The 115,343-nt window shown below is 50.4% G+C and carries 98 protein-coding genes and 1 tRNA gene (2 of these 99 only partly in view); 68 read left to right on the forward strand and 31 right to left on the reverse strand.

The features are described 5' to 3' along the window. The 5 genes from tkt to CWI69_RS11070 all read left to right on the forward strand — a co-directional run. Positions 1-1,065 carry the 3' portion of a transketolase gene (gene tkt, locus CWI69_RS11050; RefSeq protein ID WP_126764340.1) on the forward strand. It extends 948 nt beyond the left edge of the window, so only the last 1,065 of its 2,013 coding nucleotides appear in the window; its start codon lies beyond the left edge, outside the window; it ends in the stop codon at positions 1,063-1,065. Beyond that, positions 1,062-2,099: an erythrose-4-phosphate dehydrogenase gene (epd, locus tag CWI69_RS11055; protein WP_126764342.1), complete on the forward strand. Its 1,038-nt coding sequence runs from the start codon at positions 1,062-1,064 to the stop codon at positions 2,097-2,099. Before tkt ends, epd begins: the two co-directional genes overlap by 4 nt. Before the next feature lie 24 nt (positions 2,100-2,123). Beyond that, the gene (locus CWI69_RS11060) at positions 2,124-3,308 is read left to right on the forward strand and encodes a phosphoglycerate kinase (RefSeq protein ID WP_126764344.1); all 1,185 of its coding nucleotides are present in this window, start codon (positions 2,124-2,126) and stop codon (positions 3,306-3,308) included. A gap of 37 nt (positions 3,309-3,345) precedes the next feature. Further along, positions 3,346-4,410 carry a class II fructose-bisphosphate aldolase gene (fba, locus tag CWI69_RS11065; protein ID WP_126764346.1) on the forward strand — a complete coding sequence of 355 codons (1,065 nt, stop codon included), beginning with the start codon at positions 3,346-3,348 and terminating at the stop codon, positions 4,408-4,410. 75 nt (positions 4,411-4,485) lie between these two features. Next, the gene (locus CWI69_RS11070; RefSeq protein ID WP_241971104.1) at positions 4,486-5,289 is read left to right on the forward strand and encodes a DUF481 domain-containing protein; all 804 of its coding nucleotides are present in this window, start codon (positions 4,486-4,488) and stop codon (positions 5,287-5,289) included. Positions 5,290-5,346: 57 nt separating this feature from the next. Here the strand turns inward: CWI69_RS11070 and CWI69_RS11075 are convergent, their stop codons facing one another. Then, positions 5,347-6,090, reverse strand: coding sequence for a TerC family protein (locus tag CWI69_RS11075; protein ID WP_126764347.1), 744 nt, complete (start codon positions 6,088-6,090; stop codon positions 5,347-5,349). A gap of 165 nt (positions 6,091-6,255) precedes the next feature. Between CWI69_RS11075 and CWI69_RS11080 the strand changes: the two genes are divergently transcribed. The 7 genes from CWI69_RS11080 (at position 6,256) to tgt (ending at position 12,744) form a co-directional block, all read left to right on the forward strand. Beyond that, a complete protein-coding gene (locus CWI69_RS11080) occupies positions 6,256-6,936 on the forward strand; it encodes a TIGR00153 family protein (protein WP_126764349.1) in 681 nt (226 codons plus the stop codon). A 14-nt stretch (positions 6,937-6,950) separates the two neighbouring features. Continuing rightward, positions 6,951-8,219: an inorganic phosphate transporter gene (locus tag CWI69_RS11085; protein WP_126764351.1), complete on the forward strand. Its 1,269-nt coding sequence runs from the start codon at positions 6,951-6,953 to the stop codon at positions 8,217-8,219. Positions 8,220-8,353: 134 nt separating this feature from the next. Continuing rightward, positions 8,354-8,896 carry an RNA polymerase sigma factor gene (locus CWI69_RS11090; protein WP_198678946.1) on the forward strand — a complete coding sequence of 181 codons (543 nt, stop codon included), beginning with the start codon at positions 8,354-8,356 and terminating at the stop codon, positions 8,894-8,896. Beyond that, entirely contained in the window at positions 8,893-9,441 is a 549-nt protein-coding gene (locus CWI69_RS11095; protein ID WP_126764352.1) for a hypothetical protein, read from the forward strand. The genes CWI69_RS11090 and CWI69_RS11095 overlap by 4 nt, the downstream gene beginning before the upstream one ends. 33 nt (positions 9,442-9,474) lie before the next feature. Continuing rightward, on the forward strand, positions 9,475-10,419 hold the full coding sequence (locus CWI69_RS11100; RefSeq protein ID WP_126764354.1) for a hypothetical protein: 945 nt from the start codon (positions 9,475-9,477) through the stop codon (positions 10,417-10,419). A gap of 108 nt (positions 10,420-10,527) precedes the next feature. After that, positions 10,528-11,574, forward strand: a complete 1,047-nt coding sequence (gene queA / locus CWI69_RS11105) for a tRNA preQ1(34) S-adenosylmethionine ribosyltransferase-isomerase QueA (protein ID WP_126764356.1) — start codon at positions 10,528-10,530, stop codon at positions 11,572-11,574. Positions 11,575-11,628: 54 nt separating this feature from the next. Next, the gene (gene tgt / locus CWI69_RS11110; RefSeq protein WP_126764358.1) at positions 11,629-12,744 is read left to right on the forward strand and encodes a tRNA guanosine(34) transglycosylase Tgt; all 1,116 of its coding nucleotides are present in this window, start codon (positions 11,629-11,631) and stop codon (positions 12,742-12,744) included. A 25-nt stretch (positions 12,745-12,769) separates the two neighbouring features. Here the strand turns inward: tgt and CWI69_RS11115 are convergent, their stop codons facing one another. Continuing rightward, a complete protein-coding gene (locus tag CWI69_RS11115; RefSeq protein WP_126764359.1) occupies positions 12,770-13,417 on the reverse strand; it encodes a MarC family protein in 648 nt (215 codons plus the stop codon). 427 nt (positions 13,418-13,844) lie between these two features. On the opposite strand from CWI69_RS11115, the gene rpsU reads away from it, so the two are divergent. The 10 genes from rpsU to CWI69_RS11165 all read left to right on the forward strand — a co-directional run bounded on the left by rpsU (position 13,845) and on the right by CWI69_RS11165 (position 24,015). Further along, positions 13,845-14,060 carry a 30S ribosomal protein S21 gene (gene rpsU, locus CWI69_RS11120; RefSeq protein ID WP_034733010.1) on the forward strand — a complete coding sequence of 72 codons (216 nt, stop codon included), beginning with the start codon at positions 13,845-13,847 and terminating at the stop codon, positions 14,058-14,060. A 188-nt stretch (positions 14,061-14,248) separates the two neighbouring features. Then, positions 14,249-16,033 (forward strand): DNA primase, encoded by a 1,785-nt coding sequence (dnaG, locus tag CWI69_RS11125; protein ID WP_126764361.1) that lies wholly within the window; start codon positions 14,249-14,251, stop codon positions 16,031-16,033. Between the two features lie 191 nt (positions 16,034-16,224). Then, a complete protein-coding gene (locus CWI69_RS11130) occupies positions 16,225-16,614 on the forward strand; it encodes a DUF3192 domain-containing protein (RefSeq protein ID WP_126764362.1) in 390 nt (129 codons plus the stop codon). Positions 16,615-16,727: 113 nt separating this feature from the next. After that, positions 16,728-18,566, forward strand: coding sequence for an RNA polymerase sigma factor RpoD (rpoD, locus tag CWI69_RS11135; protein WP_126764364.1), 1,839 nt, complete (start codon positions 16,728-16,730; stop codon positions 18,564-18,566). Positions 18,567-18,714: 148 nt separating this feature from the next. Continuing rightward, entirely contained in the window at positions 18,715-19,509 is a 795-nt protein-coding gene (locus CWI69_RS11140; RefSeq protein WP_241971105.1) for an amidohydrolase family protein, read from the forward strand. A gap of 78 nt (positions 19,510-19,587) precedes the next feature. Next, positions 19,588-19,663 (forward strand) — tRNA-Ile (locus tag CWI69_RS11145). 175 nt (positions 19,664-19,838) lie between these two features. Further along, positions 19,839-20,312: a cytochrome c gene (locus tag CWI69_RS11150; RefSeq protein ID WP_126764365.1), complete on the forward strand. Its 474-nt coding sequence runs from the start codon at positions 19,839-19,841 to the stop codon at positions 20,310-20,312. A gap of 102 nt (positions 20,313-20,414) precedes the next feature. After that, positions 20,415-21,947 (forward strand): S10 family peptidase, encoded by a 1,533-nt coding sequence (locus CWI69_RS11155; RefSeq protein ID WP_241971106.1) that lies wholly within the window; start codon positions 20,415-20,417, stop codon positions 21,945-21,947. A gap of 17 nt (positions 21,948-21,964) precedes the next feature. Further along, the gene (locus tag CWI69_RS11160) at positions 21,965-22,747 is read left to right on the forward strand and encodes a PhzF family phenazine biosynthesis protein (protein WP_126764367.1); all 783 of its coding nucleotides are present in this window, start codon (positions 21,965-21,967) and stop codon (positions 22,745-22,747) included. A gap of 68 nt (positions 22,748-22,815) precedes the next feature. Beyond that, on the forward strand, positions 22,816-24,015 hold the full coding sequence (locus CWI69_RS11165) for a GGDEF domain-containing protein (RefSeq protein WP_126764369.1): 1,200 nt from the start codon (positions 22,816-22,818) through the stop codon (positions 24,013-24,015). A 42-nt stretch (positions 24,016-24,057) separates the two neighbouring features. Here the strand turns inward: CWI69_RS11165 and CWI69_RS11170 are convergent, their stop codons facing one another. After that, positions 24,058-24,978: an alpha-E domain-containing protein gene (locus CWI69_RS11170; protein WP_126764370.1), complete on the reverse strand. Its 921-nt coding sequence runs from the start codon at positions 24,976-24,978 to the stop codon at positions 24,058-24,060. A gap of 2 nt (positions 24,979-24,980) precedes the next feature. Then, entirely contained in the window at positions 24,981-26,432 is a 1,452-nt protein-coding gene (locus tag CWI69_RS11175) for a circularly permuted type 2 ATP-grasp protein (protein ID WP_126764372.1), read from the reverse strand. Between the two features lie 149 nt (positions 26,433-26,581). On the opposite strand from CWI69_RS11175, the gene CWI69_RS11180 reads away from it, so the two are divergent. Further along, positions 26,582-27,322, forward strand: coding sequence for a proteasome-type protease (locus tag CWI69_RS11180; RefSeq protein WP_126764374.1), 741 nt, complete (start codon positions 26,582-26,584; stop codon positions 27,320-27,322). A gap of 2 nt (positions 27,323-27,324) precedes the next feature. On the opposite strand, the gene CWI69_RS11185 is transcribed toward CWI69_RS11180, so the two are convergent. Further along, positions 27,325-28,410, reverse strand: coding sequence for a zinc-binding metallopeptidase family protein (locus CWI69_RS11185; RefSeq protein ID WP_126764375.1), 1,086 nt, complete (start codon positions 28,408-28,410; stop codon positions 27,325-27,327). Between the two features lie 182 nt (positions 28,411-28,592). Here CWI69_RS11185 and CWI69_RS11190 point away from each other — a divergent pair, with 182 nt between their 5' ends. The 4 genes from CWI69_RS11190 (at position 28,593) to CWI69_RS11205 (ending at position 32,383) form a co-directional block, all read left to right on the forward strand. Continuing rightward, positions 28,593-29,591 (forward strand): hypothetical protein, encoded by a 999-nt coding sequence (locus tag CWI69_RS11190; RefSeq protein ID WP_126764377.1) that lies wholly within the window; start codon positions 28,593-28,595, stop codon positions 29,589-29,591. Positions 29,592-29,681: 90 nt separating this feature from the next. Beyond that, entirely contained in the window at positions 29,682-30,590 is a 909-nt protein-coding gene (gene arcC, locus CWI69_RS11195; protein ID WP_126764378.1) for a carbamate kinase, read from the forward strand. 56 nt (positions 30,591-30,646) lie between these two features. After that, positions 30,647-31,528 carry a DMT family transporter gene (locus CWI69_RS11200; protein ID WP_241971107.1) on the forward strand — a complete coding sequence of 294 codons (882 nt, stop codon included), beginning with the start codon at positions 30,647-30,649 and terminating at the stop codon, positions 31,526-31,528. Between the two features lie 15 nt (positions 31,529-31,543). Beyond that, entirely contained in the window at positions 31,544-32,383 is an 840-nt protein-coding gene (locus CWI69_RS11205; protein WP_126764381.1) for a patatin-like phospholipase family protein, read from the forward strand. 8 nt (positions 32,384-32,391) lie between these two features. Here the strand turns inward: CWI69_RS11205 and CWI69_RS11210 are convergent, their stop codons facing one another. The 4 genes from CWI69_RS11210 to CWI69_RS11225 all read right to left on the reverse strand — a co-directional run bounded on the left by CWI69_RS11210 (position 32,392) and on the right by CWI69_RS11225 (position 36,350). Next, entirely contained in the window at positions 32,392-32,691 is a 300-nt protein-coding gene (locus CWI69_RS11210; protein ID WP_126764383.1) for a hypothetical protein, read from the reverse strand. A 62-nt stretch (positions 32,692-32,753) separates the two neighbouring features. After that, on the reverse strand, positions 32,754-34,934 hold the full coding sequence (locus CWI69_RS11215) for an OsmC domain/YcaO domain-containing protein (RefSeq protein WP_126764384.1): 2,181 nt from the start codon (positions 34,932-34,934) through the stop codon (positions 32,754-32,756). 55 nt (positions 34,935-34,989) lie between these two features. Beyond that, entirely contained in the window at positions 34,990-35,643 is a 654-nt protein-coding gene (locus CWI69_RS11220) for a LiaF domain-containing protein (protein ID WP_126764386.1), read from the reverse strand. Positions 35,644-35,813: 170 nt separating this feature from the next. Then, entirely contained in the window at positions 35,814-36,350 is a 537-nt protein-coding gene (locus CWI69_RS11225) for a DUF3750 domain-containing protein (protein WP_126764387.1), read from the reverse strand. A 114-nt stretch (positions 36,351-36,464) separates the two neighbouring features. Between CWI69_RS11225 and CWI69_RS11230 the strand changes: the two genes are divergently transcribed. The 4 genes from CWI69_RS11230 (at position 36,465) to CWI69_RS11245 (ending at position 41,557) form a co-directional block, all read left to right on the forward strand. Continuing rightward, positions 36,465-37,904 carry a YdgA family protein gene (locus tag CWI69_RS11230; protein ID WP_126764389.1) on the forward strand — a complete coding sequence of 480 codons (1,440 nt, stop codon included), beginning with the start codon at positions 36,465-36,467 and terminating at the stop codon, positions 37,902-37,904. Between the two features lie 131 nt (positions 37,905-38,035). Next, positions 38,036-38,968, forward strand: a complete 933-nt coding sequence (locus CWI69_RS11235; protein WP_126764390.1) for a tetratricopeptide repeat protein — start codon at positions 38,036-38,038, stop codon at positions 38,966-38,968. Between the two features lie 230 nt (positions 38,969-39,198). Next, positions 39,199-40,689, forward strand: a complete 1,491-nt coding sequence (locus CWI69_RS11240) for a SulP family inorganic anion transporter (protein ID WP_126764392.1) — start codon at positions 39,199-39,201, stop codon at positions 40,687-40,689. A 16-nt stretch (positions 40,690-40,705) separates the two neighbouring features. Continuing rightward, a complete protein-coding gene (locus tag CWI69_RS11245; protein ID WP_126764393.1) occupies positions 40,706-41,557 on the forward strand; it encodes a universal stress protein in 852 nt (283 codons plus the stop codon). A 22-nt stretch (positions 41,558-41,579) separates the two neighbouring features. On the opposite strand, the gene kynU is transcribed toward CWI69_RS11245, so the two are convergent. Genes kynU through CWI69_RS11260 form a run of 3 tightly spaced genes read right to left on the reverse strand, consistent with a single transcriptional unit; the run spans position 41,580 to position 44,209 of the window. Further along, positions 41,580-42,848, reverse strand: a complete 1,269-nt coding sequence (gene kynU, locus CWI69_RS11250; RefSeq protein ID WP_126764508.1) for a kynureninase — start codon at positions 42,846-42,848, stop codon at positions 41,580-41,582. 1 nt (position 42,849) lies between these two features. Beyond that, positions 42,850-43,692, reverse strand: a complete 843-nt coding sequence (locus CWI69_RS11255) for an alpha/beta hydrolase family protein (protein WP_126764395.1) — start codon at positions 43,690-43,692, stop codon at positions 42,850-42,852. Between the two features lie 25 nt (positions 43,693-43,717). Next, positions 43,718-44,209 (reverse strand): Mpo1 family 2-hydroxy fatty acid dioxygenase, encoded by a 492-nt coding sequence (locus tag CWI69_RS11260; RefSeq protein ID WP_126764396.1) that lies wholly within the window; start codon positions 44,207-44,209, stop codon positions 43,718-43,720. An 82-nt stretch (positions 44,210-44,291) separates the two neighbouring features. Here CWI69_RS11260 and CWI69_RS11265 point away from each other — a divergent pair, with 82 nt between their 5' ends. Further along, positions 44,292-45,338 (forward strand): AI-2E family transporter, encoded by a 1,047-nt coding sequence (locus CWI69_RS11265; protein ID WP_126764397.1) that lies wholly within the window; start codon positions 44,292-44,294, stop codon positions 45,336-45,338. 8 nt (positions 45,339-45,346) lie between these two features. On the opposite strand, the gene cfa is transcribed toward CWI69_RS11265, so the two are convergent. After that, positions 45,347-46,462, reverse strand: coding sequence for a cyclopropane fatty acyl phospholipid synthase (gene cfa / locus CWI69_RS11270; RefSeq protein WP_126764399.1), 1,116 nt, complete (start codon positions 46,460-46,462; stop codon positions 45,347-45,349). 149 nt (positions 46,463-46,611) lie between these two features. Here cfa and rcsF point away from each other — a divergent pair, with 149 nt between their 5' ends. Together rcsF and CWI69_RS11280 are read left to right on the forward strand one after the other, a co-directional pair. Continuing rightward, positions 46,612-46,992: an Rcs stress response system protein RcsF gene (rcsF, locus tag CWI69_RS11275; RefSeq protein ID WP_157984270.1), complete on the forward strand. Its 381-nt coding sequence runs from the start codon at positions 46,612-46,614 to the stop codon at positions 46,990-46,992. A gap of 19 nt (positions 46,993-47,011) precedes the next feature. Further along, positions 47,012-48,055, forward strand: a complete 1,044-nt coding sequence (locus CWI69_RS11280; RefSeq protein WP_126764402.1) for a cysteine synthase A — start codon at positions 47,012-47,014, stop codon at positions 48,053-48,055. On the opposite strand, the gene CWI69_RS11285 is transcribed toward CWI69_RS11280, so the two are convergent. Together CWI69_RS11285 and CWI69_RS11290 are read right to left on the reverse strand one after the other, a co-directional pair. Continuing rightward, on the reverse strand, positions 48,048-48,506 hold the full coding sequence (locus tag CWI69_RS11285) for a GNAT family N-acetyltransferase (protein WP_126764403.1): 459 nt from the start codon (positions 48,504-48,506) through the stop codon (positions 48,048-48,050). The genes CWI69_RS11280 and CWI69_RS11285 overlap by 8 nt on opposite strands. Next, positions 48,506-49,972 carry a RimK family protein gene (locus tag CWI69_RS11290; RefSeq protein ID WP_126764405.1) on the reverse strand — a complete coding sequence of 489 codons (1,467 nt, stop codon included), beginning with the start codon at positions 49,970-49,972 and terminating at the stop codon, positions 48,506-48,508. The genes CWI69_RS11285 and CWI69_RS11290 overlap by 1 nt, the downstream gene beginning before the upstream one ends. A gap of 158 nt (positions 49,973-50,130) precedes the next feature. Between CWI69_RS11290 and CWI69_RS11295 the strand changes: the two genes are divergently transcribed. Both CWI69_RS11295 and CWI69_RS11300 read left to right on the forward strand, forming a co-directional pair. Continuing rightward, positions 50,131-50,637 carry a TIGR03546 family protein gene (locus CWI69_RS11295; protein WP_126764406.1) on the forward strand — a complete coding sequence of 169 codons (507 nt, stop codon included), beginning with the start codon at positions 50,131-50,133 and terminating at the stop codon, positions 50,635-50,637. 4 nt (positions 50,638-50,641) lie between these two features. Beyond that, on the forward strand, positions 50,642-52,417 hold the full coding sequence (locus tag CWI69_RS11300; protein WP_126764408.1) for a TIGR03545 family protein: 1,776 nt from the start codon (positions 50,642-50,644) through the stop codon (positions 52,415-52,417). A gap of 20 nt (positions 52,418-52,437) precedes the next feature. On the opposite strand, the gene CWI69_RS11305 is transcribed toward CWI69_RS11300, so the two are convergent. Genes CWI69_RS11305 through CWI69_RS11315 form a run of 3 tightly spaced genes read right to left on the reverse strand, consistent with a single transcriptional unit; the run spans position 52,438 to position 56,626 of the window. Then, on the reverse strand, positions 52,438-53,628 hold the full coding sequence (locus CWI69_RS11305) for an E22 family MetX-like putative esterase (protein WP_126764409.1): 1,191 nt from the start codon (positions 53,626-53,628) through the stop codon (positions 52,438-52,440). A 12-nt stretch (positions 53,629-53,640) separates the two neighbouring features. After that, entirely contained in the window at positions 53,641-55,314 is a 1,674-nt protein-coding gene (locus tag CWI69_RS11310; RefSeq protein WP_241971108.1) for a long-chain fatty acid--CoA ligase, read from the reverse strand. Between the two features lie 16 nt (positions 55,315-55,330). Next, positions 55,331-56,626: a GntP family permease gene (locus tag CWI69_RS11315; protein ID WP_126764410.1), complete on the reverse strand. Its 1,296-nt coding sequence runs from the start codon at positions 56,624-56,626 to the stop codon at positions 55,331-55,333. Between the two features lie 215 nt (positions 56,627-56,841). Here CWI69_RS11315 and CWI69_RS11320 point away from each other — a divergent pair, with 215 nt between their 5' ends. Next, positions 56,842-59,109 carry a TonB-dependent receptor gene (locus CWI69_RS11320; protein WP_126764412.1) on the forward strand — a complete coding sequence of 756 codons (2,268 nt, stop codon included), beginning with the start codon at positions 56,842-56,844 and terminating at the stop codon, positions 59,107-59,109. A gap of 105 nt (positions 59,110-59,214) precedes the next feature. After that, the gene (locus CWI69_RS11325; RefSeq protein WP_126764413.1) at positions 59,215-59,877 is read left to right on the forward strand and encodes a response regulator; all 663 of its coding nucleotides are present in this window, start codon (positions 59,215-59,217) and stop codon (positions 59,875-59,877) included. On the opposite strand, the gene CWI69_RS11330 is transcribed toward CWI69_RS11325, so the two are convergent. Both CWI69_RS11330 and CWI69_RS11335 read right to left on the reverse strand, forming a co-directional pair. Continuing rightward, the gene (locus CWI69_RS11330) at positions 59,855-63,232 is read right to left on the reverse strand and encodes a hybrid sensor histidine kinase/response regulator (protein ID WP_126764415.1); all 3,378 of its coding nucleotides are present in this window, start codon (positions 63,230-63,232) and stop codon (positions 59,855-59,857) included. The genes CWI69_RS11325 and CWI69_RS11330 overlap by 23 nt on opposite strands. Positions 63,233-63,234: 2 nt before the next feature. Further along, the gene (locus CWI69_RS11335; protein WP_126764510.1) at positions 63,235-63,855 is read right to left on the reverse strand and encodes a trimeric intracellular cation channel family protein; all 621 of its coding nucleotides are present in this window, start codon (positions 63,853-63,855) and stop codon (positions 63,235-63,237) included. Between the two features lie 219 nt (positions 63,856-64,074). Here CWI69_RS11335 and yajC point away from each other — a divergent pair, with 219 nt between their 5' ends. Genes yajC through CWI69_RS11385 form a run of 10 tightly spaced genes read left to right on the forward strand, consistent with a single transcriptional unit; the run spans position 64,075 to position 71,967 of the window. Then, positions 64,075-64,410, forward strand: a complete 336-nt coding sequence (gene yajC / locus CWI69_RS11340) for a preprotein translocase subunit YajC (RefSeq protein ID WP_126764416.1) — start codon at positions 64,075-64,077, stop codon at positions 64,408-64,410. 18 nt (positions 64,411-64,428) lie between these two features. Then, positions 64,429-66,276, forward strand: a complete 1,848-nt coding sequence (gene secD, locus CWI69_RS11345) for a protein translocase subunit SecD (protein WP_126764418.1) — start codon at positions 64,429-64,431, stop codon at positions 66,274-66,276. 8 nt (positions 66,277-66,284) lie between these two features. Next, positions 66,285-67,232 (forward strand): protein translocase subunit SecF, encoded by a 948-nt coding sequence (secF, locus tag CWI69_RS11350; protein ID WP_126764420.1) that lies wholly within the window; start codon positions 66,285-66,287, stop codon positions 67,230-67,232. A gap of 35 nt (positions 67,233-67,267) precedes the next feature. Next, positions 67,268-68,050: a peroxide stress protein YaaA gene (gene yaaA / locus CWI69_RS11355; protein ID WP_377094979.1), complete on the forward strand. Its 783-nt coding sequence runs from the start codon at positions 67,268-67,270 to the stop codon at positions 68,048-68,050. An 18-nt stretch (positions 68,051-68,068) separates the two neighbouring features. After that, complete coding sequence (locus tag CWI69_RS11360) at positions 68,069-68,938, forward strand: DUF3014 domain-containing protein (protein ID WP_126764421.1); 870 nt, start codon at positions 68,069-68,071, stop codon at positions 68,936-68,938. Further along, positions 68,931-69,536 carry a lysophospholipid acyltransferase family protein gene (locus CWI69_RS11365; protein ID WP_241971109.1) on the forward strand — a complete coding sequence of 202 codons (606 nt, stop codon included), beginning with the start codon at positions 68,931-68,933 and terminating at the stop codon, positions 69,534-69,536. Before CWI69_RS11360 ends, CWI69_RS11365 begins: the two co-directional genes overlap by 8 nt. A gap of 50 nt (positions 69,537-69,586) precedes the next feature. Further along, positions 69,587-70,051, forward strand: a complete 465-nt coding sequence (gene ribH / locus CWI69_RS11370; RefSeq protein WP_126764423.1) for a 6,7-dimethyl-8-ribityllumazine synthase — start codon at positions 69,587-69,589, stop codon at positions 70,049-70,051. 11 nt (positions 70,052-70,062) lie between these two features. Further along, complete coding sequence (gene nusB, locus CWI69_RS11375) at positions 70,063-70,482, forward strand: transcription antitermination factor NusB (RefSeq protein WP_126764424.1); 420 nt, start codon at positions 70,063-70,065, stop codon at positions 70,480-70,482. Between the two features lie 11 nt (positions 70,483-70,493). Continuing rightward, a complete protein-coding gene (thiL, locus tag CWI69_RS11380) occupies positions 70,494-71,468 on the forward strand; it encodes a thiamine-phosphate kinase (RefSeq protein ID WP_126764426.1) in 975 nt (324 codons plus the stop codon). Further along, on the forward strand, positions 71,452-71,967 hold the full coding sequence (locus CWI69_RS11385) for a phosphatidylglycerophosphatase A family protein (protein WP_126764427.1): 516 nt from the start codon (positions 71,452-71,454) through the stop codon (positions 71,965-71,967). Before thiL ends, CWI69_RS11385 begins: the two co-directional genes overlap by 17 nt. On the opposite strand, the gene dxs is transcribed toward CWI69_RS11385, so the two are convergent. The 3 genes from dxs to xseB are packed head-to-tail and all read right to left on the reverse strand — an operon-like array spanning position 71,929 to position 74,946. Then, a complete protein-coding gene (dxs, locus tag CWI69_RS11390; protein WP_126764429.1) occupies positions 71,929-73,815 on the reverse strand; it encodes a 1-deoxy-D-xylulose-5-phosphate synthase in 1,887 nt (628 codons plus the stop codon). The two genes, CWI69_RS11385 and dxs, sit on opposite strands and share 39 nt — an antisense overlap. A 4-nt stretch (positions 73,816-73,819) precedes the next feature. Continuing rightward, entirely contained in the window at positions 73,820-74,707 is an 888-nt protein-coding gene (ispA, locus tag CWI69_RS11395) for a (2E,6E)-farnesyl diphosphate synthase (RefSeq protein ID WP_126764431.1), read from the reverse strand. Continuing rightward, positions 74,704-74,946 carry an exodeoxyribonuclease VII small subunit gene (xseB, locus tag CWI69_RS11400; protein ID WP_126764433.1) on the reverse strand — a complete coding sequence of 81 codons (243 nt, stop codon included), beginning with the start codon at positions 74,944-74,946 and terminating at the stop codon, positions 74,704-74,706. The genes ispA and xseB overlap by 4 nt, the downstream gene beginning before the upstream one ends. Positions 74,947-75,050: 104 nt before the next feature. Here xseB and thiI point away from each other — a divergent pair, with 104 nt between their 5' ends. Together thiI and CWI69_RS11410 are read left to right on the forward strand one after the other, a co-directional pair. Next, positions 75,051-76,553, forward strand: coding sequence for a tRNA uracil 4-sulfurtransferase ThiI (gene thiI, locus CWI69_RS11405; protein ID WP_126764434.1), 1,503 nt, complete (start codon positions 75,051-75,053; stop codon positions 76,551-76,553). 24 nt (positions 76,554-76,577) lie between these two features. Beyond that, positions 76,578-76,961 (forward strand): VanZ family protein, encoded by a 384-nt coding sequence (locus CWI69_RS11410; RefSeq protein WP_126764436.1) that lies wholly within the window; start codon positions 76,578-76,580, stop codon positions 76,959-76,961. Here the strand turns inward: CWI69_RS11410 and srmB are convergent. After that, entirely contained in the window at positions 76,930-78,159 is a 1,230-nt protein-coding gene (gene srmB / locus CWI69_RS11415) for an ATP-dependent RNA helicase SrmB (RefSeq protein ID WP_126764438.1), read from the reverse strand. The two genes, CWI69_RS11410 and srmB, sit on opposite strands and share 32 nt — an antisense overlap. A gap of 92 nt (positions 78,160-78,251) precedes the next feature. On the opposite strand from srmB, the gene CWI69_RS11420 reads away from it, so the two are divergent. Beyond that, a complete protein-coding gene (locus CWI69_RS11420; RefSeq protein ID WP_157984271.1) occupies positions 78,252-78,920 on the forward strand; it encodes a tRNA1(Val) (adenine(37)-N6)-methyltransferase in 669 nt (222 codons plus the stop codon). Here CWI69_RS11420 and CWI69_RS11425 read toward each other — a convergent pair. The 3 genes from CWI69_RS11425 to CWI69_RS11435 are packed head-to-tail and all read right to left on the reverse strand — an operon-like array spanning position 78,917 to position 83,402. Then, the gene (locus CWI69_RS11425) at positions 78,917-80,593 is read right to left on the reverse strand and encodes a dipeptidyl-peptidase 3 family protein (RefSeq protein WP_126764441.1); all 1,677 of its coding nucleotides are present in this window, start codon (positions 80,591-80,593) and stop codon (positions 78,917-78,919) included. The two genes, CWI69_RS11420 and CWI69_RS11425, sit on opposite strands and share 4 nt — an antisense overlap. Positions 80,594-80,632: 39 nt before the next feature. Then, on the reverse strand, positions 80,633-81,541 hold the full coding sequence (gene rdgC / locus CWI69_RS11430; protein ID WP_126764443.1) for a recombination-associated protein RdgC: 909 nt from the start codon (positions 81,539-81,541) through the stop codon (positions 80,633-80,635). 34 nt (positions 81,542-81,575) lie between these two features. Continuing rightward, positions 81,576-83,402 carry a sensor histidine kinase gene (locus CWI69_RS11435; RefSeq protein WP_241971110.1) on the reverse strand — a complete coding sequence of 609 codons (1,827 nt, stop codon included), beginning with the start codon at positions 83,400-83,402 and terminating at the stop codon, positions 81,576-81,578. A gap of 94 nt (positions 83,403-83,496) precedes the next feature. Here CWI69_RS11435 and CWI69_RS11440 point away from each other — a divergent pair, with 94 nt between their 5' ends. The 11 genes from CWI69_RS11440 to CWI69_RS11490 all read left to right on the forward strand — a co-directional run bounded on the left by CWI69_RS11440 (position 83,497) and on the right by CWI69_RS11490 (position 96,301). After that, entirely contained in the window at positions 83,497-84,969 is a 1,473-nt protein-coding gene (locus CWI69_RS11440) for a hypothetical protein (RefSeq protein WP_126764444.1), read from the forward strand. A gap of 70 nt (positions 84,970-85,039) precedes the next feature. Beyond that, on the forward strand, positions 85,040-87,676 hold the full coding sequence (locus CWI69_RS11445; RefSeq protein ID WP_126764446.1) for a TonB-dependent receptor domain-containing protein: 2,637 nt from the start codon (positions 85,040-85,042) through the stop codon (positions 87,674-87,676). 165 nt (positions 87,677-87,841) lie between these two features. Next, positions 87,842-89,116 carry a mechanosensitive ion channel family protein gene (locus tag CWI69_RS11450; protein WP_126764447.1) on the forward strand — a complete coding sequence of 425 codons (1,275 nt, stop codon included), beginning with the start codon at positions 87,842-87,844 and terminating at the stop codon, positions 89,114-89,116. A gap of 88 nt (positions 89,117-89,204) precedes the next feature. Continuing rightward, entirely contained in the window at positions 89,205-89,981 is a 777-nt protein-coding gene (locus CWI69_RS11455) for a DUF3450 domain-containing protein (RefSeq protein WP_126764449.1), read from the forward strand. Between the two features lie 3 nt (positions 89,982-89,984). After that, complete coding sequence (locus CWI69_RS11460; RefSeq protein ID WP_126764451.1) at positions 89,985-91,340, forward strand: MotA/TolQ/ExbB proton channel family protein; 1,356 nt, start codon at positions 89,985-89,987, stop codon at positions 91,338-91,340. A 2-nt stretch (positions 91,341-91,342) separates the two neighbouring features. Beyond that, the gene (locus CWI69_RS11465; protein WP_126764452.1) at positions 91,343-91,873 is read left to right on the forward strand and encodes a MotA/TolQ/ExbB proton channel family protein; all 531 of its coding nucleotides are present in this window, start codon (positions 91,343-91,345) and stop codon (positions 91,871-91,873) included. Between the two features lie 11 nt (positions 91,874-91,884). Further along, a complete protein-coding gene (locus CWI69_RS11470; RefSeq protein ID WP_126764454.1) occupies positions 91,885-92,292 on the forward strand; it encodes an ExbD/TolR family protein in 408 nt (135 codons plus the stop codon). 5 nt (positions 92,293-92,297) lie between these two features. Next, positions 92,298-92,903, forward strand: a complete 606-nt coding sequence (locus tag CWI69_RS11475) for an energy transducer TonB (RefSeq protein ID WP_126764455.1) — start codon at positions 92,298-92,300, stop codon at positions 92,901-92,903. A gap of 10 nt (positions 92,904-92,913) precedes the next feature. Further along, positions 92,914-94,176 carry a tetratricopeptide repeat protein gene (locus CWI69_RS11480; protein WP_126764456.1) on the forward strand — a complete coding sequence of 421 codons (1,263 nt, stop codon included), beginning with the start codon at positions 92,914-92,916 and terminating at the stop codon, positions 94,174-94,176. A 160-nt stretch (positions 94,177-94,336) separates the two neighbouring features. Further along, a complete protein-coding gene (locus tag CWI69_RS11485; RefSeq protein ID WP_126764457.1) occupies positions 94,337-95,284 on the forward strand; it encodes a porin in 948 nt (315 codons plus the stop codon). 84 nt (positions 95,285-95,368) lie between these two features. Beyond that, positions 95,369-96,301, forward strand: coding sequence for an AEC family transporter (locus CWI69_RS11490; protein WP_126764458.1), 933 nt, complete (start codon positions 95,369-95,371; stop codon positions 96,299-96,301). Here CWI69_RS11490 and xseA read toward each other — a convergent pair. Next, on the reverse strand, positions 96,270-97,610 hold the full coding sequence (gene xseA, locus CWI69_RS11495; protein ID WP_126764459.1) for an exodeoxyribonuclease VII large subunit: 1,341 nt from the start codon (positions 97,608-97,610) through the stop codon (positions 96,270-96,272). The genes CWI69_RS11490 and xseA overlap by 32 nt on opposite strands. Positions 97,611-97,707: 97 nt before the next feature. Here xseA and guaB point away from each other — a divergent pair, with 97 nt between their 5' ends. The 5 genes from guaB (at position 97,708) to purL (ending at position 107,796) form a co-directional block, all read left to right on the forward strand. Continuing rightward, a complete protein-coding gene (gene guaB, locus CWI69_RS11500) occupies positions 97,708-99,177 on the forward strand; it encodes an IMP dehydrogenase (protein ID WP_126764461.1) in 1,470 nt (489 codons plus the stop codon). Positions 99,178-99,183: 6 nt separating this feature from the next. Then, positions 99,184-100,758, forward strand: a complete 1,575-nt coding sequence (gene guaA, locus CWI69_RS11505) for a glutamine-hydrolyzing GMP synthase (RefSeq protein WP_126764462.1) — start codon at positions 99,184-99,186, stop codon at positions 100,756-100,758. A gap of 97 nt (positions 100,759-100,855) precedes the next feature. Beyond that, the gene (locus CWI69_RS11510; protein WP_126764464.1) at positions 100,856-102,151 is read left to right on the forward strand and encodes an NAD(P)/FAD-dependent oxidoreductase; all 1,296 of its coding nucleotides are present in this window, start codon (positions 100,856-100,858) and stop codon (positions 102,149-102,151) included. A gap of 118 nt (positions 102,152-102,269) precedes the next feature. Next, positions 102,270-103,679 (forward strand): membrane-bound lytic murein transglycosylase MltF, encoded by a 1,410-nt coding sequence (gene mltF, locus CWI69_RS11515; protein ID WP_126764465.1) that lies wholly within the window; start codon positions 102,270-102,272, stop codon positions 103,677-103,679. 220 nt (positions 103,680-103,899) lie between these two features. After that, positions 103,900-107,796, forward strand: a complete 3,897-nt coding sequence (gene purL, locus CWI69_RS11520) for a phosphoribosylformylglycinamidine synthase (RefSeq protein WP_126764467.1) — start codon at positions 103,900-103,902, stop codon at positions 107,794-107,796. A 96-nt stretch (positions 107,797-107,892) separates the two neighbouring features. Here the strand turns inward: purL and CWI69_RS11525 are convergent, their stop codons facing one another. From CWI69_RS11525 to CWI69_RS11535, 3 genes are all read right to left on the reverse strand, one after another. Beyond that, positions 107,893-111,075, reverse strand: a complete 3,183-nt coding sequence (locus tag CWI69_RS11525; RefSeq protein WP_126764468.1) for a TonB-dependent receptor — start codon at positions 111,073-111,075, stop codon at positions 107,893-107,895. 131 nt (positions 111,076-111,206) lie between these two features. Further along, positions 111,207-111,668 carry a tRNA adenosine(34) deaminase TadA gene (gene tadA / locus CWI69_RS11530; RefSeq protein ID WP_126764470.1) on the reverse strand — a complete coding sequence of 154 codons (462 nt, stop codon included), beginning with the start codon at positions 111,666-111,668 and terminating at the stop codon, positions 111,207-111,209. A 108-nt stretch (positions 111,669-111,776) separates the two neighbouring features. Continuing rightward, on the reverse strand, positions 111,777-115,028 hold the full coding sequence (locus tag CWI69_RS11535) for a TonB-dependent receptor (protein WP_157984272.1): 3,252 nt from the start codon (positions 115,026-115,028) through the stop codon (positions 111,777-111,779). A gap of 277 nt (positions 115,029-115,305) precedes the next feature. Between CWI69_RS11535 and CWI69_RS11540 the strand changes: the two genes are divergently transcribed. Then, on the forward strand, positions 115,306-115,343 hold the start of the coding sequence (locus CWI69_RS11540) for an endonuclease/exonuclease/phosphatase family protein (RefSeq protein WP_241971111.1). It continues 1,099 nt past the right edge of the window; 38 of the gene's 1,137 nt are visible here — the first part of the coding sequence; its start codon is at positions 115,306-115,308; its stop codon lies off the right edge, out of view.

Raw genomic sequence — 115,343 nt, forward strand, 5'->3', positions numbered from 1 at the left:
GCCTATGCCGCAGCGCACCCGGAGTTGGCGGCTGAATTAAAGCGTCGCCTGGCAGGTGATTTGCCAGATGACTTCGCTGCACACGCCCAGGCGTATATTGAAAAGTTACAAGCTGAGCCGGCGGATATCGCCAGTCGCAAAGCTTCACAAAATGCATTAAATGCCTTTGGTCCAAAACTTCCGGAATTGCTGGGTGGCTCAGCTGACCTTGCCGGTTCGAACCTGACTCTGTGGGATGACGCGAAAGGCGTGAGCGCAGATGATGCCAGCGGCAACTACGTCTACTACGGCGTACGTGAGTTTGGCATGTCAGCTATCATGAATGGCATCGCGTTACATGGCGGCTTGATTCCTTACGGTGCAACCTTCCTGATGTTCATGGAGTATGCCCGCAATGCGGTACGGATGTCGGCACTGATGAAACAGCGCAGTATTTTCGTCTATACCCATGATTCCATTGGTCTCGGCGAAGATGGCCCGACCCACCAGCCGGTGGAGCAACTGGCAAGTTTACGCACGACGCCAAATATGAGCACCTGGCGGCCTTGTGACCAGGTGGAATCTGCGGTGGCGTGGAAAGCGGCGCTGGAACGTAAAGACGGTCCCACATCACTCATTTTCAGTCGGCAGGGATTGGCGCAACAGCAACGTACGCCAGAGCAGCTGGAAAATATTGCCCGGGGTGCTTACACGCTGCTGGACTGTCAGGGCAAACCTGAACTGATCTTGATCGCGACAGGCTCGGAAGTGGCGCTGAGCGTTGCTGCAGCGAAAACCTTGCAAGCGAAAGGGCACGAGGTGCGTGTGGTATCCATGCCGGCGACAGATGTATTCGACGCCCAGCCAGCTGAGTACCGTGAGCAAGTGCTGCCCCGCGCAGTGACAAAACGCATTGCCGTAGAGGCAAGCATTGCCGACTATTGGTACAAATATGTCGGCTTGGAAGGTCGTATTGTTGCCATGACAACATTCGGCGAGTCGGCACCTGCGTCTGACTTGTTCAAACACTTTGGTTTCACGCCTGAGCATGTAGTTGCTACAGCAGAGGAGCTATTAGCGGAATGACGCAACCACGGGCTCGTGTTGGCTTAAATGGCTTCGGCCGAATTGGACGCAGTGTGCTGCGTGCGTTGTATGAGCTTGGGTATCGCGAACGCGTCGAAATCGTCGCGATTAACGAACTTGCACCAGTTAGCGCTATGGCACACTTGCTGAAATATGACACCACCCATGGCCGTTTCGCCCATCCGGTAACAACGCCTGATGAGCATCAACTGCGCGTTGGAGACGATAGTATTCGGGTCTCGTCTGAGTCAGAGATCAGCAATCTGGCCTGGCAGGATCTTGATGTTGATCTGGTCCTCGACTGCACCGGGGTGCATGGCACCCGCGAAGACGGTGCTCATTATCATGACGCCGGTATCCCGCGTGTATTATTCTCGCATCCCGGCGATCCCGATGTCGATTTTACCGCGATCTTTGGGGTGAACAGCGATCAGTTAACAGCTGAGCATCGCATCGTTTCGAACGGCTCCTGTACCACCAATTGCTGTGTTCCGGTGTTGCGGGTACTTGATGAGGCTTTTGGTATCAAAAGCGGCGCGATCACCACCATTCATGCGGCTATGCATGACCAGCAGGTGATTGATGCCTATCATCAGGATCCCCGCTTAGCACGTGCCGCCGGTCGTTCAATTATTCCGGTGGATACCCGCCTGGCGCGCGGTATAGAGCGTATCATGCCGCATTTTGCCGGAAAGTTTGAAGCGATTCAGGTGCGGGTTCCGACCACAAATGTAACGGCCATGGATTTGAGTGTCACGGTTCGTGACGAGGTCTCGATTGAGAAGGTCAATCAAGTGCTGGCACAAGCCGCCCGGGGCGAAATGGCCGCTATTTTAGGCTTTACCGATGAGCCGCTGGTGTCGATTGATTTTAATCACGATCCGCGCTCAAGCATTGTCGATGGCACCCAGACACGGGTGGCCAATAAGCATTTAATTAAAGTTTTGTGCTGGTGTGACAACGAGTGGGGCTTTGCGAATCGCATGCTTGATACCGCTCAGGTTATGTTACAGCAGCGGCAAAATGCGCGCTAAAAATTAACCAGAGAGGAAACAACGATGTCCGCTGTTATCACCATGGATGACCTCGATTTAGAAGGACTGCGTGTCTTGATCCGTGAGGATCTGAATGTTCCCGTGCAAGCCGGCAAAGTCAGCTCAGACGCCCGCTTGAAGGCAGCATTACCAACCCTGAAACAAGCCTTGCAGGCTGGCGCTAAAGTGATGGTCATGTCCCATCTCGGGCGTCCCACTGAAGGCGAATACGATCCAGAGTTCTCACTACAGCCAGTGGTGGATTATCTGAATGAAGCGCTGGATGTGCCGGTACGTCTGGCCAAAGACTATCTCGACGGTGTTGATGTTGCCGTCGGTGAGGTCGTGGTGTTCGAGAACGTCCGTTTTAATCCGGGTGAAAAGAAAAATGATGACGCGCTGGCGCAGAAACTGGCGGCATTATGCGATGTTTTTGTGATGGATGCCTTTGGCACCGCCCATCGTGCTCAGGCATCGACCCATGGCGTCGCCAAGTATGCCGACGTTGCCTGCGCCGGACCTTTGTTGGCAGCAGAACTGGACGCTTTGGGTAAAGCATTGGCTAACCCGAAACGACCACTGGTGGCTATCGTTGGCGGCTCTAAGGTTTCGACCAAATTGACCGTGTTAGAATCATTGTCGGGCGTGGTGGATCAGCTGATTGTTGGTGGTGGCATAGCCAACACCTTTATCGCTGCCGCAGGTCATCCGGTAGGTAAGTCGCTGCATGAAGCGGACCTGGTGCAAGACGCAAAACGGCTGGTGGCGGCTGCCCAGGCTAAAGGCGGTGACATCCCCATACCATCCGATGTCGTAACAAGTAAAACCTTTAGTGCCGACGCCGAAGCTGAAATCAAAGCAGTAAATTCCATTCTTGCCGACGATATGGTGCTGGATATTGGCCCTGAAACGGCAGCTGCGTTCGCAAAACTATTGCAAAATGCAGGCACCATCGTATGGAATGGACCTGTAGGTGTGTTTGAATTTGATCAATTTGGTGCCGGTACCAAAATCTTAGCTGAAGCGATCGCTGCAAGCTCAGCATTTTCGATTGCCGGTGGTGGTGACACCCTTGCCGCGATTGATAAGTATGGGATCGCTGATAAAATTAGCTATATCTCAACCGGCGGCGGTGCCTTCCTGGAATTTTTGGAAGGCAAAAAGCTTCCCGCAGTAGCGATTCTGGAAGAACGCGCAGAACATGGCTAAGCCTAGCCACTCAGAACAGGAAATCAGGAGATAGAAAATGGCTTTAATTTCATTACGCCAATTGCTCGACCACGCCGCGGAAAACGGTTATGGCGTGCCAGCATTTAACGTTAATAACCTCGAGCAAATGCGCGCCATCATGGAAGCAGCCGATGCGGTTGATAGTCCAGTTATTGTGCAAGCTTCTGCAGGTGCACGCAGCTACGCAGGTGCGCCGTTCTTACGTCACCTTATTCTCGCTGCAATCGAAGAATGGCCACATATTCCTGTGGTGATGCATCAGGATCACGGTACCTCGCCGGCAGTTTGCCAGCGCTCAATTCAACTGGGTTTCAGTTCAGTCATGATGGACGGCTCGTTGAAAGAAGATGGTAAAACTCCGGCCGATTACGATTACAACGTGCAGGTAACGCAAACCGCTGTCGCTATGGCACATGCCTGTGGCGTGTCAGTGGAAGGTGAGCTGGGCGTACTGGGCTCATTGGAAACCGGCGAAGCAGGCGAAGAAGACGGCGTGGGTGCGGAAGGCAAGTTAACCCATGACCAGCTGTTAACGGATCCGGAAGAAGCGGCGCAGTTTGTTAAAGCTACCAATGTTGATGCCCTGGCAATTGCCTGCGGTACTTCGCATGGTGCTTACAAATTCAGCCGTCCGCCGACTGGCGATATTCTGGCTATTGATCGAATCAAAGAGATCCACAAGCGCATTCCAACCACACACCTGGTGATGCACGGTTCTTCATCAGTGCCACAAGAGTGGTTGAAAGTTATTAACGAATTCGGTGGCGAAATTCCGGAAACCTATGGCGTACCAGTTGAGCAAATCGCTGAAGGCATTAAGCACGGTGTCCGCAAAGTGAACATCGATACCGATTTACGTCTGGCTTCAACAGGTGCGGTGCGCCGTCATTTAGCACAAAACCCTGCTAATTTTGATCCACGTAAGTTCCTGAAAGCTTCAACAGATGCGATGTACGATATCTGTAAAGCGCGATTTGAAGTTTTTGGCTCTGCCGGTCAGGCGCATAAAATTAAGGCGCTTTCGCTCGAAGAGATGTTCAAACGCTACGAAGCGGGAAATTTAGACGCTAAAGTGAATTAAGCGGGGTTCATTTTCGCCGCAATCCCACGTTATACTAATGTAAACGTGGATTGCGGAAGAATGAATGAGGTGTATGTGGCATATCAAAAAACTTTAACGGCATTAGCAATTCTTGCTTGTGTTGCGAGTGTTCCGGTGGCTCAGGCACAAGCGTCAATTTTTATGTATGACGATGCCAGTGACCTGGATACAGAAGAGAAAAAGGACTGGGATGCGTCAGCTGAGCTGGGCCTGCTCTTCACTTCAGGTAACACTAAGACGGAAACGTTTAAGACTAAACTAAGTGCTGCGCGTGATTATCAGAATTGGCGCCATAAAGGTATTATCGACTATTATCGCTCGAAACAGGAAGATCAAAGCACCGGCGAGACTTACGTGACCGGTGATAAGCTTTTTGTGTCCGGCCAGTCAAACTATAAGTTCAGCCCTGAAAGTCGCTCGTCCGTATTTATCTTCGGCTCGTACGAAGAAGATAAGTTCAGTGGTTACGAGTATCAGGGTACTGTTGCTGTAGGTTATGGTGCCCGCTATCGTTATAGCGAAGCGTTGTACGCAGACTATGAGGTTGGTCCGGGTTACTCTGTCAATAAACCTATTGTTGATGGCGTCGTGCAGGAGCAGGAAAGCAGCGCAATTTTGCGTCTTGCCGGTAATTTGGTATGGGATATTACCAAAACATCGAAATTCAATGCTCTGGCCTCAACGGAAATTGGTGAAGAAAATACCAAGTCGCGTGCCGAAGTGTCTGTTTCTGCAAACGTGAACAGCTCCCTGGCATTGAAGTTTTCCGTTGCTGCAAACCACAACTCGTATTTAGAAGATCCGAGTAAAGAAAATCTCGACACTGAAACTGCAGTAACTCTGGTTTACAGTTTCTAGCGTCGAGTTAATAAACTACCTTAGACCTTCCGTTTATTAAGTGAAGCGGGTTGCCGATTAGTCTTCGGCAATCCGCTTTTTCAAATGTACCGGCTTGTTACGTTTGCGCACTTTAATGTTGAGCAATTCGACAATCAGCGAGAAGGCCATCGCAAAATAGACGTAGCCCTTCGGCACGTGGAAGCCGAGCCCTTCGCCCATGAGGGTAAAGCCGATAAGAATAAGAAAGCTCAGGGCGAGCATCTTAATCGTCGGATGGTTATCGACAAAATCGCCTATGGCTTTTGCCGCCAGCATCATCACCAGTACGGCCACGACCACCGCGATAATCATCACCGCAACATAGTCCACTAAACCGACAGCGGTAATCACAGAGTCCAGTGAGAAGACGATATCAATGATCGCAATCTGGGTAATGATGGCGCCAAAGGTTGCCACTTTGCCGCTGGTTTTCTGTTCTTCAACTCCCTCCAGGCTGTGGTGAATTTCTAACGTACTCTTAGCGAGCAAAAACAAGCCACCAAAAAACAAAATCAGGTCACGTCCCGAAAAGGCGAAATCAAATACTGAAAATAACGGCGCTGTAAGCCCCATCACCCAAACGATACCTAACAGCAGTAGAATGCGCATGCCCATTGCCAGCAACAAACCGATCTGTCGTGCTTTTTGTCGTTGTGCTTCCGGCAAGCGTCCCACGAGGATTGAAATAAAGATAATGTTATCAATACCTAATACAACTTCTAAGGCGGTCAGTGTGGCCAGAGCAATCCATGCTTCGGGCAAAAAGATCCATTCAAACATGTGGCTTTTCCTTACAAAATGTGACGATTGAATTACAATTAGCAGACCGTTGTGAAAAACAACGATGAATAAGCTTTGCGTGTGCTTAGCGATTTAGCTAGTATGCGCGCACCCCTATGAAAGGGGAATACTTGATTTCAACAGCAGCAACAAAGGCGAACTTTTATGTCTGCAAATTCGTTTCTTGGCGTTTTCGCAAAGTCTCCGATCAAGCCTATGATCGAGCACATCTCTCAAGTGCATGACTGCGCAATGACCTTAAAACCTTTTTTCCAAGCTGTGTATGCAAACAACTGGGATGATGCGGAAGACCATCGCAAGGCCATCGTTAAAAAAGAAAAGGCCGCAGATGATCTAAAGCGCGATATCCGTCTTAATCTGCCCGGCGGATTGTTCATGCCCGTTGAGCGTACCGACCTTCTTGAACTCGTATCTCAGCAAGACCGCATTGCCAATAAAGCCAAAGACATTTCTGGCTTGATTACCGGTCGCCAGCTGCAAATTCCTAAAGACATGATTGAAGGCTTTGATGCCTATTTGCAGCGCTGTCTTGATGCTACGGATAAAGCCAAAGAAACTATCGGCGAATTCGACGATCTGCTGGAAGTTGGCTTCAAGGGGCGCGAACGCCGTATTGTTGACAGCTTGATTTCAGAGTTAGACAGTATCGAGCAGGATACCGACGCATTGCAAGTCAAGTTGCGCCGGCAATTGCGTGCCCTGGAGCAGGATATGAATCCTCTGGATGCGATGTTCCTCTACAAAATTCTTGATTGGGTCGGTGATCTCGCGGACCTGGCCGAGCGCGTGGGTGCACGTTTCGAACTCATGCTTGCACGGGTCTAAGTCGGAGACTAACAATGGATATTATTTCTACTTACAACCTCACGCTGATCCTACTGGCAGCAGCGTTTGCCTTTTTCATGGCATGGGGTATCGGTGCAAATGACGTCGCCAATGCTATGGGAACCTCTGTTGGTTCAAAAGCATTAACCATCAAGCAAGCTATCATCGTCGCAATGATTTTCGAGTTCGCCGGGGCCTATCTCGCCGGCGGCGAAGTCACCTCGACAATTCGTAAAGGTATTATCGATTCTGCCTACTTTGTCGACGCGCCTGAGCTGCTGGTCTTCGGTATGATTGGCTCGCTGTTGGCAGCCGGTGTTTGGTTGTTGATTGCATCCTACCTTGGCTGGCCGGTATCAACCACACACTCGATTATTGGTGCTATCGTCGGTTTTGCTGCCGTTGGGGTGAGTCCTGACTCGGTTGAATGGATGAAAGTACTTGGTATCGTCGGGAGTTGGGTAGTGACGCCGATGATTGCCGGCTTACTGGCGTACTTTATTTTTATCAGTGCCCAGAAGCTTATTTTTGATCAGGAAAATCCGCTTGATATGGCGAAACGTTATGTGCCTTTTTATATGGCATTGACCGGCTTCGTTATTGCCTTGGTAACTATTACCAAAGGCCTCAAGCACGTTGGTCTGAATTTTTCGACTTCTGAAGGCATCTTGCTGGCGGTAGGTGTTGCTATCGTTGTGTTTTTTCTTGGCAAGATCATGATCGGACGCTTGAAGTTCGACCCTTCCGCTGACAGAAACATGCATTACACCAACGTCGAAAAGGTTTTCGCAGTGTTGATGGTGGTTACCGCCTGCGCCATGGCATTTGCGCATGGTTCGAACGACGTAGCCAACGCTATTGGTCCGCTCGCAGCCGTGGTCAGCATCGTACAAAGTGGTGGTGAAATTTCCAGCAAAGCCGAACTGGCCTGGTGGGTATTGCCAGTAGGTGCGGTCGGTATTGTACTGGGTCTGGCTATGCTAGGTAAGCGGGTTATTGCGACTATTGGTAACGGTATTACCCACTTAACCCCAAGCCGCGGCTTTGCTGCTGAACTTGCTGCGGCTTCGACCGTGGTCATCGCGTCTGGTACAGGTTTACCGATTTCCACCACCCAAACCCTGGTGGGTGCGGTGTTGGGGGTAGGCATGGCACGTGGTATCGCTGCACTGAATCTGGGTGTGGTGCGCAACATTGTGGTGTCATGGGTAGTAACCTTGCCCGCCGGTGCCATCATGTCGATCATTTTCTTCTATATTATAAAGGCGTCATTTGGCGTATAGCCGTCCTTGATACCCAGTTTAAAAGGCGACTTCGGTCGCCTTTTTTGTGTCTGGAGAAACTATTTTCATATCTCCGACAACTTTTTATCAGAACTGAACGACTTTATTGGCAAAGAGAAAAAGGAACGTACATTGTGTTTGCACCATCAGATGAGCGGCTGGTAAAACGAGCTCTGGAAAATAACAAACAAGCGTGGTTGCAGCTGGTAAAACGCTACGAAGGATTAGTTTTCAACTATGCCTTGCGTATGAGTGGCAGCCGAGACGATGCGCTGGACCTGATGCAGGATGTCTTCATGTCGTTGTTCCGTAATCTTGCCGGGTGGCGCGGTGAAAGCTCATTTAAGAATTGGCTTATGACCATCGCTCATTATCGTTGTATCGAGCATTTCCGCAGGCGCAAAGACTATGCTGAAGATTATGATTTCGAGCAACAAACGAGTGACTCGGACTGGCATGATCCAGAAGCTGTATATGAGGGACAGCAGCAAACCCAGCGATTGGTGGCTGCTATGCAAAAGCTGCCGTTAGAACAACGGCTGGTAGTTGAGTTAAAGTTTTTTCAGCACCTGAAACTGCAGGATATCAGTGAACAGCTTGAGGTGCCTTTGAATACCGTGAAGTCCCGTTTATACAAAGCGGTCGAGAGTTTGCAGCAGTTGGTGGAGGACTTATGAGTAAACGACAAGATTTTCAGTCTTGGATTGAGACAACCGCCGCAGCGACGCAACCTGAGCCGGTCCCCGAATGGCCGCGGGAAACTACTTTTCGCCAGCGGACTGCAGTAACAGCAACTAGCTGGTGGCAACGACCCTTCGTGCCGATGGCATCACTCGCTTGCTCAGCTTTAGCAGTGCTTGCGGTAGTGACGCAACTACAGGTGGAAGTGACCGGACAGGGCTTTAACGTGCATTTTGGTGGCGGCCTGAGTGAGCAGCAGTTACAGGCTGCGGTGGACGAGAAAATGGCGGCTCTCGCCGCTGAGCAACAGTTACAGCTCGCCAACTATGCCGCTAACTTGCGTCAGGACTTTAGCGATGATGTTGCTGCTGCGAATCAGCAATTGGTGAATTACGTGTTAACTACGAATCGCAACGAGCGGCAGGAAGATATGGAAGATCTGATTCGTTACGTTAATGCTCAGCGCGAAGACGACCAGGTGTATCTAGCACATCAGCTTTCTCAGGTTACCGGGCAATTATTAGAGCAAGATGGCCTGTGAAGTTATTAACATACGGACATTAGGAGCAATACCATGGGTAAATTATTAATAGTTTCAGCCGTAGCTGCGGCTTTGATTGGCAGTGCCACAGCACATGCTGACCAACAGCAGCGCGATGAACTAAAAAAACAATTAGAAATTATGAACAGTATTTTCACTACGGCGATGGAACAAAAGCGTGACGAAGGAACTGAACGAGCACTGCTCAGCAATCGCCTTACCTATAACTATTTAGCCGGTCAGGGTGTCGTCTATCGCACCCAGATTGGTGGTGGCCGGATGGTATTTTTCAATGGCGGCGTACCTATGCCTCCTATGCCGCCAATGCCAGAGCTTAATGACATTGAAAGCATTGAAATCGAAGCTGCGATGGCTGAAGGTCTGGCCAAAGCGGGGGAGGTGATTCGTGAACTTGAAATTGTCACTGATGAAGTGGTCGTAAGCGACGGCCAAGTGTTCTTCAGCTCAGATGACGGCGAGGGCAATGTCGAGATAGTACGTCACGTTTCCCGACAGATGCGTGATCATGCCCGTGAAGTCCGTGAACTGCGCCGTCGGGTACGTGACCTGGAATTGGCCAAAAATACTGCAGACGGTGACACCCAAGCGATAGAGCAAGAGCTAGCTGCCGCACAGGCAGAATTGCGTGAACGCGAAGCAGCAGTGGCAGTAGCGCGCACTGAACTGGCGGAGGCGCGCGAAGAGTTGCAAGCAAAGGCAGCGGAACACCGGGCGAAGCGAGCCGAGCGGAAAGCCAGCCAACTGGCTAAATTTGAACAAACCATGGCAAGTACTCTGTGTGATTACGGCCGCACATTAAGCGCGCTACCGGCGCAGGAAAATGTGAGCTTCATTGTGGAAAATGGCGGTGATGACGAGAGTGGAGAAGATAAGATCTTCATTTTTAATAAACAACAACTCGACAATTGTTCATCAACAAGTGATCTTTTGGCAAAGGCAACGACGTATAGCTTTTAACTGATCGCAAGATCGGTTGTCATCTCTGTTTAGCACGCCTTCGGGCGTGCTTTTTTTTGTCGTGTAAAACAGGTAAAGTACGCGCTCAAAACAGCAGCAGTAAACCTTATGGACGTAAAAGACTTTAGTTTCGACTTACCCGATGAACTGATCGCACGTTACCCACAGCCTGAACGCAGTGCTAGTCGTCTGTTGGTGCTTGATGGCGCGACCGGTAGCGTAAACCATGACCAATTCAAAGCCATTGTAGATCACCTGCAAGCGGGCGACTTGTTGGTATTTAATGATACTCGCGTGATACCCGCCCGCATGTTGGGTGAAAAGCTCTCCGGTGGCAAAGTTGAGATCCTGGTCGAGCGTATGCTCGATGACCACCGGGTGCTGGCGCATGTGCGGAGTAATCGCGCACCCAAGCCGGGACAGCGCATGCGTATGGAAGATGCGGTAGAAGTCGAGATGCTTGGCCGTGAAGGCGCCTTATTTGAACTGAAGTTTATTACCGAAGACAAGGTACTCGATGTGCTGGAGCAGCATGGCCACATGCCGTTACCGCCGTATATTGACCGTCCTGATGAAGCCAGTGACCGGGAGCGTTACCAGACGGTGTACAACAAAAAACCCGGGGCAGTTGCGGCACCAACAGCAGGTCTGCATTTTGACGACGCGATTCTTGCGGCGCTTCAGGAAAAAGGTGTCAATTTTGCCTACGTAACCTTGCATGTAGGTGCGGGCACCTTTCAGCCGGTACGGGTCGACAAAATTGAAGAGCATCACATGCATAGCGAGTATGCCGAAGTGCCGGCGGAAACCGTTGCTGCTATCAAGCAAACCCAGGCTAACGGTGGTAGGGTTGTTGCTGTCGGGACAACCTCGGTGCGCTCGCTTGAGTCCGCTGCGCAGGCGGCAGTCAAGGAACAACGGGAACTGGTGCCGTTTTTTGCTGACACCGATATCTTTATTTATCCAGGTTACAAATTCCAGCTCATCGATGCCATGATCACCAACTTTCATTTGCCGGAGTCGACGTTAATCATGCTGATTTCCGCTTTTGCTGGTCGTGACAATGTACTTGGGGCGTATCAGCAAGCCATAGACAACCGCTATCGGTTCTTCAGTTATGGCGATGCGATGTTTGTGACCCGCCAGCCGAGCTAAGATATACTGTTGCTCTCGGACTGTTTTTCCGTGATTTAACCGAACGGTGATGAAATGAAGTTTGAATTACTTTCTACCTGCGGCAAAGCCCGCCGCGGGCGTATGACTTTTGACCGCGGCGTGGTCGAAACACCAGCTTTTATGCCAGTAGGAACTGCGGGCACCGTAAAGGGCATGACCCCAGAAGAGGTGAAGGCAACGGGTGCGCACATCTGTCTGGGCAATACCTTTCATTTAATGCTGCGTCCCGGCACGCAAATCATCAAGCAACATGGCGATTTGCACGATTTCATGAATTGGGACAAACCGATTCTCACGGATTCCGGCGGTTTCCAGGTGTTTAGCCTTGGTGAGTTACGCAAGATTACCGAAGAGGGCGCGACCTTTCGTTCGCCCATCAACGGCGAGAAGATTTTGCTGACCCCGGAAAAATCGATGGAGGTGCAACGCGATCTGGGGTCCGATATCGTGATGATTTTTGACGAGTGTACGCCTTACCCGGCGACGCAGGCCGAAGCACGCAGCTCCATGGAGCTTTCGTTGCGCTGGGCTGAACGCTCGAAGACAGCTCATGGCGACAACCCGGCGGCATTGTTTGGTATTATCCAGGGCGGCATGTACGAAGAGCTGCGCACCATTTCTCTCGAAGGGTTGACGGATATCGGCTTTGACGGTTATGCCATTGGTGGACTTTCCGTTGGCGAACCGAAAGAGGACATGATGCGTGTGCTTGATCATATTGCGCCGCAAATGCCAATCGATAAACCCCGCTATTTGATGGGGGTGGGTAAGCCAGAAGATTTAGTCGAAGCAGTGCGGCGCGGTGTCGATATGTTCGATTGTGTGATGCCGACCCGTAATGCGCGCAATGGCCATTTGTTTGTCAGTAGCGGCGTTGTGAAAATTCGTAACGCAGTACATCGCACCGACACCGGACCATTAGATCCTGAGTGTGATTGCTACACGTGCCAGAATTATTCACGAGCGTACCTGCACCACCTTGATCGCTCCAACGAAATGCTCGGGGGACGATTAAATACCATCCACAATTTGCATTTCTATCAGAAGGTTATGCAGGATCTGCGGGATGCGATAGAAGCGGATCGACTTGATGAGCATGTCGCAGAGTTTTATGCCAAACGTGGTTTAGATGTGCCAGCTTTGGATTAATCTTATCAAGCCCCGGTCCCTGCGCTTAGGCAGGGATCGAGGTGGCGATATCGATAATGTAAGGTTTGATTCCAGCGAAGAAGAACTCCACAGCAATCAGCATGACAATTAAGCCCATCAGGCGCATAAGAATTTTACTTCCGCTACGGCCAAGCTTGGCTAACATCTGCCGGCCACTGGCGAGCACTACAGCAGTCAGTAAGCAGACCACGAAAATCGCGACGAACAGACTGATGGTTGCCATGGTCGGCGTAGCTGTCGCTTTGCCTTCCTGAATCATCAGGATCACCATGGTGATGGCACCGGGTCCGGCAATCATCGGAATCCCAATGGGGGTCACCGCGACATCCGAGCCAAAGTCACCATCGGTTTCGCCGTCAACCCGTTTCGGGACTGTGCGTCCGCGCAGCATTTCAAAACCCATCACGAAGAACAGGATACCGCCGGCGACCCGCAGACCATTCACGGAAATGTTAAAGAAGCTGAAGATAACCTCACCCAATAGGGCGAAAACCGCCAAAGCAATAAAAGCCGTTACGGCTGCGCGCATTGCCACCCAGCGCGCGGCTTTTGGCGTCATTGCCTCGGTCAGCGCGATATAAATAGGGATAGCTGCGATCGGGTTTATCATGGTGAACAGCGAAGTAAACTGGAATAAAAAGGTATCAAGCATAGTAGGAATCCCTGCGCATAAGTTGGCGTATTGTATCAACTTTTAAAAATCGTAGCGGAAAAAGTCAAATAAATGCACAAAAATAGTTGATGCGACACAGGTTGGCGCAATACTATGTCATAATATTCCTTACAAAAATAAAACAAAGGATGGCGCTATTTTTGTACGAATAATCTTCCCCTGACTGTTCTCTGAATAGGAAGCGGTGGTTCAAACGCATGGAACTCTCGTTGACCAGCCTGATACCATGCGTCACCGCTTCCACCTAAGCTAACTTCGGCATTATTTCCCTATCAATTAAATTGATCGCAGGCTTTACATCAGGATCTGAACTCGCTACAATTCAGCACCATTTTTATTCGTCATGGTCAATAAATGACCAATGTTGATAACCCAACAACAGAATTTTCATTGAGGTGAGATTTTAATGCCAGTTGTTAAAGTAAAAGAAAACGAACCGTTTGACGTTGCATTACGCCGTTTCAAGCGTTCTTGCGAAAAAGCCGGTGTACTTTCAGAAGTGCGTCGTCGTGAATTCTACGAAAAGCCAACTTCAGAGCGTAAGCGCAAGAAAGCTGCAGCCGTAAAACGTCACGCGAAGAAATTATCGCGCGAAAACGCGCGTCGCACTCGTCTGTACTAAGCCAGCGCTTAGCACAGAGGGTCGCTAGCTTTTACGTCGCGACTGGTTGCTGGAGTGTTCAGTAACTATTCGAAGGCCGGAGCACGGAAACGTGGTCCGGCTTTTTCATTTGGGCTTTTGCAAGTTCGACTTAAGCAAGTACAATCCATTTACTTTATCGGCGTCTCGACGAACGGAACACAAAATCCATGGCAGGCTTAATACCTAAAAGTTTTATTCACGATCTCCTTGACCGCGCAGACGTGGTTGAAGTTGTGGATAGCCGTGTACCGTTAAAAAAAGCAGGCCGTAATTATCAAGCCTGCTGTCCCTTTCATAACGAGAAGTCGCCGAGTTTTACCGTTGCGCCGGATAAACAGTTTTTTCATTGTTTCGGCTGCGGTGAGCACGGTAATGCCATTGATTTTCTGATGCGTTATGACGGTCTGGAATTTCCCGACGCAGTGGAAGAATTAGCTGCTTTGTTGGGGATGGAAGTACCGCGGGAAACCTCCGTTAACCCGCAGGCTGAGGCGCGCAAACGGCAACAGGCCGCCGATGACTACCAACAGATGGAACACGCAGCTAAGTTCTTTGCTCACCAACTGCGTCGCCATCCCAACGCACCTAAGGTGATTGAATACCTGAAGGGGCGTGGTTTAAGTGGCGAAATCGTCAAAGCATTTCAAATTGGTTATGCTCCGGACGGCTGGGATGAATTGCTTAAGGCCTTAAGCAAGGATCAGCGATCAAAGGATCAGCTTGTCGATCTGAAGTTAGTCAATCGCAACGATAATGGTCGTTATTACGACTTTTTCCGCGACCGCATCATGTTTCCGATCCGTGATCGTCGTGGCCGGGTGGTTGGTTTTGGCGGACGTATTCTCGAGGGTGACGGGCCCAAGTATCTTAACTCGCCGGAAACCCGGGTCTTTCATAAGGGCCGCGAGCTTTATGGTTTTTATGAGGTAAAACAAGCCCACCGCCAGATCGAACAGGTCGTCATTGTTGAAGGCTACATGGACGTGGTGGCGTTGGCGCAGGCCGGCATCGATTTTGCCGTGGCCTCGTTAGGTACCGCGACCACTACGGATCAATTGCAGATGTTGTTTCGGGCGACGCGCAAAGTGGTGTGTTGCTACGATGGTGACCGCGCCGGCCGCGATGCCGCCTGGCGTGCTTTGGAAAACGCCTTGCCCTTACTGACTGACGGCCTGGAACTAAGCTTTCTGTTCTTACCGGATGGGGAAGACCCCGACACGCTCGTACGTAAAGAGGGCGCTGATGCTTTTACCGCCCGGCTTGGACAAGCGCAGAGTTTCACCAGCTATTTTTTCAGCCACTTGTCAGAGCAGCTTGATCTCGCATCTGACAGCGGTCGGGCGGCACTATTGAGCCAGGCGAAACCACTTATTGAGCGCATCGCCAGTGACTATTACCGCGAAGCCTTACTGGCAGAGTTGGCCCGCCTGCTAAGGCGCGAAGTTTCTCAGGTTGCGGCGCAGGTCAAACAAGCTCCAGCGACGGGCGTTAAACGTGAAGAGCTGAAAATCACCCCAATGCGCCGCGCTATAGCTTTACTGCTGCAATACCCGCAACTGGCTCAGGAAGTGCCTGTGCATGACGCGCTTGGACAACTTAAAGTGCCCGGTATTCAGGTGTTTATGCAGCTGCATAAACAAGCACGGGAACAGAATCTTACCTCGGCTCAGTTACTCGAACTTTGGCGAGGCACCCGGGAAGAAAAGCTGTTACGCCAGCTCGTCACCTGGGAACACCATCTCGACCAGGATAAAATCAGTCAGGAGTTCTTCGACACCTTCTTGTATTTTATTGATTTGTTTGTCGAGCAGCGCGCCAATGAATTACTTGCTAAAGAACGTGTAGCACCGCTAACCCATGCCGAAAAGAAAGAGTATATGGCGCTGATGCAGCACCGGGCGCAAAAGAACACGGGTGGCGATGACAGTGGGCAAGGTAAGCAAAGAAGTTAGTGGAATCGGCGAAAGCTTTGTCGTTTTCGCTAATCCGGCCGTTGCGAGCGCACTAACCGGTCTTAACTCGCATCGTAAGTCATTGAAAAGTATCAACTATAAAAATCCGCCCAAGTTGGCACTATCCTTGCAATAATCTCACCGCTTAGCCATTTAAATAGAACATATAACGTATTGTTAGGGAGAAAATAATGAACAGAGTTAAAGGTGCAGCGGCCGCTGCCTGGATTGTCCTTGTTAGCACCGGCTTGCAGGGCTGTATCATAGTTGCCGACGGTGAGCATGGCGATGGTTACTCAAGCAGCGACTTCCGCAAGCAGGAGGCAGAAAACCGTCGTATGATTTCCGCTCTAAGTGATAGTGCCACCGTGACCTATGTGCGCGAAACCATGGGCACGCCAGAGTTTGCCAATCGTACCACCGTGGATGGCGTGCGTTACGATGTTCTCTACTATCGCACCCACCGTGTTGAAGCCGACGGTAATACCACCAAAGACGAGTGCACACCGCTGGTTTTTAAAGACGGTGTGTTGGTCGGTACAGGCGAGCTGGCTATGAGCCGGATCCCACAAAGCTACTGATTAATTTCTGGCTCAAAACTGCATAATCTGCTACAATTTCCGGTCTTGAATTTGATTTTCCGTTTAAGACCGGTTTTTATTTATCCATTTGAAATCACAGGTGGTAGATCTGTATGCAGCAGAGTCGTCAATCGCAACTCAGAATTCTTATTGCCAAAGGAAAAGAACAGGGTTACCTGACTTTTGCTGAGGTCAACGATCATTTACCTTCTGAGATTGTAGATTCCGATCAAATCGAAGATATTATTGCCATGATCAATGACATGGGTATCAAGGTGTTTGAAAACGCACCGGATGCCGATGACTTGATGATGAGCGAAGACACCGCCGATGAAGATGCCGCGGAAGCAGCAGCTCAAGCGCTTGCCAGCGTTGATGGTGAACTTGGCCGTACCACCGACCCGGTGCGCATGTACATGCGCGAAATGGGCACAGTGGAGTTGCTGACTCGTGAAGGCGAAATCGATATCGCCAAACGCATCGAGGAAGGCATCAACCAGGTCCAGTGCTCAGTTGCTGAATATCCCGAAGCGATTAACTTTTTACTTGATCAATGGGATCAATGTGAAGCTGAAGAGATGCGCTTAACCGACATCATTTCAGGCTTTATCGATCCTAATGAAGTGGATGAAGCCCCTGTCGCCGCAACTCACATCGGTTCTGAGCTCTCAAAAGAAGAGCTGGAAGACGAAGACGATGATGACGACGACGATGACGACGATGATGATGCCAACGAAGGCGGTATTGATCCGGAGTTTGCCCGCCAGAAATTTGGCGAGTTGCGTGCGCAGTACGAAAAGACCCGTAAAGCCATCAGCAAGCACGGTCGTGACGACAGCAAAGCTCGTAAAGAAATCGATGCCTTAAGCGATTTGTTTAAACAGTTCCGGCTGGTGCCAAAGCAATTTGACCGCTTGGTTAAAGACATGCGTGACATGATGCATCGGGTGCGTGTGCAAGAGCGCTTGATCATGAAGATGAGTGTCGAACAGGCACAAATGCCAAAACGCGCATTCATGAAAGCTTTTGCCGGTAACGAAAACAGCGTGGCGTGGCTCGACGCAGCGATTGAAAATGGTGCAGGCTACTCTGATGCGCTGGAAAGCATGCGTCCTGAACTTGAGCGTTGCATTGCTAAACTGTCAGAAGTTGAAGTCGAAACCGGATTGACCATCGCGAAAGTGAAGGACATCAACCGTCGCATGTCGATTGGTGAAGCCAAAGCACGTCGCGCGAAAAAAGAAATGGTCGAAGCGAACTTACGTCTGGTTATTTCCATCGCGAAAAAATACACCAACCGTGGTCTGCAGTTCCTGGACTTGATTCAGGAAGGTAACATCGGCTTGATGAAAGCTGTCGACAAATTTGAATACCGTCGCGGCTATAAATTTTCGACCTATGCAACCTGGTGGATTCGCCAGGCGATCACCCGCTCGATTGCTGACCAGGCGCGGACCATCCGTATTCCTGTGCACATGATCGAGACGATCAACAAACTCAACCGCATTTCGCGGCAGATGCTGCAAGAAATGGGACGGGAACCGTCGCCGGAAGAGTTGGCTGAGCGTATGGTAATGCCTGAGGACAAAATCCGTAAGGTACTGAAGATTGCCAAAGAGCCAATCTCCATGGAAACACCTATTGGTGATGATGAAGATTCGCATCTTGGTGATTTCATCGAGGATACTACCCTCGATTTACCGGTGGATTCTGCTACTTCGGAAAGTTTACGTAACTCGGTTCGTGAAGTGCTTGGTGGTTTGACTCAGCGTGAAGCGAAAGTGTTGCGCATGCGTTTTGGTATTGATATGAATACCGACCATACCTTGGAAGAGGTGGGCAAGCAGTTCGATGTAACCCGTGAACGAATTCGTCAGATCGAAGCTAAGGCACTACGCAAGTTGCGTCACCCTAGCCGTTCTGAGCAACTGAAGTCGTTTCTTGACGAGTAAGCGAGCCGAAAGGTGAGTGCTTACTCCTTCGAAAGCCCTTGAAGCCTCGCGCTCAGGGGCTTTTTTGTAGCGAGTATAAACGCGGCTTATGTGAAATTTGCCACTAAATTTGTTAAGGTGAGGCTAACTTCGCTGAAAAGGATACCTTATGACAGCAATGGATCAGAAAGTCACTGATACCCCACAACCGGGTCGAATTATCGATGCGCATTTGCATATTTACAATGATGCCTACCCGTTGATTGAGAATCAGGGATTTTTGCCTCCACCGTTTTCGGTGGAAGATTACAAACACCGCACACGCGACTTGCCTATCGTGGGTGGCGTCGTGGTGTCAGGCTCGTCGCAGGGCTTTGATCAAAAATACCTTAAGCCTGCGCTGGAGAAGCTAGGCGAACAGTTCGTTGGTATCACCAACTTACCTAGTACCGTCTCTGACGAAAAAATTCTGTCGTTACGTGACAGCGGTGTGCGCGGTGTACGCGTAAACCTGAAGCGTGGCGTGGTCAGTGGCCTGGATAACTTAGTCGATTTCGGTATGCGCATATGGGATCTTGCCGGCTGGCATCTCGAAATGTACGTCGACAGCCGTGAGCTTGATGAAATCATCCCCAAGTTAATCAAGCTGCCAAAAGCATCGGTCGACCATTTGGGTATGGCACGTTCAGGCTTGTCGCAAGTGCGTAAACTTGCAGACGCTGGCGTACACATTAAAGCCAGCGGTTTTGGTCGCACCGAAGTGGATGTTAGCGAAGCCGTGAAGAAGCTCTATGAGACCAACCCAGATTGTCTGATGTTCGGTACCGACTTGCCGTCAAACCGCGCAGAACGTCCGTTTAACAAAACCGACATATCCATTGTTGCTGGCGCACTCGACAGTGAAGACGCCATCGACAAAGTGTTCGCGCGCAACGCTGCCGAATTCTACAATATTAAACTGTAAAAACAGCCCTTCGGGGTCATGACAAGCGGGCCGAAATTGCATATACTTGCGCCCGCTTTTTCAATTCCTATCTGTAATGGCCCCTTAGCTCAGTGGTTAGAGCAGCCGACTCATAATCGGTTGGTCCCCAGTTCAAATCTGGGAGGGGCCACCATCTAAGACTAATCCTTCGAAAAAGGTTATTGCGTTTCCCTTGTGAAACTGTCAAAACTGTAGCTGTGTTTAAACGGTAATATAGTGACCTGATGCCGCCGGAAACCAGACCTCCGGCCGTTTATTTTCGTGGTAGTTAATTGAACTGACACAGCGACAAAAATAAAGGATCTATTATGAAACTAAGTGAAAAGGCAACGTTACTCGCGCTGACTCTTGCAGTAGTGGCATTTTCTCTAAGTACACTGGCGGCCGAGCCAGTTACGCCGAAGCTAACCGATAAGTTAAGCCGGGTCTTGCAACAAGAGATGCGCGCGATTCAATCGGCGATGGCAGCGATTCATGTGGCAATGGTAACCGGGCAACATGATGAGGTAGCCAGCCAGGCTCAGCAAATACATGACAGTTTTATTCTGAAGCAATCGCTTACGGAACAAGATAAAAAAGATTTGATGTCAGCTGTTCCGGAGGGATTTGTGAAACTGGATAAAGAATTTCACCAGTTGGCAGCGTCACTTGCTGATGCGGCTGAGCAAAAACATACGCAAAAACAATACGAACTTTATAACGAGATGACAGATAGTTGCATTGCCTGCCATAGCCGCTACGTATCTGATCGTTTTAGTGGCTTAGCAGACCAGGAAAAATAGTCTTGGTACAGTTTTGAATCGCTAAGACATGCATCGCTTTGCTTTTCCTATTTGTGGTAATCTGCGTAAATCACCCTGATAGGAAGAAAGACCGTGAAATCAATGAGCAACTACTTAGCGTTTTTATCTCTTTTAATGTTGGTGGCGTTGCCAGCCAGCGTTTCAGCACAACCGGCCGAGCCCAGCACAACAGCAGAGCAAGCCGAGCAGCCAGTGCCGGCGCCGACGCGCTTTCGCTCGGAGCACAAAGGTACCTTTAATGGCGAGCGCCTGAGCTATAGGGTCGACGCCGGTGAAACTTATATCCGCAATGGCGAAGGCGAGCCAACGGCGGCGATTTTCTCGTTCGATTATGTGGTGGACAGCGATAAAAATCGCCCGGTCGCCTTTATCTGGAACGGTGGACCAGGCTCATCGTCGACCTGGTTACACATGGGAGGCTATGGCCCCAAGCGTATCGTGGTACCCAGCGATGCAGAGCATCCGGGCGTTGCGCCCTATACGCTTAAAGATGCACCCGAAACCATTCTTGATGTCACCGACATGGTGTTTATCGACCCTGTAGGCACAGGCTTTTCCCGCGCTATCGGTAAAGGTAAAAAGGAAGATTTTTGGGGTCTGACTGAAGATGCCGATTCAATGGCAGCTTTCATTGCCGAGTGGCTGACCGCTAATAAGCGTTGGAACTCGCCGGTTATCCTGATGGGCGAAAGCTTTGGCACTACGCGTGCTGCGGCCGTGGCTAAGGTGTTGCTCGATGACTACGTGATCAACGTCAACGGCATCGTGTTTGTCTCGCAAGCACTGGATTATCAGGGCTCTACACCTTACGTTGATGACAATATCATTTCTTACATTACTTATGTGCCAACCATGGCGGCGACCGCTTGGTATCACGGCAAAGTGGATAACTCGGGCGATTTCGAAGCCTTCATTCAGGACAGCCGGGAATTCGCGACACAGGAACTGTTGCCGGCCTTGTTCCAGGGCAACCTGCTGAGCGACGATAAGCGCGCGGAATTAGTGAGTGAACTGCAACGCTTTACCGGCTTGAGCAAAGAATACATTGAGCGCGTCGATTTGCGCATTAATGCCTTTCGTTTTGCCAAAGAACTGCGCCGCGATGACGGTATCGCAGTTGGCCTGCTCGACAGCCGTTATACCCTGGACGAACGCGATGATGTGGCAGCACGACCTGAAGGCGACGCGGCGCGTGTAATTTCACCTGCTTACAAAGCGGCGCTGATGCATTACATGGCGAATGACTTAGGTATTGACTGGAACCGTAAGTATCTCAATCCATCGGATCCTGAGCTGTCAGGTAAGTGGCGCTGGAGCCCAATGCCGGAAGGCCGTTCGTGGGAGCCGCACTACGTAAATACTGCGCCTGATTTGGCTGCTGTGCTGCGCAGCAATCCAATGTTGAAAGTAATGGTGGGTTCAGGCTATTACGATCTGGTTACACCGTTTTTCGATGCTGAGTACACCCTGAATCGCCACGGCATTGCCCGCGAAGATATTATTTATCACTACTATCACGGCGGTCACATGATGTATGTGCATGAGCCTGCGCGCAAAGCATTGCTGCAAGACACGCGCGCGTTTATCGAGGCGCAAACGGCTACATCTGATTAAGTACGTGAGGTAGTTAAATGAAGTTAAAGATGTTTCAGGTGGATGCTTTCAGTGAGCATGTTTTTGGGGGGAATCCGGCTGCGGTTTGTCCCCTGGACGCCTGGCTTGATGACGCTATGTTGCAAGCAATTGCTGAGGAAAATAACCTTTCCGAGACGGCATTTTTTGTCGCCACAGGTGATGTGTTTGAGCTGCGCTGGTTTACTCCGGTAGAAGAAGTGGCCTTGTGTGGTCACGCAACCCTGGCGACCGCTCATGTCATCTTTACTCACCTTTCCTATAGCAAACCCGAAATCACCTTCCAGACACGAAGTGGAGAGCTGCGGGTGAGTCGCAGCGGGGAGGGGTATGCGATGGATTTTCCGGCGACCCTGCCAGGCGCAACAGACGCCCCCCAACAGCTTATTGACGGACTGGGCAAGCAACCGCAGCAGATACTTGCCGCGTTTGATTACGTCGCCGTTTACGCTTCAGAAGACGAGATTCAATCGTTATCCCCTGACTTTGCAAAACTGAAGGAGTTAGGGTTACGGGGGGTTGTCGCCACCGCACCCGGAAAGCAAGTGGATTTCGTCAGCCGGTGCTTTTTCCCTAAACTGCGGGTCGATGAAGATCCCGTTACCGGGTCGGCCCATTGTGAGCTCGCGCCGTACTGGGCAAAGCAACTTGGACAAAACCAGTTGGTCGCCGATCAGCTGTCCCGGCGGGGCGGCAGGATCGAGTGTGAGATCAAAGGCGATCGCGTCGTTCTGATAGGTCGTTGTGCAGATTTCATGACCGCTGAGATTCAGGTAGCATAAAGCCTGCAACAAATAGCCAAGCATTGCGCAAACGGCACGATTAGCGTTTTATAAAGGAAACTGGGACTTTGTCACCACAAGAAAAACAATATGACGTTCACTCGTTGACCGGTCAGTTTTGCGATGCTGGAAAAGAACTGCGGTATCGCAGTTCAATTCAGAAAAGGGTAAGGTTTGAATCCCGCCTTGCCCTGGTACTGGTGGCACTTGTCTTCGCCATGTTCACCATCACCGATTACAGCCTACTCGGGTTAAGCCGCGAATACTTTCTGTTACTGACCATGCGTATTTCGGTGATCAGCCTTTGCCTGCTGCTGGCCTTCACTCTCGGGCGCTGGGGAGGTTACTCGCGTAACCTCTGGTTGCATGGTTTGCCGCTATGGATCGTTGCGACGGGAATTATTTTAATTGTGCCATTACGTCCGGATAGTCTGTCCACCCAGATCACTGCGGTGGTGGTCGCAATCATGGCGTTTTATATCCTGATCCCCAATCTGCTTACGGTCGCGGCGGTGGCGTGTATTTATTTGAGTGTTGGCTTTTTGACGGCTGCGATGGCTTTTACCGGAATTTCGCCAGCGGATTTGCTGCGGATCGCACTGCTGTTAATTATGGCGAATATCGTAGGCTACTGTGCTTTATTACGGATTGAGTTTCTGCAGCGTAAGCAATTTGCGCTACTTCACGAAGAACGGGATCAGAATAATCAACTGCACAAGGAAATAGCACATCGAAAATCACTCGAAGCACAATTACGCATAGTTGCTGAACGGGATGCTTTGACAGGGTTAGATAGTCGAAGCCACTTCATGAAACGGGCAGAAGTCTTGCTCAAACGTTCGCGGTTGGAAAACGCGCCGTTCTGTCTGTTCATGATCGATGTGGATCATTTTAAGAGCATTAATGATACCTGGGGTCATACTCGCGGTGATTGGATCTTGACTAAGATCGCCGAGGCGTGTGTACAATCTTTGCGTCCCACAGACGTGATAGGGCGTTTTGGTGGTGAAGAATTTATGGTGGCGCTGCCCCACACCAGTCCCACGGACGCCCAAATTGTGGCAGAACGTTTGAAAAAGAATGTTGCTACTCTGCCGTTAACTGAGGAAATGGGTGAGCTTGTTATGAGTGTCACCATCGGTATTGCTGTAGCGCAGGCCGAAGATGTTGATCTCGACGCACTTATCACCCGCGCCGATAAAATGCTGTACGCCGGAAAGCACGAGGGCAGAAACCGGGTGATGATGAGTCAGGAGGGAATCGCATGAGGCGAGCTCATGCGATTATTCTGACATCATTTGTAGCAAAGGTTAGAAATAAGTCTCGCTGATCTCCTCTGCGATCTTGATCAAGCCCAGCTGCATTTCATCGATGAACTCGTGCAGACTCTCCTGTTTTAAGGACTGCGGTTTTGCTTTCAGCAGCTTCTTTTGCAGCTTATCAATGGGTACTATCGCACTTTCATGATGCGGTAGCTCCTGCAGCAGCGTCTTCACCTGATTCAGCGTATGCATCAGTGAACGCGGAAAACGAGATTGCTGTAGCAGGAATTTCAGCACGTCCGCGCGGGTGATACGCAGGCGCATTTCACGCCGGTACATTTGATACCCCGACATGGACTTAAGCACGCCCATCCATTGGATGTTTTCAAACGCCGGCTGCTCATAATCAAGTTCAGGTAATAACGTCGCCGAGCGCACATCGATGATACGGGTGGTCATATCCCCGCGCTCAAGATTGCGACCGATGCGCAAAAAGGCGTAGCCTTCATCGTGTGTCATGGTGCCGGATAACATACCAGTAATGGTTTGATTCGAGCGAATGACATCGCTGAGAGCTTCGTAACGGTGGCGTCTGCCAAGCATCGACTGACGGTTTTTCATTGCCGATAAATATAAATAATTAATCTGTTCCCAGGTTTCTGTAGGAATGATTTCCCGGATGGTACGGGCATTTTCCCGGGCCATGGTAAGCGAGCTGATGATCGAGCTGGGGTTGTTTTTATCTGTGACCATATATTTGACCACACTGTGTTCATCAGCTTCCTCATAGTTATTATAGAAATCCTCTCTGACCGAGAGGATATCTATAATCGGCTCCCAGCCAAGCTTTACGGTACGAGGTAAGTCCATTAACAAATGCGAGTTAACGTTAATCACCCTTGCAGTATTTTCAGCGCGCTCGAGGTACCTGGCCATCCAGAAGATATTACTTGCTACTCGTGACAACATGATTAAGCCTCCATATCCACTATCCAGGTATCCTTACTGCCGCCACCCTGAGACGAGTTGACTACAATAGAGCCCTTGCGCAACGCCACCCGCGTTAAGCCGCCTGTGGTGACTTGGATATCTTTACCGCTTAAAACAAAAGGGCGTAAATCTAAATGTCTGGGTTCTGCTTTATTTTCAATTAAGGTCGGCGCCGTTGAAAGCATCAGCATTGGCTGGGCGACATAATTACGCGGGTCACGGCGAATCAGTCGTTTAAATTTCTCGCATTCTGCTTTACTGGCATGGGGGCCGATAAGCATGCCGGCACCGCCGGATTCATTGGCTGGTTTGACCACCATGTCCTGTATATTTTCAATGACATACTCGCGTTCTTCCTTGTTAATACACTTATAGGTAGGAACGTTAGGCAGGGTGGGCTCTTCATTCAGATAATATTTAATGATTTCAGGGACAAAGGCGTACACCACTTTGTCATCGGCTACCCCTGACCCAGGCGCATTGGCAAGCGCAACATTACCTGCTTTCCAGGCTCGCATCAGACCGGGAACACCGAGTAACGAATCCGGGTTAAATGCTTCCGGATCGATAAAGTGGTCATCCACCCGCCGATAAATCACATCTACCCGCGCCGGCCCCTCAATAGTGCGCATGTAGACAATATCGTCGTCATCGACAAACATATCGCGCCCCTCGACTACCTCTGCGCCCATCTGCTGGGCGAGGTAAGCGTGTTCAAAATAGGCGGAATTGTAAATGCCGGGGGTCAGTAAGACGATTTCTGGCTGCTCAATGTCGCGGGGCGACAGCTCACATAACATGTCATAGAGCTGGGAAGGGTAATCGTCCACGGGGAGAATACTGTATTGTTCAAACATCTCGGGGAATACACGCTTCATTACCTTGCGGTTTTCCAGCATGTACGACACCCCTGAAGGAACCCGCAAGTTATCCTCAAGTACGTAAACTGTGCCGTCGTTATCTCTCACCAAATCCGAGCCGCAAATATGTGCCCATATTCCGAGTGGTGGATGAACGCCTTTGCATTGAGGTAAAAAGTTCTTCGATTTTTTTAGCAGGTCGGCAGGAAATACTCCATCTTTGACAATGTTTTGATCGTTGTAGAGATCATCGATGAACATATTCAGGGCTTTGACACGTTGCTTCAGCCCTGACTCGATTTTTTGCCATTCCTCCTTGTCGATAATTCTGGGGATGATGTCAAAGGGCCAGGCTCTGTCGATAGACCCTTCGTCCTCGTGATAAACACGAAAACTGATGCCCATAACATGGATGGCCGACTCTGCGGCGACCTTAAATTCTTCAAGATCATCATCTGTGAGGCTGCGCAAATAACCGCATATTATTTCCGCCGCAGCCCTTGGCTTGCCGGAGGCTCGTAATAGTTCATCGTACAAATTAGTGACTTTATAGCTACCCCAACGGATGGTCATGCACAGTCCTCTTTTTTGTTTGATTGCCTCCTATAAAGATAGTGGTAGTTTCAGTAAAAATGCAAAACTGTTTGTTTTTCACGCGACTTACATAGAGAATATGCGGAGTTTAAGCTGAGTCTCAGCTGGTTTTTCTTTGGAGTTTTGTTGTGACCTATTGTTTGGCAATCCGTGTTAATAAAGGCTTGGTGTTTGCGTCTGATTCGCGCACCAATGCAGGAGTAGACTATGTGGCAACCTACAGCAAGATGCACCGGTTTACATGGCCGGGTGAACGCACTGTAGTACTGCTTTCGGCAGGGAGTCTGGCCACCTCACAATCGGTTCTCAACGCCATAAATTCAGATCTGGAAGATCCCGAAGCGCCATTTAACCTGCGCAAGGGTAAACATTTGTATGATGTTGCCAGCTATATCGGCAACCTGAGTCAAAAAGAGCAGCAGCAACATGCGCCAGCTTTGGAGAAAAGTAATGCCAGCGCCGAGGCCAGTTTTATCCTCGGTGGCCAGATTGCCGGAAAAACCTGCGAAATCTATATGATTTATCCACAGGGCAATTATATCAGCGCGTCTGACGACACACCGTATTTACAGATCGGCGAAAATAAATACGGCAAACCTATCCTGGATCGTATTATTACACCTAATACGTCACTGGAAGACGCGGCTCGCTGTGCCATGGTATCCCTTGACTCTACCGTGCGCAGTAATATCAGTGTGGGCTTACCTATTGAGCTGGCAATTTACACGGGTGATAGTATTGACGAGCCTTGGCACAATAAATACCGCGCCTTCAGCCCCATGTACAAATCCATGCAGAAACAGTGGAACGAAGGGCTGCGGCAGGCCTTTTCCGGCCTGCCAAGATTCGATTGGGAAAAAGAAGAGTAAATTTAATTACTCTGCGCTGCGCTGATGACGTTATGCACAAAGCGCAGCTTATCGATGGCCATGTTCGAGAGCACGAACGGATAAGCATCATCCAGCCCCATGCTCCGGTTGAGTGCATTTAATACTGCGGTGAGGCGACACCAGTCGTTATATAGCTGATTAAAATGTGCTTCGCTTATGGCCTCATCACTCTGCGGTAACTGCTGTAGAGGGTTGATGACCTGATGTGACTTTACGCTGAAGTCAAAATCACTGGCGGTTTCCAGGGTATCGACCATGTGCAGATAGTGGGCCCAGGTTTCTGCCCAATCTTCCCAGGGGTGCATACTGGCATACGCGCTAACCCATACTTTGTGCCAGTCGGGTGCCGGGCCCTGCTCATAGTAATGTTGCAGAGCATAGGTGTAATCCAGCCGCTCATCACCAAAGAGTTCACGGAAATCATTCAGCCAACCGCTATTGCGTACCAGTCGGTCCCAAAAGTAATGACCGGATTCGTGCCGGAAGTGCCCAACAAGGGTACGGTATTGCTCGTTCAGTTCTTCACGCATTTTTACCCGTGAACTCGGCTCAGCTTCCTTTAAGTCAAGCGTAATGATGCCGGCATTGTGACCGGTGGTAACGAAATTTTTAACGGTCAGTTCGTTGCCGTATTCGTCTTCCGTTTGATCTTCAAGAAATTCAAAACCCAGACCCTGTTGCGGATCCTGCTGCCGCGAGATTACAGGTAGCTCAAGCTTATAAAGGGTATAGAGTAAACGCCGCTTAGCCTGTTCCATCCTCGCCCATAGTCGCCTGTTATCAGGTTGATCAAGGTTAGGAATGGTTCGGGTCAACTCGCAGGAGGCACATAATTCACCTGGTTCGGCGACGGGAATCATCCAGTTGCATACGTCCTGGACAGAGTAGTTCTTGCACTGACGGTAGAGTCTGCCATTCGCCGCAGAACGCCAAACACCTTTGTCGTGGTGGGTAAAAGCGCTTACCTTTTTCTCATCCGGCATGAAACCCAGCATCAGTCCACAACTGACACAACGGGTGTTAGCAAAATGCAGAGTATTACCACACTGACAGGAAAACGTTTGCATAATTAGTTATCCAGGCTCCGATGCTCGCTTGTATTGAGCGTTCATTTTATGCACTATTTTAACACGTTAGGAAAAAAGCGTTCAGGATAATGGTAAAAATACCGCAAGCCGGTATTTAGAGAACCACGTCCAGCGCTTATGTTCATCATAGCAAAACTACTATCGCAGCTTGAGGGAATAGTATGCAATCCAACGTGAAGCACCAGTCTCAGACAGAACCCAAATTTGCTGTTGTGGTGGTGGGCGTTGGTCAGGTGGGCAGCTGCTGGCTGGAGAAATTTGGCCCTACGCTGCCACCGTCAGCGATGGTGCATAGCAGGCACAACTCGCGAAATCCGTTGACGGTAACGGCTATCGAGAAGTTGCAAAGTGAAGGTCTGATACCACTGGTCTTAGACCTAACCGCTTCGGAGACTGTTAGTCGCTGTTATCCTGAATGGATTGCTGCCGGCGCCGATATTATTAGTGCAAATAAATACGCTGGCGCTGCGGATTCTGCGTTTTACCAGCAGGTAAAAACAGCATTGAAAAAGCACCGGCGACAGTGGCTGTACGCCGCCACCGTTGGCGCCGGGGTGCCAGTGCCGCAGACGGTGCGCGAGTGCTATGAAGCGGGTGATTCGGTGTTAAAGGTGGAGGGCAATTTCTCAGGCTCGCTGACCTGGATTTTTCAGCAATACCGGCCGGGAGACAAGCTCTCAGAGTTACTGCGTAAAGCCCGTGAGGCGGGAATTACTGAGCCGGATCCACGCACTGACCTCGGTGGCATGGACGTCGCCAAGAAACTGCTTATTGTCGCACGTGAGGCGGGCTGGGACTTTGAGCTGGCGGATGCCGACATTCAAGACCTGGTGCTGACGTCGTCGTTAGATGAAGAGTTGGACGCCGCGTTCGATCAGTGGCGGTTAGCGAACTATCCGGATGCCACGCAGTTTTGTTATGTGGGCCGATTAGAGACAGACGGTCATCAGCGCGTGAAAGCCAGTGCCGCCCTGGAACCCGTTACCGGTGAATCACCCTACGCCGAGTTAGCGCCGGAACGTGCTTACTTCCGGGTCTGGACGGCAAAGGATCCGGTAAAAGCTATTCCTGTTGAAGGAGTAGGCGCCGGGTTAGAGGCCACCGCTGCCGCTGTACACAAAGATGTGCTGGCAGCCATCAAACATTACGACAATCACTAATTCAGCGCGGCAGGGGCATTTAGTGGACGTATCCCGCCGCTATCAACTAGGGTTTAGCTAGTTAAGGCAAAGTCCGCGCAAGGAGGTTTAATGCTGGTAGTCGCCGCTTTAGGAGGCAATGCGCTGTTGCGCCGTGGTGAGGATGTCACTGCAGAAAATCAGCGGGATAATGTGAAGCAGGCTGTGCGGGTACTGGCGGATATTGTAAAGGCCGGGCATCGGCTGGTCATTACCCATGGTAACGGTCCGCAGATAGGTTTGCTGGCGCTACAAAACCAAGCCTATGATGCAGATAAAGCCTTTCCGTTGGATATTCTCGGTGCCGAATCCGAGGGCATGATTGGTTACCTAATTGAACAAGAACTCGAAAACCAACTGGGTGAGGGCTATGCGGTTGCGACTCTGATCACTCAGATCGCGGTGGACGCTGATGATCCTCACTTCGACGACCCCAGCAAGTTTATCGGACCGGTTTATGATAAAGAGCAGGCAGAAGAATTAAAAGAAAGGCATGGCTGGACGATCGCCAAAGATGGTGACAACTGGCGTAGGGTAGTGCCTTCACCTGAACCGAAGAAAATACAGGATCTGAAGATTCTCAGGATTTTGCTTGAACAACAGGTGATCACAATTTGCATCGGTGGCGGGGGGATTCCGATCGTGCGTCAGCCGGACGGCAGCTACACCGGAGTAGAAGCGGTCATCGATAAAGATGCGGCCAGCGCTTTACTGGCTGAGCAAGTTAACGCAGATGCCTTGTTATTGCTGACAGATGTTGACGCGGTCTACCATGACTTTGGCGGCTCAAACGAACGCCCGATCAGGCAAATGACCCCCAGCGAAGCCGAAGACTTTGATGCACCGGAGGGCTCGATGGGGCCGAAATTAATAGCTGCAGCACGGTTTGCCCGAAAGGGGAGTTTTAGTGGGATAGGCGCAATGGAAGACGCGTTGGATCTGTTGCAGGGTAACGCTGGCACACGTATCTCCTCAGGGTAACGCTCATGGCCTTCGGTTTACATGCTCCTTTAAGATTAGCGTCACCCGGAAAGTGGGTGCGCCGAAGTACGCTGCTGGTGACCCTGGCGGCGTTTTGCTGGGGTCTGTCAGGCGGCATAGGCGCCGTGCTGCTGGAGCGCGGCTGGGATGCATTTACCGTGTCATTTTACCGGGGGGCGGTTGGCTTTCTGTTCGTTTTTATTTGGCTGCTGCTTCGTCCCCAACGCAGTGGGTTAGCGAATCGCAAACTGTGGTTCTGGTCCGCAATTGCCGGCGCAGGTGTTGCCGGTAACTTCGCTTTTTATTTCTTAAGCATTGGCGAAGGCAGTGTTGCTGTTGCCGCAACCCTGATGTACTGCGCACCGGTTTTTGTTTATTTGGTGTCCTTTACACTCGGTCTTGAGTCGCCCTCATTGCAAAAGTGGCTGGCGATTCTTCTGGTGCTATTGGGGATCGTACTGTTAACGCAGATCTACACACTCGGCGCGGGCGCAGTCTCGGTATTCGCGGTAACCACTGGTCTACTCTCAGGCATGTCCTATGCGTTGTTTATCTTCGGTTTTAAGTACGCTGCCCCGCATGGTAGTCCACAGGCTATTCTTGTGATAGCTTTTGCGGTACTCGCGATTATTTTGATTGCGCTCGGTGAGGTGAGCGAAGTTGTTGCAGCATTTTCCACACCGAGTTTGCCGTTGCTCGTGTTGCTGGGAGTGCTTGGCGCAGGTTTATCCTTTATTTTTTATATCTTCGGGCTCAATTACACGGCGCCTGCTGTAGCCTCAATAGTGGCAATGGTAGAACCCGTTACGGCTTCGTTATTTGGTGTCGTGGTTTTAGATGAAAAACTCAACCTGATACAACTAACGGGCATGGCACTGATTTTGATTACCGTCACTATGCTAAGTGTTCACTCAAGCCGTCGTAAAGCTTCCATTTAGGTGGTTATTAGAAACATGAAAAAAAATCAATCGCGAGCGATAGTTGTTGAGGGCGGCGCCATGCGTGGTATTTTCGCTGCCGGCGTGCTGGATGGCTTTATGCGTGAGAACTTTAAACCTTATGACTTTGCGATTGGTGTTTCCGCCGGGTCGACCAACCTGATTGGTTATCTGACAGACGACTATCAACGTAGTTACCGGATCCTCACAGAACTTGCGCAGTCGAAAGATTTTATCGACCCCGTGCGTGGACTGCTGGGCGGGCACTTTTGTGACGTTGAGTGGCTCTGGCGCACTTCCTACAACGAAATTGAATTGCATTTCGCGCGCTACCTCTCGGCTAATGTGCCTTTGTACGTGGTCACCACCCGGGTTGATGACGGGTCGCCATGCTATATCGAAGTCACCGAGGACAATATGCATCAACTTTTCCCTGCCTCCTGCGCGATTCCGTTAGCTTTTCGGGACTTCCCTGAAGTTGCGGGTGTGGCAATGACCGATGGTGGCGTGGCGGATTCTATTCCGGTGCTTAAAGCCTATGAAATGGGGGCGCGGGAAATTACCGTGATACTGTCGCGGGCAAAGGGTTATCGCAAGAAGAATGGCCACACCTTAGCGATCACCCGAAGTCTCCTGAGTCAGTATCCGAAATTATGTGACGCCATCGAAGATCGTGCTGAACGTTACAATGCAACTGTGGATTTCATCGAAAACCCGCCCGACGATTGTGTGATACACATTATTGCCCCGCCAGAAGATATGCCGGTAGGACGTTTCACCCGGCAGCGCGAGCGCTTAGATATAGGATATAACGCCGGCCTGCGTGCGGCATTCGAGCATATTGATCATCTTTGAATTAGGTTTCAAGGCGATGTTTTAGTTGTTGAAGCTCGGAATTTGTCATCGTCACTCGTTTCCTCATAACGGGCTGATACGCTTTGCCCCTTAGCGTTGATGCCATTTATCGACCAGACACCGGTAATAGGATGCTGGGTGACCCGCCCGCTGAGTTTGACGACTTCACCATTATCGAAGGTGACTTCAACGGTACAAAAATGATTCACCTCTTTTTTGAAATCCGGCACTGAGATACTTACAGGTTGTGGCTCAACTGTTGCTTTGCGGCGCTTGTGCCAGCTAAGTTGCTGTATTATGAAGCTCACTAAACGTCTCCTTGTCAGATCTAAATCTGAGTGTACAAACTATCAGATCTGTTTTGTAGGATTCATTGAGTGCGAGCGCGCGCCGCATGCAATTTTTTGTAACTATCCAGTAAGCGTTGGTGCTTATCCAGACCTTCCAGCTGCATGTTGGTTGGTGTCAGCCCGGCAAACGTGACGGAACCCTCAACCGAACCGACTACCGCACGCATGGTTTCCTTGCCGTACATACGTTGCAGGTTATGCAGAAAGTCTGCCATTTCCAGTTCTTCATCAAGTTCAATCTCGAGCGCCGCCTGCATTGCGCGGTAGAACAGCACGCGTTCGACGGTGTTATCGTTGTACTGTAAGAAAGCCTCGACCAGCTCCAGTGCTTCTTCATGGCGTTGCAATGCCAGATAAATCAACAGTTTAAGCTCAAGAATGGTGAGTTGGCCCCATACGGTATTTTCATCGAACTCAACACCAATCAAGGTGATGATATCGGTGTAGTTATCGAGCTGGCTTTCTTCGAGTCGCTCGACTAAATCCTCAAGCTCATTGGTGCTGAGCTGATGCAGATTCAGAATATCCTTACGGAAACTCAGTGCCTGATTGGTGTTATCCCAAACTAAATCTTCAACCGGATAAACTTCTGAATAGTCCGGTACTAAAATCCGGCACACCGGAGCGCCAAGGTCATTGTGTTGAGCGACGTAAACTTCTTTGCCCATCTCAGCAAAAATCCCGAACAGGGTATCGGCTTCCTGTTGATTGGAGCCGGAGAAATCCCACTCGCAAAACTCGTAATCACTGCGCGCACTAAAGAAACGCCAGGAAATAACGCCAGAAGAATCGATGAAGTGCTCGACAAAGTTATTCGGCTCGGTAACTTCCATGCTGTTAAAGGTCGGTGGCGGCAGGTCGTTGAGACCTTCAAAGCTGCGGCCCTGTAATAGTTCTGTGAGGCTGCGTTCAATCGCTACCGCCATACTCGGGTGGGCGCCAAATGAGGCAAACACACCACCGGTGCGAGGATTCATCAAAGTCACACAGGCGACCGGGAACTGCCCGCCGAGGGAGGCATCTTTGACCAGCACCGGGTAACCCTGGGCTTCCAGCGCTTGCACACCCTCTACCAGGTGCGGATACCTGGCCAGTACGGTTTCCGGTACATCGGGCAGGGCAATTTCCTGTTCAATGATTTGCTTTTTCACTGCCCGTTCAAAAATCTCCGACAAACATTGGACTTGGGCTTCCGGTAAAGTGTTACCGGCGCTCATACCGTTACTTAAGTACAAGTTTTCGATCAAATTCGAAGGAAAGTACACCGTCTCGCCATCGGAGTGCCGGACAAAAGGTAAGGCACAGATACCGCGCTCAGTATTACCAGAATTGGTATCAACCAAATGGGACGCGCGTAGCTCGCCATCAGGATCATAAACTTCGCGGCAATAGGCATCGAGAATAGCGTCTGGCAGGCTGTCATCGGCCTCCGGTTTAAACCATTTCTCATTTGGGTAGTGAATAAACTCAGCGTTGGCGAGTTCTTCACCAAAATACTGGTCGTTGTAAAAAAAGTTGCAGCTCAGGCGTTCAATGAACTCGCCAAGTGCTGACGCCAGTGCGGCTTCCTTGGTGGCACCCTTGCCGTTGGTAAAGCACATGGGCGAGGCCGCATCGCGGATATGCAATGACCATACATGCGGCACAATGTTGCGCCATGATGCGATTTCAATTTTCATGCCCAAATCGGCAAGGATCTGCGTCATGTTGGCAATGGTTTGTTCCAGCGGCAGGTCTTTCCCTTCAATGTAGGTCAGTTCGCTGCCATCGGGCGCTCCCATGAGCAGGGCCTGGGCATCCTCATCAAGATTCTCAACAACTTCGATCTGAAACTCAGGGCCCGTTTGCACAACTTTTTTAACCGTACAGCGCTCGATGGAACGTAAAATGCCTTGCCGGTCTTTGTCAGAAATATCATCAGGCAGTTCGACCTGGATCTTAAAGATCTGGTTGTAACGGTTTTCCGGGTCGACAATATTATTTTGTGAAAGACGAATGTTGTCGGTGGGGATATCGCGCGAGACGCAATACACCTTTACGAAGTAGGCAGCACACAACGCCGATGATGCCAGGAAGTAATCAAACGGACTCGGCGCTGAACCGTCGCCTTTATAGCGGATGGGCTGATCAGTGATAACGGTAAAGTCATCAAACTTAGCCTCAAGGCGCAGATTGTCGAGAAAGTTTACTTTAATTTCCATGGCGGGCTACCGAGGTTACGAATGAGGAGGTATGCCCGCTATTATCCCTTATAAGCTAACGCTTTTCCATGCCGAAGGCTTCACGCATGCTATTTGCAAAAGCGACGAGCTTTTCTTTCATGGTCCGTTTTACGGAAACTTCCACCGAGCCCAGCAGTGACCAGCCGGTGATGGTAATTTGCGGTGCCTGGCGGCCCGCCATTGATGGCGCATGATTTTCCGATGAACCAATGATGTTGAACATACGCGTGGTCACATTGACATTTTCCGGAATGAATATCTCGAGACTGCCGAGGACATTGGTGACATTGACTTCGATATGCTGGTGCTGGAAAACCGCATCAGTAAAGTCAATTTTTGCCGATCCCAACACGTCAACCACTATTATTTTCTTCGGTACAAGCCATTGCCCTTCGCGGACATTGGAGCCAAGAATGCTGATTAACTTATCATCGTCTGATTCGCCGGAGGCGGCGTAATTTGGTGTGAACGAGCGCTCTTTTTTGTCGTCGTAACTGGTGTCCGCCTCAAGTGGCAAGTCAGCGACTAAGTCGACTAATTCCTGGTGGATGTCCGTTGCCATAGCCTCATCAAGGCGGCGTTCAAAGGCTTCAGCGGAGATAATGGCACGGCTGTAGTTGACGATGAGTTTGTCTACGGTTTCTTCACGGACTTGCTCAATTGGACGGTCTTCAAGTTTTACAGGCATAGTTGTTCCTTATTGTTCGAACCATGCTAAAACCTATGCAATATAGAGGCCAAAACCTAACATATTGTATTTACGGTGTTTATTTATGATCTTCCGTCGTTTTAGGTAGGCAATTTAACCAACTATAGCCAAAAACCACAAAATAGTGTGAAAAAACTTAACGATTTTTGCTATTCGTTATCCGCGTAGCCACTACCTATGGCGCTGAAGGGAAGTCGCAGGCCAAGTTCCGGGAATTGTAATGCGATCCAGGCTGGGAAGGTGTTGCTGTTAGGCCCGGGGATCGCCCGGTATTCGTTGGCCCAGGGGTAGCGTTGCGAAGCTGCTGCGATTTGTGGAATGAGTTCAGCCGCGCGGATTCCGGTGACGGACAGGAGTTTTTCCGGGCGGGCGCCATACCAGTAGCGATCAGGTGTTTTGGTTTGATAGACCCGCAATGCTGGCGCGCCGTTGTCAACGCGCCATCCGACGACTTCATAGACCGTATACTCTGAGGCATTTTGCGGTTTGACCGCCAACCAGGTATGCACGGCAAACCAACCGCGCCAGCCAAAGGCATCTGCCGCATAGGCCTCAATCACTGCTTCTTGTTCTTCCAATGGATTAGCAGCCAGGCCCGCTGATTCACGCGAGGCATCGCGCCAATCGCTGGATGAACAGCCGCTGAGCGTTAGTAAAAAGAGCGCGAAAAGAACAATTTTTTTCATAATAACCACCCAAACTACCCTTTGTTACAAGATTAATGCTAAAAGTCGATGATAAGAAGGATCTTTTTTGTTATCTTCTCGTTACTTTAAACCTCCATTGATGGATCAACTGTTATGAGCAAAAAAGGTATTGTTATCGGTGTTGTAGTTGTGGCCGCAGCGCTTTCGATTACCCCTTATGTTATTGGTTCGCAAACCGAATCAGCAATTCAGGATCAGGTTGCGCTGTTTGATAGTTCACAGCCGATGTACCAGGCCAGGGTAGTAAGTTATGACCGGGGCTGGCTCAGCTCAAATGCGGTTATTGAAGTAGGAATAGATTTAGACGATTTAGGCTTGGGTGATGAAGTAGAAACTGGCGTTGCCACATCCTCGTTCCAGTTGTCAGTACAACACGGCCCGATCCTGACTGATCAGGGGTTGTCGCTGGGCCTGGCTTCCTGGCAGTTAAGCAATGATGGACGGGGGCTTGAGGACTATGTGCAGTGGGACAAAGAACAGCTGCTTTATTTGCAACAGGGTAGTGTCAGTTTAGCCGGTAACGCCACCTACAGCGATGCGATACCACAGCTTAGTAACACCGCTAACACGGGTGAGGTCAGCTTTACCCTGGCCGAATATGTCGGGCACGGTAGTTACGATGGTGAGACACTCATTTACGATGGCTTATTTTCTGATTTTGTTTTGAGCGTCGAATCCTTAATGGTCGAAATGCGCAATGCGAAACTTAGCATGGTCGCCAGCGCAGATATTGCCACGATACTGAAAGGGGACTTCTACACAGGTACCGGCCAGCTGTTGCTTGACTCGGCAACTGTAACCACCGCTGAGGCGGGTGAAGTCGCCGCAGTGGATGAACTGTCAATGGATTACATCACTTCATTGAGTGAAGACACGAGCACGAATACCACACTTGCGCACATGAACATCAATTATGGTGCCAACAGTTTGCGAATAAATGGAGTTGAGGTGGCAAACCTGCGTTTCGATACCGCCATCAACAATCTCGATAAAACATTTCTGGATGCGTATCTGGAACAGATTCGTGCCGGTTTTGGCGAAGACCCAGAGCAAATGACTATTATGTTATCTGAGCTGTTTGAAAGCCATGGTTTGGCGTTTTTACAAGCGCAACCGGAACTGGCCGTCACTGAATTTAGCGGCATCCTGCCACAAGGTGCATTTAATGCTAATGCGGCAATGTCCGTTGCAGGCGTAACAGCACTGCCTGATTCTATGGAAGACGATGCCTTCTGGCGTCAGCACCTGCGCGTCGACAGCGATGCGACCATTGCCAAACCCTTGTTGCAGTGGGCGACAACAAGCTATGTGCATATGAGCTTGGTTAATGCCGGACAAGCCAATGAGCTGACTGCCGAGCAGTTAGATCAGATTGCCGCACAACAGGCGGCGATGATGATTCAGGCATTTATCCAGCAGGGTGTGTTACGTGAGGAAGATGACACTTACATTTTCGATTTTGCCATCGCTGACGGCATGATGACAATAAATGGTCAATCGATGCCGCTGAATCAGGCTATGGGCGCCATGTAAATTGGCTTGTAAACCTTAGTTACAATTGCTTACCACGCCGCAATACCGCTGAGAACTTGTCAGTGTTATGTTGTGGGCGTGGTAAGTTTTGGTTAACTACAATTGGTCATCAACAATAAGGCAGTCAGGTTATGTTTCAGACATCATTTTCGGCTTTCTCTTCAGTATTGGTTACGGCTGTTTGTGCAGCCTGGCTACTGAGCGCGCCTGCGGCTTATGCTCAGGGAAGCGAAAACTTAACCATTTGTGAAAGTGGTGACTGTGAACGCCAGTTAACTGAACTTGAGCGATTGGCCCGCAAGGGCAGTGGTGATGCCGCTGCTGTGGTCGCACTGGCGTACGCCAGCGGTGATGGCGTCGAACAAGACATTGACAAGGCCCGGCAGTTTATTGAACAGGGCGCGCGCCGCCGCAATCCGTTGGCGATGTATGTGCTATCCGATTGGTACAGCCGCGGTTTTGTGGTCGAAAATGATGCTTCGGAAAGCGTGCTCTGGCTCGACCGAGCGGTTAAAGCGGGTTATGCCCCGGCTCAGTACCTGAAAGCAACCCATCTCTTGGCGACCGAGGACGCGGATACACAGCGTCAGGCAGTTCCATTACTTGAACAAGCTGCGGCACAGAATCTGCTTACCGCGATGTATGCACTGGCACGATTGCAGCAAACCGGCACGCTGATGGAGCAGGATCTGCCGGCAGCAGGAAAATTGTTTGCCCGCTTAGCACGCTCAGGTTACAGCGATGCCCGTCAGCAATTACAACAAATTAACCAGCAGCTGACTGGCACCGAGTTTGCTGCGTCTGAAGACGGCGAGCGCTTGCAACAAGCTGAAAAGGCGATGGAGCGTATCACCGTGACGGCAGACGCAAGTTTGTACCGTAGCCAGCTGGATCGCCTGGTGAATCAGCTTGAGGCTTCTGGTAGTTTCGATAACCGGTCGATTGGTTCACGTATTCGTGGTGTCGGTTGTGCGGATACCGGTTCCGCATGTTCAGTTTTAAGCCCGGGCAAAGGCCAGAGCAGCCTCGGCGATGTACTCAGCGGTAGCAGAGGCGGCAATTAATGCCGTCTTAAATTTGCCCACCTTCGCATTATTAGGTATTATTCGCGGCCTTTGACGGGCTGCTGCCCAAACTAAGTACTAACTTACGAACGACCATGGAGTTTGGGCCCTTGTTCCTACTTACGCCACCCTAGACGTAACAGCTTTCTTTTCTTTATTCGCTGACTGATTCTGCTGTCGGCGCTCGTACGTGTTTCTATCGATTTACTAACTAACAAGTGATTACAACTATGTTGAAGACCATGCAAAACCAATGGTTCTCCAATATCCGTGGCGATCTGCTCGCGGGTATCGTGGTGGCCTTGGCGCTTGTCCCAGAGGCAATTGCCTTTTCTATTATCGCTGGCGTCGATCCTAAAGTGGGTCTTTACGCATCGTTCTGTATCGCCGTAATTATCTCGTTTACCGGTGGTCGGCCTGGCATGATTTCCGCCGCGACTGGTGCGATGGCACTGTTGATGGTGACGCTGGTTAAAGATTATGGACTGGAGTACCTGCTGGCCGCGACCTTGCTGACGGGGGTACTGCAAATCGTTGCCGGCTACCTGAAGCTTGGTGACCTGATGCGCTTTGTTTCGCGCTCAGTAGTAACCGGCTTTGTTAACGCGCTGGCAATACTTATTTTCATGGCTCAGCTGCCGGAGCTAACCAATGTCACCTGGCATGTTTACGCCATGACTGCCGCTGGCCTGGGGATCATCTATTTGTTTCCTTATGTCCCGATCATTGGCAAGGTTTTGCCGTCGCCACTGATTTGCATCATCAGTCTTACCATTGTCGCAATTCTCTTTAATATCGATATTCGTAATGTCGGTGACATGGGACAGCTTCCCGATACTCTTCCGATTTTCCTCTGGCCTGACGTACCCTTAAACTTGGAAACCTTAACGATCATCCTGCCCTATTCTGTGGGTTTGGCAGTGGTTGGTTTGCTGGAGTCGATGATGACAGCAACCATCGTTGATGATTTGACGGATACCGAAAGTGATAAAAACCGTGAGTGTAAAGGGCAAGGCATTGCCAATATCGGCTCTGGCTTATTAGGCGGGATGGCAGGTTGTGCGATGATCGGGCAATCGGTAATCAACGTCAAATCAGGCGGTCGCACTCGACTTTCAACTTTCTCCGCTGGTATCTTTTTGCTGGTAATGATTATGGTACTTGATGAGTGGCTGCAGCAAATTCCAATGGCGGCTTTGGTTGCTGTCATGATTATGGTGTCTATCGGTACCTTTAGCTGGGATTCACTGCGCAAAATGCGCAAGCACCCGTTGTCGACCAACATTGTGATGGTAACGACAGTCGTTGTAGTGGTGGCTACCCATAATCTGGCGATTGGTGTTGGCGTGGGCGTATTGCTTGCTGCTATGTTCTTTGCCAACAAAATTGGCCACTTCATGCATGTTAGTTCAACCATAAATGACGCGGGCACGGAACGTCAGTATCACGTCACGGGTCAAGTTTTCTTTAGTTCGGCAGATAAATTCGTCGCTTCCTTTGACTTCAAAGAAGCAGTCGATAAAGTAGTGATTGACCTGACACGCGCGCATTTCTGGGATATCACCGCAGTAGGGGCTTTAGATCGGGTGGTACTGAAATTCCGTCGTGATGGTGCCGAGGTAGAAGTGCTCGGCCTGAATGAAGCAAGTGCGACCATCGTTGATCGGTTTGGGGTTCACGATAAACCTGGTGCTGCTGACGAAATCATGGGCGGCCACTAAGCCGCGGGAGAACAACATGTCTTACGTAGTTGGATGTATTGACGGGGCGACCACAAACACTGCCGTTTGTGAGTATTCAGTATGGGCGGCAAAGCAATTAGATGCGCCTTTAATGCTCTTGCATGTGCTGGAACAGAGTAATCTTGAGGTAAGTACCGATGTGACCGGCAATATCGGTCTCGGTACGCGCGAACATCTGCTAGAGCAATTAGCGCTGCTCGACGAAGAGCGCGCTAAAGTAGCGTTAAAACACGGACACATGTTACTTGACCAGGCAGAAGAAAAAGTGCGCCAGTCAGGTCTCACTGAGGTGCAACAACGCCAACGTCACGGCGGTCTGGCGGAGACCCTGCTGGACCTTGAGTCTGATGTACGCCTTGCTGTACTCGGTCTGCACGGCGAAGATTCAGTCAACCAGTTACAGAAAGTTGGCAGTCATCTGGAAACCGTGATTCGCACTGTGCATCGTCCCTTGCTACTTACGCCGGATCTGTTCAAAGAACCCAAAAGTGCAATGCTCGCTTACGATGGCAGTGCCACAACTAAAAAAGGTGTTGAGCTGATCGCAAAAAGCCCGCTGTTAAAAGGTATGCCAGTGCACCTGGTCATGATTGATGCAGAAACTGCAGATAATCAGGAGCGGCTGGATTGGGCTGCTGAGCACCTTCGCGCGGGCGGCCATGAGGTCGAAACTAAGTTGCTGGCCGGCAATGTCGAAGAGAGCTTACACAAGTACCAAATCGAGAATGACATCGACATTATGGTGATGGGTGCATTTGGCCATTCGCGCATCCGGCAGTTTCTGGTGGGAAGCACGACCATGCGGATGTTGCAGGAAAGCACAACACCAGTGCTGGTGCTGCGCTAACGTCAAACCTCCGGATAACCTGTCAGGTCACTGCCTGACGGGTTTGGAAGCGCGGCTCGAGATAGGTCCGCGTTTGCATAATTTCCTGCAATCGCTGCAAGGCAAGACCAACATCTTTAAAGCTGGTGTAGAGCGGGGTAAAGCCGAAGCGCAGGTAATTCGGCGCGCGAAAGTCAGCTATAACCTTACGCTCAATCAATGCTTGGCAAATGGCATAAGCTTCAGGATGGGCAAAGGATAGCTGACTACCACGTTGCTCTGAGTCCAGCGGCGAAATACAGTCAAACTCGCCGGCAAGACCTGATTCATCGAGCAGTGCCAGAAACACCTCAGCAAGCTGCACTGATTTTTCACGCACCTGTTCCATCGATACGTCACTGAAGGCATCCAGCGCCGCATCAACCGCACTCATGGCCAGAATTGAGGGCGTGCCACTGAGCATTTTTTCGATACCGGTAGCAGCCGCGAAGGTTGCATCAAACGCAAAGGGCTGGGCATGACCGAACCAGCCGGACAAAGGCTGGGTAACCGTTGGTAAATGTCGTTCGGCAACATAAATGAATGCTGGCGCCCCAGGACCACCGTTGAGGTACTTGTACGTACATCCGACGGCAAAGTCGGCTTGCCACTCATCGAGTTCTACGGGTAATGCTCCGGCGCTATGGGCTAAATCGACAATCACCACAGCCCCGACCGCATGTGCTTGCTGAATAATCTCAGCCATGGGTAAGCGTCGTCCGCTGCGGAAGTTGACCTCAGTCAGCATGACGATTGCTGTCTCAGCGGTAATGTGGTGCGCAAGGTTAGCGAGTAACTCAGCTTCCTCGGCCAGCACCAGTTCACAATTCTCAGCGCCAACCAGTTGTTGCAATCCCTGCACCATGTACAAATCGGTCGGGAAATTATCTGCTGTTGAAAGCACCTGCTTACGCGCGCGGCGCGACTCGCCTCGCGCATCCAGCACAGTAAATGCCGCACTCAGCGCTTTGAACAGATTGACGGATATAGAATCACAACAGATAACCTGGCCGGGTTGTGCACCAATAATAGGTGCGAGCTTATCGCCAACTGTACGTGGCAGGTGGACCCAACCGTGTTGGTTCCAGCTACTGATACCGTCTTGTCCCCATTGTTGGCCGGTGACGTCCGCGACGCGGCGTTGGGTCGCATGGGTCAACAGACCCAGTGAATTGCCGTCGAGATAAACGGTATTTTTGGGAATGACAAAATGGTTACGTAATTCAGCCAGTGGATCTGCGGCGTCGCGCCGTTCGAGTTCAGCGAAGTTAATCTCAGTCATTGATTGCTTCCAGGGTAGTAAGCAGTTGTTGCCAGGCTGTCGTACCGGGGTGTACCCAGTCGAAATGTCCCGCGTTGTCGTCGAAAACCACTTGCACTAAATCGTGTTGCGCATAATTTTCGGCCTGAGCGATGGGTACGATGCTATCCGCTTTACCCTGTAACAGGGTGACACTCAGCTGCACCGGCTGTTGACTCGGATTTGCGGTTTGCCAGTCCGCTGGCGTGGCGTGCGCCATAAACTGAACTCCGGCTTGCTGACAGCCGCCATCAGCAGCGGTATAGCTGGCGAGGTCAGTGATCGCAGCAAGCCCCACAACATGGTCGATGGTGTCAGGAAAAGCGTTACCGGCAAGTAACGCCAGATGGCCGCCAGCACTATGGCCCATGGCAATAACTTTACGCTGTTCAAGTTGCAGTTCAGGTGTTGCTGCCAGGATCTGCACCGCTGTTTGAACGTCGTGCCAGGTCCCCGGCCAGCCTCCGCCGTTATCACCGGTGCGGCGGTACTCCAGCGATGCTACCGCGTAGCCAACTTGTTGCAAGGCACTGGTTGCAGCGTAGGTGTGCTTGATGTCGTAAGCATTGAGCCAACAACCGCCATGAATAAACAGGATCAGCGGTGCAGAGTTCGTCGGGCCCGGCCACAGCTCGATGAACTGCAATGGATCATCGCCGTAACTAAGACGTTGCGCTGGAGCCTGGAAACTGAGCTCCGTGACCGCCTGATAGGGAACGTTTGCCTTCACATGGGTATCGGTAGTAGCTGAACAAACGAGCGGTGCAAGCGCAAGGCTTGCAGCGAGCGCAGAGTAAAGGAATTTATAAGAGCGCATGAATGGCCTAAAGTATTTTAAAAGTTTACGGAAAACGTTTTTCGATGGCTTGGTGCAAATCTTTTTTCAGACCCAGCATGAACACGACTTCGGCGACCACAAATAAAGGGCCAATCGCCAGCCCCATGATGTCATCGACAAATGCTGGTTTACGGCCCTCAAAAAAGTGCCCAATGAACTGGAAAATCCAGCCGACGACGAACAGACCAATGCCCCAGCTTAACCAGAGCGTGGTGGACAGTGCTGCTACTTGCACGCCCAGTATTACCGTGAGCGCAAGTAAGACGGCCATCAGCAGCCCCAAGGGGCGGTCAAGACGAAGATAAAAGAACGAAGCGACCACAGCGACAATCAGGGCGGGGCTCAGGAACCAGCCGTCAAATGCCCAATGCGGACGCGACAATAAAATTTGTAACGCGATAACAATCATAGGGATACCGATGAGGTGGGTCGCTATGTTGCGACGATCACGATGGTAGGCGGCGTAGTCAGCTAAGTGGTCAGTTATTGTTTTCATAATCTTGCCCTGTCGCAATTGTGCTGTCAGTATGACGGTTTGCTGTCTACTATAAATAGAAAATCCACTGAAGGGAAAGTCCATGCGCGATAAATTGGAGCGCCGCTCGTTTTTGCTTCTGCTTATACTGGTAAGTATCGCTTTTGGGTTCATTCTAGAACCTTTTTTCGGTGCCATCTTTTGGGCCTGCGCGGTGACGGTTATTTTTGCACCTATGCAACGCTGGGTAATAACAAAAATAGGTGATAAGCCCAATACCGCTGCCGGTATCACGCTGCTCACCTGTATGGCGATCGTTGTCATCCCGGTTATTTTCCTCAGTACAGCTTTTGTCAAAGAAGGCATCGCGTTTTATCAGCGGGTTGAAGCGGGCGAAATTGATCCGCGGCAAATTATGCAACAGCTGCGCGATGCGTTTCCCTGGTTCGATCGCTTACTCGTTGAGCTTGGTATTGATACCAGCAATCTACGTGAGCGCATTTCTAACAGCCTGGTGAGTGCAACACAATTTCTGGCCAAAGAAACTCTGACGATTGGGCAAAATACCTTCAGCTTTCTTATAAGCCTGGCATTAATGATGTATCTGACGTTTTTCCTTTTGCGCGATGGCAGCAAGTTGGTACAGCTTATCGTGCGTGCCTTGCCATTGGGCGATGACCGTGAAAAAGCCTTGTTTAAAAAGTTTGCTGAAGTCACGCGGGCAACGGTAAAAGGCAATCTGGTTGTGGCGATTGTACAGGGGGCTTTGGGTGGCTTTATTTTCTGGATACTCGATATACCCGGGCCATTATTGTGGGGCGTAGTGATGGCATTTTTGTCGCTTATTCCCGCCGTTGGCGCAGCCATTATCTGGTTTCCGGTGTGCTTGTATCTCTATGCCACGGGTGACTGGGTAAGTGGTTCCGTACTTTTAGTTTATGGCGCGGTAGTGATTGGCCTGGCAGACAATGTTTTGCGACCAATTTTAGTCGGACGTGATACCAAGCTGCCAGACTACATTGTGTTGTTCTCTACGATTGGTGGCCTCACCATTTTTGGTATTAACGGCTTTGTCATTGGCCCTTTGGTTGCGGCATTGTTCATGGCAACCTGGCAGATCTTCATGAAGGATTTTAATGGCGAACTTTGATCTTTAAATTAATCAATATCAGGGCGGTGATAGCCGCCCTCAACGCCCTCTTTACTGAACACCCACTGCCAGAGCTGTAAATCACGAGCGCGGAAGGCGCCTGCGCAGGACAATAAATAGTAGCGCCACATGCGTTTGAAGGTTGTGTCATAAGCGTCACTAAGCTGTTCCCAGTTGTGCTCAAAATTGTCATGCCAGGCCATCAGGGTACGGTCATAGTCAGCGCCGAAATTATGTATATCCTCAGCGGTAAAATGTGCGCGCGAGGCTTGATCAATGTGCGCCAGGCATGGCAGCTCGCCATTGGTGAAAATATAGCGTTCGATCCAGGGGTCGGTGCCCCGAACATCGCGATTTCGGCCAATAGTATGAAGTAAAAACAGACCGTCGTTTTTCAGGCAGCGTGCGGCGACATCCATGAAGTTTGCGTAGTTTTTCTGTCCGACGTGTTCGAACATACCGATACTGACCACTGCATCAAAACGTTGATTTATTTCACGGTAGTCCTGCAACCTAAACTCTATAGGAAGTCCTTTACACAGCTGCTCACCTAAGGCGACTTGTTCTTTTGAAACGGTCACGCCGACGCAACGAACACCATAATTCTCCGCAGCGTATTTCATAAAGCTGCCCCAGCCACAGCCAATGTCGAGCACTTGCATACCTGGGCGTAATCGCAGTTTGCGGCAAATGAGTTCAAGTTTATCGCGTTGTGCGGTGGCCAGATTGTCAGCTTTGTGCCAATAACCGCAGGTGTAAACCATACGTTCATCCAGCATAGCCTGATAAAGCCGATTGCCGAGGTCGTAGTGCTGTTGCCCCACCTGGAAAGCGCGTTTGCTGCTTTGTAGATTAAATAACCGTGCTTTCAGGTGATGCCATAAAAAACGCGACGGCTTAATTTGGTCGCCAAGCTTGGCACGCAGAACGCGGTGGAAAAACTCATCTAATTGCTCACAGTCCCAGTCCCCCTGCATGTAACCTTCACCAAGTCCCAGGTTTCCGCGGGCGAGAACGTCGTTAAACAGCTTAGGGTTGTGCAACTGCATGTCCCATGGACGGGAACCATTAATGCGAATATCAGCACGGTCAAGTAACTCTTCGATATAAGCTAGGGTCTGCATGAGCGCTCCTGAGTAGCTGCTAATAAGTTTAGCTGAACTGAGATAGAACGCATTCTATCGTAGCAAGTGTTTTAGCATATCGCCAAACGTTCTAGACTTTCCTCAGTGCAAAACGTATGGTTTCAACAAACGCAACGGAGAGGCATGTTATGTGCAACAAAACGGTCGCCATGTTAGCTGGCGTACTTTTTAGTCTTGGCCTGCTGCAGGGATGTGCAACAGCGCCACAAGGAATGAGTGCAGAGCAGTTGTTAGCAGCCAATCAGGTCGAATTTATTCGTCCCTACGAACTATCACGCACTGACGTGGAGTTTATTAGTGCCGGGCCGGTACGTGGCGAGTCTTGCGCGAGCCATTTACTCGCCGACGATGCCACGCAGGATCAAGCACTGATGAGAATGAAGCTTGCCGCGTCCGAGCGGCAGGCAAATCGCGTTGTACTCAAACGCTGCGAACAGGATAATGAAGGCGGTTGCAGTAAGCGTTGGTGGTGTGAAGGTGATGCTTACCAAATGATGCCATTGCAGTAATTGAATTAAGGAGTTGGCTATGCGAACTGCGCAACGCCCTATAGATCTCATTGGGCAAACGGACATGATTCGTGTCCGCTCGCTGTCGGAACTTACCGGTTGTGATATTTGGTTAAAGTTAGAATCCCAGAACCCGGGTGGTTCGATAAAAGATCGTGCTGCCTATCAAATCATCAAAGATGCCCTTGATAGTGGTGAATTAGAGCCTGGCATGACAGTGGTTGAAGGCACTGCCGGTAATACCGGGATAGGCCTGGCCATCGTTGCCCGTTCGTTTGGCTTGAATATGCTGGCGGTAATGCCCAACGATCAGGCGCCGGAAAAAGAGCGCATGATTCGGCTGCATGGTGCGGAATGTAAAACCGTAGACCCAGTGCCGTTTCGTAACGAAAACCACTTTTACCATACTGCGCGCAGACTCGCCGAAAGTCGCGACGATTACTGGTGGGCAAATCAGTTTGAAAATACCAGTAATGCCCGAGCACATTATTTAGGAACCGGGCCGGAGATCTGGCAGCAAACCGAAGGTGGGGTGGATATCCTGGTTTCGGTTGCCGGCACCGGCGGGACCATTGCCGGCTCATCTATGTATTTGAAAGAGCGCAATGAAGCGGTTCAGGTATGGCTGACGGATCCCGATGGCTCAGGTATTTTCAGCTTTTTAGCGCAGGGCGAGTATGTCGCCAGTGGCAGTTCATTCACTGAGGGCATCGGTATCATGCGTCTGGTCGACAACTTCAGACAGGCACGTATCGATGCTGCGGTAAACTTGCCCGATCAGGACTTGTATGCGCTCTCGCGTTATGTCCGTGACCATGACGGGATCGTCCTGGGCAGCAGCTCTGCTTTGAACCTCGCCGGTGCGGTGCAGGCTGCAGCATTGCATGGTCCGGGCAAAACCATTGTAACTTTTGCCTGTGATTTAGGAGAACGTTCGGCGAGTAAACTCTACAACGAAGATTATTTGCGGCAACGCGGTATTATTTTGAAACCTGAGCCTGCGGTAGATTTAGTCGCCCGTTATCGTGATGCGGGTGATCGCGTCTGGTACGCGGCTAAGTAAAACTTAGCCGCATGCGGTAACCGTCGGCGTGCCCAGGATAATAATCGGTAAGCACATCGACAACTTCAAAGTCGTAGCGGCGGTAGAGTTCTATCGCCGCCCGATTGTCTACTTTGACTTCCAGCGAGAGAGCACTCGCACCACCTTGTCTGGCATAAGCCAACGCATGCTCTAACAGTTGTCGACCAACCCCTTGCCCCCGCGCCTGCGTTGCTACCGCGATAGAATAAAGTCGCCATACTGAGCTGTTCTTACGGGTCAGCATCAAGCTGTAGCCAAGCAAGGCGTCAGAGTCTTGCCCTGCGGTAAGTACGAAAACATGTGCCGATGAGCCTTTAAGGAAGCGTTGAAAGCTACGCTTACCAATCTGGCTGTAGTCAAAGGTCGCGGCTTCAAGCGCGACCAGTGCATCAATATCTCCTGCACGCGCAGGGCGTATGAAACTGCTCATTACTTCTCGTCCAGACGCCTCGCAAAGTCGCGCATAATAATGTGATAAAGCTCATCACCCAGCAGTAGATCTTCCACCCCAGAGTCAATTGACGGGTTGTCGTTGATCTCGATGATCACAGGACCTTTGGTGGTGAGTTTCATATCTACACCATAGAGACCGTCGCCGATCAGCCGCGTAGCTTGCAAGGCAGTTTTGACGATATCTTTGGGCACCTGATGTATACCTACGGTTTCAAAGCCACCGGATTTGCTACGACTGGTGCCGCTGGCATGGTTATAAATCTGCCAGTGGTTGCGTGCCATAAAGTACTTACAAGCATAAATAGCACGATTATTTAATATGCCGATGCGCCAATCAAACTCGGTGCGAACAAACTCTTGTGCCAACAAAATGGTCGATTTCTTGAACAGGTCAGCGGCGATGCTCTTGAGTTCATCAATGGATTCAGCTTTCTCTACGCCAATTGAAAATGATCCGTCTGGAATCTTCAACACCACCGGATAGCCAAGACGCTCACCAATCGCCTGATAGTCGATGTCCTGCTGGCTCAGAATCAGCTCGGTGCGCGGCGTTGGGACACGGTGTTTATCCAGCAATTCTTTCAGGAACACCTTATTGGCACACTGCAGAATCGAATGAGGATCATCGATAACAACCATGCCATTGGCTTCTGCTTTTTTCGAAAAGTGATAGGTGTAGTGACTTATCCGCGTGGTTTCACGGATAAACAGCGCGTCGAACTCCAGCAGCCGATTGTAATCGTCGACAGTAATAAGTTCGGCATCAATATCAGCGTCTTTTGCAGCTTTAATAAATTTCTGCAACGCCTTTTTGTCACTGGTCGGAATCGGCTCATTCGGATCATGCAGAATTGCTAAATCATAGCGGTACTCTTTGGGTGCCCGGGCTTTACGCCAGACCCGCTTACTAAAGCTATCCAGAGAGTCACCAAACAACGTCTGTTGTTCATCCTCCAGCTCGCTCAGATTGCCAGCGTAGAGGTTATTGATAAACCAGCGACCCTGATAGCTAAATTCCACCCAAATGATCGGGCAAGGATAGCGATCGAAAATTTGCCGGGCAAAATTCGTTAACTGTGGGTCTTCCGTCTGACCAAAGCAAATGAGTACGCGATGGCGCTCACTTTGTGGCTGCTGACCTAAGTATTTACTTATTTGCTTGTCAGTATTCGCTGGCAGCAACAACTGATAATGCGAGAAGTTCGCCAGGTCGTTGATGGTCGATACTGATGGCAGTACACGTTGTCCGCGGGCTTCAGCCAGCAAACTGACGTAGTAACCGGTAGACAAATAGCTTAAATCACCGCACAAGTTAAGCAGTTGAGCACGCCCTTTGGCGTCTTGCTGCAACAAATAGTCACTTGCGGTGACAATGGATTGACTGGGGTAATAGGGCTGCCAGTCAGTGATTGAATCAAGAATAATTAACGCTGCGTTTTGCATGGGTACCCCGCACTAGAATTGCGCGCATATTTACGGCTAAATTTACGAAAACACAAGTAAAATTTTCAGTAATGCTTCAGAAAAAAGGGTAGCACATCAAAACAAGTGCGCTATCCTTAAATTAAATCAATGTGTTCAATGTTTTGAGGAGAGTTTGCATGCTCACGTTATTAGCGCGATTGCTGCGCGCCCTGAACTCAGAGTCAGGAGCCTGGGCGCTGGCAATAGCCTTCGTACTGGGAATGATTATGGGCTTTACCCCTCTGTGGCGGGTACATAACCTGGTTATTCTGCTCATTGCTTTACTCTTCCGTGTCAATCTCTCCGGTTTCATTTTAAGTTTCGTGATCTGTTCTGGTCTTGCGTTCCTTTTGGATCCGCTATTCCACCAGGTTGGTTTTGCTATTCTGTCCGCCGAGGGGTGGCAACCGGTCTGGCAGGCCATGTACGACTCGGCGTTCTGGCGGGTCGTGCAGTTTCATCACACCATCACTTTAGGCAGCCTCGTTATCAGTCTCGCCTTCGCGCCGATACTTGCCATCGTAAGTTTTTGGCTGGTGAGCCAGTATCGCCGGCGCATACAAACCTGGTTTAACAAGCTCCGTATTGTGCAAGCGCTGAAAGCGAATCGATTCTGGGCTATTTATTCGAATTTGAGAGGGTAACAGCATGGAACAGCATACCGTTCGCCGTAGTGCTTTTCGTTGGCCGGGACTGGTCGCTTTTCTCATCATAGTAGCTTTGATTGCAGCCTTCTCGTGGCTGTTGCTGGACACCATTTTAAAATGGTCGTTGGAGCGCACTTTAGGCACCTTGAACGGTGCTGAAGTGAACATTGAACGGGTCGACCATCAATGGGTGCCATTAACCATCGAAGTGTCCGGTGTGCAGATGACGGACCCGTTGCAGCCTGACTTTAACCGCGTCGCCATCGGCGAGTTGCGCGGTGAGTTAAATTGGGAACAGTTGCTGCTCGGGCGCTTTCACTTTGAACAAGTGGTAAGTACCGGCATCCGCGTGCATACGCCGCGTGAATCGACCGGCGAGGTCTATCAGTTACCCAGCAAAGAACAGATGGGCGGTTGGCTGGGAGAAGGTATGGAGCGTATTCAGTTATCCATGCCTTCAGTTGACGAAGTTATGGAGCGCGTTGACCTCCGCACTCCTACCGCAGTAGCTGAAGCAAAAGAAAGTTTCGGTGAGCAAAAGGAGCGCGTGCAGGATGTGCTGAGTAAACTACCCAGCAAAGAAACTATCGCAGCCTATGAAACTGAGGTAAAGCAATTAACCGAGAGTGAGATTGAAACACCAGCTCAATTGCGGGACAAACAGCAACAATTTGCTGAGCTGAAAGAGAAGTTTGCTGAGGATCGTCAGGCCATAGAAGAATTTAAAGAAGTGGTCGGCGGCGCTGTGGATGAATTAAAGACTCAAATGGAAAAGGTTAAAGCCGCGCCAAAGCGGGATCTTGACCGGGTTCGGGAGTTGATGCAGCTCAACAGTGACGGTTTAAGTGAAATCACCGCTGTTTTGTTTGGTGATCAGGCGCGCCGCTGGGCGGACTACATGTTACTTGCCTACGAGCAGCTTGCACCAATGTTAAAGCGTTCAGCGGATGAAACCGCGGTGCAACCGCCACGCGGCGAGGGGATTTGGTTTTCGTTTACCGGCAGCGATGCGCCACCAGACTTCCTGATTAAAAAAGCCCGCACTGAATTTGCGATAGGGCCAACGGTGCTTGATGTGAACTGGGAAAATATTACCCATCAGCACGAACAACTGGGTCAGCCGACAACATTTCGCGCGCGCGGCGAGAATAATGCGCTTTGGTCATCGCTTCAGCTAAACGGCGAGATGGCGCTGACCGCAACAGGTTTCGATGCACGTCAGGAATGGCGGGTACAGGGCGTTAACCTGGTGCGAACCAAGCTAAGTGAACGCAGCGAACTCGCGGCCACTATCCTGTCTGCGTTGCTTGACAGCGAGGGCAATGTTGCCCTGCGTGACAGTCAGTTCGACGGCAATGCGACGCTGCGTCTAGCTGATATGGTCATCGAGGCGAGTGCCGAAAACCAGTGGGCAGCGGTCATTGCTCAAGCGCTGGAAAGCTTGCAGCGACTCGATATTAACGCTGACATCAAAGGTGCGTTGATGGACCCGGATTTCAGCTTATCCTCAGATCTTGATCGGCAGCTCGGACAAGCTTTGCAAGCCGCAGCGATGGATGCAGCGGAGGGTGAGCTTACGCAATTACGCCAGCGGTTAACCTCAGAAGCTGATGGTTTCGTCGGTGATTATCAGGACGATTTGAGCGAACTCACAAACTTACTGGGTGATGCGGAAAATCGCGAGGCGCGCTTGCAGGAAATGCTGGAAATGAAGTTGCAGAATCAGCTGGAAGATAAAGTGAAAGATAAACTTAAAGGCATACTGGGGAACAATTAGTTCCCCAGTTGTAACTGCAATCAGTCCTCGAGAAAGGCTTTTAAGGTATCAGCTTTACTGGAGATGCTGAACAAGCCATCTAAATGCCCCCAAACTCCTTCAATTTCTTCGTACTGTGGAGCTTTGCCTTGCTGTTCCAGTTCGGTGACCACTTGTTTGGCCAGGTAAGGCTGCAACAAAAGATCGTTGGTTGCTGGCAGGAACAATGTTTTTGCTTTCACCTTGGCTAAGCCGCTGGCTAAATTGTTGTCATGTCCGGCAACAAAAAGTTGATTTGCACGCACCAGGTAAAGCAGGTGATTACCGTCAGCAAGCGGTGCCCGGGTGGCGCTGTTAGCAAATAAGTAATCAAGTACCGGCATACTATTGGTAACGCTTGCTAATGCCCCTTCAGGAAGGACTTCAGGTTTCGGCGCGCGGAGATTCATGATCACCGGATGCATCGCCTGTTGCGTAATCATTGCCAGAGTACTGGTGATGCCGGTTAAAGGAGCCTCGCCGCCGTAGTAATCACCGTTGTTCCAGTTCGGGTCATGGCGGATAGGACGTGCCCAATGCTCAAGTGCCATAATTGTCCAGGCATCCATTGCACCCGCGCCAATCACTGAAACCATACGTTCGACCATATCCGGGTAGGCGATAGACCATTCTAACGCTTGCAGAGAGCCCATTGATGCACCGACAACCGCATGCAATTTAGTAATACCAAGACTCTCTAAAAGCTCGTGCTGAACATTTACGAAGTCACGGATGGTGACCACTGGGAAATCAAGTCCATAGGGCTTGCCGGTCTCCGGATTGATCGAAGCCGGGCCAGTCGTAATCACAGTTGGGTCGTGAGGGAAAGCGTTGACCAGCGTATCTGAGCTAATTACAAAATACTTATTGGTGTCTATGGCTTTACCCGGCCCAATAATGGCGTCCCAGTAGCCGGGCAGGACATCATCGGCTTTGTATTTACCAGCGGCGTGGCTGTTCCCGGAGAAAAAGTGGGTAATCAGAATGACATTATCTTTGGCCGCATTAAGTTCACCGTAACTCTCCCAACCCACTGTGACCTCAGGTATCACCTCACCGCCAAGTGTTGTAAAGTTCTCAAAGGTGAACGACTGCTTTTCTACAAAGGCTGCATCAGCATCGGTTTGCGCGTGGCAACCGTTGCTAAGCAGCAGAATAAAGAAGCTAAGAATAATGACTATTGAACGTTGCATAGCAGACTCCCGTTACGCGTCAGATGAGCGCTCAAGCAAGTAATTTTCATACTGCTTGCGCAATTCGTTTTTTATCAGTTTCCCGGTGCCGGTATGTGGCAGTTCGGGCACAATCAGAATATCGTCGGGCATCCACCATTTGGCAATTTTCCCTTCAAAGAAGGTGTATAGAGTTTCTTTATCGATGGTTTTACCTTTATTAGCGACAACTAACAACAACGGCCGCTCGTCCCACTTCGGATGCTTTACGCCGATAACACAGCTTTCGTTAACCGCCGGATGCTGGCTACAGATGTTTTCGATATCTAACGAGCTGATCCATTCACCGCCACTTTTAATGACATCTTTTTTACGGTCCACTACCTTCATGTAGCCCTGCGGATCAATGACTGCGATATCGCCCGTCGCCAACCATCCGTCCGCAAAGGTATCAGGGTCACTGCGTTGGTAGTAGCTATTGGCAATCCATGGTCCGCGGACACGCAGTTCACCGCTGGTTTCGCCATCGTGCGGTAAAGCTTCACCGTTGGCATCGACAATTTGCATATCCACGCCAAAGCAAGCGCGGCCGGCTGTAGTTTGAATGCGGTAACGCTCTTCACGGGGCAGGGCCAGCAGGTTTGGCTCTGGCGGCGCAGAACAGGCCAGAGGTCCGGTTTCAGTCATACCCCAGATAGGCTGCCAGTAGACATCGTAGTCTTGATCATAGGTTTTTACTAAACCTAGAGGCGATGCCGCACCACCAACGCAGACACGTTCTAATGACGGCAGGTTCTGTCCGTTTTCAGCCAGGTAATTGTGCAGTGTCAACCAGATGGTGGGTACACCTAAACCTACGGTGACTTGCTCGTTAGCGATTAATTCGTACATTGCGGCGCCATTCATCCCGTTGCCCGGAAGTACCAGCTTACAGCCAGCAAGTGGGGCAGCGTAGGGAGCTCCCCAGGCACCCGCGTGATACATGGCGACCATCGGCATGAGTACAGTACTCGCTCGCAGGTCTAAAAGTTCTGCGCTGACCGTCGCCTGGGCGTGCAGGACCATCGCGCGATGCGAGCTTAAGACGCCCTTAGGATTACCCGTGGTCCCTGAGGTATAGCAAAGTAACGCTGCGCTGTCTTCGGCAAAAGCAGGCCAGTCGTAATGACCGGGGAGTCCGTCCAAAATTTGCTCGTAAGCATGCAATGGATGTTTACAGTGTTCAAGTGGTGGTTGCTGGCAATTGTCGGCCAGTACAATCACCCCTTTTAACTGAGGAACATTGTTGACTACTTCTGCGGCGAGTTCGGCGAAGCAGGCGTCGACAAACAACCAGGTTGCATCTGCATCGTTTAAAATCCATTCAATTTGATCCGCTATCAAGCGCGGGTTGACCGTGTGCAATACCGCACCGATACCGCTAACCGCGTAATAAAGCTCCAAATGGCGGTAGGTGTTCCAGGCCAGCGTGGCAACTCGCTCACCGGGCTGCACTCCAAGCCGTTCGAGCCGATGAGCCAGCTGACAGGTGCGCTGATAGCAATCTGCGTAGCTATAGCGATGAATATCGCCTTCAATTCGGCGGCTCACGATCTCCTGGGTTGGATGGCGGCGTACACCATGGCGCAACAGGTCAATGATCAGAAGCTGACTGGCTTGCATAGCGCCAGGCAGCTGCGGAGTTTTACTCAGAGATGTTTCAAACATTGTTTACAGCCCTTGCTTAAAACAGGTTAAATAATGCTATGGCGATGCTTAAACCGATAAACGGCACCACCACAGTTACGGCTGCGACCGGCCAATATGCGGCCTGATGCGTTTCATTACAAATTGCCCGAATGGTGGTGACGACGTAACCATTGTGCGGTAGTGAGTCCAGTGCACCAGAGGAAATAGCGACAATACGATGCAATTGATCGGCATTCACGCCTTGTTCCATATAATGCGGACCAATTTCCGGCAAGGCGATTGCCTGGCCACCGGACGCCGAGCCAGTTAAACCCGCAATGACACTGACAGCGACTGCTGCCCCGACCAGCTCATTACCAGGCAAGTTAGTCATAAAGGTGACCGCATCTGCAAATGCTGGCGTGACTTTGGCAATGCTGCCAAAGCCAACCACCGCAGAGGTATTACCAATAGCAATAAGTGCCCCGGTAGAAGCTTCCCCTACCGCTTTGGACATATTCTGAAAGTACTTGAAGTTAATAATCGTAATCGCCAGAACACCACCGCTCAGGGCGATGATCAAAGCGTTCTGTTTTAGATCTTCGTGAAACAGGAAACTTAGGCTTAACACCACAATAAGAGGAACCAAACCGCTAAAAGGGGAAGGTAGGTCACGTTCGATCAGTAACGGGTCACTTGGCCGCTGCTGAAAGCTTTCACCTTTGGATACTGCGGCTTTTATCATCTTAGTCAGCCACCAGTAGCCAATGATGAACATAACGACTGCAACCACCAATGAAACCTCCCAGGCTGCATAAGGCGAGGTGCCTAAATACTGAATCGGGATCCAGTTCTGAATCTCTGGCGAGCCTGCCGACGTCATAGTGAAGGTAACAGAGCCAAAGGCGAGTGCTGCGGGTATGAAGCGGCGTGGCAAGTTGGCATCTTTAAACAAAGACAGTGCCATCGGGTAGACCGAGAACGCGACCACAAAGACGCTCACCCCACCATAGGTTAGAATCGCACAGGCAAGGACCACAGCGAGTACCGCCTGGCTTTTGCCGAGCTTGCCGATAATCCAATGGGCAACACTATCAGCGGCACCGGTATCTTCCATAAATTTACCGAACAATGAACCCAGCAGGAACATGAAAAACCAGTTGGCAACAAAGCTGGCAAAGCCATCCATATAGGCGCTGACAAAGTTAACATCGCCCTGAAATAAAGGAACACCGCTGGTTAAAGCGACCACAACAGCACACAATGGGGCGCTAATAAATAAATTCATCCCGCGCAGCGTCAGTACAATGAGTAGTACCAGGCCGCCGACTAATCCAATCATGCTTAACATGCATTACCTCGTTGTAGTTATTATTTCGGCTTCTGTTCTTAGTTTGGTGTGATGGCAACATCATGCGTGAGACGCTTGCATAATTACATAGTACTAACGTACAGAATACAAAGCAGGCACTTTGCGCTAGGGTAACTGTGCCATAACAAATAACGTGCCGTAACAGGCACCTTTTATAACAGTACAACAATAACAGTAACCGGGAGAATGACATCATGAGTCAACCCAAGTTTCGTCACTCATTATTGGCGTTAGCTATCGCATCAGTTGTGAGTTTTCCAGCTTATGCGCAAGCGCAAGATGAGCAAGAACAACAGGCAGAAGAAAACGGCAAACTGGAACGTATTGAAGTTACCGCACGCCGTAAAACAGAAAGCTTGCAGGAGGTGCCAGTTTCGGTGTCGTCATTTGGCGCTGGTGATCTTGAACAACTTGGTGTCGAAGACATCACGGAACTTCAGCAACGCATTCCTAATGCAACAATTCAGGTCAGCCGTGGTACCAACTCAACACTTACTGCGTACATCCGCGGTGTTGGTCAGCAGGATCCATTATGGGGATTTGAGCCTGGTGTTGGGGTGTACATTGATGATGTTTATATCGCTCGTCCACAAGGTGCTGTATTGGAAGTATTCGACCTTGAGCGCATTGAAGTACTGCGTGGCCCGCAAGGAACACTTTACGGTAAAAATACCATTGGTGGCGCGCTTAAATACGTGACCAAAGAGCTTACCGGCTACAACGAACTCTCTTTGCAGGGAACCGTAGGTAGTTACAATCAGCGTGATATTAAAATCTCGGGTCAAACGGCCTTAACTGATAACTTTTTTGTTGGCGGTGCTGTAGCCTCTTTGCAACGCGACGGTTTCGGTGAGTACGTGAACACCGGCGACGAGAACTACAATAAAGATCTTTTGACCTACCGGTTATCAGCCAAGTGGTTGTTAAGCGACACTATGGATCTGAAATTCTCCTACGATAAAACTGAAGACGAATCGAACTCGAAAGGCGCGCACCGGTTGTTGACCAGCAGTGTTACTGGCCAGGAACCTTATGAAGATGTTTATGATTCAAATACCGCTATGCCGGTCGATAATCTTGTTGAGACTGAAGGCGCATCGCTGGTATTCAACTGGGACATCAACGCCGAGTGGGATTTTAAATCAGTAACCGCAAGTCGTGAAGGCTACACCGATACTAACATCGACTTCAACGCGACCGGCGAGCCGATTTTCATGGTGCCTGCGATCTATGAAGACGAGCAGTTCACCCAGGAATTCCAGCTGAGCTACACCAATAATTATAACTTCGACTTCGTAGGTGGTGTTTACTACTACGACGGCGAGGCATGTGGTGTGTTTGGTACGGTATTGCCGATGTACCTGGCTGCGTTTGGCGGTGTTACCGTTGATAACGGCGGTTGTGTACAAACGGAAAGCCTGGCGGTCTACGGTCAGGGTAACTATCGCTTTAATGATGACCTGACATTGACGATTGGTGGCCGTTACACCAGTGATGAAAAAGAAGCTGATGTCTTCCGTTACACTTATCTTGGCGTGCACTATATCAACCGCGCTGGCTTAGACACGCCGTATGACCCGAATGAAGTGATTGATACCTTCGGTCAACCTTTCAGTGTGAACTCGAACTTCAATTCACAAGGCGACTGGAGTCGTTTCTCTCCGCACGTAGCGTTAAATTATGACCTGTCAGACGATGTCATGATTTACGGTAGCTACAGTAATGGCTTTAAATCGGGCGGTGTTGATATGCGCGGTGATAAGTCGCTTAACCCGACTATCGATGAGCCTTATGATCCAGAGATTGTTGATACCTTTGAAATTGGTATGAAGTCAGAGTTACTTGATGGCCGTATGCGTCTGAACAGCGCAATCTTCTACTCAGACTATCAGGACATGCAGGTCACAGTGCAACGTGTTGTGGAATCGGGTATTTCATCACAAGTGCTGAACGCCGGCGAGTCAACGGTTAAAGGCTTTGAAGTTGAAACCGTGTTTGCTGCAACTGATACCTTAAACTTCACTGCAATGTTAGGTTATATCGACGCTGAGTTTGACTCAGTTGTCTATGAAGAGCCAGCTACAGGCGAAACCACTGATGTGACCGATGCCTGGTCATTCCAGAACACGCCCGAGTTGACTTATAACTTAGGTATGAACAAGACCTTTGAAATGGAAAGTGGTCAGGTTGTCTGGTCTGCTAACTATGCATTCCGTGATGATACCCAAATGTTTGAAGCACCATCACCGCTCGATCAGGAAAGCTACGGCTTATTGAATACCAGTGTTGTCTGGTACTCAGTTAATGGTCAGTGGAACGTTGGTTTACACGCTAAGAACCTGACTGATGAAGAGTACCGCGTAGGTGGTTACAACTTTGGACCAACCTTCGGTGACGATGCAGTTGTCGCTTATTACGGTGACCCTCGCACATTCTCCCTGAGTGTGGGTTATAAGTTCTAACCCAGGTTAAGTGGTGGTTATCCGCATTTGTGCGGGTAACCACTGACTTTTTTCGTCGGACGCGCTAGCATGAGTACTTCAGTTTCAAGCCAACCAGGTTCAAACATGGCGCGCGCTATAATCGCAGATGACCATCCACTGTTTCGTGCAGCACTTAAGCAAGCTTTAACAGAAACCCTTGATACCCCTATTTTAGAAGCCGCTTCTTTTGAGCAGTTGAGCGATCTGATCCGCAGTCAGCCACAAGTCGAACTGATCTTACTGGATCTCACCATGCCCGGAAATCGTGGCCTGACGGGGTTAACCTCGTTACGTAGTCGCTATCCGGATATCTTAGTTGTTATTGTCTCGGCCAACGAGCAAGTGGGCACAATACGACAAGCGATGGCGTTTGGTGCCAGTGCCTATATTCCGAAATCAATGCCGCTGGCTGAGTTGCAACAAGCAGTGCACGCGGTGTTAGCAGGTGATACCTGGCTACCTGAGCATTTGCGTGATGCGGTGGAAGCGGAAACCCCGACGGAACATGTCGATTTTGCCCAGCGGCTGGAGCAGTTAACCCCGCAACAGTTTCGGGTGCTGGAATGTTTAGCTGATGGCTTGCTGAATAAGCAAATAGCCTACGAGCTCAATGTGCAGGAAACCACCATCAAGCAGCATGTCTCGGCAATTTTGCGTAAGCTCAATGTCATCAATCGCACCCAGGCGGGCATCGTCTTCAAACAGATGCTTAACTCGCCGGATGTTAACGCCGCAACAGACGTTTAATCAGGCGTTTTAACGCTGCTATTTTTATCGGCTTAGAAGCAAAAAGCGCATGCGCGGCGATGACCTCTTCGCGTACGGTTTCATCTGGATCGGCGGAGTTGATGATTGCCGGCGATTTAGTTAAGTCGAAATGTTCGCGGACCTTTTTCAAGACCTCAATACCAGTATCACCCTCATCCAGGTGGTAATCGAAAACCACTAAATCTGGCGCAGCTTCATGCCAGGGTAAGTTTTGCCGCTTGGTAGCGGTCGTAACTGCGGCCCCCCAACTTAGCAACAGCTGCTCCATGGCCTGCAACACACTCGCATCGTTATCTAAAAGCCAGACATTGCAGCCCTGCAGGAATTGTTCTGAATCCAATCGAGCGGTTGGTTTGCTGCGGACGAGCTGGGGTTGCCATGCCACTTCGTTAAAGGTGAGAGTAAAGCAGGTTCCCTGATCTACCTTCGATTCGAGGGAAAGCGGAATTCCGAGCAAACGGCACATGCGATCAACAATAGCCAGGCCTAGTCCTATACCCGGATTATCACCATGTTGATTGACCTGATGAAACTCCCGGAAGATTTTATCGCGCTGATCGCCGGGGATACCGCGTCCCGTATCCATGACGTGCAACTCTGCGCCATTGCCGCGGCGCCGGACACCAATCAGCACCTTGCCACTGTCGGTATAACGCACTGCGTTTGACAGTAAGTTTTGCACAATGCGACCAATCATTTTGCGGTCGGTTAGCAGTTGTAGTCGACTGGGGACATACCTCACCTCGACGGACTTGTCGGCGGCTATGACTTTCTGGTTGTCAACAATCGGCTGGATAATCTCATGCAACGAAACCTTCTGTTTATTTACCGGTAAGTTCCCCGCCTCGAGGCGTGTCATTTCGAGCAGCATGGTAAGAAGTTCTTCGGCATTGTAGAGCGACTGCTGAATTTGCTGGGCCAGTCGTGATTCTTCTCCCTGCAAACGTTGGGTCAGCATGTCGCAAAAGAGGGTTGCGGCGTTGAACGGCTGCATCAAATCATGGCTTACCGCGGCGAAGAATCGTGTTTTACTCTGGTGCGCGCGCTCTTCTGCTTGTTTGGCATCGAGTAGCTGCGCGGTTCTGTCTGCGACCCGCTGTTCGAGTTCTGCATTTATTCTTTCCAGTGCACGCTGGGCCTGCACCAGTTCGGTAATATCCGTATAGGTGGTAACAAAGCCGCCACCCGGCATAGGCGCACCCTGCAGCTCAATAACATGCTCCCCCTGCTGGCGCTGATAACGATAAGCACTACCCTGGCGCAGGTAATTCAGTCGTTTATCAACTTCGGCGGCAATTGCCGCAGAGTTGTCGGCCTGAATGAGCCCGCGCTCAGCGTTGTAACGCAGCAAATCGGCAACTGGCATGCCGGCTTGCAGAAATCCCGGTGGGTACTGAAAAACTTCAACGTAGCGATGATTCCAGGCCACCAGACGCAAGTCCTGATCGATAACACTAATGCCTTGCGGAATGTTTTCTACAGACGCTTGCAGTAATTCGCGGTTAAATTTGTACAGTTGCGAGGCTTCCGTGGCCCAGGTCACCACTTGCGAGATGGGTACCGAAGGTTGCTGTGTCACGGTATCAAGTAGAATGCGGCTCGCCGCACTGCCGATAACCGCGGACAGTTCACGCTCTACCCGGGCGAGTAAAGTACCTGGCACCAGCTCGTCAGCCGGTGCGGTGGTTAAGTCATGCCGAACACGTTCATTTAGTCGTTCCAGCTCCACGGAGTCAAAAAACCTGGCCAGCAGTTGGCGTAATCTGCCCCAGGATATGGGCTGGTGCTGATAAAGTTCAGGGTGGCCACCGGTCGGGTCGGTGAACAGGCGTCGCTGTTGTTGTTCGGTGGTGTTTAACGGACTCAGCCAGGAAGTGACAATGTAGATCACTAAGTTCAGGCCCAGACTAAGTAATACGCCACTGCTAAGTTCGCTATCCGTAAGGCCGCGGTTGAGCTGAATAGATGGAATAAACAACCACCATAACCATAATGCCGTACCGACAGCGATACCGATGCTGGCCCCGGCTTTATTCCCCCTTTGCCATACCAGACCACCTAATAATGCCGGTGCTAATTGCGCCAATAAGGCGAGGGATAACAAGCCCGCATTAACCAGCGGCAAACTGGTTTCGGTGAGCTTATGGAAACCAAAGGCGAGCAGAATAATGCCGGCAATGGTGGTGCGCCGTATTCGCAGAATACGTTTCGGAGTGAAAGTCACGTTACGCAGCCGGCGCTTGGTCGCTCTTAGCCAGAATGGCATCACGACGTCATTTGACATCATTATACTGAGTGCCAGTGTGGCGATAATTACCATGCTGGTTGCCGAGGCTAAGCCGCCAATAAAGGCCACTGTGGTGATCCATGGGTCATTGGCTTGAAGCAGTATGCTGATCATGAACGTGTCAGAGCTTGCTGCAGCGGGTACCAGTAACATGCCCGCCAGAGCTATGGGCAGAATAAACAGGTTTATCGCAAATAAATACAAGGGAAAAGCCCAGCGGGCAGTCCGTAATTCTTCGGGATCAGTGTTTTCGATGTAAATGACATGGAATTGTCTGGGCAGACAAAACATCGAAATAGCGCCGAGCAAAATGTGGGTAACATAGACAAAACCGCCCGCCGGGCGGCCCTGCAAAATACTACTTACATCGGTCGACTGAGCAGCTTGCAGGAAAATATCCGCGACCCCGTCAAATAACTCGTAGCTGACGTAAAGACCTACGCCCATAAAGGCAAGCAGCTTGACCACCGACTCGAAAGCCACTGCATCCATCAGCCCGGAATGCTGCTCAGCTAGGCTCATGCGGCGCGTGCCGAATAAAATTGCAAACATCATCATCGCTAAGGCCACTAGTGCGGCGATATCACCAAACCAGGGTAGGGGCTTATCCGCGAGTCCGGTGACTGCGGCAAAGCTACCGGTAACGGCGCGAAGTTGCAGCGTGATATAGGGCACGATGCCCACGAGGGCGATCAGTGCGACCGCAAGCGCCAGCGTTGGAGACTTGCCATAGCGATGACTGATGACATCCGCAATAGAGGTTAAATTTTGTTGTTTGCAAACATGCAGCAAACGCATTTGTATCCGGTGCGCGAATAAAAAGACCAGCATTGCGCCGACGTAGGTGGGCGCTACGGACCAGCCGTAATAAGCAGACTGTGTGATGGTGCCGTAGAAGGCCCAGGTGGTGCAGTGAATACCCTGGGCAAGGGCGTAGCGGTACGGTTTAATCTGGCCCGGAGGTTTGCGTTCTCCACGGTAAGCGATGCTGTATAAAATGGCGATGTAAGCGACCGCCAGAAAAATTGCAACGCCGGTGCTTAACATGCCTAACGATGCCCTTCGTTATGCTCATGAAAAACATTCAGCGACCACTGCCAGCGGATGGCAGCAAGCCGCAACAACAAAGTCACCAGACCGCCCGCCAAAAGAGCTGTGAGGGCGGTGTAAGGAGCAAGCAGGACATAAACACTGCCGCCGACCAGGCAGGTGGTGGCATAAAGTTCGCCTTTCAGCACCATCGGGATATCGCGTGCCAGAACGTCACGGAGCATCCCGCCAAAACATGCAGTTACTGTGCCCATAACCACACAGACCACTGCCGGAAAGCCCGCTTCGAGAGCTTTTTGTGCACCCATCACGGTAAAGAATGCTAAACCTATGGCGTCGGCAATTAACAGCGTTTTCTGGTGAATATAGTCGCGTAACCGCAACCATAAGATGGTGGTAAAGGCAGCAGCTAAAATGGTGTAGATATAGGTTGGGTCGTAGGCCCAGAACACTGGCAGGTCGAGAATCAGATCGCGCACGGTTCCGCCACCAACAGCGGTCGCCGAGGCAAGCACTACAACGCCAAAGCCATCCATGTTTTTACGGAAAGCCAATAGCGTGCCGGAGACTGCAAAAACTGCAACTCCGAGATGATCAAACCAGTAGAAGAAGGTGTCGATAGCCATTGTAAACTGACGTTTTTTTCCTTTGGTGAGTCCAGTTTGGCATGGATTGTTACAGAAGCCTAGCGATCTGTTGTGCGACATGACTCCCCATTCGCGCTTAAATTCGTTAGAATGCGGAACAATTTTCTAAAAAAACAGTGATTGGGCTTGTTTGAACGCAGAACAGCCCCATCTCAAAGCTATTAAAACTAACTCGATAAGACAGAGGAATTTATGGACTTTTTAATTGGTACAGCTCACGCACAAGACGGCGCAGCAACTCAGGGTGGCGGCATGGAACTGATCTTTATGCTGGTCATGTTTGGTTTAATTTTCTACTTCATGATTTACCGCCCACAAGCTAAACGCGTCAAGCAGCATAAAGAACTTATCGCCGGTATTAGTAAAGGCGATGAAGTATTGATGAATGGTGGTATGGTCGGTCGCATCACTAAAATCAACGAAGAAAGCGACTTTATGGTTATCGCACTTGCTGAGACCGTGGAAGTGACTGTGCAGAAATCAGCGGTAACCGCGGTTCTGCCAAAAGGGACCATGAAATCTCTGTAAAGGAGATAAGGATTTAACGTGTTAAACAAGTTTCCGCTCTGGAAAAATCTGATGGTAATCGCCATTTTGGTGATTGCCGGAGTTTACGCTTTACCTAATCTCTATGGTGAAGACTTCGCGGTTCAGGTATCAGCAACGCGCACCACCAGCATCGATACGCAAGTAATGGGGCGGGTAGAAGACACGCTGGCTGAGCTGGATATTGCGCCAAAGTCGATTGTCATGGAAGAAGATCAGTTGTTGATTCGACTCTCTTCCGACAATGAGCAGTTAAAGGCGCGCGAGGCCATTATGCAGGAGCTGGGCACCGACTATGTCGTGGCACTCAATCTGGCTCCAGCGACGCCAGATTGGCTTGCAGCTTTAGGCGCGACGCCAATGAAGTTAGGTTTGGACCTTCGTGGCGGTGTGCACTTTCTGATGGAAGTGGACATGAACGAAGCGATGCGCAAGATTTTAGGTCAAATGCGTGACACCGTCCGCACCGAACTGCGCGAAGAGCGGATTCGTTATACCAGTATTGAACGTCGTGACGATGACATAGTGGTCACTCTGCGGACCACTGAGGATTATCAGGCGGCTGAAAACTATCTCGACGGTCTTTATGAAGGTTATACCTTGCTTGAGGATGAAGCGGCGCGAACTCTTACTTTGCGGATGACCGAAACGAAGATCGAAGAAACCCGTGATTACGCCATCTCACAAAACGTGACCATATTACGGAATCGCGTGAACGAGCTTGGGGTTGCGGAGCCGCTGGTGCAGCGTCAGGGTGCGGAGCGCATCGTCGTGCAGTTGCCTGGTGTGCAGGATACAGCCCGGGCGAAAGAAATCCTTGGCGCTACAGCTACGCTGGAATTCCGGCTTGTTGATGACCAAAACAGTGTCCGTGAGGCGGAAATGGGACGGGTACCATTTGGTTCTGAACTGTATCCGAACCGCAACGGCGGTAATGTTCTGCTGAAAGAAGATGTAATTCTAACCGGCGATCATATTGTTAATGCCAATTCGGGATTCGATGAGAATCAGCGGCCACAGGTCAACATTAGCCTGGATGGTGTAGGTGGCGATAAAATGTCACTGGCCACGCGCGACAATGTTGGTAAACCAATGGCAACTCTGTTTATTGAGTTCAAAACGACCGGTGAACGAGATCAGGAAGGCGACATTATTTTTGAGCGTCATGAAGAAGTTATTAACGTCGCAACCATTCAGGCACGGTTGGGAAGTAGCTTCCGTATCACCGGCCTGGATTCTGTGCAGGAAGCGCAAAACCTAGCACTATTACTGCGTGCAGGTGCTTTGATCGCGCCCATCCAGATTGTCGAAGAACGCACCGTCGGACCGAGTCTTGGTCAGGAAAACATTAATATGGGGATCCAGGCTATTGTCTGGGGTTTTGTCCTGGTATTGGCGTTCATGGTGATGTACTACAAAAAGTTCGGCATGGTCGCAAATCTGGCACTGGCAACCAATCTGATCTTGATTGTTGGGGTGATGTCGATGATTCCTGGCGCAACCCTGACCTTACCTGGTATGGCGGGTATTGTTCTGACCGTAGGTATGGCCGTCGATGCTAACGTGCTTATTTTCGAGCGAATACGTGAGGAAATAAAAGCCAAGCGAAGTCCGCAGCAAGCGATTCATCATGGTTATGATAGTGCTCTGTCAACGATTGCTGATGCCAACGTTACGACGTTAATTGCAGCGATTATCTTGTTTGCGATTGGTACGGGTCCGATTAAAGGATTCGCGGTAACACTCGCAATCGGTATTGTGACCTCAATGTTTACCTCAATTGTAGGTACCCGTGCAGTGGTGAATGCCATCTGGGGTGGTAAACGCATTGACAAGTTATCGGTTTAGGAGGCCACATGCACGAGCTAATAAAAACGGATAAAACCATACCATTCATGCGCTTCCGAATGGTCGCATGGATTTTCAGCGGACTCTTGCTGATCGCTTCTATTGCTTCACTGGCGATAAATCAGTTGAACTGGGGCCTGGACTTTACTGGCGGTACGGTTATTGAAGTCGGTTACGAACGTGAAGCTGACTTAAGTGAAATACGTACTACACTTGATGCTAATGGCTTCTCTGGTGCTGTGGTACAGAACTTTGGTACCCAGCAAGATGTGCTGATTCGTATCGAGCCGCAGGAAGGCGTTAAAGCGCAAGAGGTCGGTGACAATATTCTTAATTTGTTGCGTGCTGCTACAGATGAAGAAGTAACCATGCGACGTATCGAGTTTGTCGGTCCCAATGTGGGTGACCAGCTAACTCAGCAGGGCGGTTTAGCCATGCTAACTGCCCTGATCTGTATCTTGATTTATATTGCCTTTCGCTTTGAGTGGCGTCTTGCGTTAGGTGCAGTTGGCGCCTTGGCGCACGATGTAATTCTGACGCTGGGTCTATTTTCTATCCTTGGGTTGGAATTTGATTTGACGGTGCTGGCAGCTTTACTCGCTGTTATTGGTTACTCCATTAACGATACCGTGGTGGTCAGCGATCGAATTCGCGAGAATTTCCGTAAATTCCGCAAGGGCAGCTCAGAAGAGATTATCAACGGTGCCCTGACGGATACTATGAGCCGCACAGTGATTACCTCGTTAACGACCGTACTGGTATTGTTTGCGTTGTTTTTCCTTGGTGGTGCATTGATTCATGGCTTTGCGACAGCATTGTTGTTTGGTGTATTTATCGGTACCTATTCGTCGGTTTATATTGCCAGCTCACTGGCCTTAGCATTAGGTGTAAGTCGCGAAGACTTGATGCCACCTGAAGTTGAGAAGGAAGGTGAAGATTTGGATCCGATGCCGTAACGGTTGTCGATGATCAATAGGGAACAGGAGAACGGATGATGTTAGTTGTGCTATCGCCAGCGAAGAACCTGGATTACGAGAGCCCGTTGCCAACGGAGGAGTACAGTCAACCACGCTTACTTGAGTACGCTCAGGAGCTGGTTGATCGGTGCGAGTCCCTGTCACCACAGGAGCTGGGCTCGCTGATGAAAATCAGCGATAAACTGGCAGGACTCAACGCAGCGCGTTTTGCTGACTGGCATCAACCCTTTACTCCCGATAATGCCCGCCCCGCATTATTTGCTTTCGATGGTGATGTTTATAGCGGTCTTCAGGCAGAAAAAATGTCTGATGAAACAATTGCCTTTGCGCAGGAACATTTGCGTATATTATCGGGTCTATATGGTGTACTACGGCCACTTGACCTGATGCAGCCCTACCGTCTGGAGATGGGAACCAAGCTGGATACTGCGCGTGGTAAGAACTTGTATGAGTTTTGGGGTAATGTCATTACCGATATGCTCAATGAAGATTTACGTGCCAGTGACAGCGATGTGCTAGTTAATCTTGCGTCACAAGAGTATTTTTCTAGTGTAGACCCGAAGCATTTGAAAGCAGAGATTATTACACCTGTTTTTAAAGACGAGAAAAATGGCGAATACAAGGTTATAAGTTTCTGGGCGAAGAAAGCCCGTGGGGCTATGGCTCGCTTCATCATGACCGAAGCGGTAAGTGACGTGGCTGAATTAAAGCAATTTAATGCCAATGGCTATCGTTTTAACGCCGAGCAATCAACTGACACTGAGTTGGTATTTCAGCGTGCTGAGCGAGACCAGTAAACCAATTTAGGAGCTGATATGATTGATCGCGATCCCAATTACCAACCCCAGGCGGGCGGCAAAGGTAAACTTATTGCTGCATTAACTATTGTAATTGTGCTTGCCGTGGTGGTGATTTGGTACCTGATGCAGGACCAAAACCCGCGTCAGTCATCTCTGCCAGAACCCGTAGCGGTTGAACCACAGATCAATACCATTGACGAGCCAGCTGAAAACCTGGTTCCTGACCCTGCGGAAACTGTAGAACTGGGCGAGGAAGAGACAGCCGAGCCTGAAGCCGAGTCACCGGAGGTTACTGAGCCGGAACCGGAACTACCAGCACTCACCGAAAGTACAGATGAGATCCTTGCCCGCCTTGAAGCTCAGGAGCAACCTGTTGAGCCGATTCAGAGCGAGCAGTTAATACGTGATGCGGTTGTCTTTGTCGATAACATTCGTAATGGCGTAGTGGTGCGTGATGCAGCGCCTGTTGCCGGGCCAAAAGGCGATTTCCGGGTATTAGAACAAGACGACAAAATTTACATCGACCCGCGCTCCTATGACCGCTACAACAGCTTGGTGGATTGGTTTGTCAGTCTTGACGTTGAGGTTTTGGAAAATTTACTGGAGCGTTACCAGCCACTGGTGGGAGAGGCTTTAGCAGAAATCGGCTATCCTGATACTGCGCCTGAAACAGTGCTATTGGATGCTATCGATGTATTAATGGCGACGCCTTCAGTGGGTACCGTCATTGAACTTAACGATCACAGCGTCATGTACCGTTTTGCAGACCCGGCTCTTGAAGCGCTTCCTGATGCCCAGAAGCAAATGTTGCGCCTTGGCCCGGACAATATGCGCCGCGTCAAACTGAAACTCGAAGCGTTGCGTACCGCGCTGCAAGATGGCTAACGTTAATGAGATAATCCCGGAGCACCTTCGCGCTCCGTTACCGACCCGCGGCAACCGGTTCAGTCGTTGGGTTGGTCGGGTAGGGATGCGTGTACTCGGTGGCTGGCGTATCGAAGGTGAACTGCCAGCGACCCGCCAGGCTATCATTCCCGTTGCACCACATACGTCCAACTGGGATTTCTTTGTTGGTGTGTTTGTAATGCTGGCGCTGGGCCTGAAGTTATCCTTTCTTGGTAAACATACGATCTTCCGCTTCCCTATTAACAGCGTGCTCCGCTGGTTAGGCGGTATTCCTGTTGACCGGCGTTCTGCGCAAGGTGTGGTCGGGCAAATGGTTGATGAGTTTGAGCAACGTCACGAGTTAATTTTGGCGTTAGCGCCCGAAGGTACGCGAAAAAAAGTCAGTGAGTGGAAAAGAGGCTTTCTGCACATTGCCCGGGCAACCCAGGTACCGGTGATTCCAGTGGGCTTTGATTTCTCGCGCAAAGTCATTGATATTCGCCCACCAATGATGATTACCGGCGATATTGAAAGTGAACTTCTGCGGGTAAAGCAGGCAGTTGCGCACGCAGTAGGTAAAAATCCACAACATGCCTGATAGCAAAATTTGTGCTATTATCGCGCCGATTTCTTTATAAGGATGCAATCATGAACGTAATTGAAGCCGGCATCGCTGCACCAGGCAAAAAATTTGCTTTGGTGGTTTCAAGATTTAACCACTTTGTAGTCGATAGCCTCCTTGATGGGGCGGTGACTACTTTGAAGCATTACGGCCAGGTAGCCGCTGATGATATTACCGTGGTCAAAGCACCTGGTGCTTATGAATTACCACTTGTCGCACGGCGTTTGGCCGCGACCGGTAAATATGATGCGATCATCGCCATTGGTGCCGTGATCCGTGGTGGTACACCACATTTTGATTTTGTTGCTGGTGAATGTAATAGCGGGCTAAGCCGCGTTATGCATGAATTTAACGTACCTGTTGCCAATGGTGTGATCACCACTGATACCATTGAACAAGCCATTGAGCGTAGCGGCACCAAAGCCGGCAATAAAGGTGCGGAAGCAGCTTTAAGCGCGCTTGAAATGGTTAATGTGCTCGAGCAGCTCTAAGAGGAACTACTATGAAACCAGCTGCACGTCGTAAAGCGCGCAAGCTTGCAGTACAAGCCATTTATTCCTGGCAACTGAGTGAGAACAGTATGAGCGATATCGAAGCTCAGTTTCTCACTGACAATGACACCAGTAAAATTGACGTTGATTACTTTCTGGCTTTGGTACGCGGTGTTGCGGGTCAGGTCAGAACCTTAGATGACGCGCTGTCGCCGTTTTTAGACCGGCCTCTGGCGGAGCTTGATCATGTCGAGCGTGCAGTATTGCGTCTGGCCGCATTCGAACTCCGTGAACGGCTTGATGTGCCCTATAAAGTTGCGATTAACGAAGCCATTGAATTGGCGAAGTCATTCGGCGCTGACGAAAGTCATCGTTTCGTCAACGGGGTACTCGACAAAGCAATAGACAGTTTACGACCCACCCGCAGATAACGGCTCAATCCATGGCCTTTGGCGAGTTTGATCTTATCGACACCTACTTTACCCGGCGTTGGCCTGAGCGCGACGACGTGGTGCTTGGAGTGGGTGACGATGCCGCAATTCTTAAAGTCCCAGAAGCTTCAGAGTTGATTATCGCCACAGATACCATGGTTGCCGGTGTACATTTTGATAAGCAAACACCAGCCCGTGCCGTAGGACACAAGGTCGCCGCAGTTAACCTCAGTGATCTCGCCGCAATGGGGGCGGAGCCTGCATGGCTGTCGCTCGCGCTAACCCTGCCGGAAATGGACCACGACTGGTTGACGGGGTTTAGCCATGGACTGCGCGAGATTTGCGCCTATTACGATTGTCAGTTGATTGGCGGTGATACCACTAAGGGGCCGCTGTCATTGACCGTTACCGCACATGGCTTCGTGCCTGTCGGCGCTGCATTGCGACGTGATGGTGCAAAACCGGGCGACTGGATCTATGTCAGTGGCAGCCTCGGCGATGCCGGTCTGGCACTTGCTGCGCAACAACAGCGGGTCGAGATCTCTGACAGCCATTACCGCCGCGTGCTGGAGCGACTTTATTTCCCATCGCCACGGGTCGCGTTAGGCCAGAATCTGCGTGATATCGCGTCCAGTGCCATTGATATTTCTGACGGCCTGGTAGCGGATTTACAGCACATACTGAAGTCTTCGAATGTTGGCGCGCGTATTGATGTTGATGAAATACCGCTGAGTATGGCGCTGACCGGATCCGTTGATGCCGACCAGGCGATTTCTTACGCGCTATGTAGTGGCGATGATTACGAGCTTTGCTTTACCGTGCCAGAGAGTCGCCGTGGGGTGTTCGATACTGCTATCGCACGTCATCCGGCGAAACCGACCTGCATCGGCAGAATTACCAGTAAGGCCAAAGATTTGCGGCTGGAACGTAATGGCGAGGTCTGGGAAGGCATGACTGGGAAAAACGGTTATGACCACTTCAGCTAAGCAGGATAAAACGCTACCAGCGGTGAGTGTGAAGCGATTGGCACACCCTGTGCACTTCTTTTCACTGGGATTTGGCAGTGGTCTTGCGCCTAAAGCTCCCGGCACCTTTGGTACCCTCGCGGCGGTTCCTATTGTATGGTTGCTGCAAGGCGTAGATCCCTGGATTTATCTTAGCATTGCGGTGTTGGTCAGTCTGGTTGGTATTGCGATGTGCCGGGCAACAGCAAATGCCCTGGGTGTGCATGATCATCCGGCGATAGTGTTAGATGAAATTGCCGGTTATTTACTAGCTATGAGTTTCTTGCCGGCTACCTGGGTAAACCTGCTGCTGGCGTTTCTATTATTCCGCTTCTTCGACATTATCAAACCAGGACCTATAGGTTGGTGCGATAAGCGTCTGCACGGTGGTTTAGGCATTATGGCTGACGATATCCTTGCTGGTATCGTCAGCGCGCTGCTGCTACATCTCGGCTATGCGTTGACGAATACGTTGTTCTAAACCATCGGCATCTAAGCCAAGTTCAGCACGAATCTCCTGCTGGTCGCCGTGCTTGATGAACTGGTCAGGCAAACCTAACTGTAAGATTGCAGTTGTAAGCCCTGCACCGTGCAAAAACTCACCTACGGCACTTCCCGCTCCACCGGCAACGACGTTGTCTTCGACGGTGACGAGCAGATCATGACTGTCCGCAAGCTCACGGATCAACTGTTCGTCGATTGGCTTCACAAAACGCATATCGGCAATGGTCGCGTCGAGGTTATCGGCGCAAGGTATAACATCGTTTAGAACTGTACCGAAGCTCAGGATGGCAACCTTGGTGGCACTTGCCTCATTGGCGCGGCGCAGAATGCGGCCTTTACCTATAGTGAGCTCCTGCAGCTCAGCATCGATGTCACATCCGGTGCCATTACCGCGCGGATAACGCACGGCTGCAGGCTGTTGTAGCTTGTGGCCAGTGTAAAGCATGTTGCGGCATTCGTTTTCATCAGACGGTGTCATAACCACCATGTTTGGCACGCAACGCAAATAGCTCAGATCAAATGCTCCCTGATGGGTAGGCCCGTCTGCACCGACGATGCCGGCGCGATCAATGGCAAACAATACGGGTAAGTTCTGCAGGGCTACATCGTGGATCAGTTGGTCGTAACCGCGTTGTAAAAAGGTCGAGTAGATTGCTACCACTGGGTGGAAGCCGCCAATTGCCAGGCCGGCGCCGAAGGTGACCGCGTGTTGCTCGGCGATCGCAACATCGAAATACTGCTGTGGGAAGCGCTGCGAAAACTCAACCATGCCGGAACCTTCACGCATGGCTGGCGTTACCGCCATTAATTTTGGATCCTGAGCCGCCATTTCGCAGAGCCAGTCACCAAAAACCTTCGAGTAAGATGGCGTCGCCGCCTTTTTACTGGGTAATGATGTGGTGGCAGGATCAAATTTGGGTACGCCATGGTAGCCAATAGGATCTTTTTCTGCAGGCTCGTAACCTTTACCTTTGCGGGTAACCACGTGCAGGAATTGCGGGCCTTTCAGGTGGCGCATGTTGCGCAAGGTTGACACCAGTAGATTAACATCGTGACCATCGATAGGACCGATATAGTTAAAGCCTAGCTCTTCAAAAATAGTACCAGGGGCAACCATGCCTTTCATGTGTTCTTCAGCACGGCTTGCCAGGTGATGAATGCCGGGCATGCCTTGCAGCAGTTTTTTGCTGCTCTCGCGCAAAGAGGTATAAAACCTACCTGAAAGTACCCGCGCCAGGTGGTTGTTGAGGGCACCGACATTCTCCGAAATCGACATATCGTTGTCGTTTAAAATAACCAACATGTCGGGTTTGATATCACCGGCATGGTTCATTGCTTCAAAGGCCATACCTGCAGTCATGGCACCGTCGCCAATAATCGCGACAACTTTTTTCTCGGTGCGCTCGCGCTGGGCCGCGATGGCCATGCCTAAAGCGGCACTGATTGAGGTGCTCGAATGACCGACGCTAAGAGTGTCGTACTCGCTCTCCGGACGCCACGGAAACGGATGCAAGCCATCTTTCTGTCGAATGGTATGCAGTTGGTGTTTGCGTCCGGTTAAAATTTTATGCGGGTAGGCCTGATGACCTACATCCCAGACGAACTGGTCATAAGGTGTCGCATAGACATAGTGTAATGCTACCGTCAGTTCAACGGTGCCAAGCCCCGACGCAAGATGGCCGCTGCTGCGGCTGACTGAGCTGAGCAGGAATTCGCGTACTTCTGCGCATAGCTGCGGTAGCTGGCGTTCATGCAAGGTACGTAAATCCGCTGGATTATCGATACCGTCGAGTAACGGATAAGCGTCGTGAGACGAAGATGTCATGCGATTAATGATCCCGGTTTAACAACTGTTCTGCAAAATTTTCTAGTAACTGTGTATTGTAGGGGATTCCGTGGAGGGCTTGAAGCGCTTTCTGGTGTAATTGCGTGAGCTTTACCCGGGCAGCATCCAGACCCAGTAACTGTACATAGGTGCTTTTATTGGCGGCTTCATCTTTACCGTTTGTTTTTCCTAAGGTTTCTGTTGAGCCGACGACATCGAGGATGTCATCCTGGACCTGGAACGCCAGTCCCAACCAGGTGGCGAACTGGCTGAAATCATTATAATACTGTTGCGCCTCGTCGTTGCCTGCCAGTACTCCAAGCTGCACTGCCGCGGTGATAAGTGCGCCGGTCTTTAGCTGGTGAACCTGTTCGAGTTCTGGCTCACTCAAGTGCGCATCTGTGGCGGCCAGATCAAGTGCTTGTCCACCACACATGCCCCGACTTCCGCTAGCGTGCGCAAGTACCCGTAACATGGCAACTTGCCGCGCTGCTGGAAGCTCCGCGTTGTCGCTGCTCAATAACTCAAAAGCTAATGTTTGCAGGGCATCGCCAGCCAGTATCGCCGTCGCTTCATCAAAAGCACGATGACAGGTAGGTTGACCACGTCGCAAGTCGTCATTATCCATTGCCGGCAGGTCATCATGAACAAGTGAATAGGCGTGGATGCATTCGACTGCTGCTGCAGCTGTATCGAGCGCGGCTTTTGGCGCGCCACAAATGCCGCCTACGCTGTAGGTTAGAAACGGCCGTACGCGTTTGCCGCCGAGCACCAAAGCATAGTGCATGGCAGCGTGTAACTTACTGGCAGGTGAAACACGGGCGTCGAGTTGCTGCTCAAGAACCGCGTTAATCTGTTGCCGTTGCTCGTGTAACAAGCTGTTCAATGTCACGAATCGGCCTCGTCGGTCACGTCATTCGCGAAGCCAGTGAGCTCTTCGCCGTTTTGCTGCTGTAATAGCTGGCTGACTTTCTGTTCAGCTTGTTGCAGTTTTTGCTGGCTTAACCGTGACAGGCGCACGGCTTTTTCAAACTGCTCAAGAGCCTGTTCAAGTGGCAGTTCGCCCTGCTCGAGCTTTACCACAATTTGTTCTAATTCCTGAATGGCTTGTTCTAGCGATAAATCACTCATAGCGGCACCTGTTGATATGCGTGGCGCACAAGTTACCCTGATTCCGATGTACCGTCAAATCAGGTATACTAGCGCGTTTTTAAAGTCAAAGAAGTCGTTCACCCATGAAATTTGTAATCCGCTTACATGCCGAAATTACGATAAAGAGCAAAGGCGTTCGAAAACGTTACGGCAAAGTACTGGTTAGTAACCTGAAAAACATCCTTAAGCGCGTTGAAGTTGACGACGAGGCGCCAATTAAAGTGCTCTGGCTATGGGATCGCATTGAAGTCAATGTCGCCAGCCAGGATCCGCTTGTCGCCGAACAAATCAGCGATGAACTACAACGTATTCCGGGAATTGCCTGGTTCAGTCGCTCCCACGAGTTACAACTTAATTCCACCAGTGAAGCTGATTTTACCCCGATTTTGCAGCAAGTACTAACAACCTGGTCAGCGCGTCTGCAGGACCGCAGTTTTGCGGTGAGGGTAAAGCGTAAGGGTAAACATGGCTTCCGTTCCATGGATCTCGAACATTATATCGGTGGCGGTGTATTACAAAATGTCGCTGGCACGCGGGTCGAATTGCGGCGGCCGGATATTGAACTGCGAATTGAAGTTGATAACGAAACGGTACGGGTATTTGGCGATAAACAGCAAGGTCTCGGAGGTTTTCCGCTGCCGACCCAGGAAACTGTGTTGAGTTTGTTGTCCGGTGGTTTTGACTCGAGTGTCGCAAGCTTTCAGTTGTTGCGTCGCGGTGCCCGCACGCATTTTTGCTTTTTCAATCTTGGTGGCGACCGTCATGAAACAGGTGTGCGACAAACAGCCTATTATCTGTGGCAAACCTACGCCAGCTCACATCCACTGAAATTTATCAGTATCGACTTTGCGCCCGTGGTCGAGGAAATTCTCACCCATGTCGATAATGGCTTGATGGGTGTGGTGTTGAAGCGACAAATGTTACGTACGGCACAAATTGTCGCACGACGTAGTAATGCCCAGGCATTAGTCACCGGTGAAGCGTTGGGGCAGGTCTCGAGCCAGACATTGAGTAATCTCAGTGTGATTGATGAAGCGATCGACACCTTAGTTCTACGTCCGCTGATTACCATGGATAAACAAGAAATCATTAATATTGCGGAACACATAGGCACCGCTGATATTGCCCGCAGTATGCCGGAATATTGTGGCGTGATTTCAATCAAACCGACGGTTAAAGCGCAGCGCGATGCGGTGCTAGAAGCCGAAGCTCGACTTGATCCTGAATTACTCGAGCGAGTCGTGCGCGCGGCAAACGTTGAAGACGTACGGCATATTGGTGAAAGCACCGATGCTCAGATTGAATCCGTAAGCTCGGTTGTCGATGCGGCGCAAAAAGATGATGTCATTATTGATATCCGCAGTCTGGATGAGCAGGAAGCCAAACCGTTAACTCAGTTGCCAGCAGGCATTACAGTGCAGAGCATTCCGTTTTTTAAGCTTGCGACAGCCTTTGCTGAGCTTGATTCAGCGCAGCGCTACCTGCTTTATTGTGAAAAAGGTGTAATGAGTAAGCTCCAGGCTCTTTACTTACAAGAGCAAGGCTATAACAATGTAGGCGTTTATCAACCTCGTCGCGAGGCTTGATGTGGTAACGAACAAGGATCCTAAATGAGTTCGAAAAATTGGGCGCGCGTACTTTTTATTGGGTTACTAATAGTGGTGACCGCCGCGTTTTTAATGCAAGTATCAACTGGTGAACTGCCGCGTTTTGAGCATTTAGATAAAGTTGTTCATTTTGCCGCGTTTTTTGTGCTTGCCTGGGCGTTTTATCATGCTTTCCCAATTCCAATCTGGGCAGCTTTGGTGGTGCTTACTGGCTATGGTCTGCTCATTGAGTACATCCAGGATCTTTTGCCCTATCGGGATTCAAGTTGGGGCGACTTGCTGGCTGACGGCCTGGGTGCTGCGACCTTCTACTTAATTGCATGGTGGCGCTTTATGCGCCACCGCAGAAAACTAGCTAAGACTTCTTCTTCTTCTTCTTCGACTTAGCGTCAGTTTTCTTATTCTTTTTCTTTTTCGTGCGCTTACGCGGATCAGGGAATTTATACTGTGGTTTGAGCTCAGCAAATACCCGGCGCTCGATTTTGCTTTCCTGGTAGCGCTCGATACGACCTAGTAAATCGGCATCGTGCGCCTCGACCAGATTCACCGCAACACCACTTTTCCCGGCACGCGCTGTACGTCCGATACGATGCAAATAAACATCTGCCTGCCGTGGCAAGTCATAATTAACCACTAACTCGACATCTTCAATATCCAGGCCGCGGGCGGCAACATCTGTGGCGATAAGCGTCGCATCGGCAAAGGTTTCCATCCGCGCGATAATTTTCTGCCGTTCGTCTTGCGGCATATCACCACGCAAGGTTAAGTTCTTAATCTCCGCGCTCCACAACTTCGCTGACAGCTCTTCTACCTTTTCCCTGGTGCGCACAAAGATCACGCGCCGTCCGGGGTAGTCCTGCAAAAGTCGCAACAACAGCTGCAATTTGTGATCAGCGGTGTCCGCCTGGTACCAACGTTGCAGGATCTTGCCTTTTTCACGTTTTGGCGGCTGCACGACAACGTGCTCCGGCGACTTTTGAATTGCCGCAGAAAAACGCAGTACGCCCGGACTCTCCAGGGTCGCGGAAAACAACAGCGACTGGGTTAAATTAAGCGCGGATTCGGCAATCATTTTCACTGACTCAGTGAAGCCCATATCGAGCATCCGATCAGCTTCATCGATAATCAGCCACTCAATCTGTTCAAGCTCGCACTGACCGGCATTAAGTAAGTCGATGAGGCGGCCGGGTGTGGCGACCAGAATATCGTGGGGTGCTTCAAGCAGCTGATGCTGACTGCCGTAATTGACACCACCGGTAATCAGTACCGAGCGTAACCCGGTGGATTCTTCAAAGGCATCTGCTTGCTCAGCAATCTGCTGCGCCAACTCGCGGGTCGGTGCTAGAATAAGGACGCGTGCACCACCGGGTTGCTGACGCGGGAAGTCAATCAGGTGCTGCAGCGCAGGCAGTAAGAATGCCAGAGTTTTACCTGTTCCCGTGGGCGAGTTGACGAGTAAATCTTGTCCTGCAAGCGCCAGTGGGATGACAGCTTGTTGTACTTTCGCTGGCTTATTCAGCTCAGCGCCTAGCAGTACGTCAATGAGTTCGTCGTCGAGTTCGAGTTGATCCCAATCGGGGGTCATGATGTGTTCCTTAGTTCCAAACGATTTGCTTCGTCGGGGTCAGCATGGGCTTTCAATGCCAGCAATTTTATATCAAAGACGATCGATGTGCGATGAAAGTAAGCACAGATAGCCTTATTTTTGGTAGTTATGTGCCGATTAGTAAAGCCAAGCGCGCACTCGATCTCGGCACCGGCTCCGGCATACTGGCGCTCATGCTGGCACAACGGAGTGCTGAATTGCAGATCGACGCCATTGATTGCGAAGCTGAGGCGGTGGGGGAGGCTGCTGAAAACGCAGCTGTTTCGCCATGGCCTCAGCGAATTCAAACCTATCAGGCCGATGTGCGGGACTGGCAAAATTCCTATCGTTACGAGCTTATTGTATGTAATCCGCCTTATTTTCCTGAACAACTGGTAAGTCCGCAGCTGACACGGCAATTAGCTCGGCAGGGTGACACTGAAATTAGTGATTGGCTAAGATGCGCGCGGCGTAACTTGTCAGCAGCCGGCCGTTTTTACTGGATCATTCCGCACAGTCAACGTGAATCACGCGCTGAACACGCGCAAGCTAATGGCTTTCATTTGCGCGATGAACTGTTGATTTTTAGCACTGCCAAGAAGCCAGCAAAGCTAGTGATTCAGGGGTGGCAGTTACAACCCGCAACGTCCGTGGCTGTTACCGGGTTAACGATTCATGCGGGCGCCGGTTATAGCGCGGAGTACCGTGAGCTTACCGGCGATTTTTATCTCGCCGGTAAGTCACAAGCGGAGCAAGGTTAAAGACCAAGCACCTCTTTACCTTGCTTGAAGGTGATGTCGACAGGAATATTTGCCGCAGACAAACGGTCAAGATCCGCTTGCAGGGTGGAACCCACATTTCCCATTTCATCGAATAACTGACCAACACCTTGATAATCACCATCACCCTGGAGCGTTAAGATTTTCTCTGAAAGACTTGTCATGGCGGCTCGGGTGGCGTCCATATTGACAGCATAAAGCCCGTCTTCGTTACGGGTAAATGCCCCGGCATCAGCAAAGTAGTTAAAGCGGATCATGTTAGCTTTGCCATGCGCACTGGAAGCGCCGAAACGAACTGAGCGAAAGATACCTGCTAAAAAGGTCACGTAATAATCCTCGAGTTGACCCTCGGTAATCACGCCTTTTTCGAGTAACTGGGTGACCATATAAAGTCCCAGGATGTCAGCTTTGCCTTCTTCCAAAGCTGATGCATGCTCTTTCAAAGCTTCCCGTACAGTACTGCTACCATCAAGAGTGTTTTTAATACCTAAACCGTGGGCGACCTCATGGAACATGGTATTGGCAAAGAACGCATCAAAGGTAATATGTTGGCGTTGTTCTGGCACAATCAGCTCATCGGCGATTGGAATTAGAATCTGATCAAACTTCGCCCGCATGGCGTTCTTCAACTGCAACCGACGGGTACCTTTTTCTAACTGGACTTCTTCATCATTAGGCAGGTTTATCGCAATGGTTTTGCTACCAGCATTGGAGTGGCCCGCATAGTAAACCACATCGTAAGCATTTAACTGAGCTTCAGAGCCTGGCATTTCAGCCTTATAGTCTTCAGCAACCGGCAGGCCGCGCTGAAGTTCAGGCAAATACTCAGCATACTTTTCCAGCCTTTCGCTCCAGGCGAGGTCCTTAATCAGCACATAAGATTCAAACCCGGCGCGATAGCCGAAGAGTTGATCTTCGTAGGTTTCAATGGGACCAATGACAACATCAATTTCATTATCTGTCATTTCCATCCAGGCCAGATCTGAGGCTTGGTAGCTATTGGTCTCAAATGCATAGGCGCGCAGGTTCAGATAATTCTCGAAACTTTTACTTTCCGCCAGGTAAGCGGCCTGACGCAGCAGTGACGCAGCTTCGTTAAGTTGTTCTTCGTAGGCTTCGTTATAGGGGATCGAATAGAGCTCACCGGCTTCATTGCGGCGAACCAGCGTATAAAGATCGATTTTCCCTTCAAATTCGGCTTGTTCGAATTCTGCCTTACTCATGTCGACCGGATAAAAATTCGCGCCTGCAGGCTTAGGCCCAAAGCCGGTCAGAAAGGGTTGGTTATTATTAAGACGATCCCAGGGGCCGTAGTTAATTTCGACAAACTCACGGACTTCATCATCACTAACAGCATTAAGGAGCTCAGCTTTATCTCCAGGAAAAGCCTGCAGCCAGAACAGGTCGTCCATAATATCGGAGGCGTCGATTAAAAGTTCGATCAGTTGCTTCTGTTCGTCGCTGAGATGACTTAAATCGGTGGTCAAATCGACCGACTGATAAATATCCAGTCGTTGCTCGGCACCTTCAACAAGAACATGAGCCGGGGCTTCGGCCTCGTCGCTCATTGGCGTTGGGGTCGTTTGCTGTTGGCCGCAGGCACTGAGTGTGAGTAGTGCCAGTGCCGATAGGGTAAACATATGGGTAAGTTTCATAGTGCACCTGTAGTGTTGCTCTGAATGACCAAAGTGTAATTAATCTACGCTGATTTGGTCATTAAATAAACTAACAAGTTGCGGAAACAATGCGCTGATTTCACCGCTTAATAATGCGAAATCGGCATCTATTTTCTGTTCCGGTGTTGCATCCACTAACTTGTCCTGATCATCCAGCAGCACGTCAGTTGCTTTGAAACGCTTAATCGCCATGTCCTGCTCCAATACCATGGTAATGCGTTCCTGCCACTCAACTGCAAGCTTAGTGACCTGCTTACCATGCTCTAAATGGGCGGTGATCTGGGGACTGGTCAGCTCGTGATTTTTACAGCGGATGATTCCACCTTCTTCATCGCTGTCGCGTAATTCAGCTTCATCGCCGAATTCAAATTCTCCGGGCAGCTGCCCCTGTTTCAACCATTGGGTGAAATAAAGTTCAGTCGGCTGTTCGCTGAACCAGGGTTTGACTGGCAATGAACCGAGACTGCTGCGCAATAAGCCGAGGAAGTCTTCTGCCTGATTACTGGCGGAGGCATCGACTACAACAATACGGTGTTGCATGTCGAGCATGCCCCAGGTGAGCTTAAAACGTGTAAACGCCTGAGGCAGCAGTTGATGCACCAGATCTTCTTTTAACGATTGTTTCTCCTTGCCAACCACGCGGCGGCCCTGATCGGCCTCAATAACTTCAATCTGTTCTTCCAGCTGGGCATTGACCACACTTGCTGGCAGCACTTTTTCCTCTTTGCGCGCACAGAACAAATAGTGTTTTCCTATCTGGTGAAACAACTCTTCGCTGCGCGCCCCAAACGGTGATGACCAGCCAAAACTAGCCAGCTCACTGCGGCCGCATGGCTTGAATTGATGTTCAGTAAGCGCTGGTGCTAAATCTTCCGGGAGTTGAAAATCATCAGCTAAGGTATAAATACGCAAATTGCGAAACCACATAACTTCATTCCTTGGTGTTGGCTGTTAAATCAGATTAGCTATCAATAAATTGAATCGGTAATTCAATGTGATAGGAGAGTCCTTCGCCCGGTGCCGATTGTACAGCTATGGTACCAGAGAAGGTTTGTTCGACGAGGTCGCGGACAATGTGTGTGCCCAATCCACTGCCACCGCGCTCTCTTCGCGTTGTGAAGAACGGGTCGAACAGATGTTGCTGCTGAGCTTCGGTGAGCCCTCTGCCGTTATCTTTATAGTCAATATGCAAGACGTCGCCCTGCCGGCGAACCTCAATGTGCATTTTGCCTTGCTGGACATCGGTAAACGCGTGAATTAAAGAATTTAACACGAGGTTAGTAATGATCTGTGCCAGTGCACCGGCATTGCAACGGGCATTAAGATCTTTCGGACAATCAAGCTGAATCTCATGATCGGTATTTTTGAAACGCGGTCGCAGCGCTTGCAACACACTCTGAAAATAATGGTTAAGATTAATCTCGCGAATCGCCGCGGAGGTCTGGTCAACGGCCACCTGTTTAAAACCGTCGAGTAGCTCAGACGCCCGCCCCAGATTACTCTCAGCTAAGTTCACCCCTTCCATACTGGCGCTTAGCAGCTCGCGTAGTTGGGCTTCGGTCAACTCTTTGTTTTCCAGCGCTTGCTGTATTGCCTCGAGTTTGTCGCGCAATAAACTGGTCGCGGTGATGCCGATACCGAGCGGAGTATTTACATCATGGGTAATGCCAGCAACTAAACGCCCCAGTGATGCCAGTTTTTCCGCTTCAATCAGCTGGTCCTGTACCCGCTCAAAGGCTGTTACCGACGACTGTAACTGGGTATTGGTTTCACGCAGATCGTCTTCGATAATTTTGCGCTGGCGAATTTCCCGCTCGAGTTTTTCCTGGCGCCGTTCCAGTTCATCTTTACGTCGTTCGAGATCCGTTAATACCTGGCTCAGACTTGAGGTTTTGCGCGCGACCTCCTGCTCTAACACAGCGTTTTGTTCATCCAGCTGGCGGTTAGCAAGCAGCAGTTGCTGTTGTGTGCGTTTCAGATCTTCCTGATAATCCTCGAGGTTATCCAGCAACTGGTTGTAGGCCTGCTCAACCATTTTAAATTCGGCATGACGATTGTGCTTTAAGTTGATACGTGAATTTTCCAGATCATCAAGACGGAAATTACGAATCTGTTGCGTCAACATATCCATGGGGCGGTTGAGCATGCGGTTGAAGGCCAGTGTAAACAACACAATCAGGAAGGTACTTTTAATGATGGCGTTGCCGAATATGAAGTACAAACTGAACTTAATCCGCTCGAGGGCAATATCCCGGGTAGAAAATAAGGTCACATCACCAACCCGGTTCGAGTCGCCGGCAAATTCGAAAATAATCGACGAATAATAGCCGAACAAACCGTTGCGTTCCTCTATGACGAAATCTTCAACATCGTTGGTTAAGTTAAGCGCATTGATGTTGTCTGTCAGACCAAGTTTGACGATGGTGTCGCCGGACTCGTCACGAATAACGATACCAGCGATGGCTGGAATGTTGATGAGCCCTTCAGCGATGGCTTCAATTTGGCGGTTGTTGTATTCCCATAATGAACGCGCGAGGGAGTTGCTGAAGGTACTTTGCTGGTTTTGTAATTCCTGCACGAGCTGACTTTTGGTATCGAAATACTCACCCATTACCTGCACACAAGTCACTATCAGTGTAAGTAGAAAATACACCGAGAGTACGTTGGTTAGCAGAGATTTAGAGATACTGGTGGTGCCCGACATCGAATCACTCGCTGGATTAGTTAAGTTCAGTTTATCCCAACTGCGGCGAAGCGCAACCGCAAGACAAGGTAAAGCCGCTGTCATGAAGTCTTCACAGTGGCGTCACTTAGCTGTCATAAAAAATCCCTAAAGTGCCAGCACGAAAATAAATTTCGCCTTCAATCCAATGGAGAATTTCATGAATCGCACTAAAGCTTTCGCTCTGTCCGCACTTACTGCTTCTTTTATGCTTGCTGGTTGTGGTGGTGATATTAACCTGACCCCAACTTCTATCGATAACTCAACCACCAATAACGGTGGTGGGGCAGCTCCCGATACCAACAACTGTGCATCTTATGAAGATGCCGGCGCTACGGTACGGGGTGAAAAAATTGGCGCGGATTGTGTTTATCCACGTAGTTTCTCGACGCCAGAGAGTCCAGTCGTCACCGATATTCGTCTGGTCGAATTGCCAGGTGGCGCACATATTTTTCCAAATGGTTTGTACATTGGTGAAAATGTACAGGAAACTGCCAGCGTTGAGCGCGACGGTCCGACTCTGACCATCGATGCTGGTGCGACCCTGGCCTTTGAAGACGGCGATTCATTTGTGCGTATCGCACGTGGCGCCGACATCATTGCGGAAGGTAATCGTAATGCGCCTATTACCTTTACTTCAGTACAAGAAGTGGAAAATGGTGTTAGCAATCCGAACGCACGTGGCTTGTGGGGCGGATTGGTAATTAATGGTTTTGGTATTTCAAACAAGTGTGATCAGGACGATCTGGCAAACTGCGTATTGCAGGGTGAAGGTGGTGCTGGTTTCTACGGTGGTGATGACAACGCTGATGATTCAGGCATCCTGCGTTATGTGTTGGTCAAATACGCTGGTTATGAAGTTTCTCTTGATAACGAATTGAACGGGATCACCTTCTACGGTGTGGGTTCAGGTACCACCGTTGAATACATTCAGGTTCACAACAACCTCGATGACGGCATCGAGTTTTTTGGCGGTGCTGCGAACGCGAAATACGTGGTGCTGACTGGCAACGACGATGACTCACTAGACTGGGCTGACGGCTGGCAGGGCAACATCCAGTACATCGTCACCAAACACGCAGATGACCGTGCCAACCGTGCTATCGAAGCTGACGGCAATAGCCGCAATAATGGCGCGACACCTTATTCAGACCCAATCATTGCTAACTTCACTTCAATTGGCTCGTTGACGGCTACTGACGGTTCTGATGAATCTGAAGGCGTGCTGCTACGTCAGGGTACGCGCGGTACCTTGTATAACTTCGTCATCACTGATGCGCGCGGCGAATGTCTGGAAATCGACAATGATGCCACCTTTGCGAACGCAGATGCAGGTAATTTGACCATCGCAAACTCGGTGATTGCATGTCATGAAAACTTCGCTGATGTCGCCACCCAAACCTGGTACGAGAACGAAGCCACCAACGTCACGCTCGACGAAATGGCTACAGTGTTGACCTCTGGCTATGTCACCGCAGCTGAAATGACTGATGCATCTGGCGCACCAGTTACCGTAACGCCGAAAACAGATTTAAGCAGCATCGACCCGTTCTTTGACGATGTTGATTTCATCGGTGCGGTAAGCGAAGACAATGATTGGACAAACGGCTGGACCGTAGGCCTGCGCGACTAGTTAAGGAACTGGAGCACAAGGACGTGCAGCTTTTCCCGCTAATTATCATGTCACGCATACGGAGTTTCCTATGAAAAAGCAGGCTGTATTAACGCAAAGTAAACTGGGCCTCGCGATCGCTCTCGCGTTGTCTGGACCCATTGCTTACGCTCAGGAATCTGATGCGCAAGCGACGAGCGATACGACCATTGAAGAAGTTGTCACCACAGGAACACGTTTGCAGGGCTCAGCCGCGGCCGTTGTCGAAGAGCGCAAAGCTCAGGCGTTTGTAGCTGATATCCTTGGAGCTGAACAAATTTCCCGAACGGGCGATAGCGATGCTGCGGCGGCGTTGCGACGGGTCACTGGTTTGACGCTGGTTGACGGTAAGTTTATCTATGTCCGCGGTCTTGGTGAGCGCTATTCAAGCACGCAACTTAACGGCGCCTCGGTTCCCTCGCCGGATCCAACGCGTAATGTCATCCCGTTGGATATGTTCCCGGCAAGCATTATCGAAAGTATGTCGGTGCAGAAGTCCTATTCACCGGACATGCCCGCCAACTTTGGTGGTGGTAACGTCGATATCCGTACGGTTTCAATTCCGACTGACCAAGTCTTTGATGTTTCGGTGGGTACCGGCTGGAATACCAACTTTTCCGACGACGGTCTGAGCTACCAGGGGGGCGGCGATGATTGGTTGGGTAAGGATGACGGAACCCGGGCCTTATCACCTGAGATGGTAACTGCGTTGGCGCGTTATCAGGAAACAATCAACACCGCTAATATCGCTGCTAGCGAAGGAATTTCCACAGCGGAAGCGGCTGCAATCAATCGCCAGTTAGCGGCATCACTTAACACCGAAAATGAAGTTTACTCAAAATCTCTGAGTCCTGATATTGATGGTTCGGTGACCTACGGTAATGCTTATGATATTGGCCATGATCTGACTTTTGGTTTTCTCGCTGGTGTGGATTATGGCAACAGCTGGTCAAATAGCGAAGAATCGGAATTGGTATTAGGCATTGCTGACGGTGAAGCAGCTGTTGATCAGGCAAGCGAGAGTCGGGTAACCACGCAGAATGTGGAACTAAGCAGCTTGCTCAACTTTGGCCTGAAGCTGGGTGACTACCACCGGGTAGAAACCTCGACCATTTTCTTACGCAATACTTCTGATCGGGTTGAACAGGGTGTGGTTGAAACGCCTAACTCGATTGATGAAGAAGGTTTGAGTTATTTTGATACGGATATCCGTTATGAACAACGCGAATTGCTGACCAACCAGATACGTGGGTCTCATTACTTTCCACAATTCTGGGGTTTTGCACTGGACTGGCAATACGCCGATTCACGCGCAAGTCGTGATGCGCCGGGCGAAGTTTTCTATCGGCAAATTAACGATCGTGATCTAGGTGAGGGCTTGGGGAATCTGGCGTTCCAGCAAACGCGTACAGCAACCACCTTGCAGTATCAAATATTGGAAGATGACGCACAAGACTGGCGCGTCGACGGTGAATTACCCCTTTATCTGGCAGAAATGGACATTCTCCTGAAAGGTGGCGGCCAGGTCTCGAAAAAAGCCCGGTCATCCTTTTCACGACGCTTTGCGATAAGCGCCGAACAAGTTGCCAATGATGCCCTGCAGAATGTCGGCTACAACGATTTGTTTAGTGACGCCAACCTTACCGACCAAGATTTTGGATTTGCTCTGTTCGGTGCGCCTACGGCTACAGATCCCAATTACTTAGCTGCGCAACAAGTTGAAGCCGGGTACGGTCTTGCCGATATACAGGTCAATGACGACTGGCGCGTCAGTGGTGGTTTGCGCTGGGAGCAGTACACTCAGGTAGCAGCGCAATTAGACCTTCGCAACATGACGGTTATCGGCGATCCTGCCGAAGCTGGACGCGTTGAAGATGATGTCTATGGCTCTTTAGCGTTAACCTATCAACTTAACGATGAGATGCAGTTAAGGGTTGGTTACGGCAGCACCGTAGTGCGTCCGGACTTGCGCGAATTAACCGAAGTGATTTTCGTCGATCCGCTGACCGACTTTAAAGTACGCGGTAACAGTGAGTTGATGACCACTGATATCGATAACTTTGATGTGCGTTGGGAATGGTATTTGCCGGCCGGAGAAAACTACTCGGTGGCAATGTTTTACAAAGACTTAGCCAACCCGATTGAAGCTGTTGAGGCAAAAGGTACCGACTCAGATCGGGTCATCACTTTCCTCAATGGTCAATCAGGCGAAGTCTACGGTTTGGAATTTGAATTTCTGAAAGACCTGACATTCTTATCCGACGGCTTGTTTTTATCAGGCAACCTGACGTTATCTGATTCAGAAATCAGTATTGCCAATACCGGTAACGTTGAACTGACCAACAATACCCGGCGGATGACCGGTCACTCCAAATACGTGACAAATCTTCAGCTGGGTTATGATTCATTGAATGGTGAACACAGTGCATCATTGATTTATAACGTCGCCGGTGAGCGCATTGCGTTTGCAGGGGTAAAAGAAGGTGCGGTAGGTATCGGTGATGCCGTCGAGCAACCTTTCCACAGCCTTGACCTGGTTTATACCTACTACCCGGACTTCAGTTCGAAAGTGAAGTTGAAGGTACAAAACATGCTTGGTGAGGATGTTGAAATCCAGCAAAATGGGCGTTTGATCCAAAGTCGTAGTGTCGGCACTGGAATTAGTCTTGAATACAGCTACTCTTTTTAGCAAAGCTGGTAGTGATGATAAAACGGGAGCTTCGGCTCCCGTTTTTTGTTATACAATAGGGAAACAAAAGCGTTGTTGGTTATTGGATATTAGTTATTGGTTTAAACCAACAGCGAACAGCCAACAGCGAATAGCAAAAAATCAGATAGCGGGTAACTACTTTTTATGCAGGAAGTGCAGGAAACATTAGAACAGGCCGAAAGTTGGCTGGCAGAGCGACCCGATGTAGACACCTTAACAAAGTTAGCGCTGCTGTTAGCCGGTGCCTGGGTGGCAAATTTTATCGTGAAAAAAATCCTGCTGCGTGGCTTATTGCGGATTTTAAGCTATACGCCAGCAGGTAAAGACCGCCAGGCGATTGAACGAAATATTGTGGCGCGCATTGCGAATGTCGTTCCCGCACTGGTTATTGCCTTTGGTATTACTTCGGTACCAAATTTATCTGACGAAGTGACAATTATTGTAACCAACGTCTGCTATGCGTTTATTGTCATTACCATCGCCCGGGCGATCAGCGGCACCCTGACAATTGTTAACACCCTCTATGAGCGCCAGCCGGAAGCACAGACACGGCCAATCAAAGGCTATATTCAGGTCGCCAAAATAGTGATTTACGCGGTGGCGACGATTTTGATGATTGCCGTGCTAATCGACAAGTCACCGGTTATCTTGCTGTCCGGCTTAGGTGCCATGGCAGCAGTATTGATGTTGGTGTTCCAGGATACCTTGCTAAGTCTCGTTGCCAGCGTCCAGATAACCTCTAATGACATTATTCGTGTCGGAGACTGGGTTGAGATGCCCAACTTGAACGCCGATGGTGACGTGATCGATATTGCCTTACACCAGGTCAAAGTACAGAACTGGGATAAGACCATTACCTTTATCCCTACGCGGCGCTTTATTTCCGACCCGTTTAAGAACTGGCGCGGCATGCAGGAGTCGGGTGGACGGCGGATTAAACGCAGCCTGCTGGTGGATCAGCAAAGCATTCACTTTTTGACTGACGATGAACTTAAAGCGGTGAAACGCTTTCGCTTGTTGAAAAGCTACCTGCAAAGCAAGCAGCAGGAAATCGACGACTGGAACCAACAACTTAAAGACGAAGGGAAAGAACCAGTCAATACCCGGCGTATTACCAATATAGGTACTTTCCGCGCGTACATTTTGCAGTACCTGGAAAACCATCCCAAGGTCCATCAGGAAATGACCCTGATGGCGCGGCAACTGAATCCAACCTCGGACGGTTTGCCCATCGAAGTCTATTGTTTTACCAATACGATTGCCTGGGCCGAATACGAAGGGATCCAGTCGGACATCTTTGACCATTTGTTATCTATTCTGCCGGAGTTTGGTCTACGTGTATTCCAGCACCCAAGTGGTATAGATATGCGGGAAATGACACGAAACCTACATGAAAGTGGCACAAAAAGTTCATCCTGACATAAAACTGACATAAGCCGGTCACCAAGCTGTCATACAACTGACGTATCTTGCACATCATCATTCACAACGTGTGCAAGGTGTTTCCATGAAACAATGTTTCGCTCGCACGCTGGTGCTTGCCAGCCTCCTGGCGAGTACCAGTGCAGTTGCTCAAGACCAGACGCTTGAGCCGGTGGTTGATGCCGCCAATGAAATCAATCAAGCCGCCCGCTCCTCACAATTAACCGTCGATCAAATCGCCGATACCACCCAAGAGCGACTTCAGCAGTTCAAGCAAATCAACCGCCAAATCGAGGGTCTGGAAGTTTATGTCCAGCAACTGCAGCGGCAGATTGACTTCCAGCAGCAGGAAAAGTCGGAGTTAAACACTGCGATTGATGAAGTCAGTGTGGTCGAACGCCAAATCACCCCCCTCATGCTGCGCATGATTGATAGCCTTGAAACCTTTGTAAATCTCGATGTTCCTTTCTTACCCAATGAGCGTGAAAACCGCATCATCAACCTCAAAGATCTGATGGATCGGGCAGACGTGGATGTTTCTGAGAAGTTCCGCCGGGTGATGGAAGCCTACCAGATTGAGGCCGACTACGGTCGCTCGATCGAAGCTTACAACGGTGAAATGCAAGTTGGTGGGCAACTGCAGGATGTCGAATTCCTGCGCATCGGCCGTACGGTGTTGATTTACAAGACCCGCGATGGAGAAGCCATGGGGGTATGGAACCAGAATCAACGGCAATGGCAGGAGTTAGATTCAGGCTATCGCAGCAGTGTTCAGGAAGCATTGCGCATCGCCCGTAAACAGCTTGCTCCTGACTTATTGATGTTACCGGTATTCACTCCATCTTCGCAGGCAGGAGAATAATTCATGTTGAAACTTAAACATTGCATTGCTGCTTTAGCGTTAGTGGTTGCGGCACCGGGCATGAGTCAGGAACCGGTGAACCTTGATCAACTGCTACAACAATTAAAAGCAGGCAAGTTTGCTCAGTCGCAAGCCAATGAAGAACGCGAAGCACGCTTCCGCGCTGAAGCGGCGCAGCAGCAACAGATTTTGCGCGAAGCCATTGCCAAGCGGGATCAACTGGAACAAACCAGTGCCCGACTGGAAAGCCAGTTTGAAGGCAATGAGCGTGATCTGGCTGCGTTAGAAGACGCACTCACCCAGCGAATGGGCTCATTAAAAGAGCTTTTCGGTGTGCTCCAGCAGGTGGCCGGTGATACCGCCAGCAATCTGCGCAACTCCTACGTATCAGTAGAGTTTCCAGGTCGCAGTGATGCGCTGAATGAGTTGGCCGAGAAAATGGGCTCCAGCTCGAAACTGGCGACCATCGAAGAAATTGAGTCAGTGTGGTTTGCGCTGCAACAGGAAATGACCGAATCAGGTAAGGTGAGTGAGTTTTCCACCGAAGTAACTTTAGCCAACGGCGAGAAAACAACTAAGCCGGTGATTCGTGTGGGCACCTTTAATATGGTCGCTGACGGCAAGTACTTAGAACTTATTCCAGGTACAGATGCGGTAGCCGAACTGGTTCGCCAGCCCGGCAGCCGATACCTCGACACGGCGGAGGCGCTGGAGCAGAGTAACGACAACCCGGTACGTTTTGGTCTTGACCCGACCGGCGGTTCAATTCTCGGCTTATTAGTACAAGCGCCAGGCTTAAAAGAGCGCATCGATCAGGGCTCCACGGTCGGCTATATCATTCTTGCTTTGGGCGTTATCGGTCTGCTTATCGCGCTGGAACGCTTCGTTACCCTGACCCTGATGGGCGGTAAAGTAAAACGCCAGCTGAAAAACGATAAAGCCCAGCAGGATAATCCCCTGGGGCGCGTCATGGCGGTGAAAGATAAGTATCCGGACGTCGACACCGAAACCCTGGAATTAAAACTCAGTGAAGCGATTCTGCGTGAGGTGCCACGTATTACCCGTAACCTGACCTTTATTAAAATCATCTCTGTGGTTGCCCCGTTACTGGGTTTGCTCGGAACGGTTACCGGCATGATCAATACCTTCCAGGCGATAACTCTGTTTGGCACCGGCGACCCGAAACTGATGGCGGGCGGTATTTCGCAGGCATTGGTAACCACAGTACTTGGACTGGTGGTTGCGATTCCGATGACGCTTCTATTCGCCACCTTGAATACGCGTAGCAAAAATCTGGTTCACGTATTGCAGGAGCAGGCGTCGGGCATCATTGCGGAGCGCTCTGAGCGGGGGCACTAATCATGGTGTTCTTTATCGACTTTTATAGTGCGATTCAGGACTTTGTCGAAACCGGCGGTCAGGTACTCCTGATTATCGGCATCCTGATTTTCATCATGTGGTTGATGATCCTGGAGCGCATCTTTTATTACACCCGCAAGCACCAGCAGGAGAAAAAGCGGGTATTGCAGAAGTGGAAGGATAGGGACGATAAATCCTCATGGAATGCGGAACAAATCCGCCAGGCCATGATTTCGCGGGTTTCTATCGCCCTGGGCGGACCACTTCCGATTCTGCAGGCATTGGTCGCACTGTGTCCGTTACTGGGTTTGATGGGCACAGTCACCGGCATGATTGAAGTGTTTGACGTCATGGCGGTGGCGGGTACAGGCAATGCGCGCTCAATGGCGGCTGGTGTTTCAAAGGCCACCATTCCAACCATGGCTGGCATGGTCGGCGCGCTGTCCGGGGTGTTTGCCACCACCTGGTTACAACGGACAGCCAAACGTGAACGCCTTAAACTTGAAGATCGCATGCTAATGGAACACCACTAGAGGGCATTTAGATGAAACAGCATTTTGCAAATTTGATTGACGAAGAAGAAACTCAAATTGATATGACGCCCATGCTCGACGTGGTGTTCATTATGTTGATCTTCTTCATTGTTACGGCGAGCTTCGTGAAAGAATCTGGTATTGATGTCAATCGCCCTGAGGCGGCCACGGCAGTGCAAAAGGATCGCGCGAACATTCTGGTGGCCATCAGTGATACGGGTGAGATCTGGATCAACAAACGACAGGTCGATGTACGCGCAGTACAGGCAAACATCGAACGTTTGTATGCTGAGAATCCGCAGGGGTCAGTGGTGATTCAGGCAGATAAAAAATCAACTACTGAAACACTGATAAAAGTTATGGACGCCGCGCGAGCCGCGGGTGTCTTTGATGTCTCGATCGCCGCGCAGGAAGAGTAAAGTCTATGCGTTTTTTAGCAGCACTCGCCGTTGCCGCCATAGTGACACTGGGTTTGTTTTACCTGATGCAGTCGCTTATTACTGGCGGACAAGGCGCAATGACTGAACCACCAAAAGGTAGCGTGTTGGATTTTGTCCGCGTAAAGCCCGAAGAAGTGGTTCAGGAAAAAGATCGCAAGCCCGAGCGTCCACCGGAGCCGGAAGCGCCGCCACCGGACATGCCAGCGCCGCAAATGGACAGCAGTGATCTGGTGCCGGATGCCCGTGGTTATGATTTTTCCGCGACCGCACAAGCGGACACCGGGCTTGGCGGAGGTATGAATCTGGATGCCAGTGACGGCGAGTACCTGCCCATCGTTAAGGTTCAGGCCGCCTACCCACGCCGTGCCTTGCAACGTGGTATTGAAGGTTACGTAGTAGTGGAATTTACCGTAACCCGTCAGGGTACCGTGCGTGAGCCGCGGGTGGTTGCAGCACAGCCCGAACAGATTTTCGATCAGGCTGCCATGGAGGCCGTCCTGAAGTTTAAATACAAACCTCGCGTAGTTAATGGTGAAGCTGTCGAAGTAGAAGGCGTGCAAAACCGGATTACGTTCGAGATTGATGGCTAGGAGAAGCGCTATGCGTAAATTCATCGTACTTATAGGCTGGGTTCTGTTCAGTCAGTTTCTTCATGACGCAGCAATCGCTCAGGACAGTAAGCGGGTGCCCGCCTTACGTGAACAGGTTTATAGCCAATTGGCGCGGGCGCAGGAACTCGCTGATGGCGGCGATGTCGATGCCGGTCTGGAAGCCTTAAAGAATATCGAAACGAAGCTCGGGAGTATGAACAGCTACGAACGCGCCATGCTATGGAATTTTTACGGTTACATGCATTATGGCAAAGATCGGGTGACCGAGGCGTTGCACTATTTTGATAAAGTCGTGCAAGAAGAGCCGATTCCTGATGCGCTAAAGCAAAACACGTTATTTAGCTTAGCGCAGCTGGCATTAGGTCAGGGTGATTATGCGGAAACACTTGATTATCTGTCCCGCTGGGAACAGGTAGCAGGGGATGAGCAGGCAAGCAAAGCCGATGTGCTGCGTGCTCAGGCGCTGTACCAAAAAGGCGATTACCAGCAAGCCTTAGCGCCAATAAAACGGGCGATAAAAGCTGCCCAGAGCCAGGGTGAATCAGGCGATGAGAACTGGTATGTGCTGCAGCGCGCGATTCACTACGAGTTAGGGCAAACCGCAGCGGTTGCCGACGTTCTCGAGCAGATGATCAAGTACTTCAATAAGCCTGACTACTGGATTCAGTTGGCCGGGGTTTACGGTCAACTTGGCCAAGATGAGCAGCAGTTAGCAATGCTTGAAGCAGCCTACCAGCAAGGCTTTCTCAGCGAAGGTCAGGATCTGCAAATGCTGGTGCAAAGCTACTTCTTTGGTGGCGTGCCCTATAAAGCGGGTCGGGTAATGGAACAAGCCATTGAACAAGGTAAGCTGGAAGCCGACCTGCGTAATTTAAAATTGCTGGCGCAGAGCTGGATTGCCGCAAAAGAAACGGACAAGGCCGTTGCTGCATTGCAACGCGCAGCTGAGCTGAGCAACGATGGCGAGCTGGATGCGCAACGTGCGCAAGTTTTGCTAAATTCTGAACGATACGCTGACGCCATAACCGCCGCCAAGACCGCACTGGCAAAAGGTAATCTGGAAAAACCAGGCACCATGCACTTAGTCATTGGCATGGCTGAGCTTGAACAAGAGAACTATAATCCTGCGCTACAGGCTTTTGCCAAAGCCAAAGCCTTCGAAGAAGCGCGTAAAGCAGCTGCTCAGTGGGAACGTTTCGCTACCTCTGAAAAGGAGCAGGCAGAACGGCTAAAACAACTGCAGTCGTCATAAAAACGACACGCAACGGCAATGAGAACGACATAAAAAGTTTATTGGATCGACAAAAAACTGTCATACAGTCATGAAACTGTCATAAAGTTGCAATATGCTAGGCGCGTTTGAGTGGTAATCGACCGCTCGATCCCAAATTTAGCTAGTGTAGGTGACCGTTATGACTTTTAAACATGTGGCTTTGATGATGCTTCCGTTGGCTGTGCTCAGTGCACCGGTAGTTGCTCAGGACGACAACCAGGCTCCTAAAATCAGTTTTGATTTTTATGGTAAAGCAAATGTTTCATTGCAAAGCAATGATGATGGCTCAGGTAGTGAAACTGAATTAGAAAGCAACTCGTCACGTATTGGGGTGAAGGGCGGCAGCAAAATCAGTGACGATCTGGAAGTTATTTATCAGCTCGAGTGGCAGGTTGATCTTGCTGATTTAGGTGGTGACGATAACCTTAAATCACGTAACCAGTTTGTCGGTTTGCGCGGCAACTTTGGTGAAGTGACAGTGGGGCGTCGCGACACGGTATTGAAAACTGTTCAGGGCGATATCGACCAGTTCAGTGACTACGTCGCCGACGTGAAAGGCCTGTTTGAAGGTGAAAACCGGACCAGTAACACTGTTTCGTATTACTCGCCCAGTTTGAACCATTTCCGGGTTGCCGGTAGCTGGGTGTTGAGTGAAGATGATGCTCAGGACGATGGCTACTCATTAGCGTTAACCTACGGTGACGACGGGCTGGACGATACGGGTTATTATTTTGGTGCGGCAATGGATCGCGATGTGGACGGTTATGATATCGAGCGTCTGGTCGGTTACACCAAAGTAGCAAACACCATGTTTGGTCTGATGTGGCAACAGCAGGAACGCGTTGACGGCACCGCCGAAGCTGATGGCTTCGTTGCCAGCGTCAAACAACCCTGGGGCAACTTCAGCTTCAAAGCCCAGTATCAGATCATGGACTTTATCGATGGTGAAGACGACGCCTTTTCATTTGGTGTCGACTATAAACTTGCGAAAAGCACCAAACTGTTCACCTGGTACACTGGCCGCGACCGCGAAACCATTGAAGCGGAACAACGCTATATTGCTGTGGGTATCGAACATAAGTTTTAAGGCTTTGCACAGGACCAAAGTGTGAGTGTTATCCAAAGCCAAAGCTAGGTAAACTATCGCCATCACTCAATAGGCAAGAAGCTGATGGCGAACTTTCTTTTTATTGCTGGCTACGTCGTAATAGGTCTGTTACTGCGACGTAGTCCGCAATTCCCACATAACACCGGGCAAATTCTCAACGCGTACGTGATTTATGTAGCACTGCCGGCGGTGGTACTGCAAAAGATCCCGATGCTCACCTTTGGCAAAGAATTGCTCTATCCAGCATTAATGCCCTGGCTGTTACTGGTTTTGACGGTGCCTCTGGTGCTTGCGCTGGCGCGCTGGCGTGGCTGGTCCCGGGCGACCACCGGCGCGATGTTGATTGTGATCCCACTCGGCAATACTTCATTTGTTGGTTTTCCAATGATTGAAGCCTTTTTTGGGCCTGAAGGCATTCCTTATGCCTTGCTTTATGACCAGCTTGGTTCGTTCTTCATACTTTCCATTTATGCCACCATTATCGCGGCGCTCTACAGTCACCAGGAAGGGGAATCCGCGCAGCGGCCATCAGCCGGAACTATTGCGTGGAAGATTGTGCGGTTTCCGCCTTTTGTCGCTCTCATTGCGGCGTTTGCGCTGCGTGAATTTAGTTATCCTGATGTGCTGCAGCAATTCATTGACTCCCTCGCGATTACCCTGGTGCCGGTGATCATGGTTGCGGTCGGTTTTCAGTTGCGCTTTCGCTTGCCGCAGGAAGATCGTGGTCCACTTGGCTGGGCGCTGTTCATTAAGTTGGGCTTAACGCCCCTGGTGGCGTTGCTGGTGTTGATGGGGTTCGGCTTAGATCAACTGGCGGTGCAGGTGACCATTATGGAGGCCGCGATGCCTGCAATGATCTCTGCCGGGGCGCTGGCTATTATGGCGGGCCTGGCCCCGACACTGTCCGCCGCAGTAGTCGGTTACGGCGTTTTATTTTGTTTTGTGACCTTACCTGTCTGGTATTTTATTCTGCAGCGTCTGGCGGCAATTTTTTAGCACGGAACTCGCCTTCGGCCACTTTCACGCTAAAGCTTTCGTCAGCAGATAGTTGGTCAGGATGACGAATAAGTTCGCCCTGGGTGTTGCGTACCACCGCGTAGCCGCGGGCGATGGTTTGCAGCGGACTGACAATTTGCAAATTTTGCAGGGTCGCGGCGTGTTTTTGTTGCCATGTTTTCAGAGTTTGGCGCATCGCCTGGGCATTACGCGCCTGCAGTTGTGCCAGTTGTTGCTTTAACGGTGCCAGTTGGCGCTGCGGATGCAGGGCCTGCAAACGTTGTGCTGTGCCAATCAGGCGCTGTTGCGTCTGACGTTGGGTGCGCTGCAGTGCTGCGGCCGCGCGTGCGGATAGCTCGTCAACCCGCTGGCTATTTTGTTGCAGGCGGCGTTGCGGATGTTGCTGTTGTAGGCGGTTTTGCCAGTGTTGCAGTGTCTGCTGCAAAAAGCCGCGTTGACGTTGCCAGTGTTGGCGCAAACGGTGCTCCAACTGTAACAGCCGTTGTAACACCTCGCGTTGATCGCGACTCACCAGTTCCGCTGCGGCAGATGGTGTAGGTGCGCGCACATCAGCAACGTAATCTGCAATGGTAAAATCGACTTCGTGACCGACGGCACTGATCAACGGAAGGGGACAGCTGTGCAGGGCATGGGCCAGCTGTTCATCGTTAAAGCACCACAAATCTTCCAACGAGCCGCCACCACGGGTAATAATGAGTACATCTACCTCATTGCGGGCACAGGCGCGCTGCAACGCAAATAATAAATCATTTACAGCACTCTGCCCCTGCACAGCACTCGGGTAGATGATGACTTCAACACTGGGGTCACGGCGCCTTAATACTGCCAGTATGTCGCGGATTGCGGCACCAGTTGGCGAAGTAATAACCCCGACCCGGCGGATTTCTGTTGGTAATGACTGCTTATGCTCCGCGGCAAATAATCCTTCCGCCTGTAATTTGCGCTTGAGCTGTTCGTAGCGTTGTTGCAACAAACCCGCGCCGGCATCTTCCATGTGTTCGATTATCAACTGATAATCGCCGCGTGGTTCATACACTGTGAGTTTGGCGCGAACCAATACCTGCATGCCATGCTGGGGCCGCACTTTGGCGCGCTGATTGGCGTTACGGAACATTGCGGCCTTGATTTGCGCACGCTCATCTTTAAGGGTGAAGTACCAGTGGCCGGAGCCTGGAGCAGCAAAGTTTGAAATTTCGCCAATCAACCAAATTGAGCCAAAGCCACGCTCAAGTACTTGACGCACTTCGGCATTTAATTGGGTAACGGTGAATATTGCGGCTTCGGTCATGTTATAAACCCATCAGAAGTGAAAAAATCAGTTTACTGAAAAGCCCTTTACGAGTAAAATCTGCCCGCAACATAAACTAAGCTAGTGGGATGTTGCCATGCTACGAATCGCTCAAGAAGCTCTTACCTTCGACGATGTTTTACTCGTCCCCGGTCACTCGACTGTTTTACCTCATACTGCTGACCTGCGCACGCGTCTTACGCGTGGTATCGAACTTAATATTCCGATGATTTCAGCAGCCATGGATACGGTCACTGAAGCAGCCCTGGCCATTGCGCTCGCGCAAGAAGGCGGGCTTGGCTTCGTGCATAAAAACATGACCATCGCTGAGCAAGCTGCCCATGTACGCAAAGTTAAGAAGTACGAAAGCGGCATGGTTTCTGATCCCGTCACCGTAACGCCAGATACTACCCTTGGTGAAATTCGCGCGCTGAATGTCGAACACGGCTTTCATGGCTTCCCAGTGGTGGAAAGCTCCGGCGAGCTGGTGGGTATCATCACCGGTCGTGACGCCCGTGCAGAAAGTGACAACAGCAAGCGTGTTGCCACTATTATGACGCCGAAAGAGCGACTCATCACCGTAAAAGAAAGCGCAGAAAGTGCTGAGATTCTGGATCTGATGCACAAGCATCGGATTGAGAAAATTCTTGTGGTCGATGACGCTTTCCATTTGCGTGGCATGATTACCCTGAAAGACTTTACCAAAGCCGAAAACAAACCCAACGCCTGTAAAGATGAGCTTGGCCGCTTACGAGTCGGTGCTGCTGTGGGTGTTGGTCCGGGCACGGAAGAGCGTATCGCTGCTTTGGTTGAGGCGGGCGTCGACGTGCTTTTGATCGACACTTCCCATGGTCATTCGCAGGGTGTTATCGACCGCGTTGCCTATGTGCGCAAGGAATATCCTAATCTGCAGCTTATCGCAGGCAACGTCGCTACCGGTGCGGGGGCAAAAGCCCTGGCGGATGCCGGCGTCGATGCAGTTAAAGTCGGTATCGGTCCTGGTTCAATCTGTACCACGCGTATCGTAACCGGTTGTGGTGTGCCACAAATTACCGCTATCAGTGACGCTGTTGATGCCCTTAAAGGTACCGGAATTCCAGTCATTGCCGATGGCGGGATTCGCTTCTCCGGTGATATCGCTAAAGCTATTGCAGCTGGCGCTGACTGTGTGATGGTAGGCAGTATGCTGGCTGGTACTGAAGAATCACCGGGTGAGGTTGAGCTGTACCAGGGACGTTACTACAAATCCTATCGCGGTATGGGCAGCCTGGGCGCAATGGATCAGCGTAACGGTTCTTCGGATCGCTATTTCCAGGCCTCTAACGAAGCTGAAAAGCTGGTACCAGAAGGTATCGAAGGGCGAGTGGCCTACAAAGGACCAATGGCGACCATTATCCATCAACAGATGGGCGGTCTGCGTTCAGCAATGGGCCTTACCGGTTCGGCCAATATTAAAGAAATGCGCACCAAGCCGCAGTTTGTCCGCGTGACCTCTGCCGGCATGGGCGAATCACATGTGCACGATGTGCAGATCACGAAAGAAGCTCCTAACTACCGAATGGGTTAAGACATAATGCAAGATATTCATGCACATCGAATTTTAATTTTAGATTTTGGCTCGCAGTACACGCAGTTGATTGCTCGCCGTATCCGTGAAATTGGCGTTTATTGTGAGTTGTGGGCGTGGGACGTTGATGCCGAAGACATCAAGAATTTCAATCCAAATGGCATTATCTTGTCAGGCGGACCAGAATCGGTGACCGAAGTCGACTCACCGCGGGCCCCGGATTATGTATTTGAAGCGGGTGTTCCGGTACTGGGTGTATGTTACGGCATGCAGACGATGGCTGCGCAGCTCGGCGGTAAAGTACAGGGTTCGCTTGAACGTGAGTTCGGTTATGCGTTGGTAGAGCGCATTGCTCCCAGCCCACTGTTTCACCATATCGAAGACAGCATCCATGAAAATGGCAATCCAATGTTAGATGTCTGGATGAGCCATGGCGACAAAGTTATTGAACTGCCGGAAGGCTTTACTGTTGTTGCGCAAACACCAACGTGTCCAATTGCCTCAATGGCTGACGATAAACGTGATTTTTATGGTGTACAGTTTCACCCGGAAGTCACTCATACGCGTCAGGGTATGCGTATGCTGGAACATTTCGTGGTAGAAATCTGTGAATGCGAAACCAACTGGACAGCCGCACACATTATTGATGATGCTGTGGCGCGCATTCGTGAGCAGGTGGGGAACGGTAAAGTCGTACTAGGTTTATCTGGGGGTGTAGACAGCTCAGTCACCGCAATGTTGTTGCACCGCGCGATTGGCGACCAGTTAACCTGTGTGTTCGTAGACAATGGCTTGTTACGCTGGAAAGAAGCTGAGCAAGTCATGGAAATGTTTGGCGACCACTACGGCCTGAATATTATCCATGTTGATGCCGAAGACCGTTTCTTAGATGCTCTGGCAGGGGAGCACGACCCTGAAGCCAAGCGTAAAATTATCGGCGGCGTGTTTATTGATATTTTCGATGAGCAAGCGACCAGTATCAAAGATGTGTCGTACTTAGCTCAGGGTACCATCTACCCGGACGTCATCGAATCGGCCGGCTCTAAAACCGGTAAAGCACATGTGATCAAGTCTCATCACAATGTCGGTGGTTTACCGGCTGATATGAAACTGAGCCTGGTTGAACCATTGCGCGAGCTATTCAAAGATGAGGTGCGGAAGATCGGTCTGGAACTTGGTCTGCCATACGATATGTTGTATCGCCATCCGTTCCCGGGACCAGGCTTAGGGGTTCGGGTACTGGCTGAAGTTAAGAAAGAATACTGTGAGCTGTTACGCCGCGCCGACCATATCTTTATTACCGAACTGCGCAAAGCAGGTCTGTACCACGAAGTGAGTCAGGCATTTGCAGTCTTTCTGCCGGTACGCTCGGTCGGGGTAATGGGTGATGCCCGCAAATACGATTGGGTTATTGCGATTCGCGCCGTCGAAACGATTGATTTCATGACCGCACGTTGGGCTCATTTACCTTATGAGCTGCTTGAAACGGTTTCCAACCGTATCATCAATGAAATCGATGGCATTTCGCGCGTGGTTTACGATATATCAGGAAAACCGCCGGCAACCATTGAATGGGAGTAAGGTCGTCCTGTTCTGCATAATCGCGGATTAGTTATCGGAAGCCACTGGCGTTAGTATCGTCAGTGGCTTTTTTATATCTTCAATGGGTGAAACTCACATGCAGGAACGAATTGTCATTGTTGGAGGGGGTGCCGGCGGGCTTGAACTGGCAACGATGCTGGGGCGTAAGCTTGGGCGCAGTAAACAGGCGCGAGTTACGCTGATTGATCGCAACAGTACCCATTTGTGGAAGCCTTTGTTGCATGAGGTAGCTTCGGGAGCGCTGGATTCACGTATGGCGGAGCTGGATTATCGGGGACAAAGTGCGCGTTATGGGTTTGAGTTTTTGCTGGGAACACTGGAGTCGGTCGATAAAGCTAAAAAAACGATTCAGTTAGCTGCAATACGCGATGACCGTGGCAAAGAAGTCCTCGCGGCACGAAACCTTTCATACGATCGACTGATTCTGGCCATCGGCGGGGTAACCGCAGATTTTGGCACGCCGGGCGTTAAAGAGCATAGCCATTTTCTGGATTCATTGCGCCAGGCCGATCAATTCCATCATTATTTACTTAATGAGTTTTTACGGGTCAATCAGTCCATTGAAGATGGCAATCAGACAAAACTTTCCCTGGCCATTGTCGGTGGTGGCGCAACCGGCGTTGAGTTAGCCGCCGAGTTGATACATTCAGTGTCGCTGCTATCGATTTACGGTTTGCCTTATCTCGATCAAAAACATCTTAAAGTTTGCTTAGTCGAAGCGGATAAGCGGCTGTTACCTGCATTACCCGAGCGTTTGTCGAAATCAGTGGCGAAAAAACTCAAGTCGCTGGGAGTCGAAGTCATACTGAATAATCCAGTTAGTGAGGTTACGGAAAATACGCTGGTATTGGCTGAGGGCGAACCTATTCAGGCCGATTTGATCGTCTGGGCTGCTGGGGTGAGAGCCCCCGACGTGGTCAAAGAATGGGGGTTGCAGCTGCGTAAAAATAACCAAATCTTAGTTAACCCGTACCTGCAAACTGTATCCGATGAATCTATTTACGCGATAGGCGACTGTGCGGCGTGCCGTATCGATGATGAACGCTGGGTTCCGCCGCGGGCACAATCGGCGCACCAAATGGCGAAATCTCTGTATCGAAACATTGTGCGCGATTACCGCTTGAAAGCGCCAAAGCCGTTTGTCTATAAAGACCGCGGTTCCTTGGTTTCGTTGAGTCGTTTCACTGCAGTGGGTAACTTCATGCAAAGTAAGAGTTTGTCGATGTCGCTTGAAGGGACTGCGGCGCGGTGGGCCTATGCGAGCTTATATCGCATGCATCAACGCGTCTTGCATGGCTGGTGGAAAATGTTCCTGTTGCTGATGGTGGATAAACTGAATCGTGTGGTAAAACCGCGACTGAAATTACACTGACGATATACATCTGCAGGGGCTTAAGGCACAATGCGAAACATAACTTTTGTAGGTATATCGCAAGGCGATCTGTCGTAACTATTTGACTTTATAGCTGCACGTTGGGCACATTGATCTTATGAATTATTGCAAAGGGTTTCTAACCCTGTTGGCATTAGTGCTACTCGCCGGCTGCGCGCCGCAGCCACAGCCTGACCACCTTGCTGAAATTCAGCAACGGGGTGTCTTGCGTGTCGGTACCCTGTTGGGGCCGACAACCTACTACCATGAATTTGAAAATGAAGGTGGGCTTGAATACGCCCTTGCTGCGACGTTTGCTGAGCAGCTTGATGTTGAGTTGGAAATTGTCTCACGTTACAACGTCAACGATTTATTTGGCTTAATCGACAATCGTCAGGTCGATCTGGTCGCGGCCGGGCTTGACCGCACTCCCAGACGTGACCGGAGTTACCGCTTTGGTCCGCCCTACCAGGAAGTTGACCAGCGTTTAGTGTATCGCCAGGGCTCACGCGATCGACCGCGGGACTGGAGTCAGGTCGATGATGAAGTGGTGGTGGTTGCCGGTAGTAGTCATCACGAATGGCTGCGTCGCAATACGCAAAGCTTTCCCAATCTACGCTGGCGCGCAACCAACGAGCACGATGCTACCGAGTTGCTGCGTTCAGTGATCGACGGCGAAATTGCCTTTACCATTGCTGATAGCAACATCCTGGATATGCAGCGCCGCTACTTCCCCAACATCAGTGTGGCTTTTACGGTTCGCGATAACCTTGACGTAAGCTGGATGTTGGCCCCGGGACGCGACGCCTCACTGTATGCAGAAGTTATCCGCTTCTTTGGCGAGCTACGCCAATCCGGAGAGCTGGATCGTCTGATCGATCAGCATTTTGGCCATGTTTCCCAATTTAATTATGTCGACACCAGCTTGTTTATTGACGCCGTGCAGAGCACCTTACCTAAGTACCGCGATTTCTTTGTTGAGCATTCCGGGCGTCTTGACTGGCGCTTGCTAGCAGCAATTTCCTATCAGGAAAGTCTGTGGAACCCGCGGGCGGTTTCGGCAACCGGAGTGCGGGGCCTGATGATGCTGACGTTGCCTACGGCTGAAGCCATGGGGGTCAGCAGCCGTCTTAATCCGGAAGAAAGTATCCGCGGTGGGGCACGTTATTTTGAGCGGATGTTAGATACGATTCCGGCGCGCATCCCGGAACCAGACCGCACCTGGTTCGCTCTTGCTGCCTACAACATTGGTTACGGCCACCTGGAAGACGCGCGGGTGATGACCGAGCGGCAAGGTGGCGATCCGGATCGCTGGATAGATGTGCGGAAACGACTACCCTTATTAAGGCAAAAGAAATATTACCGACAAACGCGCTTTGGTTTTGCGCGTGGTGATGAACCCGTGCGATATGTAGGAAACATTCGTCGCTATTACGACACCCTGGTGTGGCTGGATGAACGTGGACGCATTCCAGCGCAACCCTTAGAAATCTCGCTGCCGGTTGGCAGTGGCGATGAGGCAAACTAATGCGCACAAAGAAACGTCTGGTCCCTCAAGCTCGACGCCGGGCATGGTTACGCAAGCAAAGTCATCTTAAAAATGAACGGCGGCAAAAATGGTTCCGGTTATGTCAGAAACACGACTGACCAAGTGCCGAACGCGGTAGTTTAGCGCGTAAAAAAAGACTATAATACGCGGCTTCAAATGTCGGTGAAAGCCATCCTCTGCCAACCCTGGAGAATGATCTGTGGAGATAGTACGCGGCGCCCCAGCCCTATCTGAGTTTCGAACGGAAAAATTAATGCAACGGTTACGTCAGGCGGATGTTGCCGTACAGGACGTGTATGCCGAATACATACACTTCGTTGATGTTACCGCTTCATTATCAGAGGACGAACAACAGGTCTTAAAAAAGCTGCTGACCTACGGGCCAGCATTGGCTCAACATCTCCCTGAGGGCAAATTGCTTGCCGTGGTGCCGCGGGCAGGAACAATTTCGCCATGGTCATCAAAGGCCACTGATATTGCCCACAACTGCGGACTGGATAAAATCCGTCGCATTGAGCGCGGTATTATTTATTACCTCGAAGGCGAACTCAACGAAGAGCAACTCGCACGTGCCAGTGCGGTACTGCATGACCGTATGACCGAAATGGTGCTGCGCGATGTCGAGCACGCTGATCGGCTGTTTGCAGCAGCACAGCCTGAACCTTTGACTTCAGTCGATATTATGAGCGGTGGCCGGGCAGCGCTGGAGCGTGCGAACAACGACATGGGGCTGGCCCTTGCTGACGATGAAATTGATTATTTATTCGACAGTTTTACTGGGTTAGGCCGCAACCCGAATGATATCGAGCTGTATATGTTTGCGCAGGCGAATTCTGAGCATTGCCGGCATAAAATTTTCAACGCGGACTGGACTATTGATGGCAAAGAGCAGCTGAAATCGCTGTTCAAAATGATTAAAAACACCTATGAAGTGACGCCGGATCACGTCTTGTCTGCCTATAAAGACAATGCTGCGGTTATGGTCGGCTCTGAGGCAGGTCGGTTTTTCCCTTACCCGGCAGGCTCCCAGGCCGAGGGCGAGTACAGCTACTTCCACGAGCCAGTGCATATTTTGATGAAAGTGGAAACGCACAACCATCCGACCGCGATTTCTCCGTTTCCGGGCGCTGCTACGGGTTCTGGTGGTGAAATTCGTGACGAAGGTGCTACCGGTCGTGGCGCCAAGCCGAAAGCAGGCTTGGTTGGCTTTAGTGTTTCTAACTTACGAATTCCAGGCTTTGAACAGCCGTGGGAAGAAGACTTTGGCAAGCCGGACCGTATCGTTACTGCACTGGAAATTATGCTTGAAGGTCCACTCGGTGGTGCGGCATTTAACAATGAGTTCGGACGCCCGGCGTTAACCGGTTATTTCCGTACCTATGAAGAACGCGTGGAAAGCCACAATGGCGAGGAAATACGCGGCTACCATAAGCCCATCATGATTGCCGGCGGTATGGGTAACATCCGCGAGAATCATGTTGAAAAAGGCGAAATTAAAGTTGGCGCCAAGCTGGTTGTTTTAGGTGGACCGGCGATGAATATCGGGCTGGGTGGCGGCGCTGCGTCATCAATGGCCTCAGGCAGCTCCAGTGAGGATCTGGATTTCGCCTCGGTTCAGCGTGATAACCCTGAGATGGAGCGTCGCTGTCAGGAAGTCATCGATCGTTGCTGGCAGTTGGGTGAGAAAAACCCTATCGCGTTTATTCATGATGTTGGTGCCGGCGGCCTTTCCAACGCCATGCCAGAGTTGGTCAGTGATGGCGGACGTGGCGGCAAGTTCGAATTGCGCAAAGTGCCGAACGATGAGCCAGGCATGTCGCCTTTAGCGATTTGGTGTAACGAATCACAAGAACGTTATGTGATGGCGATTGATGCCGACCGCATGGACGTATTTGAAGATATTTGCCGCCGTGAGCGGGCACCTTTTGCGGTTATTGGTGAAGCTACAGAAGCAGAGCATCTCACTTTAACCGATAGCCATTTTGACAACACACCGATTGATTTGCCGCTAAATGTGTTGCTTGGCAAAGCGCCGAAGATGCACCGTGATGTGCAGCGCAAGCAAGCGTCGGGGCAGGCATTGCAAACCAACTCTATTGATTTAGCTGAGGCTGCAGAACGACTGTTGCGACTGCCGGCCATCGCCGAGAAAACCTTCCTGATCACCATTGGTGACCGCAGTGTGACCGGACTCGTGGCGCGTGACCAGATGGTCGGGCCATGGCAAATCCCGGTTGCCGATGTCGCGGTAACGGCTGCGAGTTACGATAGTTATGCCGGTGAAGCCATGGCGATGGGCGAACGTACGCCTTTAGCCTTGCTGAATTATGGCGCCTCGGCGCGAATTGCTGTTGGTGAAGCACTGACCAATATTGCTGCGGCAGATATTGGTGACTTAAAGCACATTAAACTCTCAGCAAACTGGATGGCTGCAGCAGGCCATCCGGGTGAAGATGCGGGGTTATACGAAGCCGTGAAAGCCGTGGGCGAGGAACTTTGTCCGGCGCTGGGCATCACCATTCCTGTCGGTAAAGACTCCATGTCGATGAAGACCCAATGGCAGGACGCCGGCGAGACTAAAGCCGTGACGTCGCCCATGAGTCTGGTTATTACCGCCTTTGGCCGGGTGCGTGATGTACGCCGTACGGTGACCCCGCAACTGCGTACCGATAAAGGTGAGAGCAAGTTAATTTTGGTTGATTTAGGATTGGGCAAGAGCCGTCTGGGTGGTTCGGCGCTGGCTCAGGTCTATCGTCAGCTGGGGGATGTAACGCCTGATGTTGATAGCCCGGAGCTGTTAAAAGGCTTTTTTAATGCGACCCAGCAGTTGGTTCGCGAGAAAAAATTACTGGCCTATCATGACCGTTCAGACGGTGGTCTTTTTGTTACTGTCGCGGAGATGGCTTTTGCCGGAAATTGTGCCGTAAGTGTCGCACTTGATGAGGTGCATACAGATAATCTGGTGGCGCTTTACGGTGAAGAATTAGGTGCGGTTCTGCAGGTACGCAAGGACGATGTTGATAAAGTCGTTGCAGCTTACGCCGAAGCCGGCCTGCAAGACGCTGTTAAAGTGATCGGCGAGGTGAGCACGGGCGATCAGCTGACATTCAGCCGTAATGGTGCTGAGGTGTTAAGTGGCGCGCGCAGTCATTATCGCAAAGTATGGGCGGAGACCACCCATAAAATGCAGCGTTTGCGCGATAACCCGGCCTGCGCAGATGAAGAATTTGCGGCAAAACAAGTCGCAGATGATACGGGCTTATTTGCTGATCTTTCATTTGATACAAGTGAAGATGTTGCGGCGCCTTATATCAATACCGGACGCGATCCCGTGGTGGCTATCCTGCGTGAGCAAGGGGTGAATTCCCATGTCGAGATGGCCGCAGCATTCGACCGTGCCGGCTTTGCCGCAATCGATGTGCATATGAGCGATATCTTATCCGGTCGCATCAGCCTTGATAAATTTAACGGTCTGGTGGCCTGTGGTGGCTTTTCCTACGGTGACGTACTTGGTGCCGGTGAAGGCTGGGCCAAATCGGTGTTATTTAATAGCCGCGCCCGCGACGAGTTCGCTGCTTTCTTTGAAAAGCAAAAAACCTTCGCCCTGGGAATTTGTAACGGCTGCCAGATGCTGTCGAATTTACGCGAGTTGATTCCTGGCGCAGAGGCCTGGCCACACTTTGTCACTAACCGCTCAGAGCGCTTTGAAGCTCGGGTCAGCATGGTTGAAGTGCAGGACAGTCCATCGTTGTTCTTCAATGGTATGCAAGGTTCGAAGATGCCGATTGCGGTGTCGCATGGTGAAGGCCGGGCCGAGTTTAAAGGTAACAACCTGGCGACCGTAACCGAGCAAGGTTTGGTAGCGCTGCGCTATATCACCAATAAAGGTTCGGTGGCTACGGATTATCCGGCTAACCCGAATGGTTCGCCTGAGGGTATTACCGGTTTAACCACACCGGATGGTCGTGTCTCGATCATGATGCCGCACCCGGAACGGGTGTTCCGTACCGTTGCAAATAGCTGGCATCCGGACGAATGGGGCGAAGACAGCCCATGGATGCGGATGTTCCGTAACGCCCGTGTTTACCTTGGCTAAGTTAATCAGGTGAACGGGAAAAGAAAAACCCTCGCCAAGGCGAGGGTTTTTTTATTGCGCTAACACCAGTTATCTGTGTTTCGCGCAAGCTACGACTTAGAAGTCGTAGCTGATACCAATGCGAATACTCCACAATGATGGGTCACCGACACGCGACTGGACGTTTTCTGGCGCGCGGAACGAATTGTACTGGTAGGCCCCATCACTTGAGCCATCTTCGATGTACTCAACGTTACCAATGTTAACCATGCGTGGGAAGCTACGCTCATAAAGTACGCCCCAGTCATCATTAATCAGGTTCGTTAAGTTATCAATAACGAAGAATGCACTTGCCTTATGGCCATCCAGGAAGCCTGGGAATTCCTGCTCAAAGCGGAAGTCCAGCTTTTGCCACCAGTCACTGTAAAACCCGTTACGTGGTGAGATGCCCCCGGCGTATTCGGACAAGCCGGTTTCCTCTAAGTAAGCAAAAAACGCAGCTGAATCGAAGTTCGGGCCCGCGACAAAGTCAGGGTCATCAGCGCCTGTTGGAATGTAGAACAATTGCCGGCCACCCGTGATATCGCCCGAAGGACCTGACATTACGAAGCTGTAAGGACGACCTTTGTTGGCTTGACCGAACAGGCTAAAGGTAGATTCATAGCCATCGAAAAACTCGGTGCGATATTGTGCAGTAAGAGTGAAACGATGAGGGATCTCATAGTTTGAAGTTGCCACACCAGGATCCTGGAAGTCAGCAACCGCGACGCTGGTGTAGTTTGAGTATGCTACTGAGCTGGTCATCGGATTCACGTCCTCAGCATCAGTATAGGCATAGGCCAGAGACCAATTTAAACCCCATTCGTGTTGCTTACTCAGTGCTAAAGAAAGGCTGGTACTCTTACCTGCATCACCATCGACATTGGTCAGCATAAAGGCATCAACCGGACCGCCCTGGAAGGTGCGTGGGATGCTTGGATAGATAGGACGACCATCTGGGCCTGTCGCAATCGGACCATAACCGCCGGTAGGCGTTCTGCGTAAATCGCTGATAATTGCCGCATCATTCTTCTCGGAATGCAGTAAGTCGGCGATAAGCACATAACCGCTATCGAAGGTGTATGTCGCACCTAAGGCGTACTTCCATTCGTTAGGCAGCTCAAAATCCGGATCCAGAACGTTAATTGGACCACCACCGTCGGCGGCAGCAACCTCATCTACCATCTCTTGCGGTATATCGTAAAGCGGACGGCCTGAACCATTGTGTGGAATGTCGAACAATGACTCACCCGCGCTGTTACGCCAGAAGACCTCGTATAACTTGGTGCCATTGTTCGAGTAGTTATTAGACAACCAGACGTTTGGGTTACCGCCAGAATAAAGGCCGATGCCACCGCGTACCTCAAGATTGTCGTCAACCACCCAGTTCACGCCGACTCGCGGTTGTAACAGACCTTCACCATCAAAGGTACTATCATTACGGAATCCGTAGGTATCGGCAAAATCTGCATTGAATGCTGGTGCGTCATCCGTGGTGTACCAGTCGTAACGCAGACCAAACGTTAAGGTTAGGTCGTAATCGATGAAGTAGTACTCATCTTGTAGGTAGGCAGTATTGATTGCGTAGGCAAATTCCCCGGCGCCATCAATCGGATTATTGGTTCCCGCCGCATTTTCGTAGGTGATTGAGTAGGGTACAGCATTCTCAAAATCATCGATGGAACGGAAGATAAACTCGCCTTCAGTCTCTTGCACGAACAAGTTGTAGACATCGTAGCGTTCTTTTTCGACACCAAATGACAAGGTATGGTCGTCAATTAAGTAGGTACCGGCAAGTTTAACGAAACTGGTGTCGTACTTAAGTTTGTTGGAATGACGTGAGTCATCCGCACCAAGGTAAACTGTTGGTACGTCGTTGTTGCCTGACGGACCTAATTCTAACTGGATTTCACCTACTTCAGTACCGCCTAGTGGCAGCACGCGGGCGTCGAGTTCAGAGTAACCCACACGAACTTCCGTTGAGAAGTTGTAGGTCCAGTCAGAATAAAGGTGCGCTACATAACTGGTAAATTCTGAGCCGCGCTGGTAGTAGTGATTGGAAAACTCAAGTTCAGTTGAGTCGCCATCAGACTGCGCAATTGAATAACCATCGTTGTAGTTATAGGTAAATGCGGCACGGTGCGATTCGTTGATGTACCAGTCGAGTTTCACAAGAAGTTTTTCGTCTTCAACCGGCAAGCTGGCGGGGAAACCACCTGGTTCGAAGCCGTATACATCCCGCGCAATTGCAGCAATACGCTCGACGTCAGCCTGGCTCACGCCCTCAATGATGGTTGCTGCATTGGTGCCTTCGGGACCGCGGTCAAAGGTATCAGCACCTTCAAGTTTTTCGTATGCAGCAAACCAGAACAGTTTGTCCTGCACAATTGCGCCACCGGCGTTAATGCCGTAGCGCTTTTCAGTAAAGTCGCCGATATTGATGTCGTCGCCTTCAAGGGTGTCACCTTGCATAGAGTCATTGGTGTAATCGAAGAAAAGGCTACCAAACAACTCGTTTTCACCGGATTTAGTTACCGCGTTAATGTTACAGGCGGTGAAACCACCGTACTGCACATCAAAAGGTGCAAGTTCCACAGCAACCTGCTCAATGGCATCGTATGAGAAAGGCATACGCTCAGTCGGGTAACCACTGGAGTTTAAACCGAAGTTATCGTTAGTACGCACACCATCGACAGTCAAACTGTTAAAGCGAGGGTTGGCACCAGCACACTGAATGCCGCGGGAGAAACTTTCGTCGATGTATACCCGCGGATCGATACGCAGCACGTCTTTGATGTCGCGGTTTACAGTCGGAGCATCCTGCAGATCACGCAGACCGAAGGTGGCGCCGGGGCTGTTAGAGCCTGATGTCATGTTCAGAACCCGACCAGTAACTTCGATCCGCTCTACCGATTGTTGCTCAACGAAAATGTTAAGGTTTTCGGTTTCGCCAAGGGTCAGGAAAATATCTTCAAGACGTTCAACGTTGCCCTGATTGTCAGTGACCTCAAGAGTATATGGACCGCCAACCGCTAAACCGCGGGCGGAAAACAAGCCGTTGGCATTGGACGTCAATGTACTTGAAGTGCCGGTGCGTTCATCAGTAAGGACAATTGAAGCGTTGCTTATGGCTTCGCCAGTCTGCTCGCTGACGACGACACCACGCACGCTGGACGAGGTTTCTTGCGCAGTTGCTGTTGCGGACAAGCCAATAGCTAAAGCTATCGCAGCAGCCATACGGCTAGGTTTATTTTTCAGCATGATGTTGCTTTCCTGGGTTATGGGTGGAACAGTTGGTCATTATTATGTCGAGCAGCTTAGTAAGCTTGTGTGACATTTTGATGAAATAGTAGTCAAAAAATAACCAATTCACACCATTTTTTCCGATCTTGCTATTTCGCTAAATTTTTCCGTCGCTTACGAAAAAAATCCTGCAAAATCGAAGCAGATTCCTGCTCCAGAACACCACCGATCACTGCAACTTTATGATTCATCGAGATGTGATTGAGTACTTCAATTGCGGTTCCTGCGGCGCCGGTTCTCGGATCATGTGCACCGTAGACCAGGGTTTTAATGCGCGCGTGTGTAATGAGTCCAGCGCACATAGCACAAGGCTCAAGTGAGACATAAAGCGTGGTACCGACCAGGCGGTAATTATTTAAGTAGTGGCCGGCGGCGCGGATGGCCTGAGCCTCGGCGTGCGCTGAAGGGTCGTGCCGACGAATGACTTCATTGAAACCTTCACCGATGATCTCGTTATCGAGGACCACCACCGCGCCGACCGGCACTTCACCGAATTGCTCGGCTTGTTGTGCGAGTTCAAGGGCGCGTCGCATAAAGCGTTCGTGTTCCATTCGCGATCTCGTTGGCAGACAATGGTGCGCATTCTAAAAAAAAGCCCCCGCAAATGCGAGGGCTTTTTGTACATTACCTGTACTTTTTACAGCTAACCTAAGGTTAGCTTAGAAACGGTAACGGATACCGATCTTCGCTTGCCAGGTAGAACGCTCTGGCAGGTAACGCGTTGGTGCCTGAGTCACGAGATCAAATGCACGGCTGTTATAAGGAACGCCGTAGACGTATTGACCGTCATCATTGATATAAGCACTTACGAGCTCGCGAACGTTATCACCATAAGGTAGTACGTGCTTCTGACCTGCATCTTTATCAAAGATAGCAACGAGGTTACGTACGTTGATGTACAGCTCACCTTTATGGCCTTCAACAAAACCTGGTAACTCCTGAGTAAATTTGAAATCCAGGTTAGTTGTCCAAGGACCACGTTCGGTGTTGCGTGGTACATAGCCGCCTTCGTAACCAGTTAACCCGGCACGTTGCAGGTAGTCCATGAATTGCTCGTAACTAAAGTTGTTTTCATAAGCGACTGCTGGATCGTTTGGTCCAGTTGGGATATACGGCAGATACACTGACGATTGACCTAAGGTACCAAATGGTTGGTTACCAAAGCTTACGTCGCCGTAGCTGTCATACACGTAGCCCCATGGACGACCAGAGTAACGCTCCCAGAACAGACCGAAGGTTGACTCGTAGCCACCAACGAATTCTGTTTTGTAGGTTAAGTCAGCCATCACGCGGTGCTCGACCTGGTAAGAAGCCGTACCTGGACGGACGTTCTGACGGTCAATGGCAACCGGGAAGCGGTAGTTCGAGATAGCTGTACTTGAGCTTCCCGCTACAGCTTCTTCAATATCCTGGTTGGTGTAGCTGGCACGCAGGCTGAAACCGTTATCCCATGCTTTACCTAAGGTAGTAGTAAAGATCTGGCTCTTACCACCGTCACCATTAGTTAATAACAGGTCATAACGCTGTACGTTACCGTGATCGCCAACACTTGTTGGAGTGTGATCATCAAGTGGATCGTCCACTACGTAGATGATACGACCGCCATCGACAGTGCGACGAACATTGCCTTCCTCGTCAAGCAGAGGTACGCGGGTTAAGTCTTTCCATTGCACGTCGTCTTTACGACGGGTGTAGATGTACTCAACGCTCGCGAACCAGTCATCGCCTAACGCTGGAATGCTGAAGTTGTTGAAGTCAACACCTAAGCTGCCACGCCAATCTGAAGGTAAGTCAAAGTCAGGGTCAATTGCATTGACGTAACCGTCAGCAATCAAACCGTCTTTAACTGCCTGAGGTACTTGTGTCGGATCTACGTTGTCGAAGAATACAGACCATGGCACGTCAGACAAGAAACGGTCGAATTGTGAGAATGTCAGACCATTGTTCGTGTACGAGTTCGATACCCACACATTTGGACGGCCACCTGCGTAGCGGCCGAAACCACCACGTACGCGGATATCGTCAGTGATCTGGTATTTAAAACCAACACGCGGTAAGAAGAGGTCTTTGCCGTTAAGGTTTTCAGTATTTGCAAAACCGTAACGTGCTGCGAATTTCTCGTTATAAACTGGCTTGTCTTCAGCATGCATGCGCTCATAGCGCAGACCGAACATCAACTCTAAGTCCCAAGTTGGCTGCCAGGTATCCTGGATATAAACCGCTTGGGTGCCCTGAGTAAAGTTCGCCGCTGCATCATTGATGTCGCCGGTTAAGCTACCTGAGTAGTAGAACGCACCTGCTTCACGATTAGCAAAGTCTTCGATGCTATCAAATTCCCATGAACCTAAAGCGTTTTGTACGAACAGGTTATAGATATCAGTTTCTGAGAATGCATAACCAAAACCGATAGCATGGTCACCTAACAGGTATTCACCGTTGGCCTGGAATTCCAAAGTGGAGTTCTCGCCTTCGTTGGCGTGGCGTGAATAGTCAGGACCAAATTCAATGGCGTTACGACCACCAACTTCTACGGTCACCATGCCAAGAGTACGCCCGGCAAGTGGATCCTGGATAGCTGTAACATCTTTGTACGACAACTTAACGTCGCTGGAGAAGTTTGAGTTCCAGTTTGAGTAGACCTGCAACGCATAAGCGTCAAGGATTTGTTCGTTGTTGTACCAGCTTGAAGAAAGCGTAAGAGTACCGTCACCGCCGTATTGGTTACGGATCGAGTTACCATCAGTGCGCTGGTAAGTAAAAGCTGCACGGTGCTCGTTACTGACGTTCCAGTCAAGTTTCACCAACAACTTGTTGTCTTCTTCTTCAGCAGGAATGTCCCAGCCGCCAATTTGCGCGTCGGTTAAACCGTAAACGTCGCGAGCGATGGTTAATACCTGGTTCAGTTCTTCAGTGGTGATGTTGGCAATGTTCGCAGCATCTGAGCCAATTGGACCACGGTAAGGTGCGTTGGTCTCGTTCTGGGTTTCATAGTTCACATAGAAGAACAATTTGTCTTTAATGACCGGTCCGCCAAGGCTGATACCAAAAGTTTTCTCTTCGTAGTCAACGTTCGGTGGCAGTGCATCTTCATCATATTTAGATGCTTCAGCGTCGCCTGCAAGGCTGTCGCTGGTGTATTGATAAAACAACGAGCCTTTGAGTTCGTTAGTACCAGATTTTGTTACTGCGTTAACTTTCGCACCGGTAAAGTTGGTGTCTTTCGCGTTGAAAGGCACAACATCAACAGTGATCTGTTCAATAGCGTCGATAGAAATAGGTGAACCCTGAGTCGGGTAACCATTAGAGTTCAGGCCGAAATCGTCATTTTGCGCGATGCCATCAACAGTAATTGAGTTGTAGCGTGGGTTGTTACCAGCAACAACTAACTGGTCACCGTCGCCTAGCTGTGTTGCCAGTGGATTCAGACGAACAATTTCTTTCAGGTCGCGGCTGTAAGTTGGTAATGCTTCAATCTGCTCTTCGCCGAATGAGCTGCTCGAACCATTGTTTAGTTGTGCGTAGTTGATCGCCTGGCCGGTTACGGTGATACGCTCAACATCATTTGCTTCAAGCTGCGCATTTAAACGGAAGGTTTCGCCAAGCTTCAGGAATACTTCTGAGTATTGTGCATCCTGGTATACGTCCGAGTCTAAGGTGATGCGGTAAGGACCGCCAACACGAAGACCGCTCGCAATAAAAGTACCTGTGTCATCGGTAGTGACTTCAGTGGTTGAACCTGAAGGTATATGCTCAATAACAACTTTAGTACTGGCAGCTCCATTACCTTGTGGACCTAAGATTTCACCTCGTAATGACGCTGAGGTATCTTGTGCCACTGCAGTTGCTGAGGCCAAGCCTAAGGCAACTGCGATTGCACTTGCGGTGCGGGAAAATCGCATAGATGTTGTCATCTTTCTAAATTTCCTGGGTTGTGGTTTGAAAAAATTTTTGAAAGGCAATACTGCTTGATGTTGAGCCTTGTATTTCATGTCGACGCTTTTATAACACGTATATGTGTCAAATTTGTGACGGCATTTTAATCAAAACAGATTAGAATTGCACCGATTTTCTGGAACTAATAAAGTAAGATTTTGTCGTAGCGCACTCGCCAAAAGGACAATGAAATTGATGAAGCCAGTCATTCTCGGAGTTGCAGCTTTATTTGTAAGTTTCTTAACTGGATGTGATATGCCACAAAAAGAGCCAACAGCACCTGTCACCCTTCG

The sequence above is a fragment of the Pseudidiomarina halophila genome (genome assembly GCF_003987215.1).
GTDB classification, from domain to species: Bacteria; Pseudomonadota; Gammaproteobacteria; order Enterobacterales; family Alteromonadaceae; genus Pseudidiomarina; species Pseudidiomarina halophila.

What these genes read in the sequence shown, in the direction of transcription:
- CWI69_RS11285 (WP_126764403.1), bottom strand. Translation starts at nt 48,506, where the DNA reads ATGAGCAGTTTCATACGCCCTGCGCGTGCAGGAGATATTGATGCACTG.
- CWI69_RS11230 (WP_126764389.1), top strand. Translation starts at nt 36,465, where the DNA reads ATGAGCAAAAAAGGTATTGTTATCGGTGTTGTAGTTGTGGCCGCAGCG.
- guaA (WP_126764462.1), top strand. Translation starts at nt 99,184, where the DNA reads ATGCAAGATATTCATGCACATCGAATTTTAATTTTAGATTTTGGCTCG.
- rdgC (WP_126764443.1), bottom strand. Translation starts at nt 81,541, where the DNA reads ATGTGGTTTCGCAATTTGCGTATTTATACCTTAGCTGATGATTTTCAA.
- CWI69_RS11485 (WP_126764457.1), top strand. Translation starts at nt 94,337, where the DNA reads ATGACTTTTAAACATGTGGCTTTGATGATGCTTCCGTTGGCTGTGCTC.
- secF (WP_126764420.1), top strand. Translation starts at nt 66,285, where the DNA reads ATGCACGAGCTAATAAAAACGGATAAAACCATACCATTCATGCGCTTC.
- CWI69_RS11330 (WP_126764415.1), bottom strand. Translation starts at nt 63,232, where the DNA reads ATGTTAAGCACCGGCGTTGCAATTTTTCTGGCGGTCGCTTACATCGCC.
- CWI69_RS11445 (WP_126764446.1), top strand. Translation starts at nt 85,040, where the DNA reads ATGAAAAAGCAGGCTGTATTAACGCAAAGTAAACTGGGCCTCGCGATC.
- thiI (WP_126764434.1), top strand. Translation starts at nt 75,051, where the DNA reads ATGAAATTTGTAATCCGCTTACATGCCGAAATTACGATAAAGAGCAAA.
- CWI69_RS11475 (WP_126764455.1), top strand. Translation starts at nt 92,298, where the DNA reads ATGCGTTTTTTAGCAGCACTCGCCGTTGCCGCCATAGTGACACTGGGT.
- CWI69_RS11095 (WP_126764352.1), top strand. Translation starts at nt 8,893, where the DNA reads ATGAGTAAACGACAAGATTTTCAGTCTTGGATTGAGACAACCGCCGCA.
- CWI69_RS11265 (WP_126764397.1), top strand. Translation starts at nt 44,292, where the DNA reads ATGCGCGATAAATTGGAGCGCCGCTCGTTTTTGCTTCTGCTTATACTG.
- CWI69_RS11240 (WP_126764392.1), top strand. Translation starts at nt 39,199, where the DNA reads ATGTTGAAGACCATGCAAAACCAATGGTTCTCCAATATCCGTGGCGAT.
- CWI69_RS11490 (WP_126764458.1), top strand. Translation starts at nt 95,369, where the DNA reads ATGGCGAACTTTCTTTTTATTGCTGGCTACGTCGTAATAGGTCTGTTA.
- CWI69_RS11305 (WP_126764409.1), bottom strand. Translation starts at nt 53,628, where the DNA reads ATGCAACGTTCAATAGTCATTATTCTTAGCTTCTTTATTCTGCTGCTT.
- CWI69_RS11075 (WP_126764347.1), bottom strand. Translation starts at nt 6,090, where the DNA reads ATGTTTGAATGGATCTTTTTGCCCGAAGCATGGATTGCTCTGGCCACA.
- CWI69_RS11300 (WP_126764408.1), top strand. Translation starts at nt 50,642, where the DNA reads ATGGAACAGCATACCGTTCGCCGTAGTGCTTTTCGTTGGCCGGGACTG.
- ribH (WP_126764423.1), top strand. Translation starts at nt 69,587, where the DNA reads ATGAACGTAATTGAAGCCGGCATCGCTGCACCAGGCAAAAAATTTGCT.
- CWI69_RS11365 (WP_241971109.1), top strand. Translation starts at nt 68,931, where the DNA reads ATGGCTAACGTTAATGAGATAATCCCGGAGCACCTTCGCGCTCCGTTA.
- nusB (WP_126764424.1), top strand. Translation starts at nt 70,063, where the DNA reads ATGAAACCAGCTGCACGTCGTAAAGCGCGCAAGCTTGCAGTACAAGCC.
- mltF (WP_126764465.1), top strand. Translation starts at nt 102,270, where the DNA reads ATGAATTATTGCAAAGGGTTTCTAACCCTGTTGGCATTAGTGCTACTC.
- thiL (WP_126764426.1), top strand. Translation starts at nt 70,494, where the DNA reads ATGGCCTTTGGCGAGTTTGATCTTATCGACACCTACTTTACCCGGCGT.
- CWI69_RS11315 (WP_126764410.1), bottom strand. Translation starts at nt 56,626, where the DNA reads ATGTTAAGCATGATTGGATTAGTCGGCGGCCTGGTACTACTCATTGTA.
- CWI69_RS11115 (WP_126764359.1), bottom strand. Translation starts at nt 13,417, where the DNA reads ATGCTTGATACCTTTTTATTCCAGTTTACTTCGCTGTTCACCATGATA.
- CWI69_RS11420 (WP_157984271.1), top strand. Translation starts at nt 78,252, where the DNA reads ATGAAAGTAAGCACAGATAGCCTTATTTTTGGTAGTTATGTGCCGATT.
- CWI69_RS11215 (WP_126764384.1), bottom strand. Translation starts at nt 34,934, where the DNA reads ATGGAAATTAAAGTAAACTTTCTCGACAATCTGCGCCTTGAGGCTAAG.
- CWI69_RS11175 (WP_126764372.1), bottom strand. Translation starts at nt 26,432, where the DNA reads ATGACCATCCGTTGGGGTAGCTATAAAGTCACTAATTTGTACGATGAA.
- CWI69_RS11255 (WP_126764395.1), bottom strand. Translation starts at nt 43,692, where the DNA reads ATGCGCTCTTATAAATTCCTTTACTCTGCGCTCGCTGCAAGCCTTGCG.
- CWI69_RS11310 (WP_241971108.1), bottom strand. Translation starts at nt 55,314, where the DNA reads ATGTTTGAAACATCTCTGAGTAAAACTCCGCAGCTGCCTGGCGCTATG.
- CWI69_RS11085 (WP_126764351.1), top strand. Translation starts at nt 6,951, where the DNA reads ATGGATATTATTTCTACTTACAACCTCACGCTGATCCTACTGGCAGCA.
- xseA (WP_126764459.1), bottom strand. Translation starts at nt 97,610, where the DNA reads ATGACCGAAGCCGCAATATTCACCGTTACCCAATTAAATGCCGAAGTG.
- rpsU (WP_034733010.1), top strand. Translation starts at nt 13,845, where the DNA reads ATGCCAGTTGTTAAAGTAAAAGAAAACGAACCGTTTGACGTTGCATTA.
- dxs (WP_126764429.1), bottom strand. Translation starts at nt 73,815, where the DNA reads ATGACATCTTCGTCTCACGACGCTTATCCGTTACTCGACGGTATCGAT.
- CWI69_RS11410 (WP_126764436.1), top strand. Translation starts at nt 76,578, where the DNA reads ATGAGTTCGAAAAATTGGGCGCGCGTACTTTTTATTGGGTTACTAATA.
- CWI69_RS11295 (WP_126764406.1), top strand. Translation starts at nt 50,131, where the DNA reads ATGCTCACGTTATTAGCGCGATTGCTGCGCGCCCTGAACTCAGAGTCA.
- dnaG (WP_126764361.1), top strand. Translation starts at nt 14,249, where the DNA reads ATGGCAGGCTTAATACCTAAAAGTTTTATTCACGATCTCCTTGACCGC.
- CWI69_RS11155 (WP_241971106.1), top strand. Translation starts at nt 20,415, where the DNA reads ATGAGCAACTACTTAGCGTTTTTATCTCTTTTAATGTTGGTGGCGTTG.
- CWI69_RS11185 (WP_126764375.1), bottom strand. Translation starts at nt 28,410, where the DNA reads ATGCAAACGTTTTCCTGTCAGTGTGGTAATACTCTGCATTTTGCTAAC.
- CWI69_RS11440 (WP_126764444.1), top strand. Translation starts at nt 83,497, where the DNA reads ATGAATCGCACTAAAGCTTTCGCTCTGTCCGCACTTACTGCTTCTTTT.
- CWI69_RS11205 (WP_126764381.1), top strand. Translation starts at nt 31,544, where the DNA reads ATGAAAAAAAATCAATCGCGAGCGATAGTTGTTGAGGGCGGCGCCATG.
- CWI69_RS11535 (WP_157984272.1), bottom strand. Translation starts at nt 115,028, where the DNA reads ATGACAACATCTATGCGATTTTCCCGCACCGCAAGTGCAATCGCAGTT.
- CWI69_RS11150 (WP_126764365.1), top strand. Translation starts at nt 19,839, where the DNA reads ATGAAACTAAGTGAAAAGGCAACGTTACTCGCGCTGACTCTTGCAGTA.
- CWI69_RS11235 (WP_126764390.1), top strand. Translation starts at nt 38,036, where the DNA reads ATGTTTCAGACATCATTTTCGGCTTTCTCTTCAGTATTGGTTACGGCT.
- CWI69_RS11245 (WP_126764393.1), top strand. Translation starts at nt 40,706, where the DNA reads ATGTCTTACGTAGTTGGATGTATTGACGGGGCGACCACAAACACTGCC.
- tgt (WP_126764358.1), top strand. Translation starts at nt 11,629, where the DNA reads ATGAAGTTTGAATTACTTTCTACCTGCGGCAAAGCCCGCCGCGGGCGT.
- CWI69_RS11225 (WP_126764387.1), bottom strand. Translation starts at nt 36,350, where the DNA reads ATGAAAAAAATTGTTCTTTTCGCGCTCTTTTTACTAACGCTCAGCGGC.
- rcsF (WP_157984270.1), top strand. Translation starts at nt 46,612, where the DNA reads ATGTGCAACAAAACGGTCGCCATGTTAGCTGGCGTACTTTTTAGTCTT.
- CWI69_RS11220 (WP_126764386.1), bottom strand. Translation starts at nt 35,643, where the DNA reads ATGCCTGTAAAACTTGAAGACCGTCCAATTGAGCAAGTCCGTGAAGAA.
- guaB (WP_126764461.1), top strand. Translation starts at nt 97,708, where the DNA reads ATGCTACGAATCGCTCAAGAAGCTCTTACCTTCGACGATGTTTTACTC.
- CWI69_RS11130 (WP_126764362.1), top strand. Translation starts at nt 16,225, where the DNA reads ATGAACAGAGTTAAAGGTGCAGCGGCCGCTGCCTGGATTGTCCTTGTT.
- CWI69_RS11260 (WP_126764396.1), bottom strand. Translation starts at nt 44,209, where the DNA reads ATGAAAACAATAACTGACCACTTAGCTGACTACGCCGCCTACCATCGT.
- CWI69_RS11480 (WP_126764456.1), top strand. Translation starts at nt 92,914, where the DNA reads ATGCGTAAATTCATCGTACTTATAGGCTGGGTTCTGTTCAGTCAGTTT.
- fba (WP_126764346.1), top strand. Translation starts at nt 3,346, where the DNA reads ATGGCTTTAATTTCATTACGCCAATTGCTCGACCACGCCGCGGAAAAC.
- CWI69_RS11360 (WP_126764421.1), top strand. Translation starts at nt 68,069, where the DNA reads ATGATTGATCGCGATCCCAATTACCAACCCCAGGCGGGCGGCAAAGGT.
- CWI69_RS11320 (WP_126764412.1), top strand. Translation starts at nt 56,842, where the DNA reads ATGAGTCAACCCAAGTTTCGTCACTCATTATTGGCGTTAGCTATCGCA.
- CWI69_RS11525 (WP_126764468.1), bottom strand. Translation starts at nt 111,075, where the DNA reads ATGCTGAAAAATAAACCTAGCCGTATGGCTGCTGCGATAGCTTTAGCT.
- CWI69_RS11510 (WP_126764464.1), top strand. Translation starts at nt 100,856, where the DNA reads ATGCAGGAACGAATTGTCATTGTTGGAGGGGGTGCCGGCGGGCTTGAA.
- yaaA (WP_377094979.1), top strand. Translation starts at nt 67,268, where the DNA reads ATGATGTTAGTTGTGCTATCGCCAGCGAAGAACCTGGATTACGAGAGC.
- CWI69_RS11060 (WP_126764344.1), top strand. Translation starts at nt 2,124, where the DNA reads ATGTCCGCTGTTATCACCATGGATGACCTCGATTTAGAAGGACTGCGT.
- CWI69_RS11100 (WP_126764354.1), top strand. Translation starts at nt 9,475, where the DNA reads ATGGGTAAATTATTAATAGTTTCAGCCGTAGCTGCGGCTTTGATTGGC.
- CWI69_RS11460 (WP_126764451.1), top strand. Translation starts at nt 89,985, where the DNA reads ATGTTGAAACTTAAACATTGCATTGCTGCTTTAGCGTTAGTGGTTGCG.
- CWI69_RS11450 (WP_126764447.1), top strand. Translation starts at nt 87,842, where the DNA reads ATGCAGGAAGTGCAGGAAACATTAGAACAGGCCGAAAGTTGGCTGGCA.
- CWI69_RS11425 (WP_126764441.1), bottom strand. Translation starts at nt 80,593, where the DNA reads ATGAAACTTACCCATATGTTTACCCTATCGGCACTGGCACTACTCACA.
- xseB (WP_126764433.1), bottom strand. Translation starts at nt 74,946, where the DNA reads ATGAGTGATTTATCGCTAGAACAAGCCATTCAGGAATTAGAACAAATT.
- epd (WP_126764342.1), top strand. Translation starts at nt 1,062, where the DNA reads ATGACGCAACCACGGGCTCGTGTTGGCTTAAATGGCTTCGGCCGAATT.
- CWI69_RS11385 (WP_126764427.1), top strand. Translation starts at nt 71,452, where the DNA reads ATGACCACTTCAGCTAAGCAGGATAAAACGCTACCAGCGGTGAGTGTG.
- rpoD (WP_126764364.1), top strand. Translation starts at nt 16,728, where the DNA reads ATGCAGCAGAGTCGTCAATCGCAACTCAGAATTCTTATTGCCAAAGGA.
- CWI69_RS11465 (WP_126764452.1), top strand. Translation starts at nt 91,343, where the DNA reads ATGGTGTTCTTTATCGACTTTTATAGTGCGATTCAGGACTTTGTCGAA.
- CWI69_RS11140 (WP_241971105.1), top strand. Translation starts at nt 18,715, where the DNA reads ATGACAGCAATGGATCAGAAAGTCACTGATACCCCACAACCGGGTCGA.
- srmB (WP_126764438.1), bottom strand. Translation starts at nt 78,159, where the DNA reads ATGACCCCCGATTGGGATCAACTCGAACTCGACGACGAACTCATTGAC.
- CWI69_RS11170 (WP_126764370.1), bottom strand. Translation starts at nt 24,978, where the DNA reads ATGTTGTCACGAGTAGCAAGTAATATCTTCTGGATGGCCAGGTACCTC.
- CWI69_RS11435 (WP_241971110.1), bottom strand. Translation starts at nt 83,402, where the DNA reads ATGACAGCGGCTTTACCTTGTCTTGCGGTTGCGCTTCGCCGCAGTTGG.
- CWI69_RS11455 (WP_126764449.1), top strand. Translation starts at nt 89,205, where the DNA reads ATGAAACAATGTTTCGCTCGCACGCTGGTGCTTGCCAGCCTCCTGGCG.
- tadA (WP_126764470.1), bottom strand. Translation starts at nt 111,668, where the DNA reads ATGGAACACGAACGCTTTATGCGACGCGCCCTTGAACTCGCACAACAA.
- yajC (WP_126764416.1), top strand. Translation starts at nt 64,075, where the DNA reads ATGGACTTTTTAATTGGTACAGCTCACGCACAAGACGGCGCAGCAACT.
- queA (WP_126764356.1), top strand. Translation starts at nt 10,528, where the DNA reads ATGGACGTAAAAGACTTTAGTTTCGACTTACCCGATGAACTGATCGCA.
- CWI69_RS11080 (WP_126764349.1), top strand. Translation starts at nt 6,256, where the DNA reads ATGTCTGCAAATTCGTTTCTTGGCGTTTTCGCAAAGTCTCCGATCAAG.
- CWI69_RS11160 (WP_126764367.1), top strand. Translation starts at nt 21,965, where the DNA reads ATGAAGTTAAAGATGTTTCAGGTGGATGCTTTCAGTGAGCATGTTTTT.
- CWI69_RS11190 (WP_126764377.1), top strand. Translation starts at nt 28,593, where the DNA reads ATGCAATCCAACGTGAAGCACCAGTCTCAGACAGAACCCAAATTTGCT.
- CWI69_RS11470 (WP_126764454.1), top strand. Translation starts at nt 91,885, where the DNA reads ATGAAACAGCATTTTGCAAATTTGATTGACGAAGAAGAAACTCAAATT.
- cfa (WP_126764399.1), bottom strand. Translation starts at nt 46,462, where the DNA reads ATGCAGACCCTAGCTTATATCGAAGAGTTACTTGACCGTGCTGATATT.
- CWI69_RS11280 (WP_126764402.1), top strand. Translation starts at nt 47,012, where the DNA reads ATGCGAACTGCGCAACGCCCTATAGATCTCATTGGGCAAACGGACATG.
- CWI69_RS11290 (WP_126764405.1), bottom strand. Translation starts at nt 49,972, where the DNA reads ATGCAAAACGCAGCGTTAATTATTCTTGATTCAATCACTGACTGGCAG.
- CWI69_RS11325 (WP_126764413.1), top strand. Translation starts at nt 59,215, where the DNA reads ATGGCGCGCGCTATAATCGCAGATGACCATCCACTGTTTCGTGCAGCA.
- arcC (WP_126764378.1), top strand. Translation starts at nt 29,682, where the DNA reads ATGCTGGTAGTCGCCGCTTTAGGAGGCAATGCGCTGTTGCGCCGTGGT.